This is a genomic window from Pseudomonas helvetica, from assembly GCF_039908645.1.
GTDB classification, from domain to species: domain Bacteria; phylum Pseudomonadota; class Gammaproteobacteria; order Pseudomonadales; family Pseudomonadaceae; genus Aquipseudomonas; species Aquipseudomonas helvetica.
Map to the genome: position 1 here is coordinate 6,346,871 of NZ_CP150917.1, position 90,576 is coordinate 6,437,446.

Below are 90,576 nucleotides of genomic sequence, written 5' to 3' on the forward strand. Positions count from 1 at the left end.
GTTGATGGGCTTCATGCAGGCGCTCGCGGAACAATGAGCGGTTGGCCAGGCCGGTCAGTTCGTCGTAGTGGGTCAGGTAGCGCATGCGCTCTTCGGATTCGCGGCGGGCTGACAGATCGGCGAAAAAGCCCACGATATGACTGACATTTCCCCGAGAATCGCGCACCACATTCAGTTGCAGCCATTGCGGATAGAGCTCGCCGTTTTTGCGCGCCTCCACCAACTCGCCCTGCCAACTGCCCTGCTGTTCCAGTGCCTGATGGATCACCGAATAATGCCGCCGCGCGTCGCGACTGCAGGGCAGCTCGACCACATTGCGCCCCAGCAAATCTTCAATCTGATACCCGGTGACCCGACTGAACGCCTGATTGACCGCGATCAAGGCGTAATCCGGATCGAAAATCACAATACCTTCACTGGCGGCTTCAAACACTGTCGCCGCCAGTTGCCGCTGCTCTTCAAGCCCTTTGCTGACGCTGATGTCACGCCGGGTGCCGACCATCCGAATCACCCGTCCGTTGGCACCTCGCTCCACCGCCCGACCGCGGTCTTCGATCCAGACCCAGTGGCCATCGCCGTGGCGCACGCGGTATTCGATCTGATAATCCTCGGTGCGGCCCTTCAAATGCTCGACCAGCGCCCGCCGCAGCGGCGGCAAGTCCTGAGGGTGCAGCCGCGGTTTCAGATGACTGAGCATCGCCGTGACGAATTCCGGCTCAATGCCGAACAACTCCTTGAGCTGGGTGTGATGCACCTCATCGGTTTGCAGGTTCCAGTCCCAGAGACCCAGCTCACTGGCCTTCAACGCCAGCGCCAGCCGCGCTTCGCTCTTGCTCAGGGCCTGGTTGGCGGCGTCCAGTTCGCGGCTCCGCTGGGCGACACGGCTTTCGAGGCCGACCTGAGCTTCACGCAACTCTTCTTCGGCGTAGCGGCGCTGTTCGATTTCCCGCGCCAACTCCTGATTGAGCTGCTCGCTGCGACTTTGCGCCTGCTGCAAGTGCTCGATCAGTGCCTGATTCTGGAAACGCCGCATCAAGCCGTGCTGGATCAGCCGGTTGACCTGCCACGCGACCACACTCAGAGAGCCCAACAGAATCAGCCCGAGCCAGCCCCAGCCTTGCTGCTGTTCATCGCCGCCCCAGAACAAATAACCGATCGCCGGTAACAGACACGGCAAGGTGAACGACAGGAAGGCCGGCAGGCTCACCGCATAGGCGACACTGGCCGAGAGGGTTGCCGCGCCGATCAGGCCGAATACCCAGGCTTGTTGCAGGAAGCTGTCGGTGGGCACCAGGGCAATACCGGCACCGGCCAGCGTCAGGCCGGTCATGGCCGAACCCAGCAGAAACATTCGACGCCAGACTGGCTGCGCCTGACGACTGGGCATCGCCGAGTCGAAGGCTGCGACTTGAATCACCCGCAGCGCCACCAGCGACAGTAACCAGATCAGCCAGATGCTCACCAGGAAGTAGCGCTGCGGGCTCCAGAGCAACCCGGCGCAGACCAGACCATTGATCAACATGAACAGCGTGGGCAGCAACGAGCCCTGATACAGCAGACGCGTGCGCTCGACCGCCATCTCCATGGCGTACTGTTTGCGGATAACCCGCGGTTCCACAGAAGGGCCCGACAGGCTGGGGCTGAGGGTCATAGGCAATATTCTTGTTCTTATAAGGGTGAGCGTGATGAGCCCGAAATGTCGACGGAGCATACACAAGCAATGGCCCGGACCAAACTGCTCCAAATCATAAAACCGACAAAACAAATGGCCCGTTGCCAGCGTTCAAAACCACAGAAGCGCGGCCCATCAGGGCTTGCGACGAATGACTGACCGGTCGTCCCCTACGCTTCTTTCATCGGTTAATGCAAAGCTCGGTTTGCCCGGTGTGGCGTGGCGCCCTAGAATGCCCTGATGCGCGATGATCTCTCCCTTCTGCTGAACTCCCTCAACGATGCCCAACGTCAGGCCGTAGCTGCCTCCGTGGGTCGTCAGTTGGTCCTGGCCGGTGCTGGTTCCGGTAAAACCCGTGTGCTGGTGCACCGTATCGCCTGGTTGATCCAGGTCGAGAACGCCTCGCCACACTCGATCCTGTCGGTGACGTTCACCAACAAGGCCGCTGCCGAGATGCGCCATCGCATCGAGCAGCTGATGGGTATCAACCCGGCCGGCATGTGGGTCGGCACCTTCCACGGCCTGGCGCACCGCTTGCTGCGGGCGCACTGGCAGGAAGCCGGCCTGAGCCAGACTTTCCAGATCCTCGACAGCGATGACCAGCAACGTCTGGTCAAGCGGGTGATCCGCGAACTGGGACTCGACGAGCAACGCTGGCCGGCCCGTCAGGCCCAGTGGTTCATCAACGGGCAGAAAGACGAAGGTCTGCGCCCGCAACATATTCAAGCCAGTGGCGATCTGTTCCTGGCCACCATGCGCAGCATCTATGAAGCCTATGAGGCCGCGTGCTTGCGCGCGGGCGTCATCGACTTCTCCGAACTGCTGCTGCGCGCCCTCGACCTGTGGCGCGATCATCCGGGCCTGCTGGCGCATTATCAGAAGCGCTTCCGTCATGTGCTGGTGGACGAATTCCAGGACACCAACGCCGTGCAGTACGCCTGGTTACGTCTGCTGGCCAAGGGCGGCGACAGCCTGATGGTGGTTGGCGACGACGATCAGTCGATCTACGGCTGGCGCGGCGCGAAAATCGAGAACATTCACCAGTATTCGGCCGACTTCCCGGACGCGGAAGTCATTCGACTGGAACAGAACTACCGCTCCACCGCCGGGATCCTCAAGGCTGCCAACGCCTTGATCGCCAACAACACCGGGCGCCTGGGCAAAGAGCTGTGGACCGACGGCGGCGAAGGCGAAGCGATCAACCTGTACGCCGCGTTCAACGAACATGACGAAGCACGCTACGTGGTGGAAACCATCGAAAGCGCGCTGAAAACCGGCATGGCACGTAGCGATATCGCGATTTTGTACCGCTCCAACGCCCAATCGCGGGTTTTGGAAGAAGCGCTACTGCGCGAACGCATTCCGTACCGCATCTATGGCGGCCAGCGCTTCTTCGAGCGGGCTGAAATCAAGAACGCCATGGCTTACCTGCGGTTGCTCGAAGGTCGCGGCAACGATGCGGCGCTGGAACGGGTGATCAACGTTCCGGCCCGTGGCATCGGTGAAAAAACCGTCGAAGCGATCCGCGATCACGCTCGTCACAGCGATGTGTCGATGTGGGAAGCCATGCGTCAACTGGTGGCCAATAAAGGCCTCACCGGTCGTGCAGCCGGCGCCCTGGGTGCGTTCATCGAGTTGATCGAGCACCTGGCGACCACCACCGCCGAAATGCCGCTGCACCTGATGACTCAGACCGTCATTGAGCAGTCCGGCCTGATCGCCTATCACCAAGCGGAAAAAGGCGAGAAAGGTCAGGCGCGGGTAGAAAACCTTGAGGAACTGGTCAGCGCGGCGCGCAACTTTGAAAGCGCCGAAGAAGACGAAGACCTGACGCCGCTGGCCGCGTTCCTCGGCCACGCTTCGCTGGAGGCCGGCGACACCCAGGCCGACGAGCACGAAGACAGCATTCAGTTGATGACCTTGCACAGCGCCAAAGGCCTGGAATTCCCTTACGTGTTCCTGGTGGGCATGGAAGAAGGCCTGTTCCCGCACAAGATGAGCCTGGAAGAGCCCGGCCGCCTTGAAGAGGAACGCCGCCTGGCCTACGTCGGCATTACCCGGGCCATGCAAAACCTGGTGATGACCTACGCCGAAACCCGACGCCTGTACGGCAGCGAAACCTACAACAAGGTTTCACGCTTCGTACGCGAAGTGCCTAAAGGCCTGATTCAGGAAGTGCGGCTGTCCAACAGCGTCAGCCGTCCATTCGGTGGCGGCCAGAAGCAAAGTTCGAGCAGCATGTTCGCTGGCACGGAAATCCCGGAAACCGCGTTCAGCCTCGGTCAGCAAGTGCAACACGCGGTCTTCGGCGAAGGGGTGATCCTCAACTTCGAAGGCGCCGGCGCGCAGGCCCGGGTGCAAGTGAACTTCAGTGAAGGCAGCAAGTGGCTGATGCTCGGCTACGCCAAGCTCGAAGCCATCTAACGGCTATCTGCTTGATCGTTCCCACGCTCCTGCGTGGGAACGATAAACGGTGAGGATCACACATGGGCTCGGGCTTCTTTTCTTCCTGGACATTCTGGGCCCTGCTGTCGGCGGCTTTCGCTGCGCTGACGGCGATTTTCGCCAAGGTCGGCATCGAAAACGTCAATTCCGACTTCGCCACGCTGCTGCGCACGATCGTGGTACTGGTCAGCCTGGCCTTGATTTTGTACGCAACGGGCCAATATCAGTCACTGGGATCGATATCCGCCAAGAGCTACCTGTTCCTGCTGCTGTCCGGCCTGGCAACCGGTGCCTCGTGGATTTGCTACTTTCGTGCGCTGAAACTCGGGCCAGCCTCGCTGGTAGCACCCGTCGACAAACTCAGTGTGGTGCTGGTCGCCGTGTTGGGCGTAGTGTTGTTGGGTGAGCGGCTCGACCTGCGTCAATGGGGCGGAATCGGTCTGATCACGGCGGGTGTGGTGATGTTGGCATTGCGACGTTAAACAACGCTCCTGCTCTATCTATCCACTTGTCCTACAGACAAATGTACAAGCGCCTCCTTGTATCGACGGAGCTGAACGCAGCCTGTCAGGCAAAAGCCCGAAACACTCTGCCGCTAGCCAGTGTCACTTCACCTGTGCAACATGGCGCGCGTGCCATCCACAAATGGGAATTCCCTTTATGAAACGTTTTCTTAGCATCGCCCTGGCGCTGTGCATCGGCCTGACGATGAGCCTCGACGCCAACGCCAAGCGCTTCGGTGGCGGCAAAAGCGTAGGCGCTGCGCCTACCCACCAGACCAGCCAAATGGCGCCGTCCTCGCCTGGCATGGGTCCTGCTGCCGCGACCGCCGGTGCTGCGGGTGCCGCAGGCGCTGCCGCCAAAGCTGGCGGTGCTTCGCGCTGGCTCGGCCCTCTGGCCGGTATCGCTGCCGGCGGCCTGCTGGCCTCCATGTTCATGGGCGGCGGCTTCCAGGGCATGCAGATTTTCGACATCCTGATCATGGCAATCATTGCGTTCGTGATCTTTCGCTTCATCGCCGCTCGTCGCCGCAAGCAACAAGAGCATATGGCCCCTGCGGGCGCGCCAATGCAGCGTGAAGTGTACGAACAGAAGCCGGCCATGGGTTCGATCTTCGGCGGTTCGGCTGCCCCTGCTGCCGCTCGTCCGGTGATCAACGCTCCGGCCTGGTTCAACGAAGAGCGCTTCGTTGAAGCCGCACGCAACCACTTCCAGTCCCTGCAACAGCACTGGGACGCCAATGAAATGGACAAGATCGCCGAGTTCGTGACCCCGCAAATGCTGGAGTTCCTCAAACGCGAACGCGCCGATCTGGGTGACGGCTTCCAGTCCACCTATATCGACAACCTCCACGTTCAACTGGACGGCGTGGATGATCGTGCAGACAAGACCATCGCCACCCTGACCTTTACGGGCGTGTCGAAAACCTCGCGCTTCGACCAGGGCGAAGTGTTCAGCGAAAGTTGGAACATGGAACGTCCGCAAGGCGAAAACCAGCCTTGGCTGGTGGCTGGTATTCGTCAGAACGGCTAATAGCCCACGGTTCTGTTTGGAAGATGCCGAGCTAAGATCAGACAAGGCAAAAACAGGTGAGGAAGCGGAGTTGACGTTAGTCAATGAGCATTCCGAGCCTGTTTTTAACGCCGGATGATCGACGCGCAGGCGTGTTCCAGACAGAACCGAGCATGCTGTAATGAAAACCCCGGACTCGTCCGGGGTTTTCTATTTCGCAGTTGCATCTATAGCGAGCTACTGTATAAACCGCCCCAACTAAACCGCGCCATTGAGCAAGAGGATCCCGGACGTGGAAGAAATCATCGAACAACTGCGAGAAGCCAACGAACCGGTACCGGTGCCCTTGGAGCTGCCTGACGAAGACCTGCTGGTGGAAATCGAAGAACAACTGTTCATCGATATCCCGTTCGTCTTCAGAGAATTCCTGCTGACCGTCAGCGACGTCGTGTACGGCAGCCTGGAGCCGGTGACTGTCACTGACCCGCAATCGCACACCTACCTGCCGGACGTTGCCGCCAACGCCTGGGATGCCGGTGTTGATCGCAGCATGATTCCGATCTGCCAGGACGGTGACAACTACTACCTGGTCGAAGAAGACGGCACCGTGGTGCTGTGGCTGGCCGAAGAAGAGCTGTTGGCCGAAGAAACCTGGGAATCGGTGTGGCACTGGGCGCGGGACGTCTGGCTGGAAAGCTGATCTGCCTTGGTCTGTAGCAGCTGGCGTAGCCTGCGTCCGGCTGCGTAGCAGTCGTAAAATCAGGCAAAGAGGTGTTTCAGGTTAACCGAGCGGTAGGGTTTACGGTCGCTGCGCAACCGAACGCAGGCTACGCCAGCTGCTACGGCTCATTAACCAGTCCTCAATGCCCGGACGAGTCCTTGTGGTTGTCCAGGGTTTCCAGCAGGGCGACCTGCATCCGCGTGTGCACGCGGATGAACCAGCGCCAGAGCAGGGCCGCCACCGCGGCGGTCACGACGGCAATCAGCACCAGCAACTTGTTGGTCGGCAAGATACTGGCCGACAAGGCTGCCAGCAGCAGGAAAATCACCAGCAGCGAGAGTATCGGGATCACTTCGGCGATCACCCGACGCACTCGCTGCGTGTGGCGGCCCGCCATCTCCGGTTTCACGCCCATTTCCGCCAGCAACATCGAGAGCGCCTTCAGCTTGCGATAGGCGGCAATCAGGAATGGCAGCGACAGCAACAACGCCCCGCCCCAGATCAACGCCTTCTGCCAGCTCGGATCATTGATCCAGGCATGCAGATAGCTGGAAATCCGCTCGGCAAAAAAACTGCCCGAGAAGAAGATTGCCATCACCAGCGCCAGATTGACCCCGACCTGCAACAAAATCCGCCGAATCATCGACGCCAGCTGCGCACCCTCGCCCTGCGGTTGAATGCTGCGCAGCCACTCCCCATACATCCCCAACACACGGCCCAAACGTTGCGGGATAACTGCAGCCAGCTTTAACGAAAGCGGATCGGCGGCACGGATCAGGTACGGCGTCAGTAAGGTGGTGATGGCCGAAACAGCGACCGCCACCGGATAAAGGAAATCGCTGGTGACCTGCAAGGTCATGCCCAGCGCCGCGATGATGAAAGAGAACTCGCCAATCTGCGACAGACCCATGCCGACTCGCAGCGAGGTGCGTCCGTCATTGCCGGCGATAAACGCCCCAAGGCCGCAAGAGAGCATCTTGCCGAGCACCACTGCGACGGTGATTACCGCAATGGGCCAGGCGTACTGAAGAAGAATCTGCGGATCGATCATCAGACCGATCGCAACGAAAAAGATGGCGCTAAACATGTCGCGAACAGGCTCGATCAGGCGTTCAATTTTCACCAGTTGCCGAGACTCGGCCATGATCGCGCCAATCAGAAACGCCCCGAGCACCATGCTGTATTCAAGCTTGACCACCAGCAGGCAAAAGCCAAAACACAGGCCAAGCACGGTGATCAGCAGCATTTCGTTGCTGTCGAACTTCGCCACATAAGCCAGCAAGCGCGGCACCAGCAGGATCCCGACCACCAGTGCGACGATCATGAACAAAGAGAGTTTGCCGACCGTGGAAAACACCTCGCCGGAGCTCACGGTGCCGCTGACGGCGATACTCGAGAGCAAGGCAATAATGCCGATGCCGAGGATGTCTTCGACGATCAGCACACCAAAGATCAGCTGGGCAAAGCGCTGGTTCTTCATCTTCAGGTCGTTGAGGGCCTTGACGATGATGGTGGTCGAGGAAATCGCCAGGATCGCGCCAAGAAACAGCGAGTCCATGGTGCTCCAGTCAAACCAGCGGCCGATTTCGTAACCGATCCAGATCATCAGCACGATTTCCAGGAACGCCGCGATAAACGCCGTGGCACCGACCTTGAACAGCTTGCGCAGGCTGAACTCCAGGCCCAGGCAGAACATCAGGAAAATCACCCCGAGTTCGGCGAGGGTCTTGATGGTTTGCTCGTCGTGGATCAACCCGAATGGCGGGGTGTGCGGGCCGATGATGAAACCGGCCACGATATAGCCCAGGACAACCGGCTGTTTGAGCCGATGAAAAACAATGGTCACCACACCCGCAACCAGCATGATCACTGCCAGGTCCTGAATAAAACTGATGGCATGCATGGCGAGGGCTCCTTGGCGCGTGGGTGTGCTGACGTCGTTGGGCGATTACCAGATCGGATGAAAGGGCCCTTGAGGTGGGCTTTTGAAGGGTAACACCGCGACTTCGGGCGCAAAGGCGGTGCAATATATAGAAACAGATCGATTCGGGCGTGACGGCCTTCATTGGCGTGGCGTCCCGTTAACGGTGGTTTTGAAAAACCAGCCAGGCACCCACAGAGGTGCTCCCGCAATCCCAGCCTTGAACCGTGAGTAGTGTGCTATGGAACCCGGAAACGCCCAGCTGTCGATGACGGTATTGATGACCCCCGACATGGCCAACTTCTCTGGCAATGTCCACGGCGGCACCCTGCTCAAATACCTCGACGAAGTCGCCTACGCCTGCGCCAGCCGTTATGCCGGGCGCTACGTGGTAACCCTGTCGGTGGATCAGGTGATCTTTCGCGAGCCGATCCATGTCGGTGAGCTGGTGACCTTTCTGGCTTCGGTCAACTACACCGGCAATACCTCGATGGAGGTCGGCATCAAGGTGGTGACCGAGAACATCCGCGAGCGCTCGGTGCGTCACACCAATAGCTGCTTCTTCACCATGGTTGCGGTCGACGATCAGCGTAAGCCGGCGGCTGTCCCGCCGTTGCAACCGCAGAACAGCGAAGATAAACGCCGATACGCCCAAGCCAAACAGCGTCGGCAGATTCGTCAGGAACTGGATCAGCGTTATCGCGAAATCAAGGCTGACGCCTGACACCGCGCCGATCGCAGCCTCTGTAGAAACTACCGCAGGCTGCGATCTTTTCCGCCGTGACGCCGTTACAAACTGATCGCCGTCGCCTCGAACTTCACCCGAGGATGGGCAATGCGGTCCTGGGCCCGCACCAGTTCCAGCTCGTAGCTCGCGCTGGCCTGGGTTTCCAGCAGCACTTCATGCACTGCGGACGCCGCAAACTCAAAGGCCGCGACCAGGCTGTCACCCAACAACACCCGCGCCAGGAACAGGCCCGACGTCAGGTCGCCCACGCCCACCGGCTGACGTGGAAACGCCAGCAATGGACGACGCAGATGCCAACTGCCTTCGGCCGTCACCAGCAACATCTCGAAGCTCTCCGGCAACTTGCCGGGATAGTCCAGATGCTTGACCAGCACCGCCTTCGGGCCACGCGCCAGCAGCGCGCGAGCCATCGCCAGGCAATCGAACAATGACTGCGGCTTGCGACCGGAGAAACTGTCCAGCTCCAACTGATTCGGGCACATGAAGTCCGCCACCGCCGCCGCTTCATCCAGCAGGAAGTCGCTGACTTCAGCCGGTACGATGCAACCTTTCTCCGCATGCCCCATCACCGGGTCGCACAGGTACAAGGCGCTGGGGTTGATCGCCTTGATTCGTGCAACGCCGCTAAGGATCGCCCGTCCTTGAGCGGCACTGCCCAGATAACCGGACAGCACGGCGTCGCAGTTGCCCAGCTCGCCAATCGCCGCAATCCCTTCTACCAGATCGGGAATCTGCTGCGGCGCCAGCACTTCACCGGCCCACTGTCCGTATTGAGTGTGGTTGGAAAACTGCACGGTATTCAGCGGCCAGACGTTCACCCCGACCCGCTGCATCGGGAAAACCGCGGCGCTGTTGCCGGCGTGACCGAAAACCACGTGGGACTGGATGGCGAGCAGATGAGGAGTACGTTTCATGCGGGATATCCGTAAACCGATTGAAATTCGAGCCGCGCAGTATGCGACTAATCGCGGCCTGTACGACAGACCAGAGACACAGTTAAGCTGATACTAATTCGTTGGAGCGCTGTTCATGCTGACCCTTGGAAATATCTTCGTGCTGATGCTGCTGGCGACCGGTGCCGCCTGGCTGTGGCACAACCATGGCTTGCGCGAGCGGGCCCTGGAACGGGTCAAGCGGCATTGCGCCAAGCTCGACATCGAATTGCTCGACGGCAATGTGGCGTTGAAAAAAATCGGCTTCGTGAAGGACGCCAACGGGCGGCGACGCCTGGCCCGCGTGTATAACTTTGAGTTCACCGTGACCGGCGAAACGCGTCACATGGGCACCATTACCCAATTCGGTGCCCATAGCGCGCAAATCGAATTGGCACCCTACCCGGTCCCGCTCGAGGAAAAACCTGTGCTGCCCAGCGCCGAGGTGATCGAGCTGAGTCAATGGCGCCAGGACCACAACAAGTTGCGCCACTGAGCCCTGAACCGCGTTAAGTCAGGTTCACCCGGCAACTCGCAAGCTTCCCCTGTAGTGATTCGGCATCCTGCGGCTTATCGAAAATCAGCTCGATGCGCGAGTCCTGACGCCATTCACTGGGTTGCCAGCGCAGCGCGGCGTTATCCAGCGAATTGGCCGACACCCAACCCTCGGCGCTGTGGATAACCAGCTTGGCCCGGCGCCAGTCCAACGCCGCCAGGCAAGCCTGGACCCGGGAAAGTTCGAACGACTGACTCGGGTGCCAACGCCAACCAATGCTCCAGCCACCTTCCTGCTGCTGGCTCAGGCTAATCGGCTGCGTCGAATCAGGCCAGACTGCCGGCATCTGCGCCAGACCTTTAGGCACTTTGAAGTTATCCACACCCTCGACCGCTCGACTGTGCACGCCCGGCAAGTCAGCCAATGCCAGAGCGCCCTGCTGCGTCCAATACAGCGGGCATTCCGGTAACTGCACGGTGATGCGCTGGCGATCTTCATCGTTCAGGTGCTCGGCCTTGTTCAACAGCAACAGACCCGCGCTCGCTAGCGCTTGCTGCTGCGCCTCTGGCAGTGGTTTTCCGGCAGCCAGAGCTTGAGCGTCGAGCACCAGAACGCTCGGTTGAATCGCCAGTACGCCCTGCCACGGCGCTTCACTTAATTGCTTGAGCAATTGCGCCGGATGTCCCAGCCCCGAGGGTTCGATAAACAAGCGGTCCGGCCGTGACTTGCGCAGCAACCGCCCGAGGCCAATCTGAAACGGCGCACCATTCACGCAACACAAACAGCCGCCAGCCACTTCTCCCAGTGCGATACCATCGGCGCCCGTGGTCAGCAACGCGGCGTCGAGACCGATCTGACCAAACTCGTTGATCAGCACCGCCCAGCGCTCGTTCGCCGGCCGCTGCGTCAGCAGATGCTTGATCAGGCTGGTCTTGCCGGCGCCTAACGGTCCGGCGATGACGTGAGTAGGAATGTTCTGCAACATGTTCGGCGGCTTCTAGGGAGGAAAAGGATGCGACTGATCGGCTTGTCGTTGCTGTTGGCCCTCGCTTCGGGCGAGGCGTTGGCCCAGGCCTGCGTGGTTCACAGCCAGGCGGAGCGGCTCGACGTCAAAGTCTGTCAGCAGAACCGCAATATCCCGGAAAAAATGTTCCATGACGGTTTCTGTCAACCAAACCTCGCGGGGCAGAAGATCGACGTCGCATTCCTCGACCAATGCCCCAGCGGCGCCTTTGGTGTGTGCAGCAACGCTCAAGTTGCCAATATGCCTTACCGACAGGATATTCACTATTACGGCGTAGCCACAGACGCCGCGTACCTCAAGCCGTATTGCGAAAGCCAAAGCCAGGGCGCTTGGCTCACGCCTTGAATCAACCGAGCCAGTCGAGCGTCAGGACCAGCCGACGCTCACCCGGTGCGGGTTGCGGCGAACGATGAATCAGCCCGAAACCCTCGTTGCCGTGCCACTTCTCGCCCTTGAGCAACGCCACTTCACCACAGAGCATTTGCTCACAGCCCTGCGGCTCGGCCTCCGCTCTGGCCAGATTCTTACGATCCATAGCGCCCTCTCTGAGCCACTGACTGCCGATGCCGGCGTAGGTGGTGATCAGCCGCACCGGCACATGATCGACATGAAAACGCGGGCACATGGCGTTATCCAGCACCCGCAAACGCAAGCCGATACGCGTCGCGCCCAGCAAGCAGGCAAACGCGCTGACCAACCATGAAACATCGGCGATAAACCCTTCGTGGCCCTCCAGGTCACTGTAGCTTTCGGCCAGGCCACGCAGATTGGGTTCAGCGTCGTCAGTCGCCAATTCCACCACCAACGACTCGGCCAGCGGCTCGTTCAGCGATAACAGCAATGCGCCGAAGTCAGCGATATGTGCCGGCAAACGACGCTGCCAGAGCGCCAGGTTGGTGCCGTCTTGAAGTATCTGCGTGAAGACGTCTGGGGTTTGCCCCTGTACCTGACGAACCACCGGGCGCGCTTTCAGACTCGGCGCCAACATCAGGCCGCCTCCTCTTCGAGCCATGGACCAAACGGGTCTGCCATCAGGCGCCAGCCTTCGACACCGAGGGACATTTCGTCATCGTTGAGCAGGCAGTTATCGAGGTGCGCGGTGAGTTGGGCAAAGTCGATATTCTGGCCGATGAACACCAGTTCCTGACGGCAATCACCGGTGGCTGGGGTCCAGTTTTCCATGATCGCGGCGGTACTTTCCTGATCCTGTGGCCACTGCGCTTTCGGTACGAAGCGCCACCAGCGACCGGCAAACCCGTGACGCATCAAGCCACCGGCCTGCGACCAGCTACCGGCGTCCTGATGCTTGCTGGCCAACCAGAAAAAGCCCTTGGAGCGCAGCAGTTTTCCGTTCACCCACGGCTGATCGATGAAGCTGAAAAAGCGCTGCGGATGAAACGGTCGACGCGCCCGATAAGCCATGGAAGCGATGCCGTACTCAGTGGTTTCCGGCACATGCTCACCGCGCAATTCCTGCAGCCAGCCCGGTGCCTGAGAGGCTTTTTCAAAGTCGAAGCGGCCGGTGTTGAGGATCTGTTTCAACGGTACTTCACCCATGACCATCGGGATAATGTGCGCCTGTGCGTTGAGCCGTTTGAGGATCGCGATCAACTCTTCGCGCTCTGAACTGCTGATCAGATCGATCTTGCTGATCAGCAGCACGTCGGCGAATTCGATCTGCTCGATCAGTAAATCCGTGATCGAACGCTCATCTTCCTCGCCAAGGGTTTCACCCCGTGATGCGAGGCTTTCGGCGGCCTGGTAATCGAGCAGAAAGTTCATCCCGTCGACCACCGTGACCATGGTGTCGAGCCGCGCGATGTCGGCCAGGCTTTGGCCTTCTTCGTCGCGAAAGGTGAATGTTTCCGCCACGGGAAGAGGTTCGGAAATACCGGTGGACTCGATCAGCAGGTAATCAAAGCGACCGTCCCTGGCCAGCTTGCTGACCTCTTCCAGCAGGTCTTCGCGCAAGGTGCAGCAAATGCAGCCGTTACTCATTTCGACGAGTTTTTCTTCGGCGCGGTTCAAGGTGACATCGCGCTGGACTTCGCTGCCGTCGATGTTGATTTCGCTCATGTCATTGACGATCACCGCGACCCGAAGATTCTCGCGGTTGCGCAGTACGTAGTTGAGCAGCGTGCTTTTGCCGGCGCCGAGAAAGCCGGACAGCACGGTAACGGGGAGACGATTGGGCATCAGGTGTTCCTCATCGGGAGTGGCCGGTCGGGCGATTTTTTAATGTTATAGTATAACAACATAAAGACACCAATCCCCCTCTTGCTCCCTGCGACGAAGGACGCAATGCTTGAGCCCGTTCGCACCACGAGAAAACCCATGCACAACGCCTTGAAATGCACACTGTTGAGCCTTTCGCTGTTGTTCGCGGCAAACGCCTGCGCGCAGGCATCGAGCCAGGCGAAGTGCACGCGCAGCGCCAATCTGCTGGCCTGCGTGGACCCGGACGGCAACACTTACAGCGTCGCCACGGCGGGCAGCACGACCTACATGCGCGGGTTTGAAGTGAGCGGTAAACGCTATTGGGCGCAAACCAGCAGCCGTTACGGCCAACTGACGTTCTTCACCGGTTTGGCATCGGATGGAGAAGCCTGGGTCGGTTACAGCCGCCGCGTTGGCTGGACCACCCTCAATCGGTTTTCCAGCTCCGGCGGTTCCAGCGGCAAGTTCACCTGTAGCCGACTGACGGGCTGCTAGACCTGCGATTTTTGCTGCGACTGTTGCCAGGCCATGTAACTGTTTAGCGGCGGATTCTTCTGAAAATAGCGCTGCAAACCTTCAAAAAGTCCGTCGGCTACCGCCTTTTGATGCCGCGCCGTCACCAGCCGTTGGCTGTCGCGGGCGTTGGAAATGAAGCCGGTCTCGACCAGGATCGATGGCACATCCGGTGACTTCAGCACCGCAAATCCGGCCTGTTCCACACGTTTCTGATGCAACGTGGTAATGCCTGCCAGGCTGCCAAGTACCGTGCTGCCAAGCTGCAAACTGGCGGCGATAGTGGCGTTCATCGACATGTCGAGAATCACCCCGGCGAGCATCGGATCCTTGTCCTTCAAGTTGAGCAGACTGCTTGCCCCCAGCAAGTCCGCGCCGTTTTCCCGTTGCGCCATGAAGCGCGCCGTGGCCGAAGTCGCGCCACCTTCGGACAATGCATAAACCGAAGCGCCAGAAGCCGTGAGCCGTGGCGCCGCGTCAGCGTGCACCGAGATGAACATGTCAGCCTTGTGCGTACGGGCGATCTCCACGCGCTTGCGTAGCGGCACGAAGAAGTCGTCGTTGCGCACCAATTTCACATCAAAACCTTTCTCGCGCTTCAATCGCTTGGCCAGCAATTGTGCGATGGACAGCACCACATCTTTTTCGCGCTCGCCTTTGGCACCAATTGCGCCGGGGTCCTTGCCACCATGACCGGGGTCGACCACGACGATGATGTCGCGCTTGGGGTGAGCCTTGTCAGCCGGTGTTTCACGCTGGACCAAAGGTGCCGCCGCAGCGATCTGCACGGGCGCGGCGTTGAGCAGGTCGAGCACCAGACGATGGCCCTGCCCGTCCTGTGGCGGCAGTTGAAAACTATTGAGCCGCACTGGACCGGTAAGGTCGAGCACGATCCGCGTATCGCCTTGTCCGAAGTGCCCGGAACGGATCGAACGAATCACCGTGTTGGTGAGCGCCAATTGGCTGAAGTCACCGCTGAGCTGCGCACCGCTCAAGTCGATGATCAGTCGCTCGGGCGCGCTCAACGAGAAGGTTTTGTACTGCACCGGTCCGCTCAGATCGAGTACCAGGCGAAGCTTGTCATCCGAACGCCAGAGCCGTGCATTGCGGATCTGCGTGGCCGACACGCCGAAGGGTAAAACCAGCGCAGCGCTGGCCAACAACAGGTTGAGCAATTGTCGCCTGTGCATAGTGAAAGACCGCTCGAGAAAAAGGTATCGTCGACTGTATTGTTATAATATAACATGGCAAAATATTTCCAACGATGGACCTGCTCATGAATGCGCTGACTTTGCCGGATATCGCCGCGCAGGCCTCACGCCAAGCCTTGCCACTCGAATGGGTGGGCATGTGCGGCATTGCTCTTCCTGTTGTGTTCGACGGTCAGCGATTAAGCGCAAGAGCCGACGCGGGCGTCAGTCTCGATGATGGCGAAGCGCGTGGCATTCATATGTCGCGGCTGTATCTGGCGCTGGAGATGCTGGAGCAAGAAAGCCTCACCCCGGCGTTATTGCGGCAAGTTCTGCAACGTTTCCTCGACAGCCACGAGGGTTTATCCAATGCCGCTTACCTGCGCATTCACGCTGATTTACTGCTCAAACGCCCAGCCCTGATCAGCCCTTTGGCCGGCTGGAAAAGCTATCCGATCAGCATCGAAGCGCGCTTGGAAAACACAGTGTTCCACGTGGAACTTAAAATTGAAGTTCTTTATTCGTCCACATGCCCCTGTTCAGCCGCACTGTCGAGACAACTTATTCAGCAGCAATTCATCGATGACTTTGCCAACAAGCCGTTGCAGCACGCCGACGTTTTGACTTGGCTCGGATCATCAAAAGGCATCGTCGCGACGCCCCACAGCCAACGCAGCAGTGCGCAATTGCGGCTACGACTGGATGACTATCTGGACGATCTGCCCTTGATCGCGGCGATCAATGATGCGGAAGCCGCGCTCGGCACCGCCGTTCAAACCGCAGTAAAGCGTGCCGACGAACAAGCCTTCGCTCTCGCGAATGGCCAGAACCTGATGTTCTGCGAAGACGCTGCACGACGTTTGAATCTGGCGTTGAAACGCTCTCCCGGCATCAAGGCATTTCAGTTGCGCGTGGTTCACGCTGAAAGTCTGCACGCCCACGATGCAGTCGCTGAAAGTCGTTGGAACTGGGAGGCCGCATGATTCGCTGCCAAGGGCTCCGCTGGGGTGCGCCCGGTCAACCGCTCACTCCCGCCCTCGATTTCGATTTACCCGGCGGAAGCCTGACCGCAATCATCGGTGCCAACGGCTCGGGCAAAAGCAGCTTGCTGAAAGTCATCGCCGGTCTGCAAAAGCCGCTGGCTGGCAAAGTTGCTCTCGACGTTTCACCACGGGGTGGCTTGTCCTTTTTGCCACAACAACAGCACCTCGACCGACAGTTCCCCATCAGCCTGCAAGAGTTGGTGAGTGCCGGATTCTGGGGCAACAAACAAACTCCGGACGTTCGCCGCCAACGCCTCGACAGCGTGCTGAACGACTGGTGTCTGAACGGTTTGGAACAACGCCCGTTGATGGCGCTGTCGGGCGGCGAATTGCAACGCGCCCTGCTCGCTCGTCTGAGCCTCGCCGAAGCGCCACTGTTGCTGCTCGACGAACCTCACGCCGCACTGGACGAACTCGGCCAGGCGCTGCTGTGGAAACACATCCACAGCTGGCACAACGAGGGCCGAACGCTGGTCGTGGTGTGTCATGACCTGGCTGCGGTTCGCCAACACATTCCTCAAGCATTGCTGATCAAAAGCTCGGGCTGTGTCCTGGCGCCGAGCCGTGAACTGATCCTCCAGCAACCACATACGCAGGTGGCGTAATGCTCGTCGCTGCGCAACTTTGGCAACCGTTCCACGAATTCGTGTTCATGCGCCGAGCTCTAATCGGCGGTCTGGTATTGGCTTGCAGCACCGCACCGCTTGGGGTGTTTCTGATCCTGAGGCGCATGAGCCTGATCGGCGACGCCGTGGCTCACGGCATCTTGCCTGGCGCCGCATTAGGGTTTTGGTTCGCCGGTTTGAGCTTGCCAGCACTGACCATCGGTGGCCTCGGCGCGGGGCTGAGCATGGCCGGATTGGCAGCGTGGATCACTCGCCGCACTGGCCTTCGGGAGGACGCCAGCCTGGCGGCGATCTACCCCATCTCGCTGGCCAGTGGCGTGCTGATTCTGGGGATAGCCGGCAAACGCCTCGACTTGCTCCACCTGTTGTTCGGCTCGGCATTGGCTGTCGATGGCCCAACATTAACCGGCATGCTCTGGGTCTCGGGGATCAGCCTGATCGCCATGGCGCTGATCTATCGGCCACTGCTGCTGGACACCCTCGACCCACTGTTTCTGCAAACCGTCAGCCGTCTTGGCCCTTTGGCACACGGCGTGTTTTTGACCCTGGTGGTGCTGAATCTGGTGATCGGTTTCCAGGCCATCGGCGCACTGATGGTGGTCGGTTTGATGATGTTGCCGGCCGCTGCTTCACGCTTCTGGAGCCGTCACTTGCCAATGTTGATGGCCATCGCCGGGCTGCTCGGCTGTCTCTCGGTATGGTTCGGTCTGTTGCTGTCGTTCTACTACTCGCTGCCCAGCGGCCCGGCCATCGTGCTGGTAGCCGGCGCGTTGTACCTGCTATCCGTGGTGTTCGGTCCGGTGCACGGACTGCTGCGGCGCCCGCCTTTGCTCACGTCCCAATGAGGTGTTTCCCGATGCGCGCTCTACTCGTGCTATTCAGTGTGTGGTTGTCGATGTCGCTTTCAACGGCATCGGCAGCCGAAAAGCTCCCGGTGGTCACCAGCTTCAGCATCCTTGCCGACATGGTTCATCAGGTCGGCGGCGAACACATCCAGATCACCAACATGGTCGGCCCGGACGCTGACGCTCATACCTACGAGCCCACTCCGGACGACGCCAAGGCCCTGCTCAAAGCCAAGCTGATCTTCAAGAACGGCCTCGGTTTCGAGCCGTGGCTGGACCGCATGGTTGCCAGCACTGCCACCAAAACCCCAGTAATCACCGCTAGCCGCGGGGTGATTCCAAGGACCATGAACGAGAACGGCGAGACCCTCCCCGACCCGCATGCCTGGCACAATCTGGCGAATACCGAACTCTATGTGAACAACATCACCAAGGCGCTGATCGCCGCAGACCCGGCGAACAAATCCGACTATGAACACAACAGCCAGACCTACCTGAAACAGATCTATCGTCTGCTGGCCGAAGCCAAAGCCAAGCTCGGCGCATTGCCTCCGGGCAACCGCAAGATCGTTACGTCTCATGACGCCTTCGGCTATCTGGGTCAAGCGTACGGCATCGACTTCATGGCACCTCAAGGCCTGTCCACCGAACGCGAACCGTCTGCCGCCGAAGTGGCCGCATTGATCACCCAGATCCGTCAGGCCAAGGTCAAAGCGGTGTTCATGGAAAACATCAAGGACGCCCGCCTGCTCAAGCAAATCGCCGATGAAGGCGGCGCGCACATTGGCGGCACCCTGTACTCGGATGCACTCGCCGCCGAAGGTCCGGCCAGCACCTTTTCCGGGCTGTTCAAATACAACCTCAACACGCTTTACAACGCCTTGAGCACGCCATGATCCGCAAGAACCCGTCCGGCGATTTGCCGCGGATTGCCGAGTCCGCCTACGTCGATAAAACCGCGATCATCTGCGGCAAGGTAGTGATTGGCGAGAACGTCTTCGTCGGTCCTTATGCGGTGATTCGCGCTGATGAAGTCGATGACTCGGGCGAGATGGAACCGATCACCATCGGCGCCAACTCGAACATTCAGGATGGTGTGGTGATCCACTCCAAATCCGGTGCAGCGGTGACCATCGGCGAGTTCAGTTCCATCGCTCACCGCTCCATCGTCCATGGCCCGTGCACCGTCGGGAACCGGGTGTTCATCGGTTTCAACAGCGTGCTGTTCAACTGTGCGGTCGGCGACGGCTGCGTGGTACGGCACAACTCGGTGGTCGACGGGCGAGACTTGCCGGCCGACTTCTATGTGCCGTCCACCACACGCATCGGCCCCAAAACCGACTTGTCGCAGTTTCCGCCGGTCAGCATCAGCGCCTCAGAGTTTTCTGAGGACGTGGCGCGCACCAACGTCGATCTGGTGCGCGGCTACAAAGCCCTGCAGAACGAGTTTTGAGCATGAGCAGCGTGCTGATTCGCAACGCCCGACTGGTCAATGAAGGCCGCGAGTTCGACGCCGATCTGCTGGTGGATCACGGGCGCATTGTGAAGATCGCCAGCAGCATCGAAGGTGAAAACGCGACGCTGGAAATCGACGCCAATGGCCAATGGTTGCTGCCGGGAATGATCGACGACCAGGTGCACTTTCGTGATCCGGGTGCACCGAACAAAGGCAGCATCCATACCGAATCGCGGGCAGCCGTAGCGGGGGGTATCACCAGTTTCATGGACATGCCCAACACCCGACCGGCAACCCTGACGCTCGATGCACTGGCCGAAAAAAAGCGCCGGGCGGCGATCCACTCGGTGGCCAATTACGGCTTTCACTTCGGCGTCAGCAACGACAACCTCGACACTGTCGCAGCTCTCAACCCCTGCGAGGTCGCCGGGGTCAAAGTCTTCATGGGCGCCTCCACCGGCAACATGCTGGTGGACGACCCGAAAATTCTTGAACGGCTTTTTGCCGAGGTTCCGACGATCCTGCTAGCCCATTGCGAACACACGCCAAGCATTCAGACCAACGAAAACAACCTTGCCGAACTGTTCGGGGAGAACATTCCCGTTGCGGCTCATCCGCTGATTCGCGATGCCGAGGCGTGCTTTCGCTCCTCCTCAATGGCGGTCGATCTGGCCAAACGACACGGCACTCGATTGCATGTTTTGCACCTGACCACTGCTCGCGAACTGGCCTTGTTCGAAGACAAACCGCTGAAGGAAAAACACATCAGCGCCGAAGTCTGCCTGCATCACTTGCTGTTCGATGATCGCGACTATCTGCGCCTGGGTAATCTCATCAAGTGCAACCCGGCGATCAAGACTCAAGCTGACCGCGATGCATTGCGCCAAGCGTTGCTCAGCAGCCGACTGGACATCATCGGCAGCGACCACGCGCCCCACACCTGGGCTGAAAAACAGTTGCCCTACCGACAGGCACCTTCCGGGTTGCCGCTGGTACAACACGCCCTCCCCGCGCTGCTGGAACTGGTGGCCGATCAGTTGATTCCACTGACCACCCTGGTGGCCAAAACCAGCCATCGCGTGGCCGATCTGTTTGCCATACCGGATCGCGGTTACCTGCGTGAAGGTTATTGGGCCGACCTCGTTTTGATCAAACCAGAGCCTGCCGGCAAAGCTGTTTCCCGGCAGCCGATTCTCGCTCAATGCGGCTGGACACCGTTCGCCGGGCAGCACTTTCGACACAGCGTCAGCACGACATTGGTTTCGGGGCAAATTGCCTGGCACGCCGAACGTCTAAATGAAGACTGTCAGGGTTTGCCCTTACGGTTTATGCGTTGAATAGCGTTTTGCATGAGACACCCAGGAAAACCGACGATGATTCACATCACCCTGCCTGACGGCTCGCTGCGCGAGTACGACCAACCACTCTCGGTATTTGAAGTTGCAGCCAGCATTGGTATTGGCCTGGCTAAAGCGGCGGTCGCCGGCCGGGTGAATGGCACGCTGGTGGATTGTGCATTCGTGATCAGTCAGGACGCACGGGTGAACATCGTCACACCGCAGGAACCGGAAGGTCTGGAGATCCTTCGCCGGTCTTGCGTGTGCTTGTTGGCGATGGCGATCAGGCAGCTCTATACCGAGGTAAAGCTGTACGCAGGTGCGGTTGTCGGTGATGGTTTTTACTGTGAACTTACCCACGAACAATCGTTACAGCTTGACGACCTGAAGCTGATCGAAGCGCGGATGTACGCCCTGGCAACCACCAACCACTCGATCAATTACGTGCTGTCGCAATCTCGGCAGGGGAACTTCGAAGAGATGGGTGATGGTCCGTACGTACCTTCAACCAGAGTATTGCAGGCGTTCACCCTGGCCCATCTTTGCGGAACATCGCGGCAACGGATTTACGGCGTGTGCTGGGCTAGTCAGCAGGAGCTCGATGAATGGCGAGCCCCGCAACAGGTAGTCGTCGTGAACATCGATGAGCGTCAGATCGGCTACGCACAATCAGTCACCGAAGCACTGCGTCGCGCAGGTTTTCGCGCCAACTCCGATCTACGCAAGAAAAACATCGGGAACAAGATTCGCCACCACACTCTGCTGGCGGTGCCCTACTTGCTGGTGATCGGTGACAAGGAAATGGACGGCGGATTCGTCAGTTTGCGCAGCGGCAAGGGCGAGGATTTTGGGCGGATGAGTGTTGAAGTGGTGTGTGAGCGGCTGCGGATCGAAGTGGACGCTGTCGCTGGCAAGGCCGCAGCCTTGCCAGCAATAGAGATCAAGCGCGAGGTTTGACCGTTCCGCAATCCTGTCCCAGCCACACGGCGCGTGTATCCATGCTGCCCTTTTGCTGAATGCCGGTGGCGTTGAACGTGCCGTTGACCGTGGTGTTGAATTCGCGATCGCTAAGGAACGTAGCAACACCGGCGCCCTGGGCTTTCGGGCAGCTGAAGCGGAATTTCCACTGGTTGCCGCTGCGGTCGGTGACCTGCTGCGTGCAGCCTGACTGTGGGTCTTGCAGGGGAATGGTGTCGGATTGAACCTGTGCCTGGGTCAGGCACACACGAATCCCTTTACCCCCCATGGTGATGCCCTGTTTCTCCAGTGCAGCCTTTTGTGCCGGCGTCATCTGGCTGCCCAACTGGTTAAGGATCAACTGCAGATCCGGGAGGTTCTGGTCATCGACCTTCATGTTGCTTGAGGTCAACTCCCACAAACCCGGTTGCAGCATCTGCGCCTGAGCGACCACAGGAAGTGACAAGCCAACAGCCATGGCCAAACCCAGCAGACGTACGTTCATCGAGTAACTCCTAGACAATAGTGCCCGTTAGACGTCGCCAATCTACTTCGGTTGCATGTCTAATTAAATAGCGACATTCACCGTGGAACATGGTCTGTTAAGCATTGAATTGTCAGGAGCATGATTGCCCCATGGATTTTTTTGGACCCCATCTTTTCGCGTATCTGATCGCGCTCATCCACTCACTGGGCACGATCGCCGCCATTCACGCCGTATTGACCGTCAGGACCGCTCAAGGCTCGATTGCCTGGGCCTTGTCACTGGTCTTCATACCTTACCTGACGCTGATCCCTTATCTGGTCTTCGGTCGCAGCACCTTCGACGCTTATATCAAGGCTCGTCGGCAAGCTAACGAAGAAATGCACAAGGCCATCGCCGACCTGAACTGGCGTCCGTGGATCGAGGAAGCGCTGACCGCCCGCGCCTCCAAAGCCTACACCTCGTTGCGGGCGATGCCGAAGCTGGGGCGGATGCCGTGCCTGGCAAACAATCAGGTACGGCTGTTGATCAACGGCCAGGCAACCTTTGACGCGATTTTCGACGCGATCCGTGCCGCCCGCGAAGCCGTGTTGATTCAGTTTTTCATCGTCCATGACGACCAGCTCGGCCGACGCCTGCAAACACTGCTGATGGAAAAATCCGCTGAAGGCGTCGCTATTTACCTGCTCTACGATCGAATCGGTAGCCACTCCCTGCCTCACAGCTATGTTCAACCCTTGCGTGATGCCGGGGTGCAGGTCGAAGCGTTTGCCACACGCAGTGGCTGGCTCAATCGGTTCCAGGTGAACTTCCGTAACCATCGCAAGATTGTCGTGGTCGACGGCGCGCTGGGCTTTGTCGGCGGGCATAACGTCGGTGACGAATACATGGGCCAGAAACCACCGCTGGCACCGTGGCGCGATACGCACATCGCCGTCAGCGGCCCCGTGGTTGCGTGCATGCAGGAGTCTTTCGCGGAAGACTGGTTCTGGGCCTCCCGAAAACTGCCACCGCTGATACTGCCACAGAGCTACCCCGATGACGGCGTGCTCTGCCAACTACTGGCCAGCGGACCGGCGGACCCTTACGAAACCTGCTCGCTGTTTTTCGTTGAAGCCATCCACTCCGCGACCGAACGCGTGTGGATCACCAGCCCGTATTTCATACCCGATGAAGCGGTATTTGCCGCGCTACGCCTGGCGGTGCTGCGCGGTGTCGATGTGCGGCTCCTGTTGCCATCTCGACCGGATCACCGGATCGTCTATGCCGCCTCCAGCCTGTACGCTTTCGAAGCGGTACGCGCCGGGGTTCGGGTATTCCGTTACCAACCGGGCTTCCTGCATCAGAAGGTCGTGCTGATCGACAGTGAGATCACGGCCATCGGCAGTGCGAATCTGGACAACCGTTCGTTCCGGCTCAACTTCGAAGTCATGCTACTGACCGTCGACAGCGAATTCGCAGGTTTGGTGGAACATATGCTCAACGACGACTTTGCTCAGGCCCACGAAATTGCCAAAGGCGAAAGCCGGAAGACCCACCGCCTGCAACAGCTTGGCATGCGGGTCGCCCGGCTTATCTCGCCGATCCTTTAAGGGTTGTAGATATCGTCACGCGTCCACGGTAGCTCATGGCTGCCGTCGGGATGGGTCTTGACCGCGAGGATCTGGTGCAAGTTGATCCAGCCCCGCGCGAACGCATAGGCGCAGCCTGCCAGATACAGTCGCCAGATCCGCAGCGCCTGCTCCGGCACCTCTTTGGAAGCGGCTTCAAGGTTGTCCTCCAGCCGCTCGCTCCAGTGGTCCAGCGTGCGTGCGTAATGCAGACGCAGGCTTTCGACGTCGACGATCTCCAGCCCCGCTTCACTGATTTCAGCCGAAATCATCGACAGGTGCGGTAATTCCCCGTTAGGGAATACGTAGCGCTCGATGAAGTCACCCGCTCCGCGTCCGACCGGCCGGCCATCTGTGTGCTTGGCGGTAATGCCATGGTTCATCACCAGGCCGCCTTCACGCACGGCACCGAACAATGTCTTGCAGTACTCCGCCAGGTTGGCGTGCCCGACGTGTTCGAACATGCCGACACTCACGATCTTATCGAACCGCCCATCCTGAGGCAGATCGCGGTAATCGAGCAGTTGTAGCTCAACCTGATCCTGCAAACCTTCAGCGATCACCCGCTCCCGGGCCAATGCCAACTGCTCCTTGCTCAGGGTGATGCCAAATACTTTCGCCCCAAACTCTCGCGCCGCATAACGCGCCAACCCTCCCCAACCGCAGCCGACATCCAGCAGGTATTCGCCGGGTTGTAGCCGTAGTTTGCGGCACAGGTGGCGGAATTTTGCTTGTTGGGCCTGTTCCAGGGTTTCGCTACCGGTTTCGAAGTAAGCGCAGGAATACGCCATGTCACTGTCGAGCCAGAGCTGATAGAAAGCATTCGAGAGGTCGTAGTGATAGGAAATCGCCGCTGCGTCGGTGGCTTTGTCATGGACAGAGCGCACCGGCTGCTTGCCGTCGACATCATCCAGCAACGCTTGGCTCCACTCATCACATACCCGGATCACATCGCTGATCTGGCCTTCAAGTTCGAGCTTGCCCTCAACGAAAGCGGCGCCCAGCAGGTCAAGGCTTGGGCGAGTGAATTGAGACACTAATTGTGGGTCCTTGACCACAATCGTGACGCTGGGCGCAGGGCCCAGATTAAATTCATGGCCGTCCCAGAGTCGCAAGCGAAGCGGTAATTGCAGATTCTGTAAGGCCGGTGGCAGTTGCGCGAGCATGAATAGTCCCCCTTGTTTCAGACGTCTGATTTGAGGGTAGACCATTGTGGAAAATTAGCTGGCTATCGATTTAATAGCCTTTTCCTATGAGTCACGATAGAGCAACAAGCTGTCGTAAACCCACTGTTTCAGCCACGTAACGACCTGAAGAGGTGCGCCCTCTTCACAGTTGACTGTCAATTGTGCGCACAGTTCGCCAGCTGCTACAGGTCGCGTTACGAACTGACCGGCCACGTCCTCAACCCTCTTCTTTCAGCTTCAGCAGCGGTTCCTGGAACCGCAACAAACGCCCGGCATTGCCCAACACCAGCAACGTGCTCAGGTTATGCAGGACCGCAGCGATCATCGCCCCTGCCGCTCCCAGCCAGCCAAACGCGGCGAACGCGACGATCGCCAGCGTCCAGCCCAGACCGATGATCACATTGACCTGCAAGGTCTGCCGGCACTGGCGGCTCAGGCGTACGCAAGTCCCGAGTCGACGCAGATCGCTGCCGATCAATACGATGTCGGCCGAGGCCAGGGCGATGTCTGCCCCGCCCGCGCCCATGGCCACTCCGACCACGCCAGCCTTCAGCGCCAACGAATCATTGATGCCGTCGCCGACCACCATCGGCCGGAAACCATTGTCGATTTCAGTCAGGACGCGATTGAGTTTGTCTTCCGGCAAGGCTTGCGCCTCGACATCGCTGATGCCGACTTCATGGGCCAGGCTGTGGGCGACGCTTTGTCGATCACCGGTCAACAACAACTGCCGGCCAAGGCCCAGTTCGCGCAGTTCTCTCATGGCAAAACGCGCTTCCGGTTTGACGCTGTCAGCCAGCAACAACCACGCGAGGAAACGTCCATCCAACGCCAGACCGGCAATCGGCCCATCGTGCACCGGCACCGTCGAGGTGGCGATGCCCAACTGCGCAAACAGCTCGGGTCGGCCGAGCGCCGCTTCGCCCTGTTCGGTCATCGCCACCACGCCCAGGCCCTGGCGTTCCCGAATATCCGACAGCAACAGGAAATGCTCCTGAGCGACCAACCCGGCCAATGCCCGACTGACCGGGTGGCTGCTGGCCGAACCGAGGCTGGCGGCCAGTTTCAGTAAGGTGCTGCGGTCCTCGACCGGGCTGTCGATCGACTGCAAACGCAACGTGCCGAACGTCAGGGTGCCAGTCTTGTCGACTACCAACGACGTCAGGTCCGCCAACTCTTCAAGGAATGCCGAGCTGCGAATCAGAATGCCGTGGCGCGCCGCTACCGCGATCCCGGCAATCGCCGTGGCCGGGGCCGACAGCACCAATGCACATGGGCAGGCGGCAACCAGTACTGCGAGCATTGCTTGCGCATCATTGGTGACGAACCAGGTCACTGCGGCCAACAGCAACACCAGCACCATGTAGCTGCCGGCATAGCGTTCCAACAATCGGGTGATCGGTGGCTTGGAGCGCTCGGCGCTTTGCATCAGCGCAATGACTTTGCCGAGGGTCGATTCGTTGCCGGTGCGGGTCACTTCCAACCGCAGCAAACCATCGAGGTTGATCGCCCCGCCGAACACTTGCATGCCGACGATGGCCTCAAGCGGCACCGACTCACCGGTAATCGGCGCAGTGTCCAGGCTCGCTTGACCGGACAACACCCGCCCATCCGCTGGGACTCGATCGCCTGCGCGCACTTCGACGATGTCTCCAGCCTTCAGCGTAGCGTTGTCGATTTCGATAATCGAGCCATCGGCCTGAACCTTGCGTGCGTGGCTGCGCGTCAGACGGCCCAGCGCGTGGATCGCTTCCTGAGAGCCAATCACGCTGCGCTCTTCCAGGACATGGCCGAAGATCATGATGATTGGCAACAAGGCCGCGGTCAGCAGATCTCCCGTCGCCCAGGCGCCCATCATCGCCAAGGCGATCAGTTGATCGGTGATTCCGTGCAGGCTCGGATAGCGCAGGCTGTACCAAGCCGAACGCATGACCGGAACGGCCACCAGCAACGAAGCCAACCCGAGCAATAACTGGCTGACACCGGTTTGCTCCGGCGACAACCAGCGCCAGACCAGCCCCAGGCCGAGCAAGCCCAAAGCGAGCATCGCCAGGGTCAACTGGCGTGCGGCGCTGCGTTGTTCAGCCGTGCTCAGCATGCTTGGCGCGGCGGCAGTTTGAGTTGTCATTGTTCGGCTCCCTGAATGATCAGGCGGGAATCGTCTTTAGGGTTGACCGTGGTAACCGAGCCGGCCTGACCGAGAATTTTCGGCATGCGCTCGCGATAGATCCGCAGGAGCATTTCCGGGTCGCTGCCCTTCTGTTGCGCCTGCGCCAGGCTGAGCACCGTGGCGGTGTCGGCCGACGCTTTGGCCAGGCGTTCACTTGCTTGAGCGTGAGCCACTTGCAGCGTGCGATCAGCTTGTTGGGTCGCGGTCTGAGTAAGTTTTTCGGCTTCAGTACGTGCGTTCGCTACGGCCTTATCTGCCTGCTGACTGGCAGTCAGTACCGCGTTGAAAGCATTGACCGCAGGTTCGGGCAGACTCGATTGCACGTCGACCCGGGCGACTTCGATCCCCAGTCCCAACCCCGTCGCGGCTAACTCGGCCAAGCGTTGATTGATCCCTTGCACCAGATCACCGCGCAGACGTTCGCGACGTTCGGCGGCCTGATTGTCGGCACCGATCAACTCCGGCCGAGCGACCAGAATGGTGTCCAGGTCTCGTGCAGCCGTCAGCGCCACCGCACTGCGAGTCACCAAACGATCCAGCGCCGGCAGCACATGTTCACCCTGCAGGACGAAGGCGTAAGGCTCGGTCACTTTGTAAAACACCCGAACATCCAGTTGCACCACGCCCGAATCGCCAGTGAGCAAATACCCAGAACCGGCCAGCGCATCGCTCAGTGGATTGGCGAAACTCGCCACACGCTCACCTTGCAGCGCAGCATCGGAGCGCAGCAGATTTTCCACCCGCCGTTCGATCACCCGATCCGCTGCCGGCAACAAAATCACCTGCTCGAACGGACGCGGCCACGCCAACAGCAGGCCGGCGTTCTGGTTGCGATCCAGCGCGCCGAAGTGCATCACCACGGCGCGATTCTGCGGATCAATCTGCCGCACATTGGAGAAAGCCCAGGCCAACGCGGCCAACACCGTTACCGCATAAAGCGCGAGAAATGCCAGACGCCCCGCCTGAATCCACGGGCTGTCGAGTTCATTTGTTCCACGTGGAACCACCCTCATGGCTGAGACCCAGACTTGTTATCCAGCGTCGGCGGTCCATCAACCAACACCCGGAATGGCGCAGCATCGGTACGCAGAATCAGCTTTGTGCCAGGCTTTATCATCGTGTCCAAGGTGTCCAGCGAACGCAGCAAGTTGTACAACTGCGGCGAACCCGTGTAAGCCTTGCCGTAGATTTGCGCGGCTTCAACCCGCGATTGGGCCTCGATGTCCGCAGCCTTCACTGTGGCGTCAGCCTGGACGATCCGTGCATCGCGCTCGGCGGCCGAGCGGATTTGCGCCGCCTCTCGCTTGCCGATGGCCGTGCGTTCGGTGGCAATGGTTTCACGCTCGGCACGCATGCGATCGACGGTGGCGGTCAGGGTCACTGACGGCAGTGTCAGCCGTTCGATACCCACTTGCAGCACACGCACGCCGTAAGTGGTCAGCAGTTGTTGATCGATCTGCTTGCGCAGTTGCGCCTCGAAATCAGCGATATGCACTTGGTTGGCGTCGGTGTTCACCAGGTTGGCCAGGTCGAAACTGCTGGCAGTGGTTTCCAGCGCCGAGCCGACAAACGTACGAATCTGCCGCGCTGCTTCGTCCGGTTGGTTCTGCACCGCTCGCATGAAGCGTTGCACATTGTCTGGATCACCCTGCACCTGCCACGCGACATAAGCCTGAACGATGATTCGCAAACCATCGCGGGTGCCCACGTCCTGCAAACCGCTGGAGGTGGTGCGCAGTCGCAGGTCGACCGGAATCGCCGCCTCGAACGGTGTCGGCCAGCGCCAACCGAGGCCAGGCTCCAGCAGCACCCGCGAAGGATTGCCGAAACGGGTAATCACCGTCGCCTCGCCCGAGCGCACTTGCACCAGGCTCGCCGCCGCAATGGCAAACAGCACCAGCAGCGCCGCCCAGCCCATGCGTCGCCACGGGAAGGGGCCCGCCTCTTGCGGGTCGCCATGGTGATGATGGTGATGGCCGTGATGATGCCCGCCATGGCCATGGTCGTGGCCGGCGTGGTCGTGATGATCATGCGGCTCGTGGGAATGCGACGGGCTCAATTGGCGGCTCCTGACTGAACGGGTTGACGTGACGGCGAAGTGTCAGTCGGTAAGGTGGCGGGTAACGTGTAGCTGCGTAAGTCGATGGTCGGCGTACTGTTGCCGCCCAGACGATGATCGAGGACCAGTACTTTTGCGTTGGCTAATCCTTGGCTCAGTTGTGCGAAATATTGCTCCAGCACAAAGGCCCGACCGGCTACGGCGTAGGCTTTGCGCTCGGCAGCGAAGCGCAGGTCGGCGGCCTGGGCCGTAGCGTAGACTTCGCGGGCCGTGGCCAGCGCCTGGTCATGGGCGACACTGGCCTGCAATTGCGCCTGATTGGTCTGCTCGGCAGCTGCGCCACGCTCGCGCGAGATCAACGCTTGCGCGCCGATCTGCGCCGCTTGCACGCCGTGATAGGCGTTGGCAGCTCCGGCCGGAGGGTGAATCGCTTCGACGACCGTAGCGAGGATTTCCACGCCGCTGTCGAGCTTCTGCAAATCAGCCTGCACGGCACGACCAATGTCTTCGGCGAGCCCTACCCGATCGGCCCCAAGCAAACCGTCGAGGGTCCGCGAGGCGAAATCGTGCACCAGAATCCGGCTGGCGGTGCTGCGAATCAGTGTGGGTACATCGGTGCTGTTGTAGGTCGCCGCCAACGCGGCCTGATCGCTCAAACCGATGCGGTAGACAAAACGCACGTCCATATTGACGATCTGGAAGCTCTGTTTATCGTTGCTGCTATTGGCAATCACCTGCGACTTGTCATTCACGTGGCTGGCATCCCACAACCGATTGGCAATGGCCGGTGCGGGCCCTTCCGCAGGATCAGCCACCGTCACCGCTGGCGTGTCACCGACGCTGGTCGCCAATTCGTGAACCACACCATTTTCGACGCTCAGCACCCGGCCCAACGGCCAAGGCAAACCGGCATGCAAACCCGGACCAAACACCTGCACCGGCTTGCCAAAGCGCTCGTAGATCCCCCGCCCTTGCAGCGGTATTTCGTGAATCCCGGTGAGCAGCCACCCCACGAACAGCACCACGCTCAGCACAGGCAAGAAGGCCCGACGCATGTAAGTGAAAGCCCAGATCTGCCGCAGATCGATACCAAAGCGGTTATGCAATTCGTGCTGCAACGCCAACAAAGGTTGTGGTGGCCAGCGCAACATGTCCGCGACAAAACTGCGCGCCAGCAACGTCGGTTCGAGCAGATCGCGACGCGGACTGAACAACGACAACACCGCACGCAGCAACAACTCTGCGGCGACCAGCCCCGGCAATAGACCGATCAATACCGCCAGACGCACCGGCCAGACAGCAGTTTCGCTGCTGAACAACAGGCAGAATGCGCCGGTCACCAGACAGATGATCGCCACGCGAGTGAGCTGCGCCAACTGCCCGGCTTCGGGCCATTGCGCGGGAACTTCCTGAGTCAGTTGGCGCTCGCACACCAGCAAGCCGAACGCCAGCAACAACGATAGCGCCGCCCCAACGCTGGCCGAAAGACCCAGTGCAGCGGCGGGTAATGTCAGGTTCCAGAATTGTTCGAGGCTGAACAACGCCAGCAATGACCAACCGGCCAGCCACAACGTCGGTGCGCCGATCTGCGCCAGCAACCCGATCCAGCGCTCACCCGCTCGCGCCAACAGTCGCTCATACCAGCCGAGCGCCTCGATCGGTTCGAGCTGCTCCGCAGCCAGCACAACCACCGGTTCAACCAGCGCCCGCGCCCGCCATTGGGTGATCCACCAGGCCGATTGCAAACCGGCCACCACCACGATCAACGCCGAAGACTGACTGACCAATAGCGGCGGCCAGATCGATTGCGGTGCAAATAGCCCGACAAAAAACGCCAACAACAAGCCTGCTGCTGCGAGACTCGCCAGGCCGATGCCCACCCGCTTCAACCGACGTCCGTGAAACACCGCCTGCTGAAAACGCGGCAGTCCTTCCACGTTCGTCCCCTCAGCCTCCAGATCGACTTGCATACCACCTCAGTACTTGCTGTTACGTGAACCAGACCTGTGGATAAGTCGTCAGGCCGTTGCATTTTTTGCAAATCGTTACGATATAACGATGGTAGTGAATTTTTGGCTCCCCGCCCATCACCCAACCCGCACATATAAAGATGAAAGCGTAGCCGGGCTGAGCATCAGCTCGGCAAATGCCCCAGCGGTAATGGTCCTGGGGTTTTCACCGTATGAATTGCGAAGTTGCTGCGAATATCACTCACACCCGGCAACTTGAGCAGACTGCCGGTCAGAAAACGCTCATAACCGCGCAAATCCGGCACCACCACCTGCAGCAGAAAATCCGATTCGCCTGACACCAGAAACGCCGAAATCACCTCGGGCAATGCCGTTACCGCCAGTCGAAACGCTTCGGCCTCTTCGTCGTTGTGGCGCTCGACCTTGACCCCGACAAACACGGTCAGCCCCAGCCCCACTTCGTCGCGATCCAGGTTGGCTTGATACCCGCGAATCACCCCGGCCTCTTCCAGCATTCGCACCCGACGCAGACACGGCGAAGCGGACAGGCCGATCTCATCCGCCAGTTGCACGTTGCTCAGGCGACCGTCGCGTTGCAGCGCGGCAAGGATTCGGCGGTCGTAGGCGTCCAGTTTCATGGTTTGGCAGTTCCCGACTGTTTTAATTCATCGATTGGCAGAATCTGCCAAGTCTAGCCGTTTCCAGGCGCGACTACGCAACCACCTGCCCTGCCCTTCGGCCCTAGACTTTGATCACCGAATCGCTAACGAATGGGGTGCAGCATGGCAGAGCTCTGGATGTTCTTTTTGGCCTTGGCAGTGGTTTACCTGTTGCCCGGCCCGGACATGATTCTGCTGCTGCAAACCGGTGCCCGACAGGGTAAAGCCGCCGCGCTGGCCACCGCCATTGGCCTGGCGATTGCCCGGGGTTGCCACGTTGCGCTGGCAGCGCTGGGCCTGGCGACGCTATTCAAGGCTGCACCCTGGACCTTTGAAGTGGTGCGCCTGGCCGGCGCGGCCTATCTGCTGTGGCTGGGGATTCAATGCTTGCGCTCAAACATGCTGCCGAACCTGAATGCCAACGGCACAGCCGTTGCGAAACTTGCGTGGCGCGCGGCGATCCAGCGCGGCTTGTTGACCAACCTGCTCAACCCCAAGGCGCTGCTGTTTTGCTCGGTGCTGTTGCCGCAGTTCATTGATCCGCAGGCAGGGCCGGTGCTGACGCAGTTCGCGACCCTGGGCGTGTTGCTGGTGGTGGCCGGTTTGCTGTTCGACAGCGGTTACGCACTGATCGGTGCCTGGCTCGGTCGCTGGCTTGAACGCAGCCCCTCGGCGCAGCGCATGCAGCAATGGCTGTTTGGCAGCCTGCTGATCGGTTTTGCACTGCGCCTGACGTTCGTTCAGCAGGCTTAACGATGGGCCTTGCGCTTGTGGCGATTGATCAGCAACAGGGCCAATGCCGTGAACATCACCACAGACCCCATTTGCAGCCACTTTTTATAGGGCCGCAAGGTTGAACGCACGGGCTCCAGGACTTGAGTCACGTAACGTTTATCGGCGTTCTGAAAGTCGGGATAAGGGCATTGATGCCCGAAGTTCACCGCCCAATCCACATAAGGTCCTTCTTTGACGTAACGTTGGTAGAAGGCCTTTTCCTCCTCAACGCTGGTACCAAAACCCGCCGCTGCACACAGAACCGCCGCGAACGCCCCGCTGCTGTGGGGCAACAGGTCCGCCGCCTTGCTAGCCAGGCCTGTAGCAATGTAACGGTAGTGGAAACGTTCGTCCGGTTTGGCTGCGCTGGCCTGCTGGCGTTGCACCTCCCCTTCTGAAATCAGCGGACCGACTTTTAACTCAGTTGTCTCAAGGCTGTAGTTGCCATCGAATGTCGCGTAATCCGGGGCCATTTCGTAACCGAGAAGCTCCATTCCCCAATGACGAGCAGCCATGCCTGCATTGAAATAAGCCGCTGCACGACGAGTGGGCCACCACGCTGATTCAGCCTCCTGGCGCAGCTCGGCGTAATGTTTGGCCTTGGTTTGCAACTCAGGATTATCAAAGTACCCCGGCGCTTCGTCGTAGCGCTCTTCACGCAGCAACCGACGCCCGAGCAAGTTCCGCAGACGTGCCGCGATCGGTACCGGCACATAACGCTCGCGCTCCTGCTGGGTCAACGGCGTTGGCGCTGGCACCTGACGATCGACAAACTGCTTCAATTCATCGACGGTAAGCACCCGTTCCGCGACAACAGCCGCGTCTTCCCAGTAGAGATCCTGGCTGCGATACAGCTGCTCAAAGGCTTGCAGGTAATCACCACGCTCCAGCGCCAGCAACGCACTTTCTCCGTCGACCCGGCAGCCGGGTTTGAGCGTTTCGTAGTCGCCACTGGACGCTCTTCGATCGCCCCAGTTTTCATCCTGCGGGAAGGCTTTGGCTGCCTTGGCATAGGCGCCGGCAGCCGCCGCTTTGTCACCCTCACGCAACGCCATTTTGGCTCGCAACCACCAGGCCAGGCCGCCGTCACCGGCATGTTCGAGCAAGGCTTTGGCGGTGGCGTAATCACCGATCTGATAATTCAGCGCCGCCAGACGGTCGGCGTTATCCAGACTGCCAACGGTGCTCTGGACCAGCGACTTGATCATTTTTTGTTCAGCTGGCGGTTGTTCACCATACGACCAGCCGACATGGCTGATCAACGCCGCCGTGACCAATTGCTGCACCGCTTTGCCTTTGAGCACCTCGTTGAGCTGCGCCTCCGGCATCTCGCCCAGTTCATTCATCAACTGCTTGAGCGAGCTGTAACCGACTTGCGAGCCTTGCAGGCTTTGGGTCGCGTAAAGCTCGACGGCAGTGTTCCAGTCACCCGCCAGACGTACCAGCCGCGCTTCTTCACCAAGGCTGGCGACGCCCAATTCCTGAGGGTCGCTGAAGCCTTCGATACTCAACTGGCGAGCCTGCACAAAGGCCTGACGGGCCTGTTGCAGACTCTCGCGGCGCCCAACTTCGTCGAGATCATTGGCCTCCTGGCTGATGGCGAACAAGGCCCGTCCCAGCGAGTAAGCCGCCCAGGTGCTGCGCAACGCCCGCTGATCGGCCGGCAGCGCCAGCACTTTGCGGAAATACTCTGCCGCCACGGCATGTTCGCCCGCGTTGAAGGCTACCGCTCCGGCGGTGTACAGGCTGAGTTCAGGCGGCAGGCTGGCGCCCTCGGCTTGCACTTGTTGCGCGTCCGGAAGTGTTCGCAACTGCGCTACCTGCGCGCGCTGAGCGTCGCTCAAACCCGTCTGTTCAGCGGTTTTTCGCGCCTGCACATAAAGATCATTCTCTGCGCCGTAAACAAAGTCGCCCGTCATGACCTGTGCAGGCTTCAAACCGGCGATGGATTTGCCCAGGCGATTCACTTCGAACCGGAAGCTGCCCTCCGGCAATTCACCCAGGGTCTGTGCCCGGTCACCGAGCAAGCGCAGCGGAAAATCAGGCCCACAAGCCATCGCGCAGCCCAGCGGCAGACAGAGACCTAAAGCGAGCAATTGACGCGGCCAGTTAGGGATAGACATGAGAACTTCCTTGATCAATTTTTGTGCAGCGCGCCCAACCAAGGGTGCGTTCGGCCTCTGCCGGTAATCGGCCGTCTTTGAGGCGGGTAAAGCTGAGTTGTCCGGGTGTCTGCTGCACGGCATAGCCGTTGAGCGCATCCACCGCATCGCATTCAGTGACCGCCAGCGTCACGCGCTCGGGCAGACCTCCGTCGAGGTTGCCGCGATTGCTCACCGCAATGTCGTACAGACCGTCATGGCTGGAAAGGTTCAGCTCGAGCTGACTGGCCAACCGATCCCCCCGCGCCACCGCGCGTAACGTTGCCAAGCTCCACGCGCGTCGGTCGCCCTTGAGCGGCAGACGAAACCAGATCAACCCGGCCAGATGGGGCGGTGGCTCGGCGCGCAATTGACTGGCGAGTGTCGATAACTGGTGCGGATCAGCCAGCAACTCACGGCGCTGGCCAACGCGTTCTAACGGCACTTCGCTTTCGACTATCGGCGCCCCGCCGTCCCCCGGCAGCAATGCGATACCGTAGGCCGGCAACGCCAGGTAGAAAGGTTTCGCAGTGATCCGACTCCAGCGCCCGGTCCATTGTTTCGCCTGGGCCGGATCAAACAACCCGTGTTCGGGACTGCTCACCGCGTGCACCTGCAACACGCTGCTGTCGACCACCGCCAGCAACCCCGGCAGTTCGGGACTGTCGAGCCAGGCCGGCAGTGCGGTGATGCTCAGTTTCAACGTAGTCGGCAACACGTTGCGCAATCCAACGAGAAACTCACGGTAGGCCGGCAGGCGCGCCGTGCCAGCATCGTGGTCAATCTCGACGCCGGCCAGCGTCAGGCCCTGAGCCTGCCACTCGGCTACTACGCTCTGGATCTGCGCCGAGGCTTCGGTTTGATCCAGGCTCTTGAGCTGGCCATCGAGTCGAATCACTGTAATCAGCGGGCGACCATCATTCTTCAACAGCGCCGGGTTGATTCGCGCACGACGCCAACCAGCCTGTGGATAAGTCTGCAAGGCCAACACCCGCAACGTCGAAAAGTCCCCGCGCGATTGAGCCAGAGCATCCTCATGGGCATCGGTCCATTGCCGCTGCCAGACGTAAAGCTGTTGATCGAGCGGCGGCGCGTCCTGCTGCTGGCACGCGCTGAGCAGCAAAGCGGCTAGTACCAGCGTGCAACGGACAAAGAATATCGCAGACATTAAGGCATGGAACCTTTGGAGACGGCCGTGCGCCGACCCCACATGGATTGCGCTTAACTGACTGACACTAGCCACTCAGAATCACTTTTTCGCTACAAGCTGATGTCGAGCCTGCCTCACTCTTTCACCGCGCCGGGGAGAATGTCAGGCGTTGACGGGCGAGGCGGTTGGGGGGCTGACTCAGTTTCCAGGTGTGCCAGTTTGCGCCGGGCGATTTCCGCACCCCGGCGGCGCAAGGGTGTTTCGATGAAGCGGTAGTTCAGCTCAGCGCATACCAGCATGATTGCCACCGCTGTCAGTAGCAGTTCGGTGGTGAAACCCTGAGCAAGTGTAAGTCCTTGTTCCGTGGCAACCCGCGACCATATTTCAGTGCTCAGGTGATAGGCAAACACATGAATCACATACAGTGCGTACGAGCGCGAGCCTAGCCATTCCAGTACAAGAGACAGTGGCGAAGGGCTGAACACATAGCCTTTCTGGTAGCTGGCCAGCCAAACGAGAATGACCGACACGATCGCGACCAGGCCGTAGGCAATCGGTGTCGAACTCAATTGCGCACCCGCGGCACCGAGCATGTAAAGCAAGAACAGAGTCACACCCAGACGTTTGAGCAGGCTACTGCGCAGGACTATCGGTTCCATCTGTTTGTAGAGGTCGGTGCGGGTGAACATGCACAGTAAAATGCCCCACATCATGGCATCCAGACGGAATGAAAACAGCATGGCCGCCGGGGCAGGAGCGAACATGTTGCGATCAAGACCGAACTGCGCAGCAATCAGCAGCAGCAACACGATGACTCGCCAGCGCTGCGAGGTAACCAACAATAGGAACAGGGGGAAAATGAAATAAAACTGCTCTTCCAGTGCCAGACTCCAGTAAACGGAATTGGGACCCAGCAACATTCCATATTGATTCGCGAGGTTACCGCTGAAGGTGGCAACTGCTGTGAAACTGCGAACGTTGTTGAACCAGGAATCAAATGCATTGGATTGGTTATAGAAAATCGAAAAGAACAGCGGAATCAGTACCCAGAGCCAAGCTGTAGGCAGCAGTCGGTACGCACGCCGCAGCCAGAAGGTAAAGGTCGCAAGACCGTAGCTACCCTGTTGCCGGTGTTTGTCGAAGTAGTCCAGATAACTTTTGCTTACAACGTAGCCTGAGATGCAGAAAAATAAATCCACCCCTGACCCCATGGCATACAGATTGAACACACGGGAAAAAAAGTCTTTGTAGAACGGCAGCAGCATCGACAGATGCGCGAAGAGGGTCAGGCCAATCGCCATGCCGCGCAGGTATTCGATTTCCAGGTTTTTCTTATTACTCATCGAACGCTCTACATTCATTATTGGTTTTCATCTGCGGCCGCCAGTCAGCTTGATTGACTGGCATTTGTCATTCGGGCGCCTGGCTGCTCAGCGCTAGGCAGACAGCGGCTTGCGGGCAATGATCACCTGACTTTTTGCCACGGCCGCATCCAGCGCCTGCTTGAGCTGCGGACCGCGTGGGGAGTCCAGAATCAGCCGCCACATTTCAGCCCAGTGATTGAGCAGCGGATGATCGGCATTGTAGAGATCGACCTTAGTTTCCCAGAACAGCAACATCCACATCGACCAGTAGAAGCCGAACTGGCTGTGACTGATCACTTCCAGGCCGGCATCACCAACCATCTGCTTGAACTGCTCTTCGCCGATGATCCTAATGTGATTGGGCTTCTGGAAATATTGCTCGGTGGCAATGCCCTTTTGCAGGTGTTCGGAGCTGGGGTGGGGAACACTGAGCAAGTACAAGGCGCCTGGCTTGCCAACCCGCACCAGTTCTGCGAGAAACTGCGCCGGATCGTCCACGTGTTCGATCACTTCGGTGGACACAATGCGCGTGGCAATGGCGTCAGGCAATGGCAGCGGGTTGCAGTCCGTGACATAGCATTCGACATCACGCGCCGGGGTGTCCTTGAGGCGCTCGCCGGTGGCGGCAATCTTCGCCGCGTCGATGTCAGCGACAATGATTTTCGCGCCGCTCATCGCACAATAATGCACATTGCCGCCGTCCCCACAACCGACGTCCAACACCGTATCCTCAGGGGAAATATCGAACCCGGTAAACAGCTCGCGGGTTTGCTGATTGAACCAGCCACTGAGCATTGCATCTTCCAGGCCCAGCTGGTAGGAGTTGACCTTAGGCGGGGTGGGTGCCGCAACCTCTGCCTGCATCGGAGCGGTTTTTTTGCCCGCCGTAAGTTTTTTCAGAAGGCTCAGCATAAGGTGGCTCCAGTGTGGGGGTCGCTGCTTGCGTAGGGTTTACGGGCAATAATCACTTGGCTTTTGGGCATGAATCCGTCCAGCATCTGTTTGATCGCCAGCCCGTCGGGTTGCGCCAGCAAGTCCAGCCAGGTACGCGCCCAACTCTCCATCAACGGTGAGAACGGTGGCGTGATCCGGTCACGCACCGCCCCGCCCAGGTCACGCCCGGCCGCACGCTCGCCGGCCCAGAAAAAGATCATGCCCATGACCCAGAAAAAGCCTGTGGCCTGACGATGCTCGATCACCAGCCCAGCGTCTTCAACCAACGCGGCAAAGCGCTCCGGGGTAAAGATCTGTACATGGTTGGGCGATTGAAAATAGCCAGCGGGCGCGATGCCCTTTTGCAGGTGTTCACCTACCGGCGCCGGCACACTCAGCAGGTACAACGCGCCGGGGCGTCCCATGCGCACCAGTTCGGCCATGAACGGCTCGGGCTGATCGATGTGCTCAAGCACTTCCATGCACACGACCTTGCTTGCACAGCCATCGGCCAAGGGCAGCGGCAGGCTGTTGCTCACCAGCCCCAGGCTCGGCTTGTCTGACTGGGCTTCCACTTGCCGGGCGAGGTCGCGGACCTTGTCGTGCTCGCTGTCGGTGAAGATCACCGACGCACCCTGGCGCACCGCAAACAACGTCGCCACACCTTCACCGCAACCGACGTCCAGCAAGGTGTCGTCCGCCGTGATGGCGAAGCCCTTGAGCAACTCACCACTGTCACCCAGAAACCAGCCGTCGAGTATGGCGTCGTGCAGACCCACATCCCTGGGCGAAACCGGGTTCGGCACAATCGGTAACGGTTCGGATTTCACCGCAGGAAACAGGCGTTTCATCAGTGCGCGGATCATGCCTTGGGGGTTTCCACGGCAGACACCGCACGGGCCTTGAACAGCCGAGCAAAAAATCCTTCAAGGCGTTGTTCAGCGGTTGCCTGGCTGCAGAAGGTTTCGAGACTGGCCACCGCATGGGTGGACATCTGTGCGTAACGCCCGGGATCGTCTTTGGCAACCTCGTAGCTAGCCCGATAAGCCCTGCACAACGACGCCCAATTGGTGACGTATCGCAGGGTGCGGAATGCCCTTCGCGGGTCGTGAGGCCAGGCGGTCAGTTCGTCAGTGGTATCGATCAGGAAAGCGTTGTCGACATCCAGGTAATCGATCATCGCCGTGGTGCGTGGCGCCACCGCCGGCTTGCCGCAGGACATGAACTCCATCAACGGCAGACACTGGCCTTCACCGTAGGATGTGTTCACCACATAACTGGTAGCCTGAACCAGACGCTCGTAGTCCGCATCCGCGAGGTAGCCGTAAATCAGTACGATACGGCAGCGATAAGACTGGTTTTTGTACAAATGGTGAAGAACGTCGGTCAGCGCTTCTTCGGCATCGTGGTGGGTCAGTTTGAGCACCAGCGTCGCGTCTTCCACCTCGCGGAAGGTCACGCAGAAGGCACTGAGCATGTCTTCCCAGTTCTTGCGCCCGTCACTTGGGTTGAATACCGAGGTGTAGATCACTCCGTCGAGGACTAAATCATGCTCGCGAGCCGGCGCCTGGAAATCGATACCTTTGCCGGCGCGCAAATGCGCAGGACCAAAGGCACGCAGGTCGAGCTGGCGACTGTCTGCCAACAATCCCCTGATCTTCAATCGCACCTGACGGGCCAGCGGCTGGCGCTGTAACTGTGCACCCCGCGAGGCAAAACGGTCCCACACCGGCGCGGGTACTGCCACGATCGGATAATCGGCACCCATTGCCTCGCGCACTGCATTGACGGTGTAGCTGGAATGGGTGATCGCCGCGCCTGACGCCCGCAATACGGTACGCCAGTCATTGTGCGGTTCACCGGCAAATGGCTCGTTGGGAATGGTACTGAACTCCCATGCGAACACCGCCAGGGTCGGACAGGCAAAATGTACCGGTGTGCGATGAGGCGGCGAGAACGACAGGAACACACAGTCTTCCCCACGGGACAGGCAGTCGAGGTACAGGGCATCGACTTCGGTCTGCGGGTCGCTGACTTCCACCACCGTCCCCAATCGCTCCAGCACCGGCCGGTATTCCTTGAGCACGAAGTAATAGCTGTACTCCGAGCGCCCAAGGTTCTGGGCGATGGTGTGCTGGTTGGTTTCCGAATGAATGATGATCAGCATGAGGCGTTATCCGTCACAGCTGTTGCCTGCGAAGTCAGCGGTGCCAACCCGAAAAAATCCGACAGGCGCTGTTGCACCGGGGCGAAAGCGCAGTAGTCGTACATGCGTTCGATGGCGGCGCGAGACATACGCTGATAATCCTGCGGTTGCTCCTTGGCCATTCGATAGCTGTTTTCGTAAGCCGTTTTCAACGACCCCCAGTCCGGCCGATAGCGCAGGGTGCGGTAGATGATGCGACTGTCCTGAGGCCAGATGGTCAGCTCTTCGCTGGACTCGACCACAAATGCCACGCGCTCGTCGATGTAATCCTCCATCGCCGTGTGGTCCGGGGCGATCACCGGTTTGCCACTGGCCATGAACTCCATCAGCGGCAGGCACAGTCCCTCGCAGCGTGAAGCGTTGACGTAGTAACTGGCGGCTTCGTAGAGCCGGGCGTATTGCGGATCGTCCAGATAACCGTGCATCACCACCACCCGACAGGCGAACGGCGACAGCTGCGCCAACAAGGTCATCAGTTCGGTGTAGTAGGACGACAGATCGTTGTGGGTAATCTTCAGCACCAGCGTGGCGTCCTCGGTTTCCCGGAAGGCCCAGCAGAACGCCGAAATCAGTCGATGCCAGTTCTTGCGGCCGTCTTGAGGGTTGAACACGCTGACGTAGATCACGCCGTCCACCTCGGTTTCGACCTGGGCGGTGGTGTCGGGAAAATCCATCGGGGCAGGCTCAGGCGCCACAACCAACTGCGGGCCGGCGATGGCCGGCAGGACCCTCGCCAGCCGGTAATGGGCAGAGTCCGATAAAAGATCGCGAATCCCCTCCCAATACCACTGGCTCAGGAAATGCGTGCGATGGACCGGCACCGGTTGCGCCTTGCCCAAATCCAGCGCCCACAGGCGCAGGTAATGGCGAGCAATGATCAAGCGACGCTTTAGCGTCAACGGTGGCGGCCGTAAGGCTTCCAGTTCCGCCAGTTGCTCGGCGGTCAGCGGCACGGGAATCAGCGCATCGGCAGACAGCCCGAGCGTGCGGCTATCGAAGATGCAGCCCTTGATGTCGAGGGTCGATCCCGAGTTGACCGGCCTGCTGGTGTGGCAGCTACGAATGGCCGAGAAGTTTTCCCATATTGGTGTCGGCAAGACCAACACCGGGAAGTCTTCGCCCATGGCCCGACGAATCGCCCGGGCGGTGTGACTGGAGAGCGTGATCACCCGCCCCTGGCGCGCGAACATTTGCGTCCAGTCCTGTCGCGGATCGTTGTCCCACTGCTCATCGGGAATCGAGTCGAACTCCCAGGCGACTACACAGATCGTCGGGCACTCAAGGTCGTTCGGGGTTTTCTGCGGCGGAGTGAAGGACAGGAACAGGCTGTCTTCGCCGACGGCAAGCAATTGTCGATAGAGGGGGTCGACCTCGGCAGTGGAGGACACCACATGCACCCGCCCAAGGCTTTCGAGCACCGGGCGATAAGCCTTGAGCACGAAGTAATAACTGTATTCGGGACGACCGAGGCTCTGGCTGATGGAACTGTCGTTGACGTCCGAGTAAAGAATGAAATTCATGGCATCCCACGATGAAACTGCCGTCCCGGCAGCCTCACTCTATGACGGCAAAACCATGGATCGAGTCGGTATTTGCCGGCCCTCGTCCATCGTCTTCTTGCCCGTCTACGTTCTTGTTTTAGTGGTCAGTTTCGCGGAGTTTCAGAACAACCCGCCGAACCCTGGACGATCATGACGAGGGGCATTCTAAACACATCCGCCGAGGGTTCGTGAACCGTCCGGCGAGAATAAATCAGGCTACGCTGACGAGAACTGACCGGTCACGGTGGGACTTATTGAAATTGCCGCGCAATTGGCACAGATTGGCTACCAAACAACTACAACAACGACTTCGCATACCAGACATTTCCGAGAAAGCAGCCTCTGCTTTCCGGTTTTACCTAGTAAAGACTGGGGTTGCCGAAGTTTGCTCATTGAGGGGGCTGCTGCTTGAAGAAGCGTCTGTTCGTTACGGGTCTGAGTGGATTCGTAGGACGTCACATCCAATCCCGTCTGAACTCTTCTGACTCGGGTTGGGAATTGTCGCCCGTCCCATCCCGTTATGACCTGTGTGAACCCAAAAGCCTCGACGGCCTGTGGCCGCATATTCCGGATGCGGTGATTCATCTGGCAGGGCAAACTTTCGTCCCCGAAGCCTTTCGCGACCCGGCTAAGACTTTTCAGGTCAACCTGCTAGGCACCCTGAACCTGCTGCAAGCCCTCAAGGCGCGGGGCTTCAACGGTACTTTCCTGTATGTCAGCTCCGGCGATGTCTACGGCCAGGTCAGCGAAAGCGCCTTGCCGATCGACGAACGCCAGCCACCCTGCCCGCGCAACCCGTATGCCGTGAGCAAGCTCTCGGCGGAAATGCTGTGTCTGCAATGGGGCATGACCGAAGGCTGGCCCGTGCTAGTCGCGCGTCCCTTCAACCACATCGGCACCGGGCAGCTGGACAGCTTCGTCATCGCCAGCGCCGCCCGGCAGATCTGCCGGATCAAGCTCGGCTTGCAAGCGCCTGAACTTGAAGTGGGCGACATCGACGTGACGCGCGACTTTCTCGATGTCCGAGATGTCGTGTCGGCCTACCTGGCATTGCTGGCGTGCGGTACGCCCGGGCAGGTCTACAACATCTGCTCCGGGGTCGAGCAGAGCATCCGCTCCGTGATCGAGCAACTGACAGATCTGGCCCAGATCGATATGCAACTGATTCAAGACCCGACGCTTCTGCGCCGTGCAGAACAGCGTCGTGTCTGTGGCAGCCATGCCAAGCTGCACCATGCCACAGGATGGGCGCCTGAACTTACAACACAACAATCCTTGCCCCTGCGGGCGATCCTTTCCGACTGGGAGTCTCGGGTACTACAAGAATGACAAAAAGTGCACTGATCACAGGGATCACCGGTCAAACCGGGGCCAAGCTGTCACTGCAAATGCACCACCACCGCAACGAACACTGGGTCGTGGTCGAAGGCATGGCCAAGATCACCAACAATGGCTCGGGGACACACCTGATAGCAAAAAACGAGTCCACCTTCATTGCCGCCAGGCACAAGCATCGTCTGGAAAACCCGGGGGTGATCGATCTGGTGATCATTGAAGTGCAAAGCGGTGAGTATCTGGGGGGGGACGATATCGTCCGCTTCGAAGATCAATACGGCAGGATGGTCTGAATGTTACTCAATTTGTATCGCTCGCTGTGGAGCTACCGGGGTTTCATCCTTGGTAGCGTCAAACGGGAGTTTCAAGCGCGTTATCGCAACTCGCTGTTCGGTGCGCTCTGGACCGTACTCAACCCACTGTCGATGATCGTCGTCTACACGGTGATTTTTTCCCACATCATGCGCGCGCGATTGCCTGGCGTGGACGACGGTTTGGCCTACAGCATCTACTTGTGCGCCGGCTTACTGACCTGGGGCTTTTTTTCCGAGATCACCCTACGTAGCCAGGGCATGTTTCTGGAAAACGCCAACCTGCTGAAGAAGATCAGCTTTCCGCACATCTGTCTGCCGGTCATCGTGCTGTTCAATGCCGGGATCAATTTCGCAATCATCATGGCGCTGTTTCTCGGTTTTCTGCTGATCAGCGGTCGCTTGCCAGGCATGGCATTGCTGGCGCTGTTACCTCTGGTTGCCCTGCAAATACTGTTCTGTGCCGGCCTTGGGATGATTCTTGGGGTGTTGAACGTGTTCTTTCGCGATGTCGGGCAACTCTTCGCCATCTGCCTGCAATTCTGGTTCTGGCTCACGCCGATCGTCTATCCGCTTGCGATCCTGCCCCAGCCAATCCAGCGCTTGCTTGAGCTCAACCCCCTGACCGCGCTGATGACCAGCTATCAGAACGTATTCCTCTACGGCCAATGGCCGGTCTGGAGTTCGTTGCTGCCGATGCTGGTCATCACGCTACTGTTGTGTGCCATTGGCCTGCGGCTGTTCCGCCAGCGAGTGGGTGAAATGGTGGACGAACTCTGATGGGACATATCCGCGTAACCGGCCTGGGCAAAGCCTACAAGCAGTACCAAAACCGCTGGAGCCGACTCTTCGAATGGATTGTTCCGTTCTCGAAACCGCGCCATCACCAGCAATGGATCCTGCAAGGTGTCGAGTTTGAAATCGCGCCGGGGCAGGCCGTTGGTATCGTTGGGGTGAATGGCGCCGGCAAGAGTACCTTGCTGAAGATGATCACCGGTACCACACAGCCGACCTGCGGCAAGATTGAAGTACAGGGCAGCGTGGCGGCGCTGCTGGAACTGGGCATGGGCTTTCATGCCGACTTCACGGGCAGGCAGAACGTCTTCATGGCCGGGCAACTGCTGGGCATGCAGGTAGAAGAAATCGAAGCGCTGATGCCACAGATCGAAGCATTCGCCGAGATCGGCGATGCCATCGACCACCCGGTGCGCACCTACTCCAGCGGCATGCAAATGCGCCTGGCCTTCAGCGTCGCCACCGCCCGCAGACCCGACATCCTGATCGTCGACGAAGCGCTGTCGGTGGGCGATGCCTACTTCCAGCACAAGAGCTTCGAACGTATCCGCAGCTATCGCCGGGCAGGCACTACGCTACTGATCGTTTCCCATGATCGCTCGGCGATCCAGTCGATCTGCGACACCGCAATCCTGCTAAAGGATGGCCACATGGCCATGCACGGAAAACCGGAAGAGGTGCTCGACTACTACAACGCCATGATAGCCGAGCGCGAAGGTCAGATCGTACGCCAGGAAATGCTCGCCACCGGTCAGGTACAGACCGTTTCCGGAACCGGTGAAGCCGGCATTCTTAGTGTTCGCATGCTCGACGAGCGTGAACGCTCGATCGATGTCACCGAAGTCGGCCAACCGGTGGTGCTCGAGGTTCAGGTCGAGGTTCGCCAGGATATCGAGCGCCTGGTACTGGGTTTCATGATCAAGGATCGATTGGGTCAACCCATGTACGGCATCAATACCCATCGCCTGGACCAAGCACTCACCGACTTGAGGACCGGAGAACGGGTGACCTACCGGTTTGCCTTCCCCATGCACCTGGGCAAAGGCAACTACTCCGTGGCACTGAGCCTGTCGCGACTGGATTCGCACCTGGACCGCAATTTCGAATGGCGCGATTACGGCCTGGTGTTCCATGTCATCAATAACCGACATGAGGACTTCGTCGGCTGCTCGTGGCTGGGAGCGAAAACCACCATCACTCGCACAACCGCACAGATTGTTTCGGAGACTACACCATGACTCGCCTGCTGATAGAGTGTACCCATGTGTTCCAACACCCCAAGATCAATTCGGGCATTCAGCGGGTGGTGCGCAACGTCATCAATCAGTTGCCGGAAACCGTGGACGGCGTGCAATGCATTCCCGTGGTGATGCTCAAGGGCAAGCTCTACCGAGTGCTGACGCTGGCCCCTTTGAACATTCCGTTGTTCGATGGGCTAATGGAGTTCACCGGGCGCCTGGAGCGCCTGGCGCACCGCTACCGCCAACTGCACCAACGTTTCGACAAACGCTGCACTTCGCGATGGACCCGGCGAGCGCTGTATGTGGCTTACCGCCTCACGGCACTGGCAGGTTTCAGCGTTCCGTTGCGCCTGATTGACCAGATCAACCAATATCATCTGCCTAAGCGTTGCTCACCGTTGCAACACCAGCCGGGGGATCAACTGGTATTGCTGGATTCATCCTGGCACGCGGATTCCTTTCCGTTGGCCGAACAGCTCAAACGCGACGGCGTAGGTATCGTTTCGGTGATCTACGACCTGACTCCCCTGACCCACCCGCACTTCTACGACACGCGGCTGGTGCAGATTTTTACCCAGTGGTTCGACTGGATCACCAAAACCGCCGACGGCTATGTGGCAATTTCCGCCACGGTGCGCGATCAGGTGCGTGAGGAAGTACATCGCAGGGTCGGCCCGGCGAAAGCTGACACATTGTGGTTCGACTATTTCCACCTCGGCTCTGAACTGGACCTGAGCGAAGCCACCGCCGCCGTGGAACCGCGTCTGAGCCAGTTGTTCGCAACGTCGGAACCGGTGTTCCTGATGGTCAGCACCATTGAACCGCGCAAGAACCACGACTATCTGCTGGACGCCTTCGAGCTTGCCTGGGCTGCAGGCTCCAAAGCCCGACTGTGCATTACCGGCAGAATCGGCTGGAAGTGCGATGCCCTGCTCGCCCGTGTGCGTGAACATTCGGAGCTGAACCAGCGGCTGTTCATGTTTAACGACCTGAGCGACACCAGCCTCGAATATGCCTACTCCCACGCCAGCGCACTGGTGTTTCCGTCCTACGTCGAAGGTTTCGGCCTGCCACTGGTGGAAGCGATGCAACGCGGTTTGCCAGCGATGGGCAGTGATATTCCCGTGTTCCGCGAGATTGGCGGTGAATTCATGGCCTACTTCAATCTCGCGTCCCCGCAAAGCCTGGTCGATCTGATCACCCACATGGAAAACACCGGAGCCTTCCCGGCCGCGCGCAAGGTGAGCGAATGGCGCTGGCTCGGTTGGCGCGAGGCCAGTAAGCAATTGGTTGAGCACGTTCTGCGCAACCTGAAGCAGTCCCAGGTGACCGTTGAGAAGCAGCATGCAGATTGCCCTTAACGCACGAATTCTCCAGGCCCCCCGAACCGGCATCGGCCACTATCTGGCCGAGCTGGTCAGTGCCCTGGCCCATGATCCGGACCTCGAACTGTCATTGTTCCACGGTTGGGGTTGGAGTTCGTCGCTGCCAAAGGCAACGATGCCCGGTTACTCACGGCTCACACCGTTGCTACGGCAAATCCCCGGTTCTTACCAGGCGCGGCGCTGGCTGGAGCAACGACGCTTCGACCGAGGGCGCTCGGCGACCATCGACCTCTACCACGAACCGAGTCTGTGGCCCCTGGCGTTCAAGGGACCGACCATCATGACCCTGCATGACCTGACCCATCTGCACTACCCGTCGACCCAGCCCGTAGCGCGGTTGCGGGAGATAGAACGCCGACTGAGCCAGGGCGTGCAGCAGGCCCGCCTGATCCTGACCGACTCGCAGTTTGTTGCCCAAGAGGCTCAGCATTATTTCGGCCTTGGACCTGAGCGCTTCGTGGTTGCCCCGCTGGGGGCTGCGGCGCGTTTTCATCCGCGCTCCAACGCATCGCTACAGCAGGTGCTGCAACCTTATGGGGTAAAACCACAGGGGTACTTCCTGTGTGTCGGCACCCTGGAACCACGCAAGAACCTGTCGCTGGCCTTGCGCGCCCACACCGAACTGCCCGAGACATTGCGCCAGCGTTTTCCTTTACTGGTGATCGGAATGGCTGGATGGGAACGTCGCCAGTTCAGCGATGAACTGAACAACGCCTTGGCAGCCGGTCATGTTCGCCTGCTCGGGTATTTACCCGATGAGCACGTCGCTCAGTGGGTGGCTGGCGCCCGAGCACTGATCTTTCCGTCAGTTTATGAGGGCTTCGGCCTTCCGGTTCTGGAGGCCATGGCCAGTGGCACGCCAGTAATACTGACTCGACGCTCGGCAATGCCGGAAGTCGCGGGCGCTGCGGGCAACTATATTGAGCCTGATGATTTGCACGGTTTGTGCGCGGCCATGAGCCATCTGGTCGAGGATGAAGCGCATTGGCAGGCATGCCGAGAAGCGGGGTTGCAACAAGCGAAGCTTTTTTCCTGGGAGCGTTGCGCGGCGATAACAGCTCACGCCTACCGTCAGGCTTTGGGAGGTTGAATGTGCGTACTCCATGACCCCCTACACATCCAGCACCAACAGCTGCTGGCCCTGAGCCGGAACCGCACAGCAAATCAGCACTTCCCCCGCACCGGGTAACTCCGCCGGGGGCTGTGGATAAGTCACCTGACCGCTGATCAAACGGGTCTTGCAGGTGCCGCAGGAACCGCCGCGACAGCTGAACTCTGGCCGCAAACCCTGGCTTTCTGCCAACTCCAGCAAACTGCCGCCGTCCGGCTGCCAGCGAGCATCAATGGCTGAGCGCTGAAACACCACCGCGACCGAGGTGGTGGCCACTGGAGACTGATCGATGACTACCACCTCTGGATCCGGCTGCCGACGTAGCGTCGAAGGACCAAAGGTTTCGGCGTGAATCCGCTGATCGCGGATATCCAGCCCACGTAAATCGTCGTATAGCCCTTGAGTGAAACTGCTCGGACCACACAAGACAAAATCCAGCTGATCGTAGTCTTCCACCAACAGGATGGTTTTAAGCAGTGCGAGGTCGATGCGCCCGGTCAGGTCAAAATCCTCGCCTTCCAGGGCTTCGCGTTCCGGCTGGCTGAGCAGACGTAATACCCGAACTGCGTCATCCGCGCCCTCCAGCAAGCGCTCAAGCTCAGCGCGAAATGGCTGATCAGCCAGGCTACGCGAACTCTGGATCAACCAGGTCGGGCGGGTACGCCGTGTGCGCTGGCCCTGGTAAACCACTTCACGGAGCATCGACAACAAAGGCGTGATACCGACCCCGGCCGCCAACAGCACCAGCGGCCGGCGTTCATTGGCGGCCAGCGTGAAATGCCCTTGCGGTGCGCGGGCTTCAATCAGGTCACCGACCCGAATGTGTTCGTGCAAATGTGACGACACCAACCCTTCACGTTTCACGCTGATACGAAAGAACTCATCGGAGGGCGCACTCGACAGACTGTAAGTGCGGATGTGCACCTGGCCATCAAGCGTGAAACGCACCGGCAAGTGCTGCCCGGCCTGGAACAGCGGTAACCCGGCGCCGTCAGCCGGCTCCAGATAGATCGAGCGAATGCTCTGGCTTTCCCGCTCGATCCGGGACACCCGCAATGGCCGCCAGTGATCGCCCAATGCCGCTGCCTGCAACCTGGCGGCAGCCTGTTCCCAGGTGCCGGTCAGCAGACTGGTGGGCGAAACTCCATCGAAGCGCCAGCGCAACGCCAACGCTGCGGGTCGCCGAACCACCTGCTGCACATGCAGCTTCCACAACCGTTCGGCGCCTTGAAAGGCTTCGACTTGTGGGCCATCGAGGATGATTTCGGTACGACCGCTGACCTGCAGCAAGTCGCCCGTAGTGAAATCGATAAACAGCAACCCCGCCCGCGGATTGAGCAGCAGGTTGCCCAAGGTATTGAAGTGCAGATTGCCGGCAAAATCAGGGATGGTCAGGCAGTCACCCTCGACCTGAACAAAACCCGTCAGGCCACCACGGTGGGAAACATCCACAGAGCGCGAGTTATCCACATCCACGTAACTGGCGACAAAAAGGGTGTCGGCATCCCGAATCATCGCCGTGGCCGCGTCATCCAGCGAATTCAGGCGCTGTGCGATACGGGTCGACGGATCGGCCAACGGCACCGATTCGAACTGCCGCAATTGAATGTACTGCGGGCAATTACCGAAAGACTGCTCGACCGAGACGCTCAGGCCTTGCACGTCAATCGTGCTGACCCGGCCGTTGATCCGGTTGCGCCGTCTTGTGTGCAACTCGATCCCCAGCAAACCAATCGCCGCCCCGGCGTGTAATTGCGCCGGGTCGTTCAGCGTTGGCAGGCTGTCGAGTTGCAACTGTGCAGGTTCAGGGGAATGGGCGAACCCCGGCGGGCCTTCAAGGATACTCGCCCAAGGGTTACCGTCGGCGTCCACGGCACCGAACACCATGAACGGCAGCTGACGATAGAACTGCCGATGCTGATCCGGCATTAGCTTGCGGATCACCTTACGCCCGTGCGCTTCCATACGCTCGGCAACCCCTGCATGAGCCTGCAACTGTTTCTCGCCGGCATGCCAAGGTGAAAGCTCCATCACGGTTCTCCCCTGCGCACCCGGCGCAGTGTGAACGGCCCGACATCGTCGGGCCGTAGCGCTTCAGGCAGTTTGCAATCCGGCCACGGTGCGTGGCATGCCGACAAAACCGGGCAAGGCCTCGATCCGCGCCAGCCAGGCCCGCACGTTGGCATAGTCAGCCAACGACACGTTGCCTTCCGGCGCATGGGCGATGTAGCTGTAGGCAGCAACATCGGCGATGGTTGGCTCATCACCCGCAAGATAGGTGGATTTGCTCAGTTCCTGATCAATCACTTTGAGCAGGTTGTGCGAACGGGTAATCACTTCATCGGCATTGTTAGGCGCACCGAATACCGTGATCAGCCGGGCAATGGCCGGACCAAAGGCAATCGGCCCGGCCGCTATCGACAGCCAGCGCTGAACCCTGGCCGCACCGACCGGGTCGGCCGGCAGCCAGCGGCCCTTGCCGTATTTCTGCGCCAGATACACCAGAATCGCGTTGGAATCGGCCAGCACCACACCTTGGTCGTCGATCACCGGGACCTGACCAAAGGCATTGAGTGCAAGAAAGTCCGGCTGTTTGTGCGCGCCTTTCGCCAGATCGACGAAGATCAGTTCGGTTGGCAGCTCAAGCAGTGAGAGCATCAGCTCCACACGGTGGGCGTGGCCAGAGCGAGGGAAGTTGTAGAGTTTGATGGCGTGCATGGTCGACTCCGCGGCTGGATCGCGCGGTTCAGGAGGGAACCGCGCTAAGTGGCGTTATCTTCCACCTGCCATCAAATCAACAGAATAACCAGAAAACACAATCAATCATTTCATCCAGCGCAATAACACCTCAGGCGCGCAATGCCGGATGTTCACGTAATGCCTTCACCGCATAGTCCACGAAACTACGTACCCGCACCGGCGCCTTGCGCCCGCCCTGATACACCACATGGATGGGCAACGGCGGCAGTTCGAAGTCTTGCAGGACGATTTCCAACTCACCGCTGGCGACCTTGCTGGCCACCTGATAGGAAAGAACCCGGGTCAATCCAAGCCCCAGAGCTGCGGCCGTGATTGCCGCCTGATTCGCCGTGACGACCAGACGCGGTTCAGGGCGAATGCTCAACACCTCTCCGGCCTCGCTAAAGGGCCAGTTTCGCTGTTGCCCAATGGACGAGGTGGCAACAATCCGCGCTCGGCCCAGATCATTGGGATGCATTGGCCGACCATGACGCTTCAGATAATCGGGAGACCCGCAGATAACCCGCCGCACCTCGCCGACCAGAATGGCGTGCTGATTGCTGTCAGGCAGTTCACCGATGCGCACAGCGACGTCGATGCCCTCCTCGACCATGCTCACCACCCGGTCGACCAGCAACGCGTTGATACTGATGTCGGGAAACTGCTCAAGGTAACCAACCATCACCGGCGTCACGAACAACTCACCAAACAGCACCGGCGCGGTGATCGTCAGTTGCCCACGCGGTTGCGCATGACTGCCGGCAGCTGACGCTTCGGCTTCCTGAATGTCCGCCAGAATGCGTCGACAGTCGTCCAGATAACGCTGACCGGCCTCGCTCAAATGCAGGCTGCGCGTGGTGCGTGTGAGCAATTGAGTACCGATACGCACCTCCAGCGCCGCCACCGCCCGCGTCACGCTGGCAGCAGACAACCCCAGGCGCCGTGCCGCCGCAGAGAAACCCTGCTCTTGCGCCACGGCGACGAATACCTGCATTTCCTGGAGTCTGTCCATGAGCTACCTGTTGCATCGTCGTGTCCGGCCCTGAATGAGCCGGTTACAGACTGCCTTCGACATCTTCCAGACTGAAAGTCTCGGTGTTGTCGTCATAGGAGAATATTTCGGCGTACCGGCCCCAACTGATCACGTTCTCCAGCGTTTCTTCTACTGCGGTGTCACTGAGCGAGTCCCCCAACTCCTGCTCGAAACGCACACGCGGCGCCCAATGACCGCGTCGCTCCTGCAACACCTGGCGAATACGGGCGGCCAAGGGCACATACCGGAGCAGATGATCGGCAAAAATGGTTTTGCGCTCCTGGGTACCGTACTCCTCGAACAGCTTGCCCGCGTCCGTCAATTTGATGTCGGCGCCCTTGAGCTCGGCAAACCCCAGATGTTCGAGCATCTCCGCCACCGGAAACAGGTCGTCGACCTCCAGCAACAGGCGCTCGGCAACATTGGAGAGGCTGTCCTGCCCATAATACGGCTCGGCCGCCAGTGCGGAAATCAAACCCGCCATGAGGTTTGTCGACACGTCAGGCAATGGGCTGCCCAATTGCAGTTCGGCCTTGCCGGTTTTGGCATCGGCACTGCGCCGGTTGGTCATCAGTGCATAGATGTCATCGACCATTTTGCGAAAGGCCGGGTCCAGACGGTTGCGCGGGTGGGCGAACGGCACACGGATTTGTGCCACGACCCGGCCGGGGTTCGACGACAACACCAGCACGCGGTCGCACATCAACACCGCTTCTTCAATGTTGTGAGTCACGATCAGGATGGACTTGATCGGCAGCTGGCCGCCACTCCACAGGTCCAGCAAATCGGTTCTCAGGGTTTCTGCCGTCAGTACGTCCAGCGCCGAGAACGGCTCGTCCATCAGCAGCAAGGTCGGATTGACCACCAGCGCCCGGGCAAAGCCTACGCGCTGGCGCATGCCACCCGACAATTCCCGTGGGTACGCGTTTTCGAAACCGTCGAGGCCGATCAGGTCGATCGCTGCCAGTGCACGCTTGCGCGCAGCCTTGGGTTCAACCTGCAACGCCTGAAGACCGGCCTCAACGTTTTCCAGAACGGTCAGCCAGGGAAACAGGGCAAAGGTCTGAAAGACCATGGCCACGCCTTCGGCAGGTCCGGTCAATAACGAGCCGTTATAGCGAACCTCGCCTGAGGAGGGCAGGATCAGACCGGCAATGATCCGTAGCAGCGTCGATTTGCCGGAGCCGGAGCGACCCAGCATGCCGACGATTTCACCTTCGCGCAGGGTCAGATCGACATCGCTGAGTACCTGTAACTCGTCCTTGCCCTTACCGAACCCTCGACAGACGTTCTTGAGTGCATAAATTTCGGAGTGCGCGCCTGTTTTTTCAGCCTGGCTATTCATCAAATCGACCCCTGTTAATTCAGACGGAGTTTGTTTTCAGCAACCGCGTACAACGGCCGCCACAGAACGCGGTTGAACGCCACGACAAAGAACGACATCACCACCACACCCAAGGTAATTTTCGGAAAGTCGCCAGCCGCAGTGGTCTGGGCGATGTAGGCCCCCAAACCGTGAGCGACCACCTTGTCCTGCCCCCAGGAAACGAATTCGGACACGATACTGGCGTTCCACGCCCCGCCCGAGGCGGTAATCGCACCGGTCACATAATAAGGAAAGATGCCGGGCAGCATGACCTTGCGCCACCACTGCCAGCCGCGAATACGGAAATTGGTCGCAGCCTCGCGGAAGTCGTTGGGAAAGGCGCTGGCACCAGCGATCACGTTGAACAGGATGTACCACTGGGTGCCTAACACAATCAGCGGGCTTAACCAGATATCCGGGTTCAACTGATAGCGCAGAATCACGATGACAAACACCGGAAACAACAGGTTCGCCGGGAACGCTGCGAGGAACTGGGCCAGCGGCTGGATTTTCTCCGCCAGATGCGGGCGCAAGCCGATCATCACGCCCAGCGGGACCCAGATCAGCGAGGCCACCAGAATCAACAAAGCCACCCGCAGCAGGGTGATGGTGCCCAGACCGATCACATGCCAAAGTTCGCCCAGCGTCACCTCGCTGCCAACGTAAATCACGATGTGATACAGCGCGTACAGGGTCATTAGCGCAATCGCCGAGCCCCAGACCCAATCGATAACTCTTGAAACCGTCGGACTGGCCTGAACGGCCACCGCTTTGGAACGTGGCAGGCTCAGGCGCATGTTGGTGATGCGCACGATAACCCGGATAAAAGGTCGCAACAGGCGCTGAACGACGCGGGTTCGCTGGATCAGATTCAGTACCCAGGACTCGGGAGCCCCGGCCTGTGAAGCCGTGTTTTCCATCCGGAACTTGTCCGCCCAGGCTACCAGAGGCCGGAACAGGAACTGGTCGTAAATCAGGATGACCACAATCATCGCCAGAATGACGTAACCCACGGCGTGCATGTCGCGTTGTTCGATAGCGGTCGCCAGATAGGAGCCGACGCCCGGCAAGGTGATGGTCTTGTCTCCCACGGTGATCGCTTCCGAGGCCACCACGAAGAACCAGCCACCGGACATGCTCATCATCATGTTCCAGACCAGGCCCGGAATGGCGAACGGCACATCGAGTTTCCAGAACTTTTGCCAGCCGGAAAGCTGCAGGTTGCTGGACACCTCTTCCAGATCCCGAGGCACCGTACGCAGCGACTGGTAGAAGCTGAACGTCATGTTCCAGGCCTGGCTGGTGAAAATGGCAAAGATCGCTGCGCACTCCGCGCCCAGCACACGCCCTGGAAACAGCAGCAGGAAAAATGTCACGGTGAACGAGATATAGCCAAGCACCGGCACCGATTGCAGGATATCCAGCACCGGCACCAGCAGCTTCTCTGCCCGCCGGCTCTTGGCCGCCAACGTGCCGTAGACCAACGTGAAAATCAGCGCCGCCACCATGGCCGCGAGCATGCGCAATGTCGTGCGGATTGCATATTCAGGCAGGTCGCTCGGGTCCAGTGAAATGACCTGCGTCTGCAACGTCGAAATTGGAGCCCAGGTCTCGCGCGCACCAATCGAGAAAAACAGCAAGAAGCCAATCACCAACGGCATGGCGATCAGGTCCCATCGGTTGGGAAGCAATCGTTGTGCCGTGGCCGGTATGTAATGACGCAATACCTTATTCATGTTCAGTGATTCCAGTAGCGTTCTGGAGGTGATCGTTGACCACCGATCAACAGGTTCTAGAGCAACCGCGCACAGAACGGCTCAACAAGCAGTTGAAGTACAGCTAAGTACACTCTAGCGGGGTAATAAAACGACGGAGGGAGGCCACACAAACGAACGCTACGGGGCGATGCAGAAAATGGTTCAGTGGCTCAGAACTCCGGGGATCCGAACACACCATTTACCCTCTGCGCCTCACTCGGCATCTCAATGGGTGGCCCGCCGAGAATCGGCAGGATCCATGGCTGGAGTCTCCTGAACGGGAGTGAAAAGGACATTTGGACAGGAAAAGCACGACGTCATCCGGCCGCAGATTTTGCCTGTGGCACACGCAACCGAGATCAATGCCGACGCGCTGCATTTCCGGGGCGGATTGTACGTTTCAAATTGTTACAGAAACATAAACTTGACGTATTTTTTACGTATTTGTGAATGGCCACCATCCCCTTGGCAGAATCGATGCCTATCGCCGCACTCCGACTCCACCGGCCATCTGGTAGCGAGCAGGGGGTTGGATGGGCTGTGTTGACTTTCCCTGCTCGGCCCGCCAAAATTTACAACTTGTTACATCTGAGGTCATTTTTCTTTGGACAGTCATTGTTGTAAATCGGAGAAATTCTCCGTAAACGCTCGGCACGACCTCAGCTAGATCCCCTTAGCCAACGTCTTGCCGAGAGCAGGACGTTGCGCGCATCAGTATCAAACTCCTTCGCGTAACTAAAACATCAAACCTGAGCGGGCGGATTTTTCTGTGCGCTTCTAATCCGTACGTGCGCCTCGCGTTCGCTGCGGTCACAGGTTTCTGACCCATCGCCTGCCTTCATTTGTGCAGTAGCGATTGTTTTAACGTGTTCGTACCACCAGGTACGTAAAGGAGGGCGTCATGCCACCTGAAAAGAATCTACAGCCCTCTCAATATTTGAAGCTGTGCCGCCATGAAAAACATGAAGGAGAGACCACCTATGGACCCCAGTAATAGTAGTCCGGTCACTCTGACTGAAATGGCGGCATCTAGCGGGTAGCAGCACAACCATCACTGGCTGATCTCCTTCCTGTACTTCCCCCGCATTTCTCTCCGTGTGACCTCTTCACGACCCTGACCACTTTTGTGTCGATGGTTTAGTGCCCGTTTATTTCGCGCCCCTGAGCGCCAGGACGCCTGATTTTTCACTCTGATCCAGCTTCAGGCTGTGGTTTTCAGAGGGAAAGCACCTACGCACCTGTCCGGCGGGAATCGAAAGCGGCATCCAGCGTTACGCTTTTGGAGAGATTCGTTATGTCCAACTTGAAGATTGAAACGGCTGTTCTTGACAGCGCCCACGCCGGAGACATCCGCGGAGCATTCGGTACCATCCGTCATGACGACATCGCCCCGCGCAAGGGTTGGTGGCAGCGCTTCAAAACACTGATGGCCATCCTCGGCCCCGGGTTGATCGTAATGGTCGGCGATAATGACGCCGGCGCATTCAGCACTTACGGCCAGGCCGGCCAGAACTACGGGACCATGCTGCTGTGGACCATGGCACTGTTGATTCCGGTGTTGTACGTCAATCAGGAAATGGTGCTGCGTCTGGGGGCCGTGACGGGTGTCGGTCACGCCCGACTGATCATTGAACGCTTCGGCAAGTTCTGGGGTGCGTTCAGTGCGATCGACCTGTTCATCCTCAACGCGCTGACCATTGTTACCGAGTTCATCGGCATCAGCCTCGGGATGGATTTCCTCGGTGTGCCCAAGGTGGCCGGTGTGTGTGTGGCAGCGGTGTTCATCATGCTCGCCGCCTGTACCGGCGACTTCCGGCGCTTCGAACGCTTCGCGTTGATCCTGGTGATCGGCAGCCTGCTGCTGGTACCGATTTTCGTGATGATTCATCCACCGATGGCACAAGTCGCTCACGACTTTTTCATCCCGCAACTGCCGACTGACGGCAAGCTGTCGGAAGTGTTGTTGCTGATCATCGGCATCGTGGGTACCACCGTGGCGCCATGGCAGCTGTTCTTCCAGCAAAGCTACGTGATCGACAAACGCATCACTCCGCGCTTCATCAAGTACGAACGCGCCGATCTATGGCTGGGCATTGCAATGGTGGTGATTGGTGCCGTGGCAATGATCGCTTTCACCGCGCAGGTTTTTGTCGGTCACCCTGAGTTTGGCCAGTTCACCGATGCCGGCGCCATCGCCACAGGTATCGCCAAATATCACGGACGCCTGCCGGGCGTGTTGTTTGCCATCGCGTTGATCGACGCCAGCATCATCGGTGCAATGGCGGTGTCGCTATCGACCGCCTACGCACTGGGTGATGTCCTGAACCTGAAACACTCGCTACACCGTAAACCAGGCGATGCCAAAGGCTTTTACCTGATGTACTGCGCCTTGATCGCCCTCGCTGCGGCGCTGGTGTTGATTCCGGGCGTGCCGCTCGGCCTGTTGACCAACGCGGTACAGACGCTGGCGGGGGTACTGCTGCCAAGCGCCACCGTATTCCTGTTGCTACTGTGCAACGATAAGGAAGTACTGGGCCCATGGACGAACAAGCGCTTCACCAATCTCATTACTGCAGTCATTGTGGCAGTGCTCGTACTGATGTCGGTCATCTTGACCGCGGCGGTGGCCTTCCCGGATATGTCCGGTGAAACCATCACCAACATCCTCATCGGTGGAGGCATGGTGGGGCTCGTCATCGCCATTGCGGTGAATGTGCTGCACGCTCGCGCAGAAGTCGACAAAGGGATGCTGCCTGAGAGCACCGTTACCTTCACCCAACAAATGATGTACTCGTGGCGGATGCCGCCACTGGCACAGCTGAAGCCGATGGTACTGTCGCAACGAAACCGTATCTGGATGGGCGTGTTGCGCGGTTACCTGGTGGTGGCAATGGGTATGGTGATTTACAAAGTCATTCAACTGGCACTCGCCTAAATCTGTGAGCAGGCGGGCCGGATTGCGCAAGCTTTCGTCCCGCCTGTAAAACAACCGCTATCCCTTTGTAAGCGTCCGAACTACACCGCCTTGCAACTCAAACCTTAATCCGTTTAAACCACCGATTCACGCGCTCGCACTACTCATTGATCACAGTCAAACTAACTGAACCATACGAACCTGAACGGTGACAAACAAAGCCTCGGCCATTAGAATTTGATTATCATCGAACGCCTTAGGGTACTGCCAACTCCATGGAAAATAAGACTGCACGACTGACTGTGCTCATTGATCCCGTCAAGAAAAAAGCCCTGGAGGAGCTCTGTGCATCTCAGGACCTGACGCCTTCACAGGTCGTCCGTCAGCTTATTCGAGACTACCTGGAGACACATGGCGTGTCCTACTCGACCAAAAGCAAAATAACGGCCAATGGTAAGTAGTTCACTCGCCATGCGGCCGGCAGATCGGGAACCCGATTATCGCTCTGCCCACTAAAGCTCCGCTCAGCCGAGGTGTGGTGTCTTGTCGATCTCGAAACTGCCCAATGCACCACTGAAGTCGGCATGATAATGCTCCGGACCGAGCGCTTGGAGTATTCCTGCTTTGTCCAGCTTGCCAAGAACCTTCTCGTTGGCTTCGCACAGTTTTACGACAATGCTGCGCTTGCGTAAGTGCTCAATGACTTCGAGCAGCGTTTGCAAGCCCGTTATGTCCATGAACGGCACTCGCTTCAGACGAATAATCAATGTCCCCGGATCGGTGTGCGTTTGGGCCAGAACACGCTCAAAGGTTTCTGCTGCGCCAAAGAAAAGCGGCCCTTCAATGGTGTACACCAAAACGCCAGGCGGCAGACGAACGTGCCCATTGATCCGTAACTCAACCTCAAGCTCTTTTTCGACCATTTGCTGCACTTCGACAGACGATGCCATCCGACGCATGAATTGCAGCATCGCGAGAATGACACCAATGTTCACAGCGATCGCTAAATCGCTGAAAACGGTCAGGCTGAAGGTGATGAGCAGTATCGCCACGTCGGCTTTCGGGGCACGCTTGACCATGCGTTGAAAATGCTTCAACTCGCTCATGTTGTAGGCGACCACGAACAGGATCGCTGCCAGCGCACACAGCGGGATATCCGAAGCCAAAGGCGCCAGGAATAAAATCAGCAATATCAATGTGAGCGCATGTACAAAACCCGCGATGGGACTGTTACCTCCATTGCGGATGTTGGTAGCGGTTCGAGCAATTGCACCTGTCGCGGCAAAGCCACCGAACAAAGGGGTGACCAGATTAGCGATGCCTTGGCCGATTAACTCCTGATTGGAGTCATGCTTGGTACCGGCCATACCGTCGGCGACAACAGCAGACAGTAACGACTCGATAGCGCCCAACATCGCGATGGCGAACGCCGGGCCAATCAACTCAATCACTTGAGGCAGTGTTATTGCGGGAAGGCCGACCGCAGGTAATCCTTGAGGAATCCCCCCGAAAGCACTCCCGATCGTTGCAACGCCAGCGAACTGAAAAAATGCCTGCAGCGCCGTCACGACGACCATGGCGATCAAAGGGCCAGGAACACGTCTTATGCCAGGTATTTTGGGGGCGGTGATCACCAGCACCAGACTTGAGAGTGCTAACAGTGTCGTAGGCACATGAAAGCTGGGGAGAGCCTGAACCAGGTGCCAGAGTCGCTCATGGAAATGCTCACCGCTGATTTTCGGCAAACCGAAGAAATCTTTCCACTGCCCGACCCAGATGATCACACCAATGCCGGCGGTGAATCCGACAATCACCGGGTCGGGAATGAACTTGATGATGGCGCCAAGCTTGGTGATACCGAGCAATAACAAAATCGCCCCGGCCATCATCGTTGCGATCTGCAAGCCATCAACGCCGTATTTGGCGGTCACTCCGGACAAAATGACAACGAATGCCCCTGTCGGGCCTGCGATCTGAAGACGGCTTCCTCCGAAAAGAGAAACCAGGAGACCACTGACAATGGCGGTGTAAATTCCTTGCTCCGGCTTGACGCCTGAGGCGATGGCAAACGCCATGGCCAAGGGCAACGCCACAACGCCGACGATGACCCCGGAGACGATATTTCGAAGCCAGTGCTCGGGCCTCAACAGGCCCGCTTTCCAGGCTTCTCGTATCGCAATCATGACTGGCCCTCTCTGGTGGCATGTGCATAATATTTACATGAAGTGATAATAGCAAAGCCACTGAAATACCCTTTGCACAGCATCCTCGACGCTGAAAAAACCAGTGTTGAATGATCCAGAATCATGTTTGTGGACAAAATGAGTCCACGCTCGGAGATCCACATGAAACGCGAAGACGTCAAAACCAAACACGGTGAAGGCATGCACTTCGACACGCACGTGATAGTCAACCCGGCCAACACGCACGAGTGGATCATCCTGTTTAAAAAAGAGGTGGGAAGCAGTTATTTTCTGATCAATGACAATGAAGAAATCGAGTCATTTCGACAGCTGGATGACCTGATCCATGAGCTTCGGGAGATCGGCATCAAATCCGCTGAGATTCATTTCTGACTGCCCCTCCCTTGGAGGGGGGTCATGTCGGTAGCGAGCGCTCTGCTGTACTTGGCAGGCCATACCCATCGACCAGCAAGGAGAACAGCGGCCAGCCCCAGCGTGGGCAACCACACCCATAAAATCTCAGACTGCAGCACTGCCCAGCCGCGCTGACTCAGAAACTGCGTCAAACCGATGGGGGACACTTCGATCGGTCTGAACGGCATGAACCACCGTAGCTCACTGAAGGGCCAGAACAAGGCAACCCCGAGGCCGCCATCGGTGCAGGCATCCAGTAATGGATGAGACACGGCCGCCAGGAAGAGAAAGCTGATGCAGCGCCCAAGGCTCGTATGCAGTGACTTATAAAACACACTCGCCAGACAGCTAATGGCCAAGGCAAAAGCTATCGAATGGGCTGCACCGCGATGCCCCCAGGTGTCGGTATAGGCAATGCCCAGTTTGAATGAAATCACGTCGGCATCAGGTAGCGCGGCCAGCACCGCGCCCATGATCAATAACCTGGCGCTGATGTGGCGCCGCCCCATCGCCGCTCCAACAATAAGGGGCACGACAGCATGGGTGATAATGCTAGGCATGGAGCGTTGTTCCTCACGGTAATAACAGGAGTGAAGGCTGAAGGTCCTTCACGTTTAAACATCCGCCCCTTTGTTCGCGCCCATCGCACTGAGGAACCGCTGTTGGAGCCTCAGCATTTCACTGGGCCCGATACGCTGGTACTCAAGGCCGAAACGTGGAGCAACCTCGCTGATGAGCTGGCTTAAGGCCGGATAATGCCGATGGCTCCAGTGCGGGAACAGATGGTGTGTCAGGTGCAGGTTGGCCCCGCCGAGCCAATACCCCAGCCAGCGCGGCGTTGTCTGCCAGTCAATGGTGGTAGAAAACACATGGCGATACCGGCCGTGGGGTAATACGCCACTTTCCGGCGCCTGGTAAAACTTCGCCTTTGCCCAATGAGTACCGATGATCAGCATCACGAACAGCAACGAGGAGAGCATTTGACTGCCCAGGTAAACCAGCACGATGTCGAGCGCGCTGATGGTCGCTGGCAAAACCCGGAGCGGGATCAACAGCGCCAATACCAGGTGCGTGCCTTTGCCAAACACAAACACACTCCAGCCGCGCACGCCGTGTTGCGCCATTCGCCTGGTCACCGGCGTTTGCCCCGCCCGGTCCAGCCAGTCGAACAGAAAAATGTAATAAGGGAAGGTCATGGCCGCAACCAGTGGCCAGTAAAAGCGCTGCACTCGCATAAAGGGCTTCCAGCGCTGGAATGGGGTCTGGCGTAGAACACCATTGGATTCAATATCGAGGTCGTAGCCCTCAACGTTATTGTGCCAGTGATGAAAAATAACGTGCCGCACTCGCCAACAATCAGGATCAAGACCCAGCGGTATGCTGACCAGGCAATTGAGCCAGCGATTGGCCCAGCGTCGTTTGAAAAACGCATCATGGGACGCATCATGGACCACGTTGACCGTGATAAACATGGCCGTAAAAATGAAGCCGAAGTAATAACCGCAGTAAGCCCACCCTGTGGACTGCTCCAGGCTCATGCCGTAAAACCCGGTACATAGCAGCACCAGCACCAGTAGCTTGGCGATCATCCAGGTATCGGCGAAACGATGATCATGGTGCGCCGCCAGATAGTCGCTGGCCGCCTGCATCAGCGCTTTATGCACATCAGCGTCATCGCGCTGGAATGCTAGCGGTTTCATTATTGGGGCACCTTGTCCATGGACGTCTCCTGCCCCATCTGGCGCAGGAACTGTTGCTGTTGCCTCAGCAGTTCGCGATAGCCAATACAGCGATAGTCCATGCCGTGTTGCACCGCCAACTGTTCAATGATCGCCGCCAGCGCGGGGTAATGACGATGACTCCAACCGGGGAACAGATGATGGGTCAAATGGTAATTCAGCCCACCGGTGAAATGGCGCAGCCAGGGCGGCGTGGTCAGCCAGTCGCAAGCCGTAGAGAAATTATGTCGATACCAGCCATGGGGCATCACCGCCATATCAGGCGCACGATAAAACTGCGCCTGTGCCCAATGCGTACCAAGCAGCAAGTAAACCACCAACAACGACGCACACATCTGGCTCACGGCATACGCCAGCAGCACCGTCGACCCACTGATGCCATTGAGCTGACAAACAGCCAACGGCACCCCCAGCACCAATAGCAAATGGGTAACCTTGCTGACGACAAACAGCGTCCAGCCCCAGCGGCCCGGCAACACGTCTTTTGACTTGAGTGGCGTTTTTCCTAATCGATCCGACCAGTCAAATATCCAGGCGACATAGGGCAGCGACAACGCCGCGATCACCGGCCAGTAAAGGTGTTGATAGCGCATGTGTGCACGCCAACGCTGGAACGGAGTCTGTCGGAAGATGCCGTTCTCTTCCGTATCCAGGTCGTAATGTTCGACGTTGGCGTAGACGTGGTGAAAATCGACATGGCGCACCCGCCAGTAATCCGGATCCACACCCAACGGCAGCGTGACCAAGCGCCCTACCAGGCGGTTGGCCCAAGGTGCACGGAAGAAGACGTTGTGAGAGGCGTCATGATTGACCACCACGTTTAACAGCATTCCCATCATCACAAACAGGAAGTAGCAACCGACAAACGCCCACGCGTTGTGCTGCATCAGGCTCACGGCGTAGAACCCCGCGCACAACACCAGCAACACCAAGGCCCTGGCGAGCAGCCAACCATCGGCATAACGGTGGTCATCTGCCAGATAGGCGTGAGCCGCGCGCTTGAGTGCTTGATGAAAGGCCTGCTCGCCATCGGCGGGAAAGACCAGGGGCCTGAGCGACTCAGCCATGAGATTGCTCCACCGCAGGCGCAGCGTCGGATCGCCGCCGGGTGCAAGACCACAGCACCGCTACTCCGTGCACCCCAAGCGAGACAAGCACGACCTGCCAATACCCCTGTGACCACCTCAGCAGCCCGAGAAACAGCATTGGCAGCCCCAATGAAATTGCCAGCCACCCCATTACGCTCCAAGCGCGCCCTTGCACCATGCCCGCCAGCGCCACCGGTCCCAGCGCCAACAAGGTGAACAGCGCGACTTGCGGCCAATGAACGTTGGTGTAGCCGTAGCCATATTCATAGACATAGGCAATCACCCCGACAAACACCAGCAGCGCACCACTGAAAACGGTCAGGTTCGAGCAACGCCAGCGTCCGCCTTCATCGGACATGCTCACCGGCATGTGCATGTAGCGCAACAACGGCAGATTGCTCGCCCAGAATGGGTTTGCAGACGGTTTGGCGCCATCCACGCCATAGTCGAACGGCGCTTGCGGCAGGCTGGGACAAAACGTGCCGAACAGTTTGTCCCAGAAGATGAAACTGCCGCCAAAGTTCTTGTTCGAGTAGGCCATGTCTTTGACGTGATGTACCCGATGATGGGCAGGCGTGACGAACACCGACTCCAGGACTCCCAACTTGGGCGTCAATGCACTGTGATTAAACAGTTGAATTGTGTAATGCAGGATGGACACCGTGACAAACACCGACAACGGTACGCCCAGCACAGCCAACAGCATAAAGAATGGAATGGAGGTCAGTGACGAGTACCAAGAGTTGCGTACCCCCAATGACAGATTGAAATGCTCGCCCTGATGATGAACCACGTGCACCGCCCACAGCACACGCAAGTAGTGATGCGCCCGGTGCAACCAATAAAAACCGAAGTCCCAGGCAAACAGTGCAAATACCCAAGTCAGCACCGGTGGCCATGACTCAAACAGCGAGAGGCTGAAGTGGCTGGCGACATAGCCGTAACAGGTGATTTCCAGCCCACGGAACAACCACAGCATGAGATGGCCGGAGTTCAGGTTGAACATCACGTCATGCCAGTTGACCACGTCACGCTGGCGCCACTGCACGACCAGCATCTCGCCAATCACCACCAGCAACATGAACAGGATGGGGAACGCCAGATCAATCATCACGCCACTCCTCTGACCGCACGATAGCGAATCAAACCAACACACCGCACCAGCCATCCAGCCACCAGTGCCAACAACGTACCGCTGACCAGGTCAATCAACAGGTGTCGGCGTAACTGCAGGATCGAAAAGGCAATCGCCACAGCCCATAGGATGAACAACACCGTTCTCACTTTGTGCCTTTCATCGCCAACTGCCCATACGGCCAGCACCGTCAGTGCCATGTGCAATGACGGTAAGCAATTTTGCTTTGAGTCGAACCGTGTTAATGCACTCAACACTTCAGAGCTGAGGGTGGTGCCGTGATCGAGCGGATAGACCATGGTCGTCGGCCACAACACATAAACGACCCCCGCCCCTATCGCAGTCAGTTGCATGGACCTGGCCAACCATTTAACCCGATCAAGCGGGGCAAGCAGGTAAGCCAACGCAATCATGATGAAGAACGACAGGTACAACCAAATGGCGTGCGGGCTGAATGTGATCAGGCGATCAATCAATGAGGGCGAGATGACAGTCCCCGCGTCTTGAAGACGGTCAGTGAGGTTGTAAACAACCCCCACAGATCCCCAACCCAACAGCATGTGCCACAACCTTGGAAAGATTGCCTTGATCATGGATTCATCTGCCGAATGATTCGTCGTCTTTTCTGATCGAACGCTGGCATCACGGTCTGTACCGTCAGTTGCCACTCCAGTGGTTCGGTGGCGATCCCCTGTTGCTCGAACACTGCCACGAGTTGCGCGTGACACTGTGCCAACTCCTGTTGTGAACAGTCGGCAACGAGCTGTAAACGATGTTCGGCCTGTTGAATCAACCGGTAATCACTGGTCAGCGGCAACGCGTTGGCAATGGCCCGCGTGCACAGATCGGCAAATATCACCTGCGGCGTCCCCTGGCGATTGAGCAACAACAACTGGTCATCGCATCGACCTTCTATCCGTTCAATGGCCATGGTCGCTTGCCCGCACGGGCATGGGGTGGCCTTCCTGACCAGTACATCATCGAGCCGGTAGCGCACGATGGGTTGTGTGCTACGGGTGAAATCGGTGATCAACGGCGTAAAGCGATGCTCATCGATCCACTGTGGCTCGATGTAGAGAAACTCTTCATTCAAATGCAGCGTGCCATGGGAACATGAAGCTGCCAGAAAACCCTCGGTGGCCTGATACACCTCACCGATGTCAGGAAACACCTGCTCCAGTATCCGTCGATCATGTATGTCCAGGACTTCGGCTACCGAGATCACTTTCTTGACGTTGAGGGCCAGTTGCTGATCGAGGACCGCGAGCGCAAGCGCCCTCAACACCTGGGCCGGCGCGACAATGATCGTCGGTGCCTGCTGCTGCAAGCGCGGCAGTTGCGCCGGGAAAGGCGCAAACAGATCGTAGAACTCCAGGCTCAGCCAGCGGTTGTTCACGCTGTGGTAGAGGTTGTTGTCCGCACGTAAAAACAGCGCGACGCGTTCACCGGCAAAAATACCTTCGGGCAGCATCTTTGCCAGCATGCCACCGGCCCAGACCTGTTGCTCCCGCTCACTGACGACAAACACACCGCGCTGCCCCGACGTGCCAGACGACAACCCAACACTGTAGGCGCCGACCGTGGGGGTGAAGTCGCGTTCGGTTTCGCTGCGTCGGGCACACGCCAGTAACTGATCGCGCTGCAATTGGGCGGTGTTCATCTGGTCGAACTGCGCCATCATCAGCGCCTTATCCATCAGCGGCCACTCGGTCACCGACAGCGTGCTGTAAGGGCGAAAATAGGGACTCTGTGCAAGGACCCGTCGAGCGAAGCGCTTCAGCTGTTTTGCCTGATAGGCTTGCAGCACCGCACGATCGGTGAAGCTCAAACGCTGGGTACGAAAGTAGTGCCAGAGGGTCTTCACCGGAATCATAGGTCGCCCTCATGACACAGACGGATGTCGACATGACCGGCCGCCCACAGCTGGTTCAGTCGGCGGAGCGTGTCGTAATAGACGCGGGAATCATCCATCAGCAAATTGGCCAATACCGAGGGTCCGCGCAAGGTTTGATAGCTCTGGGCAGACCATCCGGCGTCACTGGCCAACAACGTCCAGCCTTCGTCGGTGAGAATGAATGCGCCGATATGCCCCGCCGCATGGCCTGGCAAAGGCACCAGGAAGATCTGCCCCTCACTTCCCGGCAGTTCAAAGCCGTGATCGAAAGGCGCCAACTGCTCAGACAAGCCCACCCGTGCAAAACTCTCCATAAACTGCAGTCGTGCTTCAAAACTCTCCGGGATCAAGCCGGGAATGAAGGCCTGCTTCAGCGCCGCAAACCCTCGCAGTGTCCGGGTTTGTTGCCAACCCTGGCCCGAGCAGATGAAATTGGTCTGGTTGAAATCACGCAGCCCGGCAATATGGTCGGCATGAAAATGCGAAAGGATCAGCCCCTCGATGTCATTGCCCGCCAAGCCTGCGGCGCGCAGTTGCTCGAGCAATGACTCGCGTGGGTCGAAGTACACCGGAGTGACCTGACGGTACACACGAAAGAGGCCGGACTGCGTCTGCTCCTGGAAATGCGTCGAGTAGCCGGTATCCCATAGCCAGCGACGACTGCCGACCTCCAGCAGATACGCCCGGGCCGGGAACTTACACACGCGCAGACCGGCCCCGCGTTGTGCCATGCAGGCGATATGGGTGCAGTAGCCCACCTCGAATTGGGTGACTTTAGCCATGAGCCGCCGCCCCCTGTTGCCTGAACCAGGCACCTGTTTGCTCGATCCCCTGCTCCATCGTGTAGCGTGGCGAGTATCCCAGTTCCTCAGTGGCGCGCACCTGGCTGAGCGTCATATCGAAATTCAACGCGGCGACGCTGTAGCGCGTCAGTTGCGGCTCTTTGCCCGTAGCGCAGCTCAGTAGCTCCAGCCCGCCGGCCAGTGCGTGCAAGAGTGGGTAGGGAATCGCCTGCAACTGATAGCGCAGGCCCAACTGTCCATGGAGCAAAAGATGCAGCATGTCAGCCAAGCGCATCGGCTGGTGGTTGGTGATGTTGTAGGCCGCCCCGGAAGGCAAAGGGTTGCTTCGGCTCGCCAGGTCCATGGCGTGCACCACGTTGAGCACAAAGGTCAGGTCCAACAGCGCTTTGCCGCCGCTGGGAAGGCGCAACACGCCGCGATCGTGCTCAAGCCGGCTCAGCACCCTGGGCAGGATCACCCGATCATGTGGGCCGAACAGGCCACGGGGCCGCAAGATTACGTAGGTGGTGTCCGGATAGCGCGGCACCAGCGCCTGGATGCCCTGCTCCGCCGCGTACTTGCTGGCGGCGTAATGGTTGGCAAACCGTGGGGCGCGGTAGCTCTCGACGATTTCATGATGATGCTGGAAATCAAAGTAGATCGAGGGCGTGGAGATATGAACAAAACGCCGAACACCGGCACGCCCTGCTGACTCAGCCAGTTTTTGCGTGGCAACCACGTTCGCCTGGTTGAAATCTTCCCGGCGACCCCACGGCGAAGACTTCGCGGCGCAGTGCCAGACCGCATCACACCCGCTCATCAATGGCTGGCATTGCTCAAGGCTTGCATGGGTTAAATCCAACGCCGTAAAGTCGGCGCCCAGCTCACGCAGGGCGTTACCAACCTGGGTGTCGCGACCGGTGGCATGCACCGCATGACCGGCGTCGAGCAGCCACTGTGCTGCGTTTCGCCCAAGCCCGCTGGTGGCGCCGGTCAGCAGTACCTTCATGGCAGCAGGACCATGCCGGCCAAGGATAAACCAGCCGCTGTGCCGATGAGCATAGCCGGCTCGGCGCGATTAAACCGTCCGCTGGTGACGGCCGCGTGCAATGCCGTGGGGATCGATGCGGCCACCTGGTTGCCGTGATAGCGGTAGATATCCACCAACACGCTGGAAGAGACATTCAGGCGTCGACGCATATGCTCCAGCGACAGATGGCTGGCCTGATGCGGCACCACCGTGGCGATTTGTTCCAGGGTCAACCCGCTCGCCCCCAACAGACGAGCCAGGTAGTCCTCGATCAACGCCGAGGCTTGCCTGAACAATTGCTTGCCGCGCATCTGGAACAGGAAGTCGCTATCGGTCATACCTGCGCGCGGATTGCGTCGTGTGCCGCCCGCCCGTATCTCACAGAGTCCGCTACCTTGGGGGTGGGTTTCAACCAGGCTGGCGAGGATCCCACTGGTGCCATCGCCCCGTTCAACGATGGCGCACGCTGCACCGTCGCCGAAAATCAGTGAGGATTCTTCATCGTCCCAGTCGATCCCGCGTGACGCCAGGTCGGCCGACACGATCGCGATGCGTCGGTAGGTGCCGGCATTTAACAGCCCTGCGGCGACCTGTAGCGCCGAGATAAAGCTCACACAGCTGCTATTGATGTCGAAACCAGGGGTGCCGGGCGCCAGCTGGGAGACCTTTAGGATGTGCACCGCCGTGCACGGCAATGCCTGCACGGAAATCGCCGAAGCCGAGATCAGCAAGTCGATTGATGCGGCGTCGATACCCTGGCGGTCCAGGGCGTCGTGAAGAGCGGCTGCCGCCAGCTCTGCCTGGCAGGCATCATCCGAGGCATGATAGCGATAGATAATGCCCGAACGCTTCTCGACATAGCCCGCAGGCTTGTTCAACAACCGATCAAGGTCGACCGAATCGACGCGATTGGGCGGTAGCGCCACGCCGGTGGCGATAATCTTGAGGGGAAGCAATGCGGGCGATGAAAACGGTGACTTCATTAAATATTCGACCTTGAATTCAGCAATGAAGGACGGAAGGCCGACAGACATCGGCACCGAAGTTGTTACTGCGCAGGGAGGAAAAACCGGCATTCGGCGAGGTCTTGCTCAGGGCACCGCGGTGGATAACCCACTCGGCGCGCAGCGCACAGACCACTAGAACCCACGAAAAAGACCCCAGCCAGCATATCGATTCCATCCATGGTGTGAGCGCTTGTTAGTTGTTGAGGAGACAGCGGGTATTTATAAAAACGAAGGAGCTTAGTCAGCCAAGGAGAGACGATTACCTCAAGTGCAGACACGGAAAAGTGTGGGAACTGTTCTCGAATGTCTATGACGTTTTCGGAAAAGTATTACATCGTACTCAGCGCGACGGAAACCTGATGAGCGGCGAGACCAAAAAAATGAAAACCCTTTTTATTTAAAGGGTTTTCATTGTGTCGTACTTAATGACTACTGTGTCAGACGTTAATTATTCTATGTCAGTGTGATTTATTGAAAACCACGAGCTCCTGATCGCCGCAATGACTTACTCCACCGTCACCGATTTTGCCAGGTTACGCGGTTGGTCGACGTCAGTACCTTTAAGCACAGCGACGTAGTACGAGAGCAGTTGCAGCGGAATGGTGTAGAGGATCGGCGACAGGATGTCGTGGATGTGCGGCATGTTGACCACATGCGTGCCTTCGCCATTGCTCATGCCGGCTTTTTCGTCAGCAAACACAATCAGCTGGCCGCCACGGGCACGAACTTCCTGCAGGTTGGATTTCAACTTCTCCAACAGTTCGTTGTTCGGTGCCACTGTCACTACAGGCATGTCGTCGTCGACCAGCGCCAACGGGCCATGCTTGAGCTCGCCGGCCGGGTAGGCTTCAGCGTGGATGTAGGAGATTTCTTTGAGCTTCAGCGAGCCTTCCATCGCCACCGGGTACTGTGCGCCACGACCCAGGAACAGCGTGTGTTTCTTGTCGGCAAACAGCTCGGCGACTTTCTCCACAGTGCTGTCCATGGCCAACGCTTCACCCAGGCGGGCAGGCAAACGGCGAAGCTCTTCGACCAGTGTCGCTTCCACGCCTTCAGCCAAGGTGCCACGCACCTGACCCAGCGACAGGGTCAACAGCAACAGGCCCACCAACTGAGTGGTGAAGGCTTTGGTTGACGCCACACCGATTTCGCGACCGGCCTGGGTCAGCAGCGTCAGGTCGGACTCACGCACCAGGGAACTGATGCCGACGTTGCAGATCGCCAGGCTGGCAAGGAAACCCAACTCTTTGGCATTGCGCAGTGCCGCCAGGGTGTCAGCCGTTTCGCCAGACTGAGAGATGGTCACGAACAGCGAATCGGGTTGCACGACTACTTTGCGATAGCGGAATTCGCTGGCGACTTCGACCTGGCACGGAATCCCGGCCAGTTCTTCCAGCCAGTAACGCGCGACCATACCGGCGTGATAGCTGGTGCCGCAGGCGACGATCTGCACATTGCGGACCTTGGCAAACAGCTCGGCGGCTTGTGGGCCGAACGCTTGGACCAACACCTGATTCGGGCCAAGACGGCCTTCAAGAGTGCGTTGCACTACCGACGGTTGCTCGTGGATCTCCTTGAGCATGTAGTGACGGAACTCGCCCTTCTCGGCGGATTCGGTGTTATCGCGGTACTGCACCGCTTCTCGCTCGACAACATTGCCGTCGATATCCCAGATCTGCACACTGTCACGGCGGATCTCGGCGATGTCGCCTTCTTCCAGGTACATGAAACGGTCAGTGACCTGACGCAGTGCCAGTTGGTCGGAGGCGAGAAAGTTCTCGCCCAGACCCAGGCCGATCACCAACGGGCTACCACTGCGAGCGGCGACCAGACGATCCGGTTGCTGCGCGCTGATAACGGCCAGGCCGTAAGCGCCGTGCAACTCCTTGACGGTGGCCTTGAGGGCAACGGTCAGGTCGGGGAGGTCTTTGAGTTTGTGGTTCAGCAGGTGGGCAATGACTTCAGTATCGGTGTCCGAAGTGAACACGTAACCCAGTGCCTTGAGCTGCTCACGCAGGGCTTCATGGTTTTCGATGATGCCGTTGTGCACCACCGCCAGATCGCCGGAGAAATGCGGATGAGCGTTACGCTCGCACGGCGCACCGTGAGTGGCCCAACGGGTGTGGGCGATACCGAGACGGCCAACCAGCGGTTCTTGCGCCAGGGCCTGTTCAAGTTCGCTGACCTTACCCGGGCGACGCATGCGCTCAAGTTTTTCAGCGTTGGTGTAAACCGCCACGCCGGCGCTGTCGTAGCCGCGGTATTCGAGGCGCTTCAGACCTTCGAGCAAAATGGCAGTGATATTACGTTCCGCGACTGCGCCGACAATTCCACACATGCTATTTCTCCTGGCTGACTGCCGCGCATATCACGTTAATGCCGCGGGCCTGAATCTGGTCGCGAGCCTCTTGCGGCAGGCGATCATCGGTAATAAGGGTATGGATGCTGCTCCATGGCAGTTCCAGGTTTGGAATCTTGCGGCCGATCTTGTCGGATTCGACCATCACGATCACTTCACGGGCCACGTCGGCCATCACTCGGCTTAGACCGAGCAATTCATTAAAGGTCGTGGTACCTCGTAGCAGATCAATGCCATCGGCACCGATGAACAACTGATCAAAATCGTACGAGCGCAGGACCTGCTCGGCGACCTGCCCCTGGAATGACTCGGAATGCGGGTCCCAGGTTCCACCGGTCATCAACAGCACCGGTTCATGTTCAAGTTCACCCAACGCATTGGCGACGTACAACGAATTGGTCATGACCACCAGGCCCGGCTGTTGGCCAAGTTGTGGAATCATTGCCGCCGTGGTGCTGCCACTGTCGATAATGATCCGCGCATGCTCACGAATCCGCGCCACCGCGGCTTGGGCAATGGCTTGTTTGTACAGGGAAACGGATTGGCTCGGGTCATTGACCAACTCTTGGGGCATGGTGATCGCGCCGCCGTATCGGCGTAACAACAAGCCATTGCTTTCAAGCGCCGCCAGATCTTTGCGAATTGTAACTTCCGAGGTTTCAAAACGCTTGGCCAATTCATCCACACTGACTTCGCCCTGCTCAGTCAGCAAGGCAAGGATATTATGGCGACGTTGTGGTGTATTGCGCTTTGACATGAGCTGGTAAGTTTCGATTCGAAAGATAACGAAAGCAATCAAAACCTATCGGCGAAACCTCGTCAAGCCGGCACACGAAAAAAGATCTGTGGATAAAAGCATCGCGGGCAAGCCTTGCTCCTACGGATCTCACCGTCTGTAGGAGCAAGGCTTGCCCGCGATGGCTATCTCACCAGCGCCACAGATACACTTCCCGAACGATCTGTGGATAACTCAACTCTTCTGGACTTTCACCGGACGCTTCCAGCCATCGATATTCTTCTGTCGAGCCCGACCAACGGCCAACTGGGACTTATCCACAGTCGAGGTAATCGTCGAACCTGCCGCAGTGGTCGCACCGTCCAGGATATCCACAGGTGCTACCAACGAGTTGTTGGAGCCAATGAATACGTCTTCACCCAGGACAGTCTTCCACTTGTTGACGCCATCATAGTTGCAGGTGATGGTGCCGGCGCCAATGTTGGTGCGCGCGCCGACTTCGGCATCGCCCAGATAGCTCAGGTGACCGGCCTTGGCGCCTTCACCCAGATGGGCATTCTTCAATTCGACAAAGTTACCCACATGCGCGCGGGCTTCCAGCACCGTGCCCGGACGCAAGCGCGCGAACGGACCGGCATCGCTATCCTCGCCCAATACCGCGCCTTCGATGTGGCTGTTGGCCTTGATGACCACGCCCTTGCGCAGGGTGCTGTCCTTGATCACGCAGTTCGGACCAATGACCACGTCGTCTTCGATGACCACACGACCTTCGAGAATCACGTTGATGTCGATCAGCACATCGCGGCCGACAGTCACTTCACCGCGCACATCAAAACGCGCCGGATCGCGCAACGTCACGCCCTGGGCCATCAGCCGACGGCCTTCGCGCAACTGATAATGACGCTCCAGCTCTGCGAGCTGTTTGCGGTCGTTGGCGCCCTGCACTTCCATCGCGTCGTGAGGCTGCTCGGTGTCCACCACCAGACCGTCGCTGACTGCCATGGCAATCACGTCGGTCAGGTAATACTCGCCCTGCACATTGTTGTTGGAGAGCCGGCTCATCCAGTCCCCCAGATGACTGGCCGGCACCGCCATAATGCCGGTGTTGCCTTCAGTGATCATACGCTCGGCTTCACTGGCATCCTTGTGCTCGACGATAGCGGTCACGCGCCCATCAGCATTGCGCACGATACGGCCATAACCCGTCGGGTCATCGAGTTCGACGGTCAACAGACCCATCTGCAGTGGCGCCACAAGCTTGAGCAGGCGTTGCAGGGTCGGGACTTCGATCAGCGGCACGTCACCGTAAAGGATCAATACGGTATCGGCGGTAATGAACGGCACGGCCTGGGCCACGGCGTGACCTGTGCCAAGTTGCTGGTCCTGCAACACGAAGTTCAAGTCATCTGCTGCCAGACGCTCGCGTACCACGTCGGCACCATGGCCGATCACCACGTGAATGCGCTGTGGATCAAGTTGGCGGGCGCTGTGGATAACATGGCCAAGCATGGAATTGCCCGCCACCGGGTGAAGCACCTTTGGCAGCGCCGAACGCATGCGAGTGCCTTGACCGGCAGCGAGAATAACGATTTCTAGAGACATGACTGGCAACCAATCCTGGGAGGTCAGCGGCTGCGACCAAGAGGTAATTTGCAGAAAAAGAAAAAGGGTAGCCGAGGCTACCCTTTTTAATCAATCACACAACAAGCGGGAGGCTTATCAGCCGCCGAACTTCTTGCGGATCTGCTGGACGGTGCGCAGCTGAGCTGTCGCCTCGGCCAGACGAGCGGCAGCGGAACCGTAGTCGAACTCGGCGCCTCTTTCATGCAAGGCCTTCTCAGCAGCCTGTACGGCTAGCTGAGCGGAGGCTTCGTCCAGGTCGGCAGCACGTTGCACAGTGTCGGCAAGCACCTTGACCATGTTCGGCTGAACCTCGAGGAAACCACCGGAGATGTAAAACACCTCGGCTTCCCCGCCCTGCTTGATCAAGCGGATCGGACCTGGTTTCAGATTAGTGATCAGCGGAGCGTGACCCAGAGCGATACCAAGATCACCCAGCTCACCGTGCGCAATCACCATCTCGACCAGACCAGAGAAGATTTCCCCTTCCGCACTGACGATGTCGCAATGGACTGTCATAGCCATCTGCTTGCCTCAACCTAAATTAGCGCCCGTCGCCGGGCGCCGGGATTACAGTTTCTTGGCTTTCTCGATCGCTTCTTCGATGCCGCCGACCATGTAGAACGCTTGTTCTGGCAGGTGGTCGTAGTCACCGTTGAGGATGCCTTTGAAGCCAGCAATGGTGTCTTTCAGGGAAACGTATTTACCCGATGCACCAGTGAAGACTTCAGCCACGAAGAACGGCTGCGACAAGAAGCGCTGGATCTTACGAGCGCGGGATACCAACTGCTTGTCGGTTTCCGACAGCTCGTCCATACCCAGGATCGCAATGATGTCCTTCAGTTCTTTGTAACGCTGCAGAACATACTGAACGCCGCGAGCGGTGTCGTAGTGGTCCTGACCGATCACGTTCGGGTCCAGCTGACGCGAAGTCGAATCCAGTGGATCTACCGCTGGGTAGATACCCAGGGAAGCGATGTCACGGGACAGAACGACGGTGGCGTCCAAGTGGGCGAAGGTGGTCGCTGGCGACGGGTCAGTCAAGTCATCCGCAGGTACGTATACCGCTTGGATCGAGGTGATCGAACCGTTTTTGGTGGAAGTGATGCGCTCTTGCAGAGTGCCCATCTCTTCAGCCAGGGTCGGCTGGTAACCTACTGCAGAAGGCATACGGCCCAGCAGTGCGGATACTTCAGTACCGGCCAGGGTGTAACGATAGATGTTGTCGACGAACAGCAGAACGTCGTTACCTTCGTCACGGAACTTCTCGGCCATGGTCAGGCCGGTCAGTGCTACGCGCAGACGGTTTCCCGGCGGCTCGTTCATCTGACCGTAAACCAGTGCCACTTTGTCCAGAACGTTGGAGTCCTTCATCTCGTGGTAGAAGTCGTTACCCTCACGAGTACGCTCACCCACACCGGCGAACACGGAATAACCGCTGTGCTCGATGGCGATGTTACGGATCAGTTCCATCATGTTTACGGTTTTGCCTACACCGGCACCACCAAACAGACCGACTTTACCGCCTTTGGCGAACGGGCAAACCAGGTCGATAACCTTGATGCCGGTTTCCAGCAGGTCGTTGCCGCCAGCTTGTTCAGCGAAGGACGGCGCAGGACGGTGAATGCCCCAGCGTTCTTCGGTGTCAATCGGGCCAGCTTCGTCGATCGGGTTACCCAGTACGTCCATGATCCGGCCCAGGGTCGCTTTACCGACCGGTACGGAGATGGCTGCGCCGGAGTCCTTGACTTCCAGACCACGCTTCAAGCCCTCGGTGGAGCCCATCGCAATGGTACGAACCACGCCGTCGCCCAGCTGCTGCTGAACTTCAAGCGTAGTTCCGGCCGCGCTTTGTACTTCCAGCGCGTTGTAGATGCTCGGTACGCTGTCGCGTGGAAATTCCACGTCGATAACGGCGCCGATGATTTGAACGATACGTCCGCTACTCATAGCTGGATCCTCTGAATATTTGAACCGTTAAACCGCGGCAGCGCCGCCGACGATTTCCGAGATCTCTTGGGTGATCGCAGCCTGACGCGCCTTGTTGTAGATCAGCTGCAAATCGCTGATCAAGTCACCGGCGTTGTCGGTAGCGTTCTTCATTGCGATCATCCGCGCCGCTTGTTCAGCTGCGTTGTTCTCGACCACCGCCTGGTAGACCTGCGACTCCACGTAGCGGACCATCAAGCCGTCAAGCAGCTCCTTGGCATCCGGTTCGTAGAGATAGTCCCAGTGGTGCTTGAGTTCTTGATCCGGGGTCGCCACCAGTGGAATCAACTGCTCCACGGTAGGCTGTTGCGTCATGGTGTTGATGAACTTGTTGGACACCACGCACAGGCGGTCAATACGGCCGTCCAGGTAGGCATCCAGCATCACCTTGACGCTGCCGATCAGATCATTGATCGACGGCTCTTCACCCAGGTGGCTGATAGCTGCAACGACGTTACCGCCGAAGTTGCGGAAGAAAGCCGCACCTTTGCTACCAATCACGCACAGATCGATCTCGACGCCTTGTTCGCGGTTTACCGCCATGTCCTTGACCAAAGCCTTGAACAGGTTGGTGTTCAAGCCACCACACAGACCACGGTCACTGCTCACGACGACATAACCAACGCGCTTGATAGCGCGCTCGATCATGAACGGGTGGCGATATTCCGGGTTAGCGTTGGCCAGATGACCAATAACCTGGCGGATGCGCTCCGCGTAAGGACGGCTAGCCGACATGCGCATTTGTGCCTTGCGCATTTTGCTGACCGCCACTTTTTCCATGGCGCTGGTAATTTTTTGCGTGCTTTTGATGCTCGCAATCTTACTGCGAATCTCTTTTGCGCCTGCCATGTAACACCTATCAGGTTAGCAAGCGGGAGCCTCTCGGCCCCCGCTGCGGCTTACCAGGTTTGGGTGGCCTTGAACTTCTCGATACCGGCTTTCAGGCCAGCGTCGATTTCGTCATTGAAGTCACCCTTCACGTTGATCTTCGCCATCAATTCGGCGTGATCGCGGTTGAAGTAAGCAATCATCGCCTGCTCGAAGCTACCGATTTTTGGAATCTCGATGTCTACCAGGAAGCCACGTTCAGCGGCATACAGGGACAACGACATGTCGGCAATGGACATCGGCGCATATTGCTTCTGCTTCATCAGCTCGGTAACGCGCTGACCGTGCTCAAGCTGCTTGCGAGTGGCTTCGTCCAGGTCAGAAGCGAACTGGGCGAATGCAGCCAGTTCACGGTACTGAGCCAGAGCGGTACGGATACCACCGGAAAGCTTCTTGATGATCTTGGTCTGAGCGGCACCACCCACACGGGATACCGAAACACCGGCGTTCACTGCAGGACGGATCCCGGAGTTGAACATGGCCGATTCCAGGAAGATCTGACCGTCGGTGATCGAAATCACGTTGGTCGGAACGAACGCGGAAACGTCGCCAGCCTGGGTTTCAATGATTGGCAGAGCGGTCAAGGAACCGGTCTTGCCAGTCACGGCACCGTTGGTGAACTTCTCTACGTACTCTTCCGAAACGCGGGATGCGCGCTCCAGCAGACGGGAGTGGAGATAGAACACGTCGCCTGGGTAGGCTTCACGGCCTGGTGGACGGCGCAGCAGCAGGGAAATCTGGCGGTAAGCCACTGCTTGCTTGGACAGATCGTCATAAACGATCAGCGCGTCTTCACCGCGGTCGCGGAAATATTCGCCCATGGTGCAACCGGAGTACGGTGCCAGGAATTGCAGTGCAGCCGATTCCGAAGCACTGGCAGCTACGACGATGGTGTTAGCCAAGGCGCCGTTTTCTTCCAGCTTGCGAACCACGTTGGCGATGGTCGATTGTTTCTGACCGATCGCTACGTAGACGCAGAAGATGCCGCTGTCTTTCTGGTTGATGATCGCGTCGATCGCCAGAGCGGTTTTACCGATCTGACGGTCACCGATGATCAGCTCACGCTGGCCACGGCCGACAGGGATCATGGCGTCAACAGCCTTGTAGCCAGTCTGTACAGGCTGGTCTACCGACTTACGCCAGATCACGCCTGGAGCAACTTTCTCGACCGCATCGGTCTCGGTGTTGTTCAGCGGACCTTTACCGTCAACTGGGTTACCCAGTGCGTCGACTACGCGACCCAGCAGTTCCTTACCAACAGGAACTTCAAGGATGCGGCCAGTGCACTTGGCGCTCATGCCTTCAGCCAGAGTCTGGTAAGAGCCCAATACAACGGCACCTACAGAGTCTTGCTCCAGGTTGAGGGCCATACCGTAGACGCCGCCCGGAAACTCGATCATCTCGCCGTACATTACGTCGGCCAGACCGTGAATCCGCACGATGCCGTCAGATACGCTGACGACAGTGCCTTCGTTACGGGCTTGGGAGGTCACATCGAGCTTTTCGATGCGGCCCTTGATAATTTCACTTATTTCGGAAGGATTGAGTTGCTGCATTGCTCTGCTGCCCCTTCAAACTCAAGATTTCAATGCTTCGGCAAGGTTCGCGAGTTTGCCGCGAACCGAGCCATCGATAACCAGGTCGCCGGCGCGGATGACAATGCCCCCTATCAGGGATTTGTCTTCCTCGACTTGCAGGCGCACTTCCCGGTTGAGTCGTGCACTGAGAACCTTGGCGAGTTTGTCTTGCTGTTCTTGGTTCAACGCGAAAGCACTGGTCACTTCAACGTCTACCGACTTCTCTTGTTCGGCCTTGTACAGGTCGAACAGAGCGGATATCTCCGGCAAAAGCGGGAGACGGTCGTTTTCGGCAACGACGTTGATGAAGTTCTGTGCCTTGGCATCAAACTTGTCGCCGCACACGTCAATAAACGTGGCGGCCTTGTCTGCGCTCGTCAGTCGCGGGGCCTTGAGCACGCGCTGCATGGTGTCGTCTTGCGACACTGCTGCAGCCAGGCCGAGCATGGCTGACCAAGAGGCCAGTTGCTGGTGGGCCTGGGCATGCTCGAAGGCTGCCTTAGCGTAAGGTCGGGCCAACGTGGTCAGTTCTGCCATGATCGCCCTCGCTTAAATTTCAGCAGCCAGTTTGTTTACCAGCTCCGCGTGCGCGTTTTGATCGATTGTGGCACCCAGGATCTTCTCGGCGCCGCCAACGGCCAGTGCACCCAGTTGGGCACGCAGCGCGTCTTTGACACTGTTCAGTTCCTGTTCGATCTCGGCCTGAGCCTGCAATTTCACACGTTCAGCGTCGACACGGGCTTTATCAACAGCCTCTTCGACGATCTGATTACCGCGCTTCTTGGCTTGCTCAATGATTTCGGCTGCCTGAGCTTTAGCTTCGCGCAGTTGTTGACCCGCTTTATCTTGGGCCAATTCCAGGTCGCGAGCTGCTCGGGCGGCAGCGTCCAGTCCATCCGCGATCTTCTTCTGACGTTCGTGCAAAGCCGCGATGACCGGAGGCCACACGAACTTCATGCAAAACAGTACAAAAATGAAGAACGCAACGGACTGGCCAATCAGGGTTGCATTAATGTTCACGCCAACACCTCGCTCGTTCGTTGTCCATCAGACTTGCTCAACTCGAAAATCCGAGTGATTAGTGAGCGAGTTGACCAACGAAAGGGTTCGCGAAGGTGAAGAACAGAGCGATACCAACGCCGATCATGGTTACGGCGTCGAGCAGACCGGCAACGATGAACATTTTAACTTGCAGCATTGGAACCATTTCTGGCTGACGCGCTGCGCCTTCCAGGAACTTGCCACCCAACAGGCCGAAACCAATTGCGGTACCCAGTGCGCCCAGGCCGATCAACAGTGCAACAGCGATAGCGGTTAGACCAACTACAGTTTCCATCTTTCCTCCCGACTTTTACGTCGTATGGTTTAGGTTTTTTAGATTAAAGCGGTAAAACAAATCGTTTCATCGAGCCCGGTACGGGCCCCCTCTCGCCGAGGCGAGAGGGACATCAGACTAGCCGAAGCCGGTCTTAATGGTTCTCTTCGTGCGCCATCGACAGGTAGACGATGGTCAGCATCATGAAGATAAACGCCTGCAGGGTGATGATCAGGATGTGGAACACAGCCCACGCCCACTGCAGCACAATGCCCAGGCCGCTAAGCCAGAGCAGGCCGCTGCCGAACATCACGGCGATCAGGATAAACACCAGCTCGCCAGCGTACATGTTGCCGAACAGACGCAGTGCCAGCGAGATTGGCTTGGCAATCAGCGTCACGAATTCCAGCAGGAAGTTCACCGGAATCAGCAGCGCCTGAACAAAAATGTTCTTGCTGCCGAACGGGTGCAGGGTCAGTTCGCCGATAAAGCCGCCGATGCCCTTGATTTTGATGCTGTAGAAAATGATCAGCGCGAACACCGAGAAGGCCATGGCCAGCGTAGCGTTCGGGTCGGTGGTCGATACGGCGCGGAACGGAATCTCGTGGTTGCCGGAAATGGCCGCAGCCAGTTGCGGGATCCAGTCGACCGGTACCAGGTCGATGGCGTTCATCATGAACACCCAGACGAAGATGGTCAGTGCCAAAGGTGCAACCACCGGGCTACGGCCATGGAAGCTGTCTTTCACGCTGCTGTCGACGAATTCGACCAATACTTCAACGAAGTTCTGCAAGGCACCTGGTACGCCGGAAGTCGCCTTCTTCGCCGCCATGCGGAAAAGAAGAACGAAGATCAGCCCCAACGCGACCGACCAGCCGAGGGTATCGACGTGGAAAGCCCAAAAGCCCATTGCCTTGGCTTCTGCTGCGGTGTGGGCAAAACCCCAGCCGCCGGTAGGTAGCTGACCGAAGGTCAGGTTTTGCAAGTGGTGCTGGATATAGCCCGAAGCGGATTCTGCTGCCATGGTTGCCTCAAACGCCCTAAGGTCTCGAAAGTCTTGTTCTCATCAGCAGGGGAGCGAACCAGCTGACCAGTTGGGTCAGCACGAAGACGCCGAATACAGCTAGCGGCGCCAGTGGCTTCACACCTGCGAACGTCAATGCAAAGAGCACTGCCGTCAAAATCAGTTTGCCTGCCTCGCCGGCATAAAAAGACCGGACAATGGCTTGAGCTGCTCGGGCGCCGGAAAACCGAAATGCCCTGTGAGCGAAATAAACATTGGGAAGCAAGGCTATCAGACCTCCGCAGAGTCCTGAGTATCCGGCTACGACTCCATGCCATCGCCAGAGCGCCGTCGCTGCAAGCAGCAAAACGACAAATTGCGCCAATAACACGGGAAAAACCGCCAAGCGATGGAACGGCAAGCGGTTTGGCGTGCGGGTTTCCATCACTTTTGCTCCTCAAAGGCCGGCTGCCAGAATTCAATAACTTGGCATAATTTGTGCCGACAAAATGCGCGCAGAGTATAGGGGCGGTTCAGCCCCTATTCAACTGTCAGGTAGTGATTTCGAACGTCGCGCTACATGAGGAAATGTTTCAGCGGATATGTGCGAGGACGCCTTGAAGCTCATCAAGGGAGTTGTAGCCAATCACCAACTGCCCTTTGCCCTTCTTCCCGTGGCGGATCTGCACCGCAGAGCCTAGGCGCTCTGCCAGGCGTTGTTCGAGACGAGCGATATCCGGGTCCGGTTTCGAGGGTTCGGCGAGCGCCGGTTTACCACTCAACCACTGGCGAACCAGGGCCTCGGTCTGACGCACGGTGAGGCCACGTGCGACAACATGTCGCGCCCCCTCGACCTGTTGATTTTCCGGCAACCCGAGCAAAGCCCGGGCATGACCCATTTCCAGGTCGCCGTGGGACAGCATGGTCTTGATGACTTCCGGCAATGCAATCAGGCGCAACAAGTTGGCCACGGTCACGCGGGATTTGCCCACAGCTTCGGCGACTTGCTGCTGAGTCAGCTGGAATTCCTGCTGCAGACGCTGCAGGGCGACCGCTTCCTCGATCGGATTGAGGTCTTCGCGCTGGATGTTCTCGATCAACGCCATGGCGATTGCGGTTTCATCCGGCACATCGCGCACCATCGCCGGGATGGTTTCCTGGCCAGCCTGCTGGCTGGCGCGCCAGCGGCGTTCGCCGGCGATGATTTCAAAGCGGCCGGCACCGATCGGGCGAACCACGATCGGCTGCATCACGCCTTGAGCCTTGATCGACTGCGCCAGTTCTTCCAGCGCCTGAGGGTCCATGTCGCGACGCGGCTGGTACTTGCCGCGCTGGATCAGGTCCAGCGGCAGGTGCTGCAGCTCACGCTGATCGGCCTGCACCGCTTGCTCTTCAAGCGAACTGACAGTCGGACCACTCAGCAGTGCATCCAGTCCACGTCCGAGACCTCGTTTCTTGACGGCCATGGGGATTCCTTAAGTTGCCTGAGCAGCGGCAATGCGTGAATTTTTGCGTTGACGACGAACCATCTCGCCCGCCAGGGCCAGATAGGCCAGTGCGCCACGGGATTGTTTGTCATAGGCCAACGCCGGCATGCCATAACTTGGCGCTTCGGCCAGACGGATGTTGCGCGGTATCACGGTGTCGTACAGTTGCTCGCCGAAGTGTTCCTTGAGCTGCGCCGACACATCGTTCATCAGGCTCAGGCGCGGGTCGTACATAGTCCGCAGCAGGCCTTCGATTTTCAGGTTCGGGTTCAGCAGCTCAGCGATGCGCTTGATGTTATCCACAAGGTCGCTCAACCCTTCGAGCGCGAAATACTCGCACTGCATGGGGATAATTACCCCGTCGGAGGCAACCAGAGCATTGAGCGTGAGCATCGACAGCGACGGTGGGCAGTCGATCAAAATGTAATCGTAGTTCTCACGGATCGGCGCCAAAGCGCTGCGCAGACGGCTTTCCTTCATCTGCATTTCCAGCAGAACGACTTCAGCCGCGGTTAAATCGCGGTTGGCCGGCAACAACTGGTAACCACCGTGTTCGGAAAAGTGCATGGCCTGGGCCAGATCGCATTCGCCGATCAACAGGTCGTAGACCGAGTTTTCCAGGCCGTGTTTATCCACACCGCTACCCATGGTGGCGTTGCCCTGTGGATCAAGATCGATCAACAACACCCGGCGCTTGGTCGCGACCAGGGATGCTGCGAGGTTGATGCAGGTGGTGGTCTTGCCCACACCACCCTTTTGGTTCGCTATCGCGAATACCTTAGCCATTCTTGCTTGTGTTCCCAATCATGCCCTGCGGCGCAGTATCAGCAGATGGCGTTGGCCTTGGCAACCGGGTACGGCCAGGGCGTGTTCGCTATCGAGGTGGAAGTCTGCCGGCAATGCTACCAGCTCATCGGCGGGATGAACGCCCTTCATTGCCAGCCAACGCGTGTCGCTATCGCCCAAGTGGCGAGTCCAGTTGCTGAAGTTCTCCATGCTGCTGAATGCCCGGGAAATAATCCCGTTGAACGGCAGTTCAGGCGTGAAGGCTTCGACGCGACTGTGGATAACTTGCAGGTTATCCAGTTTGAGTTCGAGTTTGACCTGAGTCAGGAAGCGGGTTTTCTTGCCGTTGCTGTCCAGGCACGTCACTTGCGACTCGGGAAACAGGATCGCCAGTGGAATACCCGGCATGCCGCCGCCACTGCCAACATCCAGCCAGCGACCGTTTTCGATGAAGGACATCACGCTCAGGCTGTCGAGCAGGTGCCGCGAAACCATTTCGTCCGGATCACGCACGGCGGTCAGGTTGTAAGCCTTGTTCCATTTGATCAACAGGGCCAGATAACCCAGCAGCTGCGCGTGCTGGGTTTCTGTCAGGTTCACACCGAGCTGGCGAGCACCTGTGGATAACTCTTCGGCATGTTGCGAGGTGACCAACGAACTCAAGCGCTTTGCTCCAACTGACGGCCCGCGCCGCGTTTTTTCAAATGAATCATCAACAGCGAAATCGCTGCCGGGGTCACGCCCGGTATCCGCGAAGCCTGGCCCAGGGTCTCTGGACGGGTCGCGCCGAGCTTGCTCTGGATCTCTTTGGAGAGACCGGAGATGTTCGTGTAATCGATATCCACAGGCAATTTGGTGTCTTCACTGGCCCGCAGGCGAGCAATTTCATCCTGCTGACGGTCGATGTAACCGGCGTATTTGGTCTTGATTTCGACCTGCTCGGCGACCTGTGGATCTTCTGCACCGGCACCTGTCACCGAGATCAGACCAGCGTAGTCGATTTCCGGACGGGTCAGCAGGTTCAGCAAGTTGTATTCGTGGGTCAGCGGCGTGCCGAACTTTTCGGCAATCGCATCGCCCTGCTCCGTACCGGGGCGAACCCAGGTGCTTTTCAGGCGTTGCTCTTCCACTTCGATGCTTTCGCGTTTTTTGCAGAAAGCCGCCCAGCGCACGTCGTCCACCAGACCCAGCTCGCGACCTTTTTCGGTCAAGCGCAGGTCGGCGTTGTCTTCGCGCAGGATCAAACGGTATTCGGCGCGGGACGTGAACATCCGATACGGTTCTTGGGTCCCCAGGGTAATCAGGTCGTCGACCAATACGCCGATGTACGCTTCGTCGCGACGCGGGCACCAGCTGTCTTTGCCCTGGGCACGCAATGCTGCGTTGGCCCCGGCCAGCAAACCTTGGGCGCCGGCTTCTTCGTAACCGGTGGTGCCGTTGATTTGTCCGGCGAAGAACAGACCACCAATAACTTTGGTTTCGAGGCTGTACTTCAGGTCGCGCGGATCGAAGTAGTCGTACTCGATGGCGTAGCCCGGGCGAACGATATGGGCGTTTTCCATGCCGCGAATCGATTGCACGATCTGCAATTGCACGTCGAACGGCAAGGATGTGGATATCCCGTTCGGGTACAGCTCGTGGGTGGTCAAACCTTCCGGCTCGATGAAGACCTGATGGCTTTCCTTGTCGGCAAAGCGGTGAATCTTGTCTTCGATCGACGGGCAGTAACGCGGGCCGATGCCTTCGATCTCACCGGCAGCAGAATACATAGGCGAACGGTCGAGGTTTGCGGCAATGATTTCGTGGGTACGCGCATTCGTATGGGTAATCCAGCAACTGACCTGCTGTGGATGCTGTTCCTTGTTGCCCATGAACGACATCACCGGGATTGGCGTATCGCCCGGTTGCTCGGTCATCACCGAGAAATCCACAGAGCGGCCGTCGATACGCGGCGGAGTACCGGTTTTCAAACGACCCACACGCAATGGCAGTTCACGCAGACGGTGAGCCAGTGCGATCGATGGTGGATCACCGGCGCGACCGCCGGAAAAATTCTGCAAACCGATGTGGATAAGTCCACCGAGGAACGTGCCAGTGGTCAACACCACGGAGTCTGCGAAGAACCGCAGGCCCATTTGGGTGACAACACCACGCACTTGTTCCTGTTCGACGATCAGGTCGTCGGCGGCCTGTTGAAATATCCACAGGTTCGGCTGGTTCTCGAGAATCTCGCGTACAGCGGCCTTGTACAGAACGCGATCGGCCTGGGCGCGAGTAGCGCGCACGGCTGGGCCTTTGCGGCTGTTCAAGACGCGAAATTGAATACCACCTTTATCGGTAGCCATGGCCATCGCACCGCCAAGGGCATCGATTTCCTTGACCAGATGGCTTTTGCCGATCCCGCCAATCGCGGGGTTGCAGCTCATTGCTCCGAGGGTTTCCACGTTATGCGTCAGCAACAGGGTTTTTGCCCCCATACGTGCTGATGCAAGTGCTGCCTCGGTACCGGCATGACCGCCGCCGATGACGATCACTTCAAAACGGGAAGGGAAATCCACCACGCACCTCGTGCCTGCTTCAGTTGGGTAATCAGGAATAGTTTGAGCTCAGGTTTTCGGACCTGGTCGACAAGTATAGGGACTTCGCCCTTCCTAAAGAACCCTTTGCACAAAATTTAACCAGCTGTGGGTAAGTCACGGACAATAGAAATTAAAAAGAAAGAAATTTATTAAATCTTTGTTTTTATGTTTATTTCTATAGAGCACCTTTTCTGTGGATAGATCTATGTAGCCCTTTATTTTCAATGTGTACAGAGGAATGAAAGCCTGTGGTCATGTGCCAAGGAGGCCCTTGGATAACCGGTGTAAGCCTGTGGATGAATGGGGTGGTTATCCACAGAGGAGGTTTTCCTCAGTTTTGAAGCCCTGTTATCAACCGTGCTCAGTGGCAGTTATTCACAGGGCTTAATCCACAGAAAAGCGCTGAATGGAGTAAATTCCGCCCATGGAAAAACCACCGAAGCGATCGATACCGCTCGGCAATGCGAAAAATCTGGGGGATACACGGATTCGTGGGAGCTGGCTTGCCTGCGATTTAAGCAACACGGTGTGTCAGACACGCCGCCTCGCGAGCAAGCTCGGCTCCCACGGAGGGAGAGGTGAGGTTATTTACCGATACAAAAGCTGGAAAAGATCCTGCCCAACAGGTCGTCGGAGCTGAATTCGCCGGTAATTTCACCCAACGACTGCTGTGCCTGACGCAAATCTTCAGCCAGCAACTCTCCGGCACCGGCCAAAGTCAGCTGTGCGCGACCATGTTCGAGTGAAGCACTGGCATGGCGCAGGGCTTCCAGGTGACGCCGGCGGGCGCTGAAGCTGCTTTCCGAGGTTTGCTCATAGCCCATGCAGGCCTTGAGATGGTCACGCAGCAGTTCCAGGCCTTCGCCAGCAGACCTGGCGCTCAAGCTGATGGTCACGTGGCCATCTTCACTGACTTCCAGCGCTATCGCTTCTCCGGTCAGGTCTGCCTTGTTGCGGATCAAGGTCACTTTGGCCGGATCCGGGCGTTGCTCGAGGAATTCAGGCCACAAGGCAAAAGGATCGAGCGCTTCAGGCGCAGTGGCATCAACCACCAGCAACACCCGATCTGCCTCGCTGATGGCTTTCAATGCCCGTTCCACACCGATTTTCTCGACCTGGTCTTCGGTGTCGCGCAAACCAGCGGTGTCGACCACATGCAGAGGCATACCATCGATGTGGATATGTTCGCGCAGGATGTCCCGGGTCGTGCCGGCAATCTCGGTAACAATCGCGGCTTCACGGCCGGCCAATGCATTGAGCAGGCTGGATTTTCCGGCGTTAGGGCGACCGGCAATCACCACGGTCATGCCATCACGCAGCAATGCGCCCTGCCCGGCTTCACGCAATACGGTGGATAACTCGTCGCGCACCGCATCGAGCATCTTCAGCACGTGGCCATCGGCAAGGAAGTCGATTTCTTCTTCAGGGAAGTCGATTGCCGCCTCAACGTAGATCCGCAGTGCAATCAATTGCTCGGTGAGGTTATGCACACGCTGCGAAAATGCGCCTTGCAACGAACGCAGTGCATTTCGGGCTGCCTGTGCAGAACTCGCTTCGATCAAATCGGCGATGGCTTCGGCCTGGGCCAGGTCGAGTTTGTCGTTGAGGAACGCGCGTTCGCTAAATTCACCCGGCCGAGCCAGACGGCAACCCAATTGCAGGCAGCGCTGCAGCAACATATCCAGAACGATCGGGCCGCCATGGCCCTGGAGTTCCAGCACATCTTCGCCGGTGAATGAATTCGGTCCAGGGAAATACAAGGCGATGCCTTCGTCCAGCACGTCCTCGTTTTCACTGAGAAACGGGCCGTAATGGGCGAACCGTGGTTTCAGTTCGCGACCGCTGATGGCTTTCGCCGCAACACTCGCCAGCGGACCGGAAATACGGACGATACCGACACCGCCACGGCCTTGAGCAGTGGCGACGGCGGCAATGGTTTCACGAGGAGTGCTCATGATTCGATATCCAGATAAAAATGACGGATAGCAAAACGCCCCACTAGGGGGCGTTTTGAGTGGTTATCCACAGAGTAAGTTATGCAGCCGCTTTTTTGGTAGCCGCTTCAATCTTACGTGTGATGTACCACTGTTGGGTGATGGACAGGCAGTTGTTCACAACCCAGTACAGCACCAGACCCGCAGGGAACCACAGGAAGAAGAAGGTGAAGATGATTGGCATCAGCTTCATAACCTTGGCCTGCATCGGATCCGGAGGAGTCGGGTTCAGCTGCTGCTGGATGAACATGGTTGCGCCCATGATGATCGGCAGAATGAAGAACGGATCCTTGATCGACAGGTCAGTAATCCACAGCATGAACGGTGCCTGGCGCATTTCCACGCTTTCCAGGAGTACCCAGTACAGCGAAAGGAAAACCGGCATCTGCACGAGGATTGGCAAGCAACCACCCAGTGGATTGATCTTCTCTTTCTTGTACAGCTCCATCATGGCTTGCGACATTTTCTGCCGGTCGTCGCCATGTTGCTCTTTCAGCGCAGCCAGTTTCGGTGCCACTGCACGCATGCGCGCCATGGATTTGTAGCTGGCAGCCGACAGCGGGAAGAAGATCCCCTTGATCAGCATGGTCAGGAAGATGATCGACCAGCCCCAGTTACCAACGATCGCGTGGATATGTTGCAACAGCCAGAAGATCGGCTGGGCGATGAACCACAGAATGCCGTAGTCGACCGTCAGTTCCAGACCTGGGGATAACTCTTTCAGTATCGCCTGGCTTTTCGGACCTGCGTACAACGTAGCGCTGGTTTCAGCCTTGGCACCTGGCGCAACGGACAATACCGGGCCAGTGAAACCGATGATGTAGTTGCCTTGGCTGTCTTTGCGAGTCTGCACCACGTTGCTGTCGTTCTTGGCTGGAATCCAGGCAGTCACGAAGTAGTGTTGCAGCCAGGCGACCCAGCCACCGTTAACGGTTTCTTTCAACGACGCCTTGTCGATATCTTTCATCGACACTTTTTTGTACGGCTCTGCACTTGTCCACAGGGCAGCGCCCAGGTAAGTCGCAGTACCGGTAGCGGTAGTCGAAGAAGGATCGGCACTTGCATCGCGCTTGAGCTGGGCAAACAGGTTGCCCGTCCAGGCTTTATCGCTGGTGTTGTCGATCAGATAAGTGACTTTCAGATCGTACAGACCGCGAGTAAAGCTGAAGCGCTTGATGTAATTGACGCCAGCGTCGCTGAATTTCAGGTCAACGTTGAGCTGGTTCTGGCCATCAGCCAGTTGATAAGTCTTCTGTTCGGTCGAGTAAACCGGACGACCGGTAGCACGAGCATCCGGACCGTTGGTACCGGTCAGGCCGCTTTGAGCCAGGTAAGTACGTTCGCCACCGTTATCAAACAGCTGGAACGGAATTTCCGGATGGTCCTGACGACGTGGATACAGCGGCAGCATCAGCTGGGCGATATCACCACCTTGAGGATCGATAGCCAGTTCGAGCACATCCGTTTTGACATGGATGAGATCTTTATTGGTGACTACCGGCGTTGCGGCAGGGGCACTGATATCGGTATTCGCGCTGGGTACATCGGCACTGGCGGCAGCATTGTTACCAAGTGGCGTATCCGGAATAGCCGGGGCAGCCTGATTGGAAGCAACATTCTGAGTCGGCAAGGCAGCCTGACCATAGTCCTGGTTCCATTTCAGAACCATAACGTAGGACACGATTGCCAGGGCGACGATCAGGATCGTGCGTTTAATATCCATGATTACTCGGCCATCGAAGAAGAACGGGAGGTAGGGATAGATGGAACCGGGTCATAACCACCGGGATTCCACGGATGACAGCGACCTAAACGACGAAAGGTCAGCCAGCCACCGCGCAGAAGGCCATGATTTTCTATGGCTTCATACGCGTAGCAGGAACAACTGGGGTAGAAACGACAGTGGCTGGCCATCAAAGGACTAATGGCATAGCGATAAAACTGGATCGGAACGAGCGCCAGTTTACGCATCAGTGCTGTCTACCCCTACAGTTTCGGTTTTGACTGCTGGTACCGGCGTGCTGCGTGCCAGACGTTTCCAGAGTTTGCCGAAATGCTGAATCAATTCGGGGTTTTCTACATCACCCAAACCTTTGCGCGCGACGATAACGATATCCCAACCAACCAGAGAATCCTGGTGGAGGCGAAATGATTCGCGCATCAAACGCTTGAGGCGATTGCGCTCAACGGAGAGCTTCACACTCTTTTTCCCGATAACCAGCCCTAGGCGGGGGTGATCGAGATCGTTGGTGCGTGCAAGGAGCAGGAGATTTTTCCCCGGAACCTTGCCGGTAGGGGAGTCAAAGACTGCCTTGAAATGCCGGGGGGTAAGCAAACGCTTTTCCCGACTGAAGTCCTGACTCACCTCCAGTACCGGATTATCAAACTGCCAGACGCGCACGACCTTTGGCGCGACGACGCGACAGGACGGCACGGCCGTTCTTGGTAGCCATGCGAGCACGGAAACCGTGGGTACGAGCGCGTTTGATAGTGCTTGGTTGGAAAGTACGTTTCATGTCGTGTTACCTGGTTCGTCCACAACGGGCCGGAATGGCCCCCGTTTTAAGAGACCGGGGATTCTAGAGAAAGCAAGCCTCTAGGTCAATTTCCAACCAACGTTTCCTTTAAATGGATATCCGAAGGGTTCGTCCTTGAAAGGTGGACAGCTAGATATAAAAATAAAGAAGGGAATTATTTAAAGCTTTTCTGTAAAGCTTATAAAAGCTAGGCCTGCCATCATCTGTGGATAACTACCTTTAGCCCTTCTATTCCGTGCTGTACAGAGAATGACAACTACAGTGGAAAACGGTGGTCAGCCTGTGCTGCGCTGTCGGATAAGCTGTGTGTGGAATGGGTGGTTATCCACAGGCAGGTTATCCACCGGGTTTGCCCCCCACTTGTACAATGAGCTTAGGTAGGTTTATCCACAGGGCTTATGCACAGACCATTGGTCGTCTTTTTTACGTATAAAGCGTTGATTCTTCGACACCCGTGAGCAACCTACGTGTGGATAAGTCGGCGTCTGGTCGCTACAATGGCCGCTTGTTTTTGCCTCACCGGCTTTCAACTTAGGGGATATCC

At 58.3% G+C, this 90,576-nt stretch carries 82 protein-coding genes and 2 pseudogenes (1 of these 84 running past the window's edge); 26 read left to right on the top strand and 58 right to left on the bottom strand.

Features of this window, described 5'->3' with window-relative positions:
• On the bottom strand, positions 1-1,651 hold the 5' portion of the coding sequence (locus AABM55_RS29410) for an EAL domain-containing protein (protein WP_347928444.1). 1,217 nt of this gene lie to the left of the window's left edge; 1,651 of the gene's 2,868 nt are visible here — the first part of the coding sequence; the start codon lies at positions 1,649-1,651; its stop codon lies beyond the left edge, outside the window.
• A gap of 261 nt (positions 1,652-1,912) precedes the next feature.
• Here AABM55_RS29410 and uvrD point away from each other — a divergent pair, with 261 nt between their 5' ends.
• The 4 genes from uvrD (at position 1,913) to AABM55_RS29430 (ending at position 6,329) form a co-directional block, all read left to right on the top strand.
• Positions 1,913-4,096 carry a DNA helicase II gene (uvrD, locus tag AABM55_RS29415; protein WP_054594789.1) on the top strand — a complete coding sequence of 728 codons (2,184 nt, stop codon included), beginning with the start codon at positions 1,913-1,915 and terminating at the stop codon, positions 4,094-4,096.
• A 62-nt stretch (positions 4,097-4,158) separates the two neighbouring features.
• Entirely contained in the window at positions 4,159-4,599 is a 441-nt protein-coding gene (locus tag AABM55_RS29420) for an EamA family transporter (RefSeq protein WP_071552707.1), read from the top strand.
• A gap of 178 nt (positions 4,600-4,777) precedes the next feature.
• The gene (locus tag AABM55_RS29425; RefSeq protein ID WP_347928446.1) at positions 4,778-5,650 is read left to right on the top strand and encodes a Tim44 domain-containing protein; all 873 of its coding nucleotides are present in this window, start codon (positions 4,778-4,780) and stop codon (positions 5,648-5,650) included.
• A 271-nt stretch (positions 5,651-5,921) separates the two neighbouring features.
• Positions 5,922-6,329: an SMI1/KNR4 family protein gene (locus AABM55_RS29430; protein WP_019694340.1), complete on the top strand. Its 408-nt coding sequence runs from the start codon at positions 5,922-5,924 to the stop codon at positions 6,327-6,329.
• 160 nt (positions 6,330-6,489) lie between these two features.
• On the opposite strand, the gene AABM55_RS29435 is transcribed toward AABM55_RS29430, so the two are convergent.
• The gene (locus tag AABM55_RS29435; RefSeq protein WP_347928448.1) at positions 6,490-8,253 is read right to left on the bottom strand and encodes a cation:proton antiporter; all 1,764 of its coding nucleotides are present in this window, start codon (positions 8,251-8,253) and stop codon (positions 6,490-6,492) included.
• 259 nt (positions 8,254-8,512) lie between these two features.
• Here AABM55_RS29435 and AABM55_RS29440 point away from each other — a divergent pair, with 259 nt between their 5' ends.
• Entirely contained in the window at positions 8,513-8,995 is a 483-nt protein-coding gene (locus AABM55_RS29440; protein WP_019694342.1) for an acyl-CoA thioesterase, read from the top strand.
• 65 nt (positions 8,996-9,060) lie between these two features.
• Here the strand turns inward: AABM55_RS29440 and pdxY are convergent, their stop codons facing one another.
• Positions 9,061-9,933 carry a pyridoxal kinase PdxY gene (gene pdxY / locus AABM55_RS29445; RefSeq protein ID WP_103314818.1) on the bottom strand — a complete coding sequence of 291 codons (873 nt, stop codon included), beginning with the start codon at positions 9,931-9,933 and terminating at the stop codon, positions 9,061-9,063.
• A 115-nt stretch (positions 9,934-10,048) separates the two neighbouring features.
• Between pdxY and AABM55_RS29450 the strand changes: the two genes are divergently transcribed.
• The gene (locus AABM55_RS29450; protein ID WP_103314819.1) at positions 10,049-10,447 is read left to right on the top strand and encodes a DUF3301 domain-containing protein; all 399 of its coding nucleotides are present in this window, start codon (positions 10,049-10,051) and stop codon (positions 10,445-10,447) included.
• Between the two features lie 13 nt (positions 10,448-10,460).
• Here the strand turns inward: AABM55_RS29450 and AABM55_RS29455 are convergent, their stop codons facing one another.
• On the bottom strand, positions 10,461-11,432 hold the full coding sequence (locus AABM55_RS29455; RefSeq protein ID WP_347928450.1) for a CobW-like GTP-binding protein: 972 nt from the start codon (positions 11,430-11,432) through the stop codon (positions 10,461-10,463).
• A 27-nt stretch (positions 11,433-11,459) separates the two neighbouring features.
• Between AABM55_RS29455 and AABM55_RS29460 the strand changes: the two genes are divergently transcribed.
• The gene (locus AABM55_RS29460) at positions 11,460-11,816 is read left to right on the top strand and encodes an NADH:ubiquinone oxidoreductase (RefSeq protein WP_347928452.1); all 357 of its coding nucleotides are present in this window, start codon (positions 11,460-11,462) and stop codon (positions 11,814-11,816) included.
• Between the two features lies 1 nt (position 11,817).
• Here the strand turns inward: AABM55_RS29460 and AABM55_RS29465 are convergent, their stop codons facing one another.
• Both AABM55_RS29465 and zigA read right to left on the bottom strand, forming a co-directional pair.
• Complete coding sequence (locus AABM55_RS29465; RefSeq protein ID WP_347928453.1) at positions 11,818-12,459, bottom strand: DUF1826 domain-containing protein; 642 nt, start codon at positions 12,457-12,459, stop codon at positions 11,818-11,820.
• A complete protein-coding gene (zigA, locus tag AABM55_RS29470; RefSeq protein WP_103314823.1) occupies positions 12,459-13,667 on the bottom strand; it encodes a zinc metallochaperone GTPase ZigA in 1,209 nt (402 codons plus the stop codon). The genes AABM55_RS29465 and zigA overlap by 1 nt, the downstream gene beginning before the upstream one ends.
• Before the next feature lie 138 nt (positions 13,668-13,805).
• On the opposite strand from zigA, the gene AABM55_RS29475 reads away from it, so the two are divergent.
• Positions 13,806-14,183: a glutamine synthetase gene (locus AABM55_RS29475; RefSeq protein ID WP_347928454.1), complete on the top strand. Its 378-nt coding sequence runs from the start codon at positions 13,806-13,808 to the stop codon at positions 14,181-14,183.
• Here the strand turns inward: AABM55_RS29475 and AABM55_RS29480 are convergent.
• On the bottom strand, positions 14,180-15,391 hold the full coding sequence (locus AABM55_RS29480) for an N-acetylmuramoyl-L-alanine amidase (protein WP_347928455.1): 1,212 nt from the start codon (positions 15,389-15,391) through the stop codon (positions 14,180-14,182). The genes AABM55_RS29475 and AABM55_RS29480 overlap by 4 nt on opposite strands.
• 86 nt (positions 15,392-15,477) lie before the next feature.
• Between AABM55_RS29480 and folE2 the strand changes: the two genes are divergently transcribed.
• Genes folE2 through AABM55_RS29515 form a run of 7 tightly spaced genes read left to right on the top strand, consistent with a single transcriptional unit; the run spans position 15,478 to position 21,655 of the window.
• Positions 15,478-16,374, top strand: coding sequence for a GTP cyclohydrolase FolE2 (gene folE2, locus AABM55_RS29485; RefSeq protein WP_347928456.1), 897 nt, complete (start codon positions 15,478-15,480; stop codon positions 16,372-16,374).
• The gene (locus AABM55_RS29490; RefSeq protein ID WP_347928458.1) at positions 16,371-17,039 is read left to right on the top strand and encodes an ATP-binding cassette domain-containing protein; all 669 of its coding nucleotides are present in this window, start codon (positions 16,371-16,373) and stop codon (positions 17,037-17,039) included. The genes folE2 and AABM55_RS29490 overlap by 4 nt, the downstream gene beginning before the upstream one ends.
• Entirely contained in the window at positions 17,039-17,905 is an 867-nt protein-coding gene (locus AABM55_RS29495; RefSeq protein ID WP_347928459.1) for a metal ABC transporter permease, read from the top strand. Before AABM55_RS29490 ends, AABM55_RS29495 begins: the two co-directional genes overlap by 1 nt.
• Before the next feature lie 11 nt (positions 17,906-17,916).
• Complete coding sequence (locus AABM55_RS29500; RefSeq protein ID WP_347928461.1) at positions 17,917-18,801, top strand: metal ABC transporter substrate-binding protein; 885 nt, start codon at positions 17,917-17,919, stop codon at positions 18,799-18,801.
• The gene (locus AABM55_RS29505; protein WP_103314829.1) at positions 18,798-19,358 is read left to right on the top strand and encodes a DapH/DapD/GlmU-related protein; all 561 of its coding nucleotides are present in this window, start codon (positions 18,798-18,800) and stop codon (positions 19,356-19,358) included. The genes AABM55_RS29500 and AABM55_RS29505 overlap by 4 nt, the downstream gene beginning before the upstream one ends.
• A gap of 2 nt (positions 19,359-19,360) precedes the next feature.
• A complete protein-coding gene (locus tag AABM55_RS29510; protein ID WP_347928463.1) occupies positions 19,361-20,698 on the top strand; it encodes a dihydroorotase in 1,338 nt (445 codons plus the stop codon).
• A 36-nt stretch (positions 20,699-20,734) separates the two neighbouring features.
• Positions 20,735-21,655, top strand: a complete 921-nt coding sequence (locus AABM55_RS29515) for a His/Gly/Thr/Pro-type tRNA ligase C-terminal domain-containing protein (protein WP_347928465.1) — start codon at positions 20,735-20,737, stop codon at positions 21,653-21,655.
• Here AABM55_RS29515 and AABM55_RS29520 read toward each other — a convergent pair.
• Positions 21,639-22,160 carry a DUF3617 domain-containing protein gene (locus AABM55_RS29520; RefSeq protein ID WP_054594808.1) on the bottom strand — a complete coding sequence of 174 codons (522 nt, stop codon included), beginning with the start codon at positions 22,158-22,160 and terminating at the stop codon, positions 21,639-21,641. The genes AABM55_RS29515 and AABM55_RS29520 overlap by 17 nt on opposite strands.
• Positions 22,161-22,291: 131 nt before the next feature.
• Here AABM55_RS29520 and cls point away from each other — a divergent pair, with 131 nt between their 5' ends.
• Positions 22,292-23,731, top strand: coding sequence for a cardiolipin synthase (cls, locus tag AABM55_RS29525; protein ID WP_347928466.1), 1,440 nt, complete (start codon positions 22,292-22,294; stop codon positions 23,729-23,731).
• Here cls and cfaB read toward each other — a convergent pair.
• The 7 genes and pseudogenes from cfaB to AABM55_RS29560 all read right to left on the bottom strand — a co-directional run bounded on the left by cfaB (position 23,728) and on the right by AABM55_RS29560 (position 31,773).
• The gene (gene cfaB / locus AABM55_RS29530) at positions 23,728-24,915 is read right to left on the bottom strand and encodes a C17 cyclopropane fatty acid synthase CfaB (RefSeq protein WP_347928467.1); all 1,188 of its coding nucleotides are present in this window, start codon (positions 24,913-24,915) and stop codon (positions 23,728-23,730) included. The two genes, cls and cfaB, sit on opposite strands and share 4 nt — an antisense overlap.
• An 84-nt stretch (positions 24,916-24,999) precedes the next feature.
• A pseudogene (locus tag AABM55_RS29535) lies at positions 25,000-25,110 on the bottom strand (DUF2063 domain-containing protein); the annotation flags it as partial.
• A 43-nt stretch (positions 25,111-25,153) separates the two neighbouring features.
• Positions 25,154-27,064, bottom strand: a complete 1,911-nt coding sequence (locus AABM55_RS29540; protein ID WP_347928468.1) for a cation-translocating P-type ATPase — start codon at positions 27,062-27,064, stop codon at positions 25,154-25,156.
• Complete coding sequence (locus AABM55_RS29545; protein WP_347928469.1) at positions 27,061-28,119, bottom strand: protease modulator HflK; 1,059 nt, start codon at positions 28,117-28,119, stop codon at positions 27,061-27,063. The genes AABM55_RS29540 and AABM55_RS29545 overlap by 4 nt, the downstream gene beginning before the upstream one ends.
• Positions 28,116-29,165 (bottom strand): protease modulator HflC, encoded by a 1,050-nt coding sequence (locus AABM55_RS29550; RefSeq protein WP_347928470.1) that lies wholly within the window; start codon positions 29,163-29,165, stop codon positions 28,116-28,118. The genes AABM55_RS29545 and AABM55_RS29550 overlap by 4 nt, the downstream gene beginning before the upstream one ends.
• Positions 29,162-31,135 carry a protease modulator HflK gene (locus AABM55_RS29555; RefSeq protein ID WP_347928471.1) on the bottom strand — a complete coding sequence of 658 codons (1,974 nt, stop codon included), beginning with the start codon at positions 31,133-31,135 and terminating at the stop codon, positions 29,162-29,164. The genes AABM55_RS29550 and AABM55_RS29555 overlap by 4 nt, the downstream gene beginning before the upstream one ends.
• Before the next feature lie 164 nt (positions 31,136-31,299).
• A complete protein-coding gene (locus AABM55_RS29560) occupies positions 31,300-31,773 on the bottom strand; it encodes an Lrp/AsnC family transcriptional regulator (protein ID WP_054594814.1) in 474 nt (157 codons plus the stop codon).
• 144 nt (positions 31,774-31,917) lie between these two features.
• Between AABM55_RS29560 and AABM55_RS29565 the strand changes: the two genes are divergently transcribed.
• Positions 31,918-32,547: a LysE family translocator gene (locus AABM55_RS29565; RefSeq protein ID WP_103314835.1), complete on the top strand. Its 630-nt coding sequence runs from the start codon at positions 31,918-31,920 to the stop codon at positions 32,545-32,547.
• On the opposite strand, the gene AABM55_RS29570 is transcribed toward AABM55_RS29565, so the two are convergent.
• The 7 genes from AABM55_RS29570 to AABM55_RS29600 form a co-directional block, all read right to left on the bottom strand.
• Positions 32,544-34,691: a hypothetical protein gene (locus AABM55_RS29570; RefSeq protein ID WP_347928472.1), complete on the bottom strand. Its 2,148-nt coding sequence runs from the start codon at positions 34,689-34,691 to the stop codon at positions 32,544-32,546. The genes AABM55_RS29565 and AABM55_RS29570 overlap by 4 nt on opposite strands.
• A complete protein-coding gene (locus AABM55_RS29575) occupies positions 34,678-35,877 on the bottom strand; it encodes a DUF3142 domain-containing protein (protein WP_347928473.1) in 1,200 nt (399 codons plus the stop codon). The genes AABM55_RS29570 and AABM55_RS29575 overlap by 14 nt, the downstream gene beginning before the upstream one ends.
• Before the next feature lie 116 nt (positions 35,878-35,993).
• Positions 35,994-37,220: an acyltransferase gene (locus AABM55_RS29580; RefSeq protein ID WP_347928474.1), complete on the bottom strand. Its 1,227-nt coding sequence runs from the start codon at positions 37,218-37,220 to the stop codon at positions 35,994-35,996.
• A gap of 75 nt (positions 37,221-37,295) precedes the next feature.
• A complete protein-coding gene (locus AABM55_RS29585; RefSeq protein ID WP_347928475.1) occupies positions 37,296-38,135 on the bottom strand; it encodes a methyltransferase domain-containing protein in 840 nt (279 codons plus the stop codon).
• Positions 38,129-39,022 carry a class I SAM-dependent methyltransferase gene (locus AABM55_RS29590; RefSeq protein WP_347928476.1) on the bottom strand — a complete coding sequence of 298 codons (894 nt, stop codon included), beginning with the start codon at positions 39,020-39,022 and terminating at the stop codon, positions 38,129-38,131. The genes AABM55_RS29585 and AABM55_RS29590 overlap by 7 nt, the downstream gene beginning before the upstream one ends.
• The gene (locus tag AABM55_RS29595) at positions 39,019-40,323 is read right to left on the bottom strand and encodes a glycosyltransferase (protein ID WP_347928477.1); all 1,305 of its coding nucleotides are present in this window, start codon (positions 40,321-40,323) and stop codon (positions 39,019-39,021) included. Before AABM55_RS29595 ends, AABM55_RS29590 begins: the two co-directional genes overlap by 4 nt.
• Positions 40,317-41,882, bottom strand: coding sequence for a glycosyltransferase (locus AABM55_RS29600; RefSeq protein WP_347928478.1), 1,566 nt, complete (start codon positions 41,880-41,882; stop codon positions 40,317-40,319). The genes AABM55_RS29595 and AABM55_RS29600 overlap by 7 nt, the downstream gene beginning before the upstream one ends.
• Positions 41,883-42,311: 429 nt before the next feature.
• On the opposite strand from AABM55_RS29600, the gene AABM55_RS29605 reads away from it, so the two are divergent.
• The 6 genes and pseudogenes from AABM55_RS29605 (at position 42,312) to AABM55_RS29630 (ending at position 48,060) form a co-directional block, all read left to right on the top strand.
• On the top strand, positions 42,312-43,232 hold the full coding sequence (locus AABM55_RS29605) for a GDP-mannose 4,6-dehydratase (RefSeq protein ID WP_347928479.1): 921 nt from the start codon (positions 42,312-42,314) through the stop codon (positions 43,230-43,232).
• A gap of 38 nt (positions 43,233-43,270) precedes the next feature.
• A pseudogene (locus tag AABM55_RS29610) lies at positions 43,271-43,531 on the top strand (mannose-1-phosphate guanylyltransferase/mannose-6-phosphate isomerase); the annotation flags it as partial.
• Positions 43,532-44,329, top strand: a complete 798-nt coding sequence (locus AABM55_RS29615) for an ABC transporter permease (RefSeq protein ID WP_145018220.1) — start codon at positions 43,532-43,534, stop codon at positions 44,327-44,329.
• The gene (locus AABM55_RS29620) at positions 44,329-45,582 is read left to right on the top strand and encodes an ABC transporter ATP-binding protein (RefSeq protein WP_347928480.1); all 1,254 of its coding nucleotides are present in this window, start codon (positions 44,329-44,331) and stop codon (positions 45,580-45,582) included. Before AABM55_RS29615 ends, AABM55_RS29620 begins: the two co-directional genes overlap by 1 nt.
• Positions 45,579-46,946: a glycosyltransferase family 1 protein gene (locus AABM55_RS29625; protein WP_347928481.1), complete on the top strand. Its 1,368-nt coding sequence runs from the start codon at positions 45,579-45,581 to the stop codon at positions 46,944-46,946. The genes AABM55_RS29620 and AABM55_RS29625 overlap by 4 nt, the downstream gene beginning before the upstream one ends.
• Entirely contained in the window at positions 46,930-48,060 is a 1,131-nt protein-coding gene (locus AABM55_RS29630) for a glycosyltransferase family 1 protein (RefSeq protein ID WP_347928482.1), read from the top strand. Before AABM55_RS29625 ends, AABM55_RS29630 begins: the two co-directional genes overlap by 17 nt.
• 21 nt (positions 48,061-48,081) lie before the next feature.
• On the opposite strand, the gene AABM55_RS29635 is transcribed toward AABM55_RS29630, so the two are convergent.
• The 5 genes from AABM55_RS29635 to AABM55_RS29655 all read right to left on the bottom strand — a co-directional run bounded on the left by AABM55_RS29635 (position 48,082) and on the right by AABM55_RS29655 (position 54,955).
• Complete coding sequence (locus AABM55_RS29635; RefSeq protein WP_347928483.1) at positions 48,082-50,112, bottom strand: pyridoxamine 5'-phosphate oxidase family protein; 2,031 nt, start codon at positions 50,110-50,112, stop codon at positions 48,082-48,084.
• A 63-nt stretch (positions 50,113-50,175) separates the two neighbouring features.
• Positions 50,176-50,799 (bottom strand): glutathione S-transferase family protein, encoded by a 624-nt coding sequence (locus AABM55_RS29640; RefSeq protein WP_054594832.1) that lies wholly within the window; start codon positions 50,797-50,799, stop codon positions 50,176-50,178.
• 130 nt (positions 50,800-50,929) lie between these two features.
• Positions 50,930-51,832, bottom strand: a complete 903-nt coding sequence (locus AABM55_RS29645) for a LysR family transcriptional regulator (protein ID WP_054594833.1) — start codon at positions 51,830-51,832, stop codon at positions 50,930-50,932.
• Between the two features lie 43 nt (positions 51,833-51,875).
• On the bottom strand, positions 51,876-53,198 hold the full coding sequence (locus tag AABM55_RS29650) for a nitrate/sulfonate/bicarbonate ABC transporter ATP-binding protein (protein ID WP_347928484.1): 1,323 nt from the start codon (positions 53,196-53,198) through the stop codon (positions 51,876-51,878).
• A gap of 14 nt (positions 53,199-53,212) precedes the next feature.
• Complete coding sequence (locus AABM55_RS29655) at positions 53,213-54,955, bottom strand: ABC transporter permease subunit (protein ID WP_347928485.1); 1,743 nt, start codon at positions 54,953-54,955, stop codon at positions 53,213-53,215.
• Positions 54,956-56,270: 1,315 nt separating this feature from the next.
• Between AABM55_RS29655 and AABM55_RS29660 the strand changes: the two genes are divergently transcribed.
• Entirely contained in the window at positions 56,271-57,911 is a 1,641-nt protein-coding gene (locus tag AABM55_RS29660) for an NRAMP family divalent metal transporter (RefSeq protein WP_347928486.1), read from the top strand.
• 254 nt (positions 57,912-58,165) lie between these two features.
• A complete protein-coding gene (locus AABM55_RS29665) occupies positions 58,166-58,351 on the top strand; it encodes a ribbon-helix-helix protein, CopG family (protein ID WP_054594837.1) in 186 nt (61 codons plus the stop codon).
• Positions 58,352-58,414: 63 nt separating this feature from the next.
• Here the strand turns inward: AABM55_RS29665 and AABM55_RS29670 are convergent, their stop codons facing one another.
• A complete protein-coding gene (locus tag AABM55_RS29670) occupies positions 58,415-60,073 on the bottom strand; it encodes a SulP family inorganic anion transporter (RefSeq protein WP_347928487.1) in 1,659 nt (552 codons plus the stop codon).
• 162 nt (positions 60,074-60,235) lie between these two features.
• Here AABM55_RS29670 and AABM55_RS29675 point away from each other — a divergent pair, with 162 nt between their 5' ends.
• Positions 60,236-60,466 carry a hypothetical protein gene (locus tag AABM55_RS29675; protein ID WP_054598207.1) on the top strand — a complete coding sequence of 77 codons (231 nt, stop codon included), beginning with the start codon at positions 60,236-60,238 and terminating at the stop codon, positions 60,464-60,466.
• On the opposite strand, the gene AABM55_RS29680 is transcribed toward AABM55_RS29675, so the two are convergent.
• The 30 genes from AABM55_RS29680 to rpmH all read right to left on the bottom strand — a co-directional run bounded on the left by AABM55_RS29680 (position 60,457) and on the right by rpmH (position 90,011).
• Positions 60,457-61,047 (bottom strand): metal-dependent hydrolase, encoded by a 591-nt coding sequence (locus tag AABM55_RS29680; RefSeq protein WP_054594839.1) that lies wholly within the window; start codon positions 61,045-61,047, stop codon positions 60,457-60,459. The genes AABM55_RS29675 and AABM55_RS29680 overlap by 10 nt on opposite strands.
• A 54-nt stretch (positions 61,048-61,101) precedes the next feature.
• On the bottom strand, positions 61,102-62,187 hold the full coding sequence (locus tag AABM55_RS29685; RefSeq protein WP_347928488.1) for an acyl-CoA desaturase: 1,086 nt from the start codon (positions 62,185-62,187) through the stop codon (positions 61,102-61,104).
• Positions 62,187-63,293 carry an acyl-CoA desaturase gene (locus tag AABM55_RS29690; RefSeq protein WP_347928489.1) on the bottom strand — a complete coding sequence of 369 codons (1,107 nt, stop codon included), beginning with the start codon at positions 63,291-63,293 and terminating at the stop codon, positions 62,187-62,189. The genes AABM55_RS29685 and AABM55_RS29690 overlap by 1 nt, the downstream gene beginning before the upstream one ends.
• Positions 63,286-64,425, bottom strand: a complete 1,140-nt coding sequence (locus tag AABM55_RS29695) for a sterol desaturase family protein (RefSeq protein ID WP_347928490.1) — start codon at positions 64,423-64,425, stop codon at positions 63,286-63,288. The genes AABM55_RS29690 and AABM55_RS29695 overlap by 8 nt, the downstream gene beginning before the upstream one ends.
• Entirely contained in the window at positions 64,425-65,042 is a 618-nt protein-coding gene (locus AABM55_RS29700) for a phosphatase PAP2 family protein (protein WP_347928491.1), read from the bottom strand. The genes AABM55_RS29695 and AABM55_RS29700 overlap by 1 nt, the downstream gene beginning before the upstream one ends.
• On the bottom strand, positions 65,039-66,322 hold the full coding sequence (locus tag AABM55_RS29705) for a F390 synthetase-related protein (RefSeq protein ID WP_347928492.1): 1,284 nt from the start codon (positions 66,320-66,322) through the stop codon (positions 65,039-65,041). Before AABM55_RS29705 ends, AABM55_RS29700 begins: the two co-directional genes overlap by 4 nt.
• Positions 66,319-67,125 carry an MBL fold metallo-hydrolase gene (locus tag AABM55_RS29710; protein WP_347928493.1) on the bottom strand — a complete coding sequence of 269 codons (807 nt, stop codon included), beginning with the start codon at positions 67,123-67,125 and terminating at the stop codon, positions 66,319-66,321. Before AABM55_RS29710 ends, AABM55_RS29705 begins: the two co-directional genes overlap by 4 nt.
• A complete protein-coding gene (locus AABM55_RS29715) occupies positions 67,118-68,134 on the bottom strand; it encodes an NAD(P)-dependent oxidoreductase (RefSeq protein WP_347928494.1) in 1,017 nt (338 codons plus the stop codon). Before AABM55_RS29715 ends, AABM55_RS29710 begins: the two co-directional genes overlap by 8 nt.
• A complete protein-coding gene (locus tag AABM55_RS29720; RefSeq protein WP_054594847.1) occupies positions 68,131-69,138 on the bottom strand; it encodes a 3-oxoacyl-[acyl-carrier-protein] synthase III C-terminal domain-containing protein in 1,008 nt (335 codons plus the stop codon). The genes AABM55_RS29715 and AABM55_RS29720 overlap by 4 nt, the downstream gene beginning before the upstream one ends.
• Positions 69,139-69,667: 529 nt before the next feature.
• Positions 69,668-71,500 carry a glutamine--fructose-6-phosphate transaminase (isomerizing) gene (gene glmS, locus AABM55_RS29725; protein ID WP_347928495.1) on the bottom strand — a complete coding sequence of 611 codons (1,833 nt, stop codon included), beginning with the start codon at positions 71,498-71,500 and terminating at the stop codon, positions 69,668-69,670.
• Between the two features lies 1 nt (position 71,501).
• Complete coding sequence (locus AABM55_RS29730; protein ID WP_347928496.1) at positions 71,502-72,278, bottom strand: DeoR family transcriptional regulator; 777 nt, start codon at positions 72,276-72,278, stop codon at positions 71,502-71,504.
• Between the two features lie 213 nt (positions 72,279-72,491).
• Complete coding sequence (glmU, locus tag AABM55_RS29735) at positions 72,492-73,859, bottom strand: bifunctional UDP-N-acetylglucosamine diphosphorylase/glucosamine-1-phosphate N-acetyltransferase GlmU (RefSeq protein ID WP_347928497.1); 1,368 nt, start codon at positions 73,857-73,859, stop codon at positions 72,492-72,494.
• A gap of 117 nt (positions 73,860-73,976) precedes the next feature.
• Positions 73,977-74,402, bottom strand: a complete 426-nt coding sequence (locus AABM55_RS29740) for a F0F1 ATP synthase subunit epsilon (RefSeq protein WP_054594851.1) — start codon at positions 74,400-74,402, stop codon at positions 73,977-73,979.
• A 45-nt stretch (positions 74,403-74,447) separates the two neighbouring features.
• Entirely contained in the window at positions 74,448-75,827 is a 1,380-nt protein-coding gene (gene atpD, locus AABM55_RS29745) for a F0F1 ATP synthase subunit beta (protein ID WP_019694391.1), read from the bottom strand.
• Between the two features lie 27 nt (positions 75,828-75,854).
• Positions 75,855-76,715, bottom strand: a complete 861-nt coding sequence (gene atpG / locus AABM55_RS29750; protein WP_054594852.1) for a F0F1 ATP synthase subunit gamma — start codon at positions 76,713-76,715, stop codon at positions 75,855-75,857.
• Between the two features lie 50 nt (positions 76,716-76,765).
• Complete coding sequence (gene atpA, locus AABM55_RS29755; protein WP_054594853.1) at positions 76,766-78,310, bottom strand: F0F1 ATP synthase subunit alpha; 1,545 nt, start codon at positions 78,308-78,310, stop codon at positions 76,766-76,768.
• 21 nt (positions 78,311-78,331) lie between these two features.
• The gene (locus AABM55_RS29760; protein WP_054594854.1) at positions 78,332-78,868 is read right to left on the bottom strand and encodes a F0F1 ATP synthase subunit delta; all 537 of its coding nucleotides are present in this window, start codon (positions 78,866-78,868) and stop codon (positions 78,332-78,334) included.
• Positions 78,869-78,880: 12 nt separating this feature from the next.
• Positions 78,881-79,351, bottom strand: coding sequence for a F0F1 ATP synthase subunit B (locus AABM55_RS29765; RefSeq protein WP_054594855.1), 471 nt, complete (start codon positions 79,349-79,351; stop codon positions 78,881-78,883).
• Positions 79,352-79,409: 58 nt separating this feature from the next.
• Complete coding sequence (gene atpE / locus AABM55_RS29770) at positions 79,410-79,667, bottom strand: F0F1 ATP synthase subunit C (RefSeq protein WP_019694395.1); 258 nt, start codon at positions 79,665-79,667, stop codon at positions 79,410-79,412.
• A 133-nt stretch (positions 79,668-79,800) separates the two neighbouring features.
• Positions 79,801-80,670 carry a F0F1 ATP synthase subunit A gene (atpB, locus tag AABM55_RS29775; RefSeq protein WP_054594856.1) on the bottom strand — a complete coding sequence of 290 codons (870 nt, stop codon included), beginning with the start codon at positions 80,668-80,670 and terminating at the stop codon, positions 79,801-79,803.
• Positions 80,671-80,686: 16 nt separating this feature from the next.
• The gene (locus AABM55_RS29780; RefSeq protein WP_054594857.1) at positions 80,687-81,094 is read right to left on the bottom strand and encodes a F0F1 ATP synthase subunit I; all 408 of its coding nucleotides are present in this window, start codon (positions 81,092-81,094) and stop codon (positions 80,687-80,689) included.
• Positions 81,095-81,242: 148 nt separating this feature from the next.
• A complete protein-coding gene (locus AABM55_RS29785; protein WP_347928498.1) occupies positions 81,243-82,115 on the bottom strand; it encodes a ParB/RepB/Spo0J family partition protein in 873 nt (290 codons plus the stop codon).
• 9 nt (positions 82,116-82,124) lie between these two features.
• Positions 82,125-82,922 (bottom strand): ParA family protein, encoded by a 798-nt coding sequence (locus AABM55_RS29790; RefSeq protein ID WP_019694399.1) that lies wholly within the window; start codon positions 82,920-82,922, stop codon positions 82,125-82,127.
• Between the two features lie 18 nt (positions 82,923-82,940).
• Positions 82,941-83,585 carry a 16S rRNA (guanine(527)-N(7))-methyltransferase RsmG gene (gene rsmG, locus AABM55_RS29795; protein ID WP_347928499.1) on the bottom strand — a complete coding sequence of 215 codons (645 nt, stop codon included), beginning with the start codon at positions 83,583-83,585 and terminating at the stop codon, positions 82,941-82,943.
• Positions 83,582-85,480 carry a tRNA uridine-5-carboxymethylaminomethyl(34) synthesis enzyme MnmG gene (mnmG, locus tag AABM55_RS29800; protein ID WP_103314863.1) on the bottom strand — a complete coding sequence of 633 codons (1,899 nt, stop codon included), beginning with the start codon at positions 85,478-85,480 and terminating at the stop codon, positions 83,582-83,584. The genes rsmG and mnmG overlap by 4 nt, the downstream gene beginning before the upstream one ends.
• A gap of 605 nt (positions 85,481-86,085) precedes the next feature.
• Positions 86,086-87,456 (bottom strand): tRNA uridine-5-carboxymethylaminomethyl(34) synthesis GTPase MnmE, encoded by a 1,371-nt coding sequence (gene mnmE, locus AABM55_RS29805; RefSeq protein ID WP_054594862.1) that lies wholly within the window; start codon positions 87,454-87,456, stop codon positions 86,086-86,088.
• A 79-nt stretch (positions 87,457-87,535) separates the two neighbouring features.
• Positions 87,536-89,218, bottom strand: a complete 1,683-nt coding sequence (gene yidC, locus AABM55_RS29810; RefSeq protein ID WP_054594863.1) for a membrane protein insertase YidC — start codon at positions 89,216-89,218, stop codon at positions 87,536-87,538.
• A gap of 2 nt (positions 89,219-89,220) precedes the next feature.
• Complete coding sequence (yidD, locus tag AABM55_RS29815) at positions 89,221-89,466, bottom strand: membrane protein insertion efficiency factor YidD (protein ID WP_052966011.1); 246 nt, start codon at positions 89,464-89,466, stop codon at positions 89,221-89,223.
• Positions 89,459-89,860 carry a ribonuclease P protein component gene (gene rnpA / locus AABM55_RS29820; protein WP_031319651.1) on the bottom strand — a complete coding sequence of 134 codons (402 nt, stop codon included), beginning with the start codon at positions 89,858-89,860 and terminating at the stop codon, positions 89,459-89,461. The genes yidD and rnpA overlap by 8 nt, the downstream gene beginning before the upstream one ends.
• A 16-nt stretch (positions 89,861-89,876) precedes the next feature.
• Positions 89,877-90,011, bottom strand: coding sequence for a 50S ribosomal protein L34 (rpmH, locus tag AABM55_RS29825; RefSeq protein WP_003213577.1), 135 nt, complete (start codon positions 90,009-90,011; stop codon positions 89,877-89,879).
• Positions 90,012-90,576 lie beyond the last annotated feature (565 nt).

What these genes read in the sequence shown, in the direction of transcription:
- AABM55_RS29495 (WP_347928459.1), top strand. Translation starts at nt 17,039, where the DNA reads ATGCTCGTCGCTGCGCAACTTTGGCAACCGTTCCACGAATTCGTGTTC.
- yidC (WP_054594863.1), bottom strand. Translation starts at nt 89,218, where the DNA reads ATGGATATTAAACGCACGATCCTGATCGTCGCCCTGGCAATCGTGTCC.
- AABM55_RS29760 (WP_054594854.1), bottom strand. Translation starts at nt 78,868, where the DNA reads ATGGCAGAACTGACCACGTTGGCCCGACCTTACGCTAAGGCAGCCTTC.
- pdxY (WP_103314818.1), bottom strand. Translation starts at nt 9,933, where the DNA reads ATGAAACGTACTCCTCATCTGCTCGCCATCCAGTCCCACGTGGTTTTC.
- AABM55_RS29640 (WP_054594832.1), bottom strand. Translation starts at nt 50,799, where the DNA reads ATGCACGCCATCAAACTCTACAACTTCCCTCGCTCTGGCCACGCCCAC.
- AABM55_RS29635 (WP_347928483.1), bottom strand. Translation starts at nt 50,112, where the DNA reads ATGGAGCTTTCACCTTGGCATGCCGGCGAGAAACAGTTGCAGGCTCAT.
- glmS (WP_347928495.1), bottom strand. Translation starts at nt 71,500, where the DNA reads ATGTGTGGAATTGTCGGCGCAGTCGCGGAACGTAATATCACTGCCATT.
- AABM55_RS29665 (WP_054594837.1), top strand. Translation starts at nt 58,166, where the DNA reads ATGGAAAATAAGACTGCACGACTGACTGTGCTCATTGATCCCGTCAAG.
- AABM55_RS29785 (WP_347928498.1), bottom strand. Translation starts at nt 82,115, where the DNA reads ATGGCCGTCAAGAAACGAGGTCTCGGACGTGGACTGGATGCACTGCTG.
- AABM55_RS29435 (WP_347928448.1), bottom strand. Translation starts at nt 8,253, where the DNA reads ATGCATGCCATCAGTTTTATTCAGGACCTGGCAGTGATCATGCTGGTT.
- AABM55_RS29690 (WP_347928489.1), bottom strand. Translation starts at nt 63,293, where the DNA reads ATGGCTGAGTCGCTCAGGCCCCTGGTCTTTCCCGCCGATGGCGAGCAG.
- AABM55_RS29570 (WP_347928472.1), bottom strand. Translation starts at nt 34,691, where the DNA reads ATGTCTATCCCTAACTGGCCGCGTCAATTGCTCGCTTTAGGTCTCTGT.
- AABM55_RS29565 (WP_103314835.1), top strand. Translation starts at nt 31,918, where the DNA reads ATGGCAGAGCTCTGGATGTTCTTTTTGGCCTTGGCAGTGGTTTACCTG.
- AABM55_RS29600 (WP_347928478.1), bottom strand. Translation starts at nt 41,882, where the DNA reads ATGAATTTCATTCTTTACTCGGACGTCAACGACAGTTCCATCAGCCAG.
- atpE (WP_019694395.1), bottom strand. Translation starts at nt 79,667, where the DNA reads ATGGAAACTGTAGTTGGTCTAACCGCTATCGCTGTTGCACTGTTGATC.
- AABM55_RS29715 (WP_347928494.1), bottom strand. Translation starts at nt 68,134, where the DNA reads ATGAAGGTACTGCTGACCGGCGCCACCAGCGGGCTTGGGCGAAACGCA.
- AABM55_RS29685 (WP_347928488.1), bottom strand. Translation starts at nt 62,187, where the DNA reads ATGAAACCGCTAGCATTCCAGCGCGATGACGCTGATGTGCATAAAGCG.
- atpD (WP_019694391.1), bottom strand. Translation starts at nt 75,827, where the DNA reads ATGAGTAGCGGACGTATCGTTCAAATCATCGGCGCCGTTATCGACGTG.
- AABM55_RS29500 (WP_347928461.1), top strand. Translation starts at nt 17,917, where the DNA reads ATGCGCGCTCTACTCGTGCTATTCAGTGTGTGGTTGTCGATGTCGCTT.
- AABM55_RS29660 (WP_347928486.1), top strand. Translation starts at nt 56,271, where the DNA reads ATGTCCAACTTGAAGATTGAAACGGCTGTTCTTGACAGCGCCCACGCC.
- rpmH (WP_003213577.1), bottom strand. Translation starts at nt 90,011, where the DNA reads ATGAAACGTACTTTCCAACCAAGCACTATCAAACGCGCTCGTACCCAC.
- AABM55_RS29420 (WP_071552707.1), top strand. Translation starts at nt 4,159, where the DNA reads ATGGGCTCGGGCTTCTTTTCTTCCTGGACATTCTGGGCCCTGCTGTCG.
- AABM55_RS29620 (WP_347928480.1), top strand. Translation starts at nt 44,329, where the DNA reads ATGGGACATATCCGCGTAACCGGCCTGGGCAAAGCCTACAAGCAGTAC.
- AABM55_RS29505 (WP_103314829.1), top strand. Translation starts at nt 18,798, where the DNA reads ATGATCCGCAAGAACCCGTCCGGCGATTTGCCGCGGATTGCCGAGTCC.
- AABM55_RS29630 (WP_347928482.1), top strand. Translation starts at nt 46,930, where the DNA reads ATGCAGATTGCCCTTAACGCACGAATTCTCCAGGCCCCCCGAACCGGC.
- AABM55_RS29540 (WP_347928468.1), bottom strand. Translation starts at nt 27,064, where the DNA reads ATGACAACTCAAACTGCCGCCGCGCCAAGCATGCTGAGCACGGCTGAA.
- AABM55_RS29780 (WP_054594857.1), bottom strand. Translation starts at nt 81,094, where the DNA reads ATGGAAACCCGCACGCCAAACCGCTTGCCGTTCCATCGCTTGGCGGTT.
- AABM55_RS29520 (WP_054594808.1), bottom strand. Translation starts at nt 22,160, where the DNA reads ATGAACGTACGTCTGCTGGGTTTGGCCATGGCTGTTGGCTTGTCACTT.
- AABM55_RS29655 (WP_347928485.1), bottom strand. Translation starts at nt 54,955, where the DNA reads ATGAATAAGGTATTGCGTCATTACATACCGGCCACGGCACAACGATTG.
- AABM55_RS29490 (WP_347928458.1), top strand. Translation starts at nt 16,371, where the DNA reads ATGATTCGCTGCCAAGGGCTCCGCTGGGGTGCGCCCGGTCAACCGCTC.
- AABM55_RS29460 (WP_347928452.1), top strand. Translation starts at nt 11,460, where the DNA reads ATGCGACTGATCGGCTTGTCGTTGCTGTTGGCCCTCGCTTCGGGCGAG.
- AABM55_RS29560 (WP_054594814.1), bottom strand. Translation starts at nt 31,773, where the DNA reads ATGAAACTGGACGCCTACGACCGCCGAATCCTTGCCGCGCTGCAACGC.
- AABM55_RS29710 (WP_347928493.1), bottom strand. Translation starts at nt 67,125, where the DNA reads ATGGCTAAAGTCACCCAATTCGAGGTGGGCTACTGCACCCATATCGCC.
- cls (WP_347928466.1), top strand. Translation starts at nt 22,292, where the DNA reads ATGGATTTTTTTGGACCCCATCTTTTCGCGTATCTGATCGCGCTCATC.
- AABM55_RS29650 (WP_347928484.1), bottom strand. Translation starts at nt 53,198, where the DNA reads ATGAATAGCCAGGCTGAAAAAACAGGCGCGCACTCCGAAATTTATGCA.
- AABM55_RS29425 (WP_347928446.1), top strand. Translation starts at nt 4,778, where the DNA reads ATGAAACGTTTTCTTAGCATCGCCCTGGCGCTGTGCATCGGCCTGACG.
- AABM55_RS29705 (WP_347928492.1), bottom strand. Translation starts at nt 66,322, where the DNA reads ATGATTCCGGTGAAGACCCTCTGGCACTACTTTCGTACCCAGCGTTTG.
- AABM55_RS29625 (WP_347928481.1), top strand. Translation starts at nt 45,579, where the DNA reads ATGACTCGCCTGCTGATAGAGTGTACCCATGTGTTCCAACACCCCAAG.
- AABM55_RS29585 (WP_347928475.1), bottom strand. Translation starts at nt 38,135, where the DNA reads ATGCTGAGCCTTCTGAAAAAACTTACGGCGGGCAAAAAAACCGCTCCG.
- AABM55_RS29440 (WP_019694342.1), top strand. Translation starts at nt 8,513, where the DNA reads ATGGAACCCGGAAACGCCCAGCTGTCGATGACGGTATTGATGACCCCC.
- AABM55_RS29720 (WP_054594847.1), bottom strand. Translation starts at nt 69,138, where the DNA reads ATGAAGTCACCGTTTTCATCGCCCGCATTGCTTCCCCTCAAGATTATC.
- AABM55_RS29730 (WP_347928496.1), bottom strand. Translation starts at nt 72,278, where the DNA reads ATGTCAAAGCGCAATACACCACAACGTCGCCATAATATCCTTGCCTTG.
- AABM55_RS29790 (WP_019694399.1), bottom strand. Translation starts at nt 82,922, where the DNA reads ATGGCTAAGGTATTCGCGATAGCGAACCAAAAGGGTGGTGTGGGCAAG.
- atpG (WP_054594852.1), bottom strand. Translation starts at nt 76,715, where the DNA reads ATGGCAGGCGCAAAAGAGATTCGCAGTAAGATTGCGAGCATCAAAAGC.
- AABM55_RS29595 (WP_347928477.1), bottom strand. Translation starts at nt 40,323, where the DNA reads ATGCTGATCATCATTCATTCGGAAACCAACCAGCACACCATCGCCCAG.
- AABM55_RS29480 (WP_347928455.1), bottom strand. Translation starts at nt 15,391, where the DNA reads ATGCACAGGCGACAATTGCTCAACCTGTTGTTGGCCAGCGCTGCGCTG.
- AABM55_RS29680 (WP_054594839.1), bottom strand. Translation starts at nt 61,047, where the DNA reads ATGCCTAGCATTATCACCCATGCTGTCGTGCCCCTTATTGTTGGAGCG.
- AABM55_RS29670 (WP_347928487.1), bottom strand. Translation starts at nt 60,073, where the DNA reads ATGATTGCGATACGAGAAGCCTGGAAAGCGGGCCTGTTGAGGCCCGAG.
- folE2 (WP_347928456.1), top strand. Translation starts at nt 15,478, where the DNA reads ATGAATGCGCTGACTTTGCCGGATATCGCCGCGCAGGCCTCACGCCAA.
- AABM55_RS29580 (WP_347928474.1), bottom strand. Translation starts at nt 37,220, where the DNA reads ATGAATGTAGAGCGTTCGATGAGTAATAAGAAAAACCTGGAAATCGAA.
- yidD (WP_052966011.1), bottom strand. Translation starts at nt 89,466, where the DNA reads ATGCGTAAACTGGCGCTCGTTCCGATCCAGTTTTATCGCTATGCCATT.
- AABM55_RS29615 (WP_145018220.1), top strand. Translation starts at nt 43,532, where the DNA reads ATGTTACTCAATTTGTATCGCTCGCTGTGGAGCTACCGGGGTTTCATC.
- AABM55_RS29675 (WP_054598207.1), top strand. Translation starts at nt 60,236, where the DNA reads ATGAAACGCGAAGACGTCAAAACCAAACACGGTGAAGGCATGCACTTC.
- glmU (WP_347928497.1), bottom strand. Translation starts at nt 73,859, where the DNA reads ATGTCTCTAGAAATCGTTATTCTCGCTGCCGGTCAAGGCACTCGCATG.
- AABM55_RS29510 (WP_347928463.1), top strand. Translation starts at nt 19,361, where the DNA reads ATGAGCAGCGTGCTGATTCGCAACGCCCGACTGGTCAATGAAGGCCGC.
- zigA (WP_103314823.1), bottom strand. Translation starts at nt 13,667, where the DNA reads ATGCCCAATCGTCTCCCCGTTACCGTGCTGTCCGGCTTTCTCGGCGCC.
- AABM55_RS29700 (WP_347928491.1), bottom strand. Translation starts at nt 65,042, where the DNA reads ATGATCAAGGCAATCTTTCCAAGGTTGTGGCACATGCTGTTGGGTTGG.
- AABM55_RS29450 (WP_103314819.1), top strand. Translation starts at nt 10,049, where the DNA reads ATGCTGACCCTTGGAAATATCTTCGTGCTGATGCTGCTGGCGACCGGT.
- AABM55_RS29555 (WP_347928471.1), bottom strand. Translation starts at nt 31,135, where the DNA reads ATGCAAGTCGATCTGGAGGCTGAGGGGACGAACGTGGAAGGACTGCCG.
- AABM55_RS29575 (WP_347928473.1), bottom strand. Translation starts at nt 35,877, where the DNA reads ATGTCTGCGATATTCTTTGTCCGTTGCACGCTGGTACTAGCCGCTTTG.
- AABM55_RS29645 (WP_054594833.1), bottom strand. Translation starts at nt 51,832, where the DNA reads ATGGACAGACTCCAGGAAATGCAGGTATTCGTCGCCGTGGCGCAAGAG.
- AABM55_RS29465 (WP_347928453.1), bottom strand. Translation starts at nt 12,459, where the DNA reads ATGTTGGCGCCGAGTCTGAAAGCGCGCCCGGTGGTTCGTCAGGTACAG.
- atpA (WP_054594853.1), bottom strand. Translation starts at nt 78,310, where the DNA reads ATGCAGCAACTCAATCCTTCCGAAATAAGTGAAATTATCAAGGGCCGC.
- AABM55_RS29455 (WP_347928450.1), bottom strand. Translation starts at nt 11,432, where the DNA reads ATGTTGCAGAACATTCCTACTCACGTCATCGCCGGACCGTTAGGCGCC.
- cfaB (WP_347928467.1), bottom strand. Translation starts at nt 24,915, where the DNA reads ATGCTCGCGCAACTGCCACCGGCCTTACAGAATCTGCAATTACCGCTT.
- AABM55_RS29515 (WP_347928465.1), top strand. Translation starts at nt 20,735, where the DNA reads ATGATTCACATCACCCTGCCTGACGGCTCGCTGCGCGAGTACGACCAA.
- AABM55_RS29740 (WP_054594851.1), bottom strand. Translation starts at nt 74,402, where the DNA reads ATGGCTATGACAGTCCATTGCGACATCGTCAGTGCGGAAGGGGAAATC.
- atpB (WP_054594856.1), bottom strand. Translation starts at nt 80,670, where the DNA reads ATGGCAGCAGAATCCGCTTCGGGCTATATCCAGCACCACTTGCAAAAC.
- mnmE (WP_054594862.1), bottom strand. Translation starts at nt 87,456, where the DNA reads ATGAGCACTCCTCGTGAAACCATTGCCGCCGTCGCCACTGCTCAAGGC.
- AABM55_RS29545 (WP_347928469.1), bottom strand. Translation starts at nt 28,119, where the DNA reads ATGAGGGTGGTTCCACGTGGAACAAATGAACTCGACAGCCCGTGGATT.
- AABM55_RS29590 (WP_347928476.1), bottom strand. Translation starts at nt 39,022, where the DNA reads ATGATCCGCGCACTGATGAAACGCCTGTTTCCTGCGGTGAAATCCGAA.
- AABM55_RS29695 (WP_347928490.1), bottom strand. Translation starts at nt 64,425, where the DNA reads ATGATTGATCTGGCGTTCCCCATCCTGTTCATGTTGCTGGTGGTGATT.
- uvrD (WP_054594789.1), top strand. Translation starts at nt 1,913, where the DNA reads ATGCGCGATGATCTCTCCCTTCTGCTGAACTCCCTCAACGATGCCCAA.
- AABM55_RS29475 (WP_347928454.1), top strand. Translation starts at nt 13,806, where the DNA reads ATGCACAACGCCTTGAAATGCACACTGTTGAGCCTTTCGCTGTTGTTC.